This window comes from Streptomyces sp. NPDC002513 (assembly GCF_053595355.1).
In genome coordinates this window covers 1-100,117 of sequence record NZ_JBSFXK010000024.1, presented here as the reverse complement: position 1 = coordinate 100,117, position 100,117 = coordinate 1, and the positions used below count along the sequence as shown (strand labels likewise).

Annotated in this window: 84 protein-coding genes and 4 pseudogenes; 39 read left to right on the top strand and 49 right to left on the bottom strand. The window is 71.3% G+C overall.

Translation table 11 applies throughout. The features are described 5' to 3' along the window. The first annotated feature begins 197 nt into the window (after positions 1-197). Positions 198-2,318 carry a protein kinase domain-containing protein gene (locus ACWD5Q_RS18165; RefSeq protein ID WP_451428007.1) on the top strand — a complete coding sequence of 707 codons (2,121 nt, stop codon included), beginning with the start codon at positions 198-200 and terminating at the stop codon, positions 2,316-2,318. 71 nt (positions 2,319-2,389) lie between these two features. On the opposite strand, the gene ilvD is transcribed toward ACWD5Q_RS18165, so the two are convergent. The 4 genes from ilvD to ACWD5Q_RS18145 all read right to left on the bottom strand — a co-directional run bounded on the left by ilvD (position 2,390) and on the right by ACWD5Q_RS18145 (position 6,946). Further along, a complete protein-coding gene (gene ilvD, locus ACWD5Q_RS18160) occupies positions 2,390-4,243 on the bottom strand; it encodes a dihydroxy-acid dehydratase (protein ID WP_451428006.1) in 1,854 nt (617 codons plus the stop codon). Positions 4,244-4,435: 192 nt separating this feature from the next. After that, entirely contained in the window at positions 4,436-5,083 is a 648-nt protein-coding gene (locus ACWD5Q_RS18155; RefSeq protein ID WP_451428005.1) for a TetR/AcrR family transcriptional regulator, read from the bottom strand. Between the two features lie 16 nt (positions 5,084-5,099). After that, positions 5,100-5,924 carry a sugar phosphate isomerase/epimerase family protein gene (locus tag ACWD5Q_RS18150; protein ID WP_451428004.1) on the bottom strand — a complete coding sequence of 275 codons (825 nt, stop codon included), beginning with the start codon at positions 5,922-5,924 and terminating at the stop codon, positions 5,100-5,102. Between the two features lie 89 nt (positions 5,925-6,013). Then, entirely contained in the window at positions 6,014-6,946 is a 933-nt protein-coding gene (locus ACWD5Q_RS18145; protein ID WP_451428003.1) for a Ppx/GppA phosphatase family protein, read from the bottom strand. Positions 6,947-7,029: 83 nt separating this feature from the next. On the opposite strand from ACWD5Q_RS18145, the gene ACWD5Q_RS18140 reads away from it, so the two are divergent. Continuing rightward, positions 7,030-7,878 (top strand): hypothetical protein, encoded by an 849-nt coding sequence (locus ACWD5Q_RS18140; RefSeq protein WP_451428002.1) that lies wholly within the window; start codon positions 7,030-7,032, stop codon positions 7,876-7,878. A 238-nt stretch (positions 7,879-8,116) separates the two neighbouring features. On the opposite strand, the gene ACWD5Q_RS18135 is transcribed toward ACWD5Q_RS18140, so the two are convergent. Then, positions 8,117-9,889: a BACON domain-containing protein gene (locus tag ACWD5Q_RS18135; protein ID WP_451428001.1), complete on the bottom strand. Its 1,773-nt coding sequence runs from the start codon at positions 9,887-9,889 to the stop codon at positions 8,117-8,119. Positions 9,890-10,246: 357 nt separating this feature from the next. Here ACWD5Q_RS18135 and radA point away from each other — a divergent pair, with 357 nt between their 5' ends. From radA to ACWD5Q_RS18120, 3 genes are all read left to right on the top strand, one after another. Next, positions 10,247-11,656, top strand: coding sequence for a DNA repair protein RadA (radA, locus tag ACWD5Q_RS18130; protein ID WP_451428000.1), 1,410 nt, complete (start codon positions 10,247-10,249; stop codon positions 11,654-11,656). Positions 11,657-11,737: 81 nt separating this feature from the next. Then, the gene (gene disA, locus ACWD5Q_RS18125; protein WP_451427999.1) at positions 11,738-12,862 is read left to right on the top strand and encodes a DNA integrity scanning diadenylate cyclase DisA; all 1,125 of its coding nucleotides are present in this window, start codon (positions 11,738-11,740) and stop codon (positions 12,860-12,862) included. A gap of 176 nt (positions 12,863-13,038) precedes the next feature. Next, positions 13,039-13,398 (top strand): DUF6204 family protein, encoded by a 360-nt coding sequence (locus ACWD5Q_RS18120; RefSeq protein ID WP_451427998.1) that lies wholly within the window; start codon positions 13,039-13,041, stop codon positions 13,396-13,398. Between the two features lie 87 nt (positions 13,399-13,485). On the opposite strand, the gene ACWD5Q_RS18115 is transcribed toward ACWD5Q_RS18120, so the two are convergent. Then, the gene (locus ACWD5Q_RS18115; RefSeq protein ID WP_451427997.1) at positions 13,486-14,331 is read right to left on the bottom strand and encodes a hypothetical protein; all 846 of its coding nucleotides are present in this window, start codon (positions 14,329-14,331) and stop codon (positions 13,486-13,488) included. 326 nt (positions 14,332-14,657) lie between these two features. Between ACWD5Q_RS18115 and ACWD5Q_RS18110 the strand changes: the two genes are divergently transcribed. The 5 genes from ACWD5Q_RS18110 (at position 14,658) to cseC (ending at position 19,352) form a co-directional block, all read left to right on the top strand. Then, on the top strand, positions 14,658-15,614 hold the full coding sequence (locus tag ACWD5Q_RS18110) for an A/G-specific adenine glycosylase (RefSeq protein WP_451427996.1): 957 nt from the start codon (positions 14,658-14,660) through the stop codon (positions 15,612-15,614). A 489-nt stretch (positions 15,615-16,103) separates the two neighbouring features. Beyond that, on the top strand, positions 16,104-16,643 hold the full coding sequence (locus ACWD5Q_RS18105) for a SigE family RNA polymerase sigma factor (RefSeq protein ID WP_451427995.1): 540 nt from the start codon (positions 16,104-16,106) through the stop codon (positions 16,641-16,643). After that, positions 16,631-17,287 (top strand): hypothetical protein, encoded by a 657-nt coding sequence (locus tag ACWD5Q_RS18100; protein WP_451427994.1) that lies wholly within the window; start codon positions 16,631-16,633, stop codon positions 17,285-17,287. Before ACWD5Q_RS18105 ends, ACWD5Q_RS18100 begins: the two co-directional genes overlap by 13 nt. 8 nt (positions 17,288-17,295) lie before the next feature. Continuing rightward, positions 17,296-18,000, top strand: coding sequence for a two-component system response regulator CseB (gene cseB, locus ACWD5Q_RS18095; RefSeq protein ID WP_451427993.1), 705 nt, complete (start codon positions 17,296-17,298; stop codon positions 17,998-18,000). Positions 18,001-18,008: 8 nt separating this feature from the next. Further along, a complete protein-coding gene (gene cseC / locus ACWD5Q_RS18090; protein ID WP_451427992.1) occupies positions 18,009-19,352 on the top strand; it encodes a two-component system sensor histidine kinase CseC in 1,344 nt (447 codons plus the stop codon). A gap of 78 nt (positions 19,353-19,430) precedes the next feature. Here cseC and ACWD5Q_RS18085 read toward each other — a convergent pair whose 3' ends face one another. Continuing rightward, entirely contained in the window at positions 19,431-21,002 is a 1,572-nt protein-coding gene (locus tag ACWD5Q_RS18085; RefSeq protein WP_451427991.1) for an MDR family MFS transporter, read from the bottom strand. Between the two features lie 183 nt (positions 21,003-21,185). On the opposite strand from ACWD5Q_RS18085, the gene ACWD5Q_RS18080 reads away from it, so the two are divergent. Continuing rightward, complete coding sequence (locus tag ACWD5Q_RS18080) at positions 21,186-21,770, top strand: TetR/AcrR family transcriptional regulator (protein ID WP_451428012.1); 585 nt, start codon at positions 21,186-21,188, stop codon at positions 21,768-21,770. Between the two features lie 130 nt (positions 21,771-21,900). Here the strand turns inward: ACWD5Q_RS18080 and ACWD5Q_RS18075 are convergent, their stop codons facing one another. Together ACWD5Q_RS18075 and ACWD5Q_RS18070 are read right to left on the bottom strand one after the other, a co-directional pair. Then, positions 21,901-22,461, bottom strand: a complete 561-nt coding sequence (locus tag ACWD5Q_RS18075; RefSeq protein WP_451427990.1) for a M23 family metallopeptidase — start codon at positions 22,459-22,461, stop codon at positions 21,901-21,903. 421 nt (positions 22,462-22,882) lie between these two features. Continuing rightward, entirely contained in the window at positions 22,883-25,405 is a 2,523-nt protein-coding gene (locus ACWD5Q_RS18070; RefSeq protein ID WP_451427989.1) for an ATP-dependent Clp protease ATP-binding subunit, read from the bottom strand. A gap of 431 nt (positions 25,406-25,836) precedes the next feature. Here ACWD5Q_RS18070 and ACWD5Q_RS18065 point away from each other — a divergent pair, with 431 nt between their 5' ends. Beyond that, the gene (locus ACWD5Q_RS18065) at positions 25,837-26,508 is read left to right on the top strand and encodes an SCO3374 family protein (RefSeq protein WP_451427988.1); all 672 of its coding nucleotides are present in this window, start codon (positions 25,837-25,839) and stop codon (positions 26,506-26,508) included. Here ACWD5Q_RS18065 and ACWD5Q_RS18060 read toward each other — a convergent pair. The 10 genes from ACWD5Q_RS18060 to ACWD5Q_RS18015 form a co-directional block, all read right to left on the bottom strand. Then, positions 26,487-26,825, bottom strand: a complete 339-nt coding sequence (locus tag ACWD5Q_RS18060; protein WP_451427987.1) for a histone-like nucleoid-structuring protein Lsr2 — start codon at positions 26,823-26,825, stop codon at positions 26,487-26,489. The genes ACWD5Q_RS18065 and ACWD5Q_RS18060 overlap by 22 nt on opposite strands. Positions 26,826-27,075: 250 nt before the next feature. Further along, entirely contained in the window at positions 27,076-27,603 is a 528-nt protein-coding gene (locus ACWD5Q_RS18055) for an amino-acid N-acetyltransferase (protein ID WP_451427986.1), read from the bottom strand. A 9-nt stretch (positions 27,604-27,612) separates the two neighbouring features. After that, positions 27,613-28,194, bottom strand: a complete 582-nt coding sequence (locus ACWD5Q_RS18050) for a BlaI/MecI/CopY family transcriptional regulator (protein WP_451428011.1) — start codon at positions 28,192-28,194, stop codon at positions 27,613-27,615. Positions 28,195-28,401: 207 nt separating this feature from the next. Next, the gene (locus tag ACWD5Q_RS18045; RefSeq protein WP_451427985.1) at positions 28,402-28,581 is read right to left on the bottom strand and encodes a hypothetical protein; all 180 of its coding nucleotides are present in this window, start codon (positions 28,579-28,581) and stop codon (positions 28,402-28,404) included. Positions 28,582-28,687: 106 nt separating this feature from the next. Continuing rightward, positions 28,688-29,350 carry a hypothetical protein gene (locus ACWD5Q_RS18040; RefSeq protein WP_451427984.1) on the bottom strand — a complete coding sequence of 221 codons (663 nt, stop codon included), beginning with the start codon at positions 29,348-29,350 and terminating at the stop codon, positions 28,688-28,690. A 102-nt stretch (positions 29,351-29,452) separates the two neighbouring features. After that, positions 29,453-30,250, bottom strand: a complete 798-nt coding sequence (locus ACWD5Q_RS18035; protein ID WP_451427983.1) for a type III pantothenate kinase — start codon at positions 30,248-30,250, stop codon at positions 29,453-29,455. Between the two features lie 8 nt (positions 30,251-30,258). Further along, positions 30,259-31,245, bottom strand: a complete 987-nt coding sequence (gene nadC / locus ACWD5Q_RS18030; protein WP_451427982.1) for a carboxylating nicotinate-nucleotide diphosphorylase — start codon at positions 31,243-31,245, stop codon at positions 30,259-30,261. A gap of 5 nt (positions 31,246-31,250) precedes the next feature. Then, complete coding sequence (locus ACWD5Q_RS18025; protein ID WP_451427981.1) at positions 31,251-33,011, bottom strand: L-aspartate oxidase; 1,761 nt, start codon at positions 33,009-33,011, stop codon at positions 31,251-31,253. Continuing rightward, complete coding sequence (panC, locus tag ACWD5Q_RS18020; protein ID WP_451427980.1) at positions 33,008-34,048, bottom strand: pantoate--beta-alanine ligase; 1,041 nt, start codon at positions 34,046-34,048, stop codon at positions 33,008-33,010. The genes ACWD5Q_RS18025 and panC overlap by 4 nt, the downstream gene beginning before the upstream one ends. Continuing rightward, positions 34,045-35,055 (bottom strand): DUF2520 domain-containing protein, encoded by a 1,011-nt coding sequence (locus ACWD5Q_RS18015; RefSeq protein ID WP_451427979.1) that lies wholly within the window; start codon positions 35,053-35,055, stop codon positions 34,045-34,047. The genes panC and ACWD5Q_RS18015 overlap by 4 nt, the downstream gene beginning before the upstream one ends. Before the next feature lie 182 nt (positions 35,056-35,237). Between ACWD5Q_RS18015 and ACWD5Q_RS18010 the strand changes: the two genes are divergently transcribed. Further along, positions 35,238-36,629, top strand: coding sequence for a threonine aldolase family protein (locus ACWD5Q_RS18010; RefSeq protein ID WP_451427978.1), 1,392 nt, complete (start codon positions 35,238-35,240; stop codon positions 36,627-36,629). 21 nt (positions 36,630-36,650) lie between these two features. On the opposite strand, the gene ACWD5Q_RS18005 is transcribed toward ACWD5Q_RS18010, so the two are convergent. After that, on the bottom strand, positions 36,651-36,863 hold the full coding sequence (locus tag ACWD5Q_RS18005; protein WP_451427977.1) for a hypothetical protein: 213 nt from the start codon (positions 36,861-36,863) through the stop codon (positions 36,651-36,653). Between the two features lie 191 nt (positions 36,864-37,054). On the opposite strand from ACWD5Q_RS18005, the gene ACWD5Q_RS18000 reads away from it, so the two are divergent. Continuing rightward, positions 37,055-38,161, top strand: coding sequence for a DUF5937 family protein (locus ACWD5Q_RS18000; RefSeq protein ID WP_451427976.1), 1,107 nt, complete (start codon positions 37,055-37,057; stop codon positions 38,159-38,161). A 70-nt stretch (positions 38,162-38,231) separates the two neighbouring features. On the opposite strand, the gene ACWD5Q_RS17995 is transcribed toward ACWD5Q_RS18000, so the two are convergent. From ACWD5Q_RS17995 to ACWD5Q_RS17985, 3 genes are all read right to left on the bottom strand, one after another. Beyond that, positions 38,232-38,864 (bottom strand): AAA family ATPase, encoded by a 633-nt coding sequence (locus tag ACWD5Q_RS17995; protein ID WP_451427975.1) that lies wholly within the window; start codon positions 38,862-38,864, stop codon positions 38,232-38,234. A gap of 45 nt (positions 38,865-38,909) precedes the next feature. Continuing rightward, a complete protein-coding gene (locus ACWD5Q_RS17990) occupies positions 38,910-39,578 on the bottom strand; it encodes a response regulator (RefSeq protein WP_451427974.1) in 669 nt (222 codons plus the stop codon). Between the two features lie 93 nt (positions 39,579-39,671). Next, complete coding sequence (locus ACWD5Q_RS17985) at positions 39,672-40,877, bottom strand: sensor histidine kinase (protein WP_451427973.1); 1,206 nt, start codon at positions 40,875-40,877, stop codon at positions 39,672-39,674. A 296-nt stretch (positions 40,878-41,173) separates the two neighbouring features. On the opposite strand from ACWD5Q_RS17985, the gene ACWD5Q_RS17980 reads away from it, so the two are divergent. After that, on the top strand, positions 41,174-42,199 hold the full coding sequence (locus ACWD5Q_RS17980) for an SAM-dependent methyltransferase (RefSeq protein WP_451427972.1): 1,026 nt from the start codon (positions 41,174-41,176) through the stop codon (positions 42,197-42,199). Here ACWD5Q_RS17980 and ACWD5Q_RS17975 read toward each other — a convergent pair. Then, the gene (locus ACWD5Q_RS17975) at positions 42,164-43,315 is read right to left on the bottom strand and encodes an NADH-quinone oxidoreductase subunit D (RefSeq protein WP_451427971.1); all 1,152 of its coding nucleotides are present in this window, start codon (positions 43,313-43,315) and stop codon (positions 42,164-42,166) included. The genes ACWD5Q_RS17980 and ACWD5Q_RS17975 overlap by 36 nt on opposite strands. 31 nt (positions 43,316-43,346) lie before the next feature. Between ACWD5Q_RS17975 and ACWD5Q_RS17970 the strand changes: the two genes are divergently transcribed. After that, positions 43,347-43,847, top strand: coding sequence for a PH domain-containing protein (locus tag ACWD5Q_RS17970; RefSeq protein ID WP_451427970.1), 501 nt, complete (start codon positions 43,347-43,349; stop codon positions 43,845-43,847). Beyond that, a pseudogene (locus ACWD5Q_RS17965) lies at positions 43,844-45,174 on the top strand (PH domain-containing protein). Before ACWD5Q_RS17970 ends, ACWD5Q_RS17965 begins: the two are co-directional and overlap by 4 nt. Positions 45,175-45,280: 106 nt before the next feature. Here the strand turns inward: ACWD5Q_RS17965 and ACWD5Q_RS17960 are convergent. Together ACWD5Q_RS17960 and ACWD5Q_RS17955 are read right to left on the bottom strand one after the other, a co-directional pair. Beyond that, positions 45,281-46,900 carry a hypothetical protein gene (locus ACWD5Q_RS17960; protein ID WP_451427969.1) on the bottom strand — a complete coding sequence of 540 codons (1,620 nt, stop codon included), beginning with the start codon at positions 46,898-46,900 and terminating at the stop codon, positions 45,281-45,283. 410 nt (positions 46,901-47,310) lie between these two features. Beyond that, positions 47,311-48,438, bottom strand: coding sequence for an alpha/beta hydrolase (locus tag ACWD5Q_RS17955; protein WP_451427968.1), 1,128 nt, complete (start codon positions 48,436-48,438; stop codon positions 47,311-47,313). Positions 48,439-48,702: 264 nt separating this feature from the next. On the opposite strand from ACWD5Q_RS17955, the gene ACWD5Q_RS17950 reads away from it, so the two are divergent. From ACWD5Q_RS17950 to ACWD5Q_RS17925, 6 genes are all read left to right on the top strand, one after another. Continuing rightward, positions 48,703-50,475: a phosphatidylglycerol lysyltransferase domain-containing protein gene (locus ACWD5Q_RS17950; RefSeq protein WP_451427967.1), complete on the top strand. Its 1,773-nt coding sequence runs from the start codon at positions 48,703-48,705 to the stop codon at positions 50,473-50,475. A gap of 339 nt (positions 50,476-50,814) precedes the next feature. Then, positions 50,815-51,747: a dihydropteroate synthase gene (gene folP / locus ACWD5Q_RS17945; protein ID WP_451427966.1), complete on the top strand. Its 933-nt coding sequence runs from the start codon at positions 50,815-50,817 to the stop codon at positions 51,745-51,747. Beyond that, positions 51,744-52,247, top strand: a complete 504-nt coding sequence (locus ACWD5Q_RS17940) for a nuclear transport factor 2 family protein (RefSeq protein ID WP_451427965.1) — start codon at positions 51,744-51,746, stop codon at positions 52,245-52,247. Before folP ends, ACWD5Q_RS17940 begins: the two co-directional genes overlap by 4 nt. A 259-nt stretch (positions 52,248-52,506) precedes the next feature. Then, positions 52,507-52,866: a dihydroneopterin aldolase gene (gene folB, locus ACWD5Q_RS17935; protein ID WP_451427964.1), complete on the top strand. Its 360-nt coding sequence runs from the start codon at positions 52,507-52,509 to the stop codon at positions 52,864-52,866. After that, a complete protein-coding gene (gene folK, locus ACWD5Q_RS17930) occupies positions 52,863-53,474 on the top strand; it encodes a 2-amino-4-hydroxy-6-hydroxymethyldihydropteridine diphosphokinase (RefSeq protein ID WP_451427963.1) in 612 nt (203 codons plus the stop codon). The genes folB and folK overlap by 4 nt, the downstream gene beginning before the upstream one ends. A 79-nt stretch (positions 53,475-53,553) precedes the next feature. Beyond that, the gene (locus tag ACWD5Q_RS17925) at positions 53,554-54,039 is read left to right on the top strand and encodes a DUF3180 domain-containing protein (RefSeq protein WP_451427962.1); all 486 of its coding nucleotides are present in this window, start codon (positions 53,554-53,556) and stop codon (positions 54,037-54,039) included. A 43-nt stretch (positions 54,040-54,082) separates the two neighbouring features. On the opposite strand, the gene folE is transcribed toward ACWD5Q_RS17925, so the two are convergent. From folE to dacB, 6 genes are all read right to left on the bottom strand, one after another. After that, a complete protein-coding gene (gene folE / locus ACWD5Q_RS17920; RefSeq protein ID WP_451427961.1) occupies positions 54,083-54,688 on the bottom strand; it encodes a GTP cyclohydrolase I FolE in 606 nt (201 codons plus the stop codon). A gap of 145 nt (positions 54,689-54,833) precedes the next feature. Beyond that, the gene (gene ftsH / locus ACWD5Q_RS17915) at positions 54,834-56,858 is read right to left on the bottom strand and encodes an ATP-dependent zinc metalloprotease FtsH (RefSeq protein WP_451428010.1); all 2,025 of its coding nucleotides are present in this window, start codon (positions 56,856-56,858) and stop codon (positions 54,834-54,836) included. Between the two features lie 223 nt (positions 56,859-57,081). Continuing rightward, positions 57,082-57,642, bottom strand: coding sequence for a hypoxanthine phosphoribosyltransferase (hpt, locus tag ACWD5Q_RS17910; protein ID WP_451427960.1), 561 nt, complete (start codon positions 57,640-57,642; stop codon positions 57,082-57,084). A 232-nt stretch (positions 57,643-57,874) separates the two neighbouring features. Beyond that, positions 57,875-58,930: a tRNA lysidine(34) synthetase TilS gene (gene tilS / locus ACWD5Q_RS17905; protein WP_451427959.1), complete on the bottom strand. Its 1,056-nt coding sequence runs from the start codon at positions 58,928-58,930 to the stop codon at positions 57,875-57,877. Between the two features lie 193 nt (positions 58,931-59,123). Then, positions 59,124-60,257, bottom strand: coding sequence for a zinc-dependent metalloprotease (locus ACWD5Q_RS17900; RefSeq protein ID WP_451427958.1), 1,134 nt, complete (start codon positions 60,255-60,257; stop codon positions 59,124-59,126). A 141-nt stretch (positions 60,258-60,398) separates the two neighbouring features. Next, on the bottom strand, positions 60,399-62,057 hold the full coding sequence (gene dacB / locus ACWD5Q_RS17895) for a D-alanyl-D-alanine carboxypeptidase/D-alanyl-D-alanine endopeptidase (RefSeq protein ID WP_451427957.1): 1,659 nt from the start codon (positions 62,055-62,057) through the stop codon (positions 60,399-60,401). 79 nt (positions 62,058-62,136) lie between these two features. Between dacB and ACWD5Q_RS17890 the strand changes: the two genes are divergently transcribed. Beyond that, positions 62,137-62,628, top strand: a complete 492-nt coding sequence (locus tag ACWD5Q_RS17890; RefSeq protein WP_451427956.1) for an inorganic diphosphatase — start codon at positions 62,137-62,139, stop codon at positions 62,626-62,628. Positions 62,629-62,756: 128 nt separating this feature from the next. Then, a complete protein-coding gene (locus ACWD5Q_RS17885; RefSeq protein WP_451427955.1) occupies positions 62,757-64,520 on the top strand; it encodes a threonine/serine ThrE exporter family protein in 1,764 nt (587 codons plus the stop codon). Positions 64,521-64,557: 37 nt separating this feature from the next. Here the strand turns inward: ACWD5Q_RS17885 and ACWD5Q_RS17880 are convergent, their stop codons facing one another. Together ACWD5Q_RS17880 and ACWD5Q_RS17875 are read right to left on the bottom strand one after the other, a co-directional pair. Next, positions 64,558-65,610: a DedA family protein gene (locus tag ACWD5Q_RS17880; RefSeq protein WP_451427954.1), complete on the bottom strand. Its 1,053-nt coding sequence runs from the start codon at positions 65,608-65,610 to the stop codon at positions 64,558-64,560. 245 nt (positions 65,611-65,855) lie between these two features. Continuing rightward, on the bottom strand, positions 65,856-66,617 hold the full coding sequence (locus ACWD5Q_RS17875) for a MerR family transcriptional regulator (RefSeq protein WP_451427953.1): 762 nt from the start codon (positions 66,615-66,617) through the stop codon (positions 65,856-65,858). A gap of 385 nt (positions 66,618-67,002) precedes the next feature. Here ACWD5Q_RS17875 and ACWD5Q_RS17870 point away from each other — a divergent pair, with 385 nt between their 5' ends. Then, entirely contained in the window at positions 67,003-68,415 is a 1,413-nt protein-coding gene (locus ACWD5Q_RS17870; protein WP_451427952.1) for a glutamate decarboxylase, read from the top strand. Between the two features lie 28 nt (positions 68,416-68,443). Here ACWD5Q_RS17870 and ACWD5Q_RS17865 read toward each other — a convergent pair whose 3' ends face one another. The 3 genes from ACWD5Q_RS17865 to ACWD5Q_RS17855 form a co-directional block, all read right to left on the bottom strand. Next, the gene (locus tag ACWD5Q_RS17865; RefSeq protein ID WP_451427951.1) at positions 68,444-68,992 is read right to left on the bottom strand and encodes a DinB family protein; all 549 of its coding nucleotides are present in this window, start codon (positions 68,990-68,992) and stop codon (positions 68,444-68,446) included. A gap of 120 nt (positions 68,993-69,112) precedes the next feature. Further along, a complete protein-coding gene (locus ACWD5Q_RS17860) occupies positions 69,113-70,573 on the bottom strand; it encodes an aldehyde dehydrogenase family protein (RefSeq protein WP_451427950.1) in 1,461 nt (486 codons plus the stop codon). A gap of 133 nt (positions 70,574-70,706) precedes the next feature. Further along, on the bottom strand, positions 70,707-71,543 hold the full coding sequence (locus tag ACWD5Q_RS17855; RefSeq protein ID WP_451428009.1) for a helix-turn-helix domain-containing protein: 837 nt from the start codon (positions 71,541-71,543) through the stop codon (positions 70,707-70,709). A 343-nt stretch (positions 71,544-71,886) separates the two neighbouring features. Between ACWD5Q_RS17855 and ACWD5Q_RS17850 the strand changes: the two genes are divergently transcribed. Beyond that, on the top strand, positions 71,887-72,375 hold the full coding sequence (locus ACWD5Q_RS17850) for an ATP-binding protein (RefSeq protein ID WP_451427949.1): 489 nt from the start codon (positions 71,887-71,889) through the stop codon (positions 72,373-72,375). Positions 72,376-72,718: 343 nt separating this feature from the next. Here the strand turns inward: ACWD5Q_RS17850 and ACWD5Q_RS17845 are convergent, their stop codons facing one another. The 4 genes from ACWD5Q_RS17845 to ACWD5Q_RS17830 all read right to left on the bottom strand — a co-directional run bounded on the left by ACWD5Q_RS17845 (position 72,719) and on the right by ACWD5Q_RS17830 (position 74,365). Next, entirely contained in the window at positions 72,719-72,976 is a 258-nt protein-coding gene (locus ACWD5Q_RS17845) for a DUF397 domain-containing protein (RefSeq protein ID WP_451427948.1), read from the bottom strand. Between the two features lie 171 nt (positions 72,977-73,147). After that, positions 73,148-73,612, bottom strand: a complete 465-nt coding sequence (locus tag ACWD5Q_RS17840; RefSeq protein ID WP_451427947.1) for an SRPBCC family protein — start codon at positions 73,610-73,612, stop codon at positions 73,148-73,150. Further along, positions 73,609-73,983, bottom strand: a complete 375-nt coding sequence (locus ACWD5Q_RS17835; RefSeq protein ID WP_451427946.1) for an ArsR/SmtB family transcription factor — start codon at positions 73,981-73,983, stop codon at positions 73,609-73,611. Before ACWD5Q_RS17835 ends, ACWD5Q_RS17840 begins: the two co-directional genes overlap by 4 nt. Positions 73,984-73,990: 7 nt before the next feature. Continuing rightward, on the bottom strand, positions 73,991-74,365 hold the full coding sequence (locus ACWD5Q_RS17830; protein ID WP_451427945.1) for a VOC family protein: 375 nt from the start codon (positions 74,363-74,365) through the stop codon (positions 73,991-73,993). A gap of 91 nt (positions 74,366-74,456) precedes the next feature. Between ACWD5Q_RS17830 and ACWD5Q_RS17825 the strand changes: the two are divergent. From ACWD5Q_RS17825 to ACWD5Q_RS17815, 3 genes and pseudogenes are all read left to right on the top strand, one after another. After that, positions 74,457-74,609: pseudogene (locus ACWD5Q_RS17825) on the top strand (30S ribosomal protein S14); the annotation flags it as partial. 48 nt (positions 74,610-74,657) lie between these two features. Then, a complete protein-coding gene (locus ACWD5Q_RS17820; RefSeq protein ID WP_451427944.1) occupies positions 74,658-75,167 on the top strand; it encodes a hypothetical protein in 510 nt (169 codons plus the stop codon). A gap of 205 nt (positions 75,168-75,372) precedes the next feature. Next, positions 75,373-75,879, top strand: coding sequence for a DUF4232 domain-containing protein (locus ACWD5Q_RS17815; protein WP_451427943.1), 507 nt, complete (start codon positions 75,373-75,375; stop codon positions 75,877-75,879). A 73-nt stretch (positions 75,880-75,952) separates the two neighbouring features. On the opposite strand, the gene ACWD5Q_RS17810 is transcribed toward ACWD5Q_RS17815, so the two are convergent. Further along, positions 75,953-77,089 carry a DUF2786 domain-containing protein gene (locus tag ACWD5Q_RS17810; RefSeq protein ID WP_451427942.1) on the bottom strand — a complete coding sequence of 379 codons (1,137 nt, stop codon included), beginning with the start codon at positions 77,087-77,089 and terminating at the stop codon, positions 75,953-75,955. 85 nt (positions 77,090-77,174) lie between these two features. Here ACWD5Q_RS17810 and ACWD5Q_RS17805 point away from each other — a divergent pair, with 85 nt between their 5' ends. Both ACWD5Q_RS17805 and ACWD5Q_RS17800 read left to right on the top strand, forming a co-directional pair. Further along, a complete protein-coding gene (locus ACWD5Q_RS17805; RefSeq protein ID WP_451427941.1) occupies positions 77,175-77,924 on the top strand; it encodes a Clp protease N-terminal domain-containing protein in 750 nt (249 codons plus the stop codon). 60 nt (positions 77,925-77,984) lie between these two features. Next, positions 77,985-79,682, top strand: coding sequence for a bifunctional 3'-5' exonuclease/DNA polymerase (locus tag ACWD5Q_RS17800; RefSeq protein WP_451427940.1), 1,698 nt, complete (start codon positions 77,985-77,987; stop codon positions 79,680-79,682). 631 nt (positions 79,683-80,313) lie between these two features. Here ACWD5Q_RS17800 and ACWD5Q_RS17795 read toward each other — a convergent pair. Then, positions 80,314-81,228 carry a glycosyltransferase family 2 protein gene (locus ACWD5Q_RS17795; protein WP_451427939.1) on the bottom strand — a complete coding sequence of 305 codons (915 nt, stop codon included), beginning with the start codon at positions 81,226-81,228 and terminating at the stop codon, positions 80,314-80,316. Positions 81,229-81,892: 664 nt separating this feature from the next. On the opposite strand from ACWD5Q_RS17795, the gene ACWD5Q_RS17790 reads away from it, so the two are divergent. Then, positions 81,893-82,729 (top strand): TrmH family RNA methyltransferase, encoded by an 837-nt coding sequence (locus ACWD5Q_RS17790; protein WP_451427938.1) that lies wholly within the window; start codon positions 81,893-81,895, stop codon positions 82,727-82,729. A 536-nt stretch (positions 82,730-83,265) separates the two neighbouring features. Then, positions 83,266-84,876 (top strand): hypothetical protein, encoded by a 1,611-nt coding sequence (locus ACWD5Q_RS17785; protein ID WP_451427937.1) that lies wholly within the window; start codon positions 83,266-83,268, stop codon positions 84,874-84,876. A gap of 29 nt (positions 84,877-84,905) precedes the next feature. Here the strand turns inward: ACWD5Q_RS17785 and ACWD5Q_RS17780 are convergent, their stop codons facing one another. After that, on the bottom strand, positions 84,906-87,368 hold the full coding sequence (locus ACWD5Q_RS17780; RefSeq protein ID WP_451427936.1) for an NB-ARC domain-containing protein: 2,463 nt from the start codon (positions 87,366-87,368) through the stop codon (positions 84,906-84,908). Positions 87,369-87,493: 125 nt separating this feature from the next. On the opposite strand from ACWD5Q_RS17780, the gene ACWD5Q_RS17775 reads away from it, so the two are divergent. Beyond that, on the top strand, positions 87,494-87,853 hold the full coding sequence (locus ACWD5Q_RS17775; protein ID WP_451427935.1) for a type II toxin-antitoxin system VapC family toxin: 360 nt from the start codon (positions 87,494-87,496) through the stop codon (positions 87,851-87,853). A 357-nt stretch (positions 87,854-88,210) separates the two neighbouring features. On the opposite strand, the pseudogene ACWD5Q_RS17770 reads toward ACWD5Q_RS17775, so the two are convergent. Then, positions 88,211-88,540: pseudogene (locus ACWD5Q_RS17770) on the bottom strand (YdeI/OmpD-associated family protein); the annotation flags it as partial. A gap of 152 nt (positions 88,541-88,692) precedes the next feature. On the opposite strand from ACWD5Q_RS17770, the gene ACWD5Q_RS17765 reads away from it, so the two are divergent. Both ACWD5Q_RS17765 and ACWD5Q_RS17760 read left to right on the top strand, forming a co-directional pair. Next, positions 88,693-88,947, top strand: a complete 255-nt coding sequence (locus ACWD5Q_RS17765; protein WP_451428008.1) for a type II toxin-antitoxin system VapB family antitoxin — start codon at positions 88,693-88,695, stop codon at positions 88,945-88,947. Continuing rightward, positions 88,947-89,366, top strand: coding sequence for a PIN domain-containing protein (locus ACWD5Q_RS17760; protein ID WP_451427934.1), 420 nt, complete (start codon positions 88,947-88,949; stop codon positions 89,364-89,366). Before ACWD5Q_RS17765 ends, ACWD5Q_RS17760 begins: the two co-directional genes overlap by 1 nt. 205 nt (positions 89,367-89,571) lie before the next feature. Here ACWD5Q_RS17760 and ACWD5Q_RS17755 read toward each other — a convergent pair whose 3' ends face one another. From ACWD5Q_RS17755 to ACWD5Q_RS17745, 3 genes are all read right to left on the bottom strand, one after another. Continuing rightward, positions 89,572-90,081 carry a hypothetical protein gene (locus ACWD5Q_RS17755; protein WP_451427933.1) on the bottom strand — a complete coding sequence of 170 codons (510 nt, stop codon included), beginning with the start codon at positions 90,079-90,081 and terminating at the stop codon, positions 89,572-89,574. A 404-nt stretch (positions 90,082-90,485) separates the two neighbouring features. Next, complete coding sequence (locus tag ACWD5Q_RS17750; RefSeq protein WP_451427932.1) at positions 90,486-90,875, bottom strand: hypothetical protein; 390 nt, start codon at positions 90,873-90,875, stop codon at positions 90,486-90,488. After that, complete coding sequence (locus ACWD5Q_RS17745) at positions 90,868-95,766, bottom strand: RICIN domain-containing protein (RefSeq protein WP_451427931.1); 4,899 nt, start codon at positions 95,764-95,766, stop codon at positions 90,868-90,870. The genes ACWD5Q_RS17750 and ACWD5Q_RS17745 overlap by 8 nt, the downstream gene beginning before the upstream one ends. Before the next feature lie 1,172 nt (positions 95,767-96,938). On the opposite strand from ACWD5Q_RS17745, the pseudogene ACWD5Q_RS17740 reads away from it, so the two are divergent. Beyond that, a pseudogene (locus ACWD5Q_RS17740) lies at positions 96,939-99,372 on the top strand (RHS repeat-associated core domain-containing protein); the annotation flags it as partial. Between the two features lies 1 nt (position 99,373). Further along, positions 99,374-99,679, top strand: coding sequence for a hypothetical protein (locus ACWD5Q_RS17735; protein ID WP_451427930.1), 306 nt, complete (start codon positions 99,374-99,376; stop codon positions 99,677-99,679). Positions 99,680-99,732: 53 nt separating this feature from the next. On the opposite strand, the gene ACWD5Q_RS17730 is transcribed toward ACWD5Q_RS17735, so the two are convergent. Beyond that, on the bottom strand, positions 99,733-99,867 hold the full coding sequence (locus ACWD5Q_RS17730) for a hypothetical protein (protein ID WP_451427929.1): 135 nt from the start codon (positions 99,865-99,867) through the stop codon (positions 99,733-99,735). Positions 99,868-100,117 lie beyond the last annotated feature (250 nt).

Genomic DNA, 100,117 nt, shown 5'->3' with positions numbered 1-100,117 from the left:
TCGACCGAACCAGCTACAAAGCCACCACCAGCATCGAAATCCTTGCGGCCGCAAGCCCTTGACAACGTGCCCCAGCCACAAACTTCACGGCCTTGAGGCTAGTGCCCCGGCAGGCAGCAAGCCGCCTCGGTCTCGCACGAGTCATCGACTAGGCTCCGTGGATCGCGCGCGCGGACGAACAGCACGGGGGTGGTCCCATGGCGCCACAGCGCAACACCGGAGCGGGCGCGGAAGCGGAACTTCCCGAGTACGCCGGTCACTACCGCCTGGAGTCCTGCCTGGGTTCCGGCGGCATGGGTGTGGTGCATCTGGCCCGGAGCACCTCGGGGCTGAAGCTCGCGGTGAAGGTCGTGCACGCCGAGTTCGCCAAGGACCCGGAGTTCAGGGGGCGTTTCCGGCAGGAGGTGGCGGCCGCCCGGAGGGTGAGCGGTGCCTTCACCGCGCCCGTCGTCGACGCCGATCCCGAGGCCGCGCGGCCCTGGATGGCCACGCTGTTCATCCCCGGTCCGACCCTGTCCGACCATGTGAAGCGGAACGGGCCCATGGAGCCGGCCCAGGTGCGCCGGCTGATGGCCGGACTCGCCGAGGCGCTGGGCGACATCCATCGGGTCGGGGTCGTGCACCGGGATCTGAAGCCGAGCAACGTGCTGCTCGCCGAGGACGGGCCGAAGGTCATCGACTTCGGCATCTCCCGGCCGAAGGACAGCGAACTGCGCACGGAGACCGGGAAGTTGATCGGCACGCCGCCGTTCATGGCGCCCGAGCAGTTCCGGCGGCCGAGGGAGGTCGGTCCGGCCGCCGACATCTTCGCGCTCGGGTCCGTCCTGGTGCACGCGGCGACGGGGCGCGGGCCGTTCGACTCCGACAGCCCGTATGTCGTCGCCTATCAGGTCGTGCACGACGAGCCGGACCTGGCCGGCGTGCCGGAGAGCCTCGCGCCGCTGGTCCTGCGCTGCCTGGCCAAGGAGCCCGAGGACCGGCCCACTCCCGATGAGCTGATGCGGGAACTGCGGTCGGCGGCGGCGTCGTACGACACGCAGGCCTTCATACCGGCCCAGCGCACCGTCGACGCACCGGATGCCTCGCCGGATGACCCGCCGGACGACCCGCAAAGGCCCGCGCCCCGCGCGAAGAAGCCGGAACGGCGGCCCCGGGGCCTGCTCAGCCGGGTGGCTCTGGTGGCGGGAGCGTTCGCTCTCGTGGTGGGCGGCGGATGGGCCGCCGTCCGGCTGCTCGACGACGGCCCTCCCGCCCCGGCCGGCCCCCGGACCACGCTGGCCGCCTTCCGCACCTGGGAGGCGAAGGCCGCGTCCGGGGACGCGACCGTGCCGCACTGCTCCTACGGTGCGGGCAAGCTGCTGTGCGGACAGTCCGGTCTGGTCTACGCCCTCGACCCGTCCGACGGCTCCCTGGTGTGGCGGCACGCGTACGCCCCGGCCGCCCGGAACGGACCGCCGGTCCTCTCGGGCGGTCTCGTCCAGCCGTTGCCGGCCCGGCGCCAGCCCCTGGAGGCCCTGGATCCCGGTTCGGGCCGCACACGCTGGCACCGGGACACGCCCGCCTACGACGCGATGCGGCAGGCGGCGGGCATGCTCCTGCTCACCGGCGCCGACGGAACGGTCACCGGCGTGAGCAGCGCCTCGGGGGACACCGAGTGGAGCCGCCGGATCCCCGGCCAGCGCATGCCGTACTTCACCACGTTCACCGGGGACCCGCTGGCCTATGCCGCGCACACGTCCGACGACGGGTCGAGCACGCGGGTCACCGCGGTCGACGCGGCCACGGGTGAGGTCCGCTGGGACGCACATCTGGAAGGGGCCCTCACGCCTTTCGGCAGCGCGGACGGGTCCGTCTTCTTCCTCTCCGAGGACCAGGTCTACGGGCGCACGCAGGCCGTGGTCCGCTACACCCCCGCATCGAGGTCGACGCGCACCGTCACGCTGCCCGTCCCCCTGGACGGCGCCCACGGCACCGTCCACGGCAGCGCCGTCTATCTGCTGGCCCCCGGGGGCACGCTGAAGGCCGTCGATCTGGACGCGCGCAGACAGCTCTGGCATGTCGAGACGTCCGTGAGCCGCGGCTCGGCGCCGGTCGTGGACGGCGGGCACGTCTACTTCACCGCGGCCGACGGACGGCTGCTCGCGTTCGACGCGGGCGACGGCCGGCTCCTCGGGCAGACCGCGCCGCGCCTCGGCACCCACGCCGACCGGGTGCCGGCCGCGCTGCCGGAGCCCGTGATCGTCGACGGCCATGTCTACGCGGGCGCCCCCGACGGCACCGTCTTCGGTGTGGACGGACGTGATCCGTCGGTCTGGTGACCCGCGCGGGGGCCGCTCCCGAAGGAGCGGCCCCCGCGCGCCGCCGGTCGGACGGGCTTCGCCGGGCCGGGTCAGCCCAGCATCGTCACATCGCGCACCGCGCCCTTGTCCGCGCTCGTCGCCATCGCGGCGTAGGCGCGCAGGGCGGCCGAGACCTTGCGGTCGCGGTTCGCGGGGGCGTAGACGCCGTTCAGGGCCGCGCGGCGGGTCTGAAGCTCGTCGTCGGACACCAGGAGGTCGATCGTGCGGTTCGGGATGTCGATGCGGATGCGGTCGCCGTCCCGGACCAGGGCGATCGTCCCGCCCGAGGCCGCCTCGGGAGAGGCGTGACCGATCGACAGGCCCGAGGTGCCGCCGGAGAAGCGGCCGTCCGTGACCAGGGCGCACGCCTTGCCAAGGCCGCGGCCCTTCAGATACGAGGTCGGGTACAGCATCTCCTGCATGCCCGGGCCGCCCTTGGGACCCTCGTACCGGATGACGACGACGTCGCCCTCCTTGACCTGCTGGGTGAGGATCTTCTCGACGGCCTGCTCCTGCGACTCGCAGACGACCGCGGGGCCCTCGAAGGTCCAGATCGACTCGTCGACGCCCGCCGTCTTCACGACACAGCCGTCGACCGCGAGATTGCCCTTGAGGACCGCGAGGCCGCCGTCCTTGGAGTACGCGTGCTCGGCCGACCGGATGCAGCCGCTCTCGGCGTCCACATCCAGCGCCTCCCAGCGCTCGGACTGGGAGAACGCCTCGGCGGAGCGCACACAGCCGGGGGCCGCGTGCCACAGCTCGACCGCCTCGGGGGAGGGGGAGCCGCCGCGGACGTCCCATGTCTTGAGCCAGTCCGCGAGGGACGGGCTGTGGACGGCGTGCACGTCCTCGTGCAGCAGGCCCGCGCGGTGCAGTTCGCCGAGGAGGGCCGGGATGCCGCCGGCGCGGTGCACGTCCTCCATGTAGTAGGTGCGGTCCTTGGCCACGTTCGGGGCGACCTTCGCCAGGCACGGCACCCGGCGCGAGACCTCGTCGATCTCCGCCAGGCCGAACGGGACGCCCGCCTCCTGGGCGGCGGCCAGCAGGTGCAGGATCGTGTTGGTCGAGCCGCCCATCGCGATGTCGAGGGCCATCGCGTTCTCGAAGGCCGAGGAGGTGGCGATGTTACGGGGCAGGGCGGTCTCGTCGTCCTGTTCGTAGTAGCGGCGGGTCAGGTCCATGACCGTGCGGGCCGCGTCCTCGTACAGCGCACGGCGGGCCGTGTGGGTGGCCAGGACAGAGCCGTTGCCGGGGAGGGAGAGGCCGATCGCCTCGGTCAGGCAGTTCATCGAGTTGGCCGTGAACATGCCGGAGCAGGAGCCGCAGGTCGGACAGGCGTTCTCCTCGATGCGGAGGATGTCCTCGTCGGAGATCTTGTCGTTCACGGCGTCGGAGATCGCGTCGACGAGGTCGAGCGTACGGACCGTGCCGTCGACCAGGGTGGCGCGGCCGGACTCCATCGGGCCGCCGGAGACGAAGACCGTCGGGATGTTCAGGCGCAGGGCCGCCATCAGCATGCCCGGGGTGATCTTGTCGCAGTTGGAGATGCAGACCAGGGCGTCGGCGCAGTGGGCCTCGACCATGTACTCCACGCTGTCCGCGATCAGGTCGCGGGAGGGGAGGCTGTAGAGCATGCCGCCGTGGCCCATCGCGATGCCGTCGTCGACGGCGATCGTGTTGAACTCGCGCGGGATGCCGCCCGCCTCCCGGATCGCCTCGCTGACGATCCGGCCGACCGGCTGGAGGTGGGTGTGGCCCGGCACGAACTCCGTGAAGGAGTTGGCGACCGCGATGATCGGCTTCCGTCCGATGTCCGCACCGGGTACACCGGAGGCGCGCATCAGGGCGCGGGCGCCCGCCATGTTGCGGCCGTGGGTGACTGTGCGGGACCTCAGCTCGGGCATCGTCGCTCGCTCCTTCGGAGAGTTCTGAACTCCTGTCGAGCGTACGCCGGTGCTCCAAGGGACGGACACGAGTGTCCGGGATGCGGGACGGGTTTTTCAGCAGCGCGGCGGTCGGCGCAGGGCGGATGCCCGGGGCCGAGAGGCGCTGGGACGCGGCGGCGGACGCCTTCGGGGTTCGGCGGCGGGCGTGTCTCAGGGGTGGGTCAGGTGCCCCTGGACCACCGGCGCCAGTCGCTCCACCAGCTCTTCCAGGGCGGCCGACGCCAGCGGCTCCACCTTGATCACATAGCGCAGCATCGCGACCCCGACGAGCTGCGCGGCCGCCAGCTCGGCGCGCAGCTCCGCGTCGGGGAGGCCGAGCTGCCCGGAGATGCGGCGCAGCAGTTGCGCGGCGACCAGGCGGCGGAACACGGCGGCCGCGGCCTCGTTGTTCACGGCGGAGCGCACGATCGCGAGCAGCGGCGTACGGGTCGCGGGGTTCTCCCAGACGCTGAAGAAGAAACGGGTCAGCCGCTCGCCGACAGCGTCGCGGGGGCCTTCGGTGATCATGTCCGGTGCGCTCAGGGCGGGCGCGACGGCGACCTCGATGGCGGCCTCGAAGACCTGTTCCTTGGTGCCGAAGTAGTGGTGCACGAGCGCGGAGTCCACGCCGGCGGCCTTGGCGATGCCGCGCACGGAGGTCTTCTCGTAGCCGCGTTCGGAGAACTCCTCGCGGGCCGCCTGAAGGATGCGGTCGCGGGTGGCGGGTGCCGCCGCCGTCTCCCTGCGGCTGGGCCGTCCCCTGCCGCGGCGGACGGGACCCGCTCCCGTCGCCTGGCCCCCCTTGCCGGTTCCGGTCACGGACGGACCACCCCGCTCACCCGCGGGACACCTTCGCGGCGGACGCGAGGTGCAGGCGTGTGAAGGCGAGCGCCTCGGCGAGGTCGGCCTCGCGCTCGGCGGCGGACATCGCGCGACGGGTGTTGACCTCGATGACGACGTAGCCGTCGAAACCGGTGCGCGCGAGCCGCTCCAGGACCTCGGCGCAGGGCTGGACGCCGCGGCCGGGGACGAGGTGCTCGTCCTTGTTGGAGCCGTTGCCGTCGGCGAGGTGGACATGGCCGAGGCGGTCGCCCATGCGGTCGAGCATCCGCAGGGCGTCGGAGCGGGCCGTGGCGGTGTGGCTCAGGTCGATCGTGAAGTGGCGGTAGTCGTCCCTCGTAACGTCCCAGTCGGGGGCGTAGGCGAGCATCTCGCGGTCCCGGTAGCGCCACGGGTACATGTTCTCCACGGCGAACCGCACATCCGTCTCGTTCGCCATGCGCCAGATGCCGTCGATGAAGTCGCGGGCGTACTGGCGCTGCCACCGGAAGGGCGGGTGGACGACGACGGTGCCCGCGCCGAGCTTCTCGGCGGCCGTGCGGGCGCGCTGGAGCTTGACCCACGGGTCGCTCGACCACACGCGTTGAGTGATCAGCAGACAGGGGGCGTGGACGGCGAGAACGGGGATCCGGTGGTAGTCGCTGAGGCGGCGCAGCGCCTCGATGTCCTGGCTGACCGGATCGGTCCACACCATGACCTCGACCCCGTCGTACCCGAGGCGCGCGGCGATCTCGAAGGCCGTAGCCGTCGACTCCGGATAGACGGAGGCCGTCGACAGGGCGACCTTCGCATCCGGGATGCGCACCACTGGTTCTGCCACGAGGGACAGGGTACGGGGCGTCGCCTTGACATGACGGGCCCATCGCGCGGGGCGGGGTGTGGGAAGGCGCACAGCGCCGCGGGGCCGCCCTATCCCGCCGCCATGTGGTCCAGACGACGCAGGATCACGCCCTCGCGCAGGGCCCACGGGCAGATCTCCAGGGTCTCCACACCGAACAGGTCCATCGCGCCCTCGGCGACCAGCGCGCCCGCGAGGAGCTGGGCCGCCCGGCCCTCGGAGACGCCCGGCAGCTCCGCGCGCTGCGCGGCCGTCATCCCGGCGAGCTGCGGCACCCAGCCCTCCAGGGACTCCCGCTTCAGGTCGCGCTGCACGTACGCGCCCTCGGCGGAGCGCGCCGCCCCGGCGAGGCGGGCGAGCTGCTTGAAGGTCTTGGAGGTGGCGACCACGTGGTCGGGCACCCCGCGGCGGCTGAACTCGCCGACCGTACGGGCGATCTGGGCGCGCACATGGCGGCGCAGCGCCCTGACGTCCTCGGGCTCCGGCGGGTCCCCGGGGAGCCAGCCCGCGGTGAGCCGGCCCGCGCCGAGCGGCAGCGACACCGCGGCGTCGGGTTCCTCGTCCATGCCGTAGGCGATCTCCAGCGAGCCGCCGCCGATGTCGATGACGAGCAGCTTGCCCGCCGACCAGCCGAACCAGCGGCGGGCCGCGAGGAAGGTCAGCCGCGCCTCCTCCGGGCCGGTCAGCACCTGGAGCTCGACGCCGGTGGCCTCCTTGACCCGGGCCAGCACGTCGTCGGCGTTGCTCGCCTCCCGCACCGCCGAGGTGGCGAACGGCAGCAGGTCCTCGACGCCCTTGTCCTCGGCCGCCTGGAGAGCGTCGAGGACGACGGCGATCAGCTTGTCGACCCCTTCGGGCCCGATGGCTCCGTCACCGTCGAGGAGCTGGGCGAGCCGAAGCTCCACCTTGTGCGAGTGCGCGGGCAGGGGGCGCGCACCGGGGTGCGCGTCCACCACCAGCAGATGCACCGTGTTCGAACCCACGTCGAGGACACCGAGTCTCATGTACGGAAACGCTACTGCCAGTACGAAGATCCTCAGTCGCTCAGGAGTCCCTGAGGTGGTCCGGAGCCACTTACCCTGGATGCGTGCCAAAGACGAAAAAGGCTAAGTCCGACAAATCCTCCAAGAGGTCGAAGGATTCTCCGCAGGCGAGGGCGACCGCCTCCGAGAAGACCCCGAACGTGAGCGACGAGAAGGGGCTCGATTTCGCGCGCGCGTGGGTGGAGTTTCCGGATCCGGCCGACGACGAACAGGTCTTCCGCTGTGATCTGACCTGGCTGACCTCGCGCTGGAACTGCATCTTCGGAAGCGGCTGCCAGGGCATCCAGGCGGGCCGCGCGGACGACGGCTGCTGCACGCTGGGCGCGCACTTCTCGGACGAGGACGACGAGAAGCGGGTGGCCGGACACGTGGCACGGCTGACGCCGGAGATCTGGCAGAACCATGACGTGGGCATGGAGACCGGCTGGGTCGCGGTGGACGACGAGGGATCCCGCCAGACCCGCCCCTACCAGGGCTCGTGCATCTTCCAGAACCGGCCCGGGTTCGCGGGCGGTGCCGGCTGCTCACTGCACATCCTGGCGCTGCGGGAGGGCCGCGAGCCGCTGGAGACCAAGCCCGACGTGTGCTGGCAGCTGCCGGTCCGGCGGACCTACGACTGGATCGACCGGCCGGACGACACGCGGGTGCTCCAGGTGTCCATCGGTGAGTACGACCGCCGGGGCTGGGGCCCGGGCGGCCACGACCTGCACTGGTGGTGCACATCGGCGACGTCGGCGCACGGCGCGGGCGATCCGGTCTACGTCTCGTACCGGGCCGAGCTGACCGAGCTGATGGGCAAGGCGGGGTACGACCGCCTGGTCGAACTGTGCGAGCAGCGCCTGGCATCGCAGTTGCCGCTGGTGGCGCCGCATCCCGCCGATCCGGTGGACTGAAGGGACTGAAGGGGGCGTGGGGAAGAGGCCGGGGGGTGTGACCCGCGCGTCCGGTGAGTCGGGGGCCTGCTCCCAGGCGGCTGGTGGGTTCGAGGCCGTGTCCCGGGCGGCCGGTGGGGTTGGGGGCCGTGCCCCCGGGCCGTGTCGCGCCGCTCAGCGGGCCAAGTGCCGTGTCCCAGGCGGCCGGTGGGCCGGGGACGGTATTCCGGGCCGGGTCGCGCGCTCGGTGGGCCGGCGTCTACGAGGACGGGCTCGGGTCGGCGGTCCCGGGGGGCGGCGACGTCGGGGCCGAGGGGTCCGGGGAGGGGGTCGGGCTCGTGGTCGGCGGGTCCGTGGGGGTCGGGTCGCCGGGCGTGGGCTCGGGGCCGGTCGTGGGCGGATCGCTCGGCGCGGGGGCGGACGGGCCGGTGTGCACCGGAGTGGGGCGCGGATCGGGCAGGCCCGCCGTCCCGTAGCCGTCGATCGAGACCACGGCGCCCGCGGGTGCCACCGCCACGCGCGCGTGCCAGGGGCCGGAGGGTTCGCGCAGCGGGTCGACGTACACCCGGACCGTGATCGACGCGCCCGGGGCGAGCGTTCCGGATGTCTGACTGAGAGAGAGCCAGGAGGCTCCGGTGGACGCCGACCAGGAGACCGGCGCGCTGCCGGACGCGGTGAGCGTGATGAGGGTCGTGGTGCCGTCGCCGGTGGCCGCCACCGTGAGGTGTGCCGCTTCCCGGGCGCCCGTCCTCACCCCGATGACCTCGACGGACACATCGGGCGAGCGGCCGTCCTTGCCGAAGCGGACGCCGGGTCCCGTCCGCGCGTTGCCCGCGTTCTCGTACCCGTCCGAGCCCCCGCCGCCGAGCACGGCGGAGTCGTGCAGCTCGCGCGAGGTGACCGGGCGGCCGTCGGTGCCCTCGCCGGTGAGGGGGGCGCCGCGGTAGGCCGCCCACAGGGCGATGACGGGGGCGGCGACCACGGCGGCGACGACGGTCGTCGTGACGGCACGCGCGCGCAGGCGGTCGCGGCGCGCCGCGTGGTCCTTGGGGTCCATGGGGAAACCGCGCCGGTCGAAGCGGGGAGCATCGCCACGCGCGCGTGAGGCCTGCGCCATCGCGGCGTGCAGGGCCGTGCGCGGAGCGCCGAGGACGGGGAGCGCGGCGGGGGTGACGCTGGTGCCCGGCCAGGCGCCGGGGACCGCGCGCTCGGCGGTGCGGCGGCAGCGCGGACAGTCGTCGACGTGCCGGACGAGTTCGCGGCGCAGGGTGGCGCTGAGCACGAAGTGGTGGTCGTCGGTGAGGCGGGCGACGCTCGGACAGGAGCCGGTCTCGACGACCGCGAGCGCGGCGCGGGTGCGCTCGACCTCGCAGGCGGCGGAGGCGAGGAGTTCACGCGCGGCCGCCAGGTCCATGCCGAGCACGGCGGCGACCTCCTGGGCGGTGAGCTGGTGACGCACGGCGAGTTCGAGCGCCTCCCGCTGCTCGGGCGTCGTGCCGGCCGCCTCGGGCCAGGCGAGCTCGGCGAGTTCCCGTCTGCGCTGGTGCTGGACCTCCTCGGGGACGGCTTCCTCGGGGGCGAGACCGGCTCCCCCGGGAGCGGCGGCGGCGATCGCCTGTGCGGCGCGCCGGTCGCCGGCCTCCCGGTACGCACGAGAACCGCGGTCACGCCCGGCGGGGTGGCCGGTGTGGCGGCGGCGCCGGGCCTCGGCGAGTCTGCGCAGACAGGACCAGCGGGCCAGGGCGTACAGCCAGGCGCGGCAGTCGTCGGGGGTGGTGGGGCCGCGAGTGCCGCGACGCCCGGCGAGCGCGAGGGCGTCCCCCAGGGCGGCCGTCGCCGTGTCGTGATCGCACAGCACGGACAGGCAGTAGGTGAACAGACCGTCGAGGTAGGGCTCGAAACGCACGGTCGGTCGCTGTGCCGTGGTGCGGGTGTTCGCGCCGCGAGGCACGCTCCCCCGCTTGCGAGCGTCTTTGCGCGCCGGGCGTGCGCCGGTGGGGTGCGTGGAAGTCTCCGGCCTGCTGCTCATCACCCGTGCGACCGTAGGCGCCGACGGGCGGCACCTTCCTCCCCCTTGCGCACTTTTACTCCGTACGGGTGAAACGATCCCTCATAACGGGCCACGAGCGACGGGTACGGCCGACCCCGCGCGCCGGCGCTCCGCCCCGCGCGCAGGCCCCGGGCGCCCCGCCCCGCGCCCGCGCCGCCCGCGCCCGCGCCGCGGGCGCCCGGCGCCGGGGTTACGGACGGCGGGCGGTGTGGCGTGGGCTCCGGTGCCGTAGGCGGCGGGTTCCGGTGGCATGGGGCGTGGCTCCGGTGCCGTAGGCCGTCGCCCCGGTGTCATGGGCCGCGGCTCGGGATGTCAGTGCGTCCGGTTACGGTTTCGTTCATGGCTGCCCGTACGAAGACCACCAAGGACCGGCCGTCCTACCGCTGCACCGAGTGCGGCTGGCAGACCGCCAAATGGCTCGGCCGCTGCCCCGAGTGCCACGCGTGGGGCACGATCCAGGAGTACGGCGCGCCCGCGGTGCGGACGACGGCACCGGGCCGGGTGACCACCTCCGCCCTGCCCATCGGCCAGGTCGACGGGCGGCAGGCCACCGCCCGGACCACCGGCGTGCCCGAGCTGGACCGCGTCCTCGGCGGCGGGCTCGTGCCGGGCGCGGTCGTGCTGCTCGCCGGCGAACCCGGTGTCGGCAAGTCCACGCTGCTGCTGGACGTCGCGGCGAAGGCGGCGAGCGACGAGCACCGCACGCTGTATGTGACGGGCGAGGAGTCGGCGAGCCAGGTGCGGCTGCGCGCGGACCGTATCGGGGCCATCGACGACCACCTCTATCTGGCGGCGGAGACCGATCTGTCGGCCGTGCTCGGTCACTTGGACGCGGTGAAGCCGTCCCTGCTCGTCCTGGACTCCGTGCAGACCGTCGCCTCCCCCGAGATCGACGGCGCGCCCGGCGGCATGGCCCAGGTCCGGGAGGTCGCCGGGGCCCTCATCCGCGCCTCCAAGGAGCGCGGCATGTCCACTCTCCTCGTCGGCCACGTCACCAAGGACGGCGCGATCGCGGGCCCGCGCCTGCTCGAACACCTGGTGGACGTCGTCCTGCACTTCGAGGGCGACCGGCACGCTCGTCTGCGCCTCGTACGGGGCGTCAAGAACCGGTACGGCGCGACCGACGAGGTCGGCTGCTTCGAGCTGCACGACGAGGGGATCACCGGCCTGGCCGACCCGAGCGGCCTGTTCCTGACCCGTCGCGACGAGCCGGTCCCCGGCACCTGCCTGACCGTCACCCTGGAGGGCCGCCGGCCCCTCGTCGCCGAGGTGCAGGCCCTGACGGTCGACTCGCAGATCCCCTCCCCTCGGCGGACGACGTCCGGCCTGGAGACCTCCCGCGTCTCGATGATGCTCGCCGTCCTGGAGCAGCGCGGGCGGATCAGCGCCCTCGGCAAGCGGGACATCTACTCCGCGACGGTCGGCGGGGTGCGGCTCTCCGAGCCGGCCGCGGACCTGGCGGTCGCGCTGGCGCTGGCGAGCGCCGCGAGCGACACCCCGCTGCCCAAGAATCTGGTGGCGATCGGCGAAGTGGGCCTCGCGGGGGAGGTACGGCGCGTCACAGGGGTCCAGCGCCGGCTGTCCGAGGCCCACCGTCTGGGCTTCACACACGCGCTCGTCCCCACCGATCCCGGCAAGATCCCGCCCGGGATGAAGGTGCTGGAAGTGGCGGACATAGGGGACGCCCTGCGGGTCCTTCCGCGCGCCCCTCGGCGAGAGGCCCCGCGGGAGGAGAAGGACCGCCGGTAGACTTTGCCCTGGTCTCGCCCGTCCGTACGAACCGACAGTGCGACACGGGAGCGCCCCAGAACCTGCGACCGGAGGAGTGCAGTGGCAGCCAACGACCGGGCGGCAGCTCCCGGAAAGTCCGGCGGGAGTTCCGGTGCCGATGGCCTGATGCGCGCCTCACTGAGCGCCGTGGCTCCCGGCACGGCCCTGCGCGACGGACTCGAGCGCGTGCTCCGCGGCAACACCGGCGGGCTCATCGTGCTCGGCTGGGACAAGACCGTCGAGGCCATGTGCACGGGTGGTTTCGTCCTGGACGTCGAGTTCACGGCCACCCGCCTGCGGGAGCTGTGCAAGCTGGACGGCGCCCTGGTGCTCTCCTCGGACCTGTCGAAGATCCTCAGAGCGGGCGTGCAGCTGGTACCCGATCCGACGATCACGACGGAGGAGACGGGTACGCGTCACCGCACGGCGGACCGGGTGAGCAAGCAGGTCGGCTTCCCCGTGGTCTCGGTTTCCCAGTCGATGCGCCTGATCGCGCTGTACGTCGACGGGCAGCGCCGGGTGCTGGAGGACTCGGCGGCGATCCTGTCCCGCGCCAACCAGGCCCTCGCCACCCTGGAGCGGTACAAGCTCCGTCTGGACGAGGTGGCCGGCACGCTGTCGGCGCTGGAGATCGAGGATCTGGTGACGGTCCGGGACGTCTCGGCCGTGTCGCAGCGGCTGGAGATGGTCCGTCGTATCGCGACCGAAATCGCGGAGTACGTCGTCGAGCTGGGCACGGACGGCCGTCTGCTCGCCCTCCAACTGGACGAGTTGATCGCCGGGGTGGAGCCCGAGCGGGAGCTGGTGGTGCGCGACTACGTGCCGGAGCCGACCGCGAAGCGCTCCCGCACCGTCGAGGAGGCCCTGTCGGAGCTGGACGCGCTGTCCCACGCCGAGCTTCTCGAACTCCTCACGGTGGCCCGCGCCTTGGGTTACACCGGCTCTCCCGAGGCGCTCGACTCGGCGGTGTCCCCGCGCGGTTTCCGTCTGCTGGCGAAGGTCCCGCGGCTGCCCGGCGCGATCATCGACCGCCTGGTGGACCACTTCGGGGGCCTGCAGAAGCTGCTCGCGGCGAGCGTCGACGACCTCCAGACGGTGGACGGCGTCGGCGAGGCCCGGGCCCGCAGCGTCCGCGAGGGCCTGTCGCGGCTGGCGGAGTCGTCGATCCTCGAGCGGTACGTCTAGCCTCCGGCACGCCCCATGGCCGGCGTCCGGGTCCCGCTCGGACTCAGCCCCGGCCCCGGCCCCGGCCCCGGCCCCGATCAGACTCGGACCGGGCTCGGCGGCAGGGCGCGACGGCGGGCGGGGGCCCGTCGGAAAAACCGGTGGAACGGTTCCGCTGCCGCCTCTACGTTCGGAGGATGACTACCCGAACGTTCCGGATCACGGTCCGCGGCGTCTTCGACGGACTCGACGACGCGCAACGGACCGAACTCCTGGCACGCGCCGCCGAGCACGACGTGCTGCGCGCGGCCTTCACCCCCGAGGGCCATCTCAGCTACGACCTCGCGGCCCGCGCCGCCTTCACCTTCCGCTTCCTCGACTCGGGTGAGGCCGAGGAGGACATCCTGACCGCGACGGAGCGCGCCGAGGCCTCCGCCAGGGCCTGGCTCACCGAGCGCGGCTACGGCTACAAGAACCTCCGCTCCAGCGCCGAGGACCTCTCCCAGGCCCCGCTCGGCAAGCGCGGACGCCGGGCCCTCACCCGCCCCTCCTCCTGACCGGGCCCAGGTCCGGCCAGGAGCCCGCGGCACGCACCGGCCCTTCGGGGGCGTCGCCGCCCGAGCGCCCTCGGCGCCCCGACGGCATCAGTCCTTCGACAGCACGAACGACGTCTGGGCCTTCGGGAAACCAGGGGCCTTCGCCTCGACCAGATAGGTGCCCGCGGGCACCGAACCGGCCGGCGGCGTCGCGCAGTTCGGGGCGCTCTGCTTGCGGTCCCACGTCACCGTGTAGGTGACGTGGGAGTTCGCGGGCACGCGGAACAGCACGCTGCCCGAGCCGCTCGGGCAGTCAGCCGAGGACCACACGTCGTTGTCGCTGCCGGTCTGAGTGACCGTCAACGTGGCGCTCTTGGGGCCGAGATCGATCTTGCAGTCGCTGCCGGCGGAGTTCTTCGCCTCCAGCTCGAAGGCGGGGGTGTCTCCGGGCGCGTAGGTGTTGCGGACGCTCCGCAGCGTCAACTGGACCGTGTTCGGCGTGCAGTTGGGCAGGGACACTCCGGAACCAGCTGGCAACCGGCCCCCGGCGGAACCGCCGTCGCCACTGCCGTCCGACCCGCCGGACCCCGTATCCGACCCGCCGGACCCCGTATCCGATCCGCCGGACCCCGTATCCGATCCCCCGGACCCCGTATCCGATCCCCCGGTGCCGCCGGACCCCGCCGACCCGGAGCCGCCTCCGCCCCTCGACTCGTCCCGCCCGCCCGGGTGTTGGCTGATCGCCGGGCCGGTTCCGGACGGCCCCGGAGTGATGGACGAGGTGGGGTGCTTGCCGTTCGAGCCGTCCGCCTTGTTCCTGGCACCACCGCCGCCGGCCGTGACCACCCAGGTGATCAGCAGCGCCAACACGGCCAGCACGGACAGCATTACGGCCCTCCGTCGCCAGTAGATGGAGGAGGGAAGCGGCCCGACCGGATTGCGCAGAGATCCCACGGCGAGAACTTTACGAGAGATCGGGCCCGGGCCTCGCTCCACCCGCCGCCCCGGCATCAACTTTTCCGGTTTTCCGGATCATCATCCCGCACGGGTTCCGCCGACCCGGCCACGGCATGCGCACGGCACCGGACGCCCCCCGGCCCACCGCGGCGGCCAAGCGGTCCGTCCCGTCCTCCCTCCGCCACGCTCCCTCCTCGCGCCCAGCCCGCCGCGCCCCTTCCTCGCCCCGCCCGTCCGCCGGGGCCGAGGCACACCGACACAACACCCCCACCCGGGCCGGTCCCCCACCCCACCGCCCCTCACGTGGCAGGATCGAAGGCGTCATGACTGCACCCACCACCCCCACCCCCGTGCCCACGACCGCCCCCGAACCCGCCCAGACCGACGACCCCACGGGCCGGCCCCCCGGCAGGGCTCTGCATGCCCCGGTCATCGCCTGGTTCAACGAGCACGCCCGCGATCTCCCCTGGCGGCGCCCGGAGGCCGGGCCGTGGGGCGTGATGGTCAGTGAGTTCATGCTGCAGCAGACGCCGGTCAACCGCGTCCTGCCCGTCTACGAGCAGTGGCTCGCCCGCTGGCCCCGCCCCGCCGACCTCGCCAAGGAACCCCCCGGCGAGGCCGTCCGCGCCTGGGGCCGTCTCGGCTACCCGCGCCGCGCCCTGCGTCTGCACGGCGCCGCCGTGGCCATAACGGAACGGCACGGCGGCGACGTACCCACCGATCACGCCCAGCTGCTCGCCCTGCCCGGCATCGGCGAGTACACGGCCGCGGCCGTCGCGTCCTTCGCCTACGGCCAGCGGCACCCGGTCCTCGACACCAATGTGCGGCGCGTCCTCGCGCGCGCGGTCACCGGGGTGCAGTACCCGCCCAACGCCACCACCGCCGCGGAACGCAAGCTCGCCCGGGCGCTGCTGCCCGAGGACGAGCGGACGGCGTCCCGCTGGGCCGCCGCCTCCATGGAGCTGGGCGCGCTGATCTGCACCGCGAAGAACGAGACGTGTCACGACTGCCCGATCGCCGCGCAGTGCGCCTGGCGGCTGGCCGGGAAGCCGGAGCACGACGGCCCGCCGCGCCGCGGCCAGACGTACGCGGGGACGGACCGTCAGGTGCGCGGCCGGCTGCTGGCCGTCCTGCGTGAAGCGGTGGGCCCGGTCCCCCAGTCGGTCCTCGACCGGGTGTGGGACGAGCCGGTGCAGCGTGCCCGTGCGCTGGACGGGCTGGTCTCCGACGGCCTGGTGGAGCCTCTCCCCGGGGGTCTCTACCGCCTTCCGCTCACCTGACCCCGCCCGCCCGGGCGCGCGACCCTCACTCCCGCGCCCGGGTGCGGGTTCCGCGTTCGCGCGCCCCGGCGTGCGATCCCCGCCCCGGCGTCCGGGCGGTCCGCGCACAGCCATCACCCGGTGGTCGCACAGCCATCGCACAGTCGGTGCACAGCCGTCGACCGGTCCACGGCTCGTCTCCTCACAGCCGATACCTCGTCACATCACAGAGTTCTCGACCTCCAGCCGGACAAATCACCCCATACTCTCACCAACTCCCGCTCTCCTTTACCCCGTTCCGCCATCTGTTACACAACCGACGGACAGCCGAGCGCTCTCCGCAGGCTGGCTCGGACAACGCCGTGACAACCCGTCCGTAACTTCATATGCGTGCCGCGGATGACCCGGCACAGGAGCCGATGACGGCTCACACGGACTTTGCGGTACCGGCCGCCGGCTGCGGACCACAGCAGGCGGCCGGGTCGGAAACGGGGAACGGAGGCGGTTGGAATGGCGCACGGCGAGGTGCTCGAATTCGAAGAGTACGTCCGCACCCGGCAGGAAGCGCTGCTGCGCAGCGCCCGTCGGCTGGTGCCCGACTTCACTGACGCCCAGGACCTGCTGCAGACCGCTCTGGTGCGCACGTACGGCCGCTGGGACGGCATCGCGGACAAGCGTCTGGCGGACGCCTACCTGCGCCGCGTGATGATCAACACGCGCACCGAGTGGTGGCGGGCCCGCAAGCTGGAGGAGGTCCCCACCGAGCAGCTCCCGGACGCCTGCGTCGAGGACTCGACCGAGCAGCACGCCGACCGGGCCCTGCTGATGGACGTCCTCAAGGTGCTCGCTCCGAAGCAGCGCAGTGTTGTGGTGCTGCGACACTGGGAGCAGATGTCCACGGAGGAGACGGCCGCCGCCCTCGGCATGTCGGCCGGTACGGTCAAGAGCACGCTGCACCGGGCGCTCGCCCGGCTCCGGGAGGAGCTGGAGGCCCGCGACCTGGACGCACGCATGCTGGAGCGTGAGGAGCGGGAGCGTTGCGCGGCCTAGGCACGGGGGCTATACGGCTCAGCGGGGCCCTCAAGGCGGCGGTGGCGGCTGTGGCCGCGATCGCCGCCCTCGGGCTTTTGGTCTCCGCCTGCGCCACGGGCGGCACGGGCGCACGGGACGAGGGTCCGGCGGGGCACGACCCGGTGGTCGCGGGCGCCGCCCCGCCCTCCGTCTCGCCGACCGAGAAGGAGCCCACGCGGCTGGACGTGGTCAACATGGTCAAGGACGATCCGAAGGTCGCGAAGGCGGTCAAGGACGATCTGAAACCGTGCGTGGCCGATGAGTACCCGGTCGACGTCTCGTACGGCGATGTCACCGGCGGCACCGCGAACGACATCGTCGTGAACGTGATGACGTGCAGCGACGCCGTGGGTCTCGGCTCGTACGTGTACCGCATGGAGCATCACACGTACGAGAATGTGTTCCGGGCCGAGGAACCTCCGGTCTACGCGGAGATAGACCGCGGTGACCTTGTGGTGACCCAGCAGATGTACGAGAAGGGCGACCCGGTGTCGTATCCCTCCAGCGAGGACGTGATCACCTACCGCTGGACGGCGAACCATTTCGCCGTCGTGTCCAGCACACGCAACGTGTACAGCAACGCGGTGGGCGACGACGGCAAGCCCGCCCCCGCGGGGAACTGAGAGAGCGGATGGCAGAGCAGACCCACGTCCTGTTCGTCGAGGACGACGATGTGATCCGCGAGGCCACCCAGCTCGCCCTGGAGCGGGACGGCTTCGCGGTCACCGCCATGCCCGACGGTCTGTCGGGCCTGGAGGCGTTCCGCGCCCGTCGCCCCGACATCGCCCTGCTGGACGTGATGCTCCCCGGGCTGGACGGCGTCAGTCTGTGCCGCCGCATCCGTGACGAGTCGACCGTCCCCGTGATCATGGTGTCGGCGCGCGCCGACTCGATCGACGTGGTGCTCGGCCTGGAGGCGGGCGCCGACGACTATGTGACCAAACCGTTCGACGGCGCCGTGCTGGTCGCGCGCATCCGTGCGGTGCTGCGTCGCTTCGGGCACGCGAGCGGTGCCGCCCGGGGGAGTGAGGACTCCTCGTCCGTGGGCGGCGGCTTGCTCACCTTCGGCGAACTGGAGATCGACACCGAGGGCATGGAGGTACGCCGGTCGGGTCAGCCGGTGGCGCTCACACCGACCGAGATGCGGCTGCTGCTGGAGTTCTCGTCGGCACCGGGCACGGTGCTGTCGCGCGACAAGCTGCTGGAGCGGGTGTGGGACTACGGCTGGGGCGGTGACACCCGGGTCGTCGACGTCCATGTGCAGCGGCTGCGCACGAAGATCGGCCAGGACCGGATCGAGACGGTCCGCGGCTTCGGCTACAAGTTGAAGGCCTGAGCAGGGGTATGCGGGGCATTCTCGGCCGCCTGATCCCGGACGACCCGGCCATACGGACGGGCCTCAGATGGAAACTCAGCGCGGCGATCGCCCTGGTCGGCGCGCTGGTCGCGATCGCGCTGAGCCTGGTCGTGCACAACGCGGCGCAGGTCTCCATGCTCGACAACTCGCGTGACCTCGCCATCGAGCGGCTCCAGGTGGCCCAGCGGATGTACGAGTCCGGGCGCACCCAGACCTTCGGCGTCAAGGTCGACGACCCGGCCATCCCCCGGGATCTGCTCCAGAAGGTCCAGGAGGGCCGGCGGGCCACCTATGTCTCCGAGGGCGCGCACGGCGTGCCGGACATCTGGGCGGCCGTACCGCTCAAGGACGGCCGGGTGCTGTCCCTGCACACCCCTTTCACCGACCGCAGCGCCGATGTGATGAAGGACCTCGACCAGGCCCTGATCATCGGTTCGATCGCCGTGGTCCTCGGCGGCTCGGCGCTCGGCGTGCTGATCGGCGGTCAGTTGTCCCGGCGCCTGCGCAAGGCGGCGGCCGCGGCGAACCGGGTCGCCAGGGGCGAGACCGACGTCCGCGTCCGGAAGGAGATCGGCGGTGTGGTGCGCGACGAGACCGACGACCTCGCGCGCGCGGTGGACGCGATGGCGGACGCGCTGCGACAGCGCCTGGAGGCGGAGCGCCGGGTGACCGCGGACATCGCGCACGAGTTGCGCACCCCGGTCACCGGCCTGCTCACGGCGGCGGAGCTGCTCCCGCCCGGGCGGCCCACGGAACTGGTGCTGGACCGCGCGCAGGCCATGCGCACGCTGGTGGAGGACGTCCTGGAGGTCGCGCGTCTGGACAGCGCCTCCGAGCGGGCGGAGCTCCAGGACATCGTGCTCGGCGAGTTCATCACCCGGCGGGTGGCCGCGAAGGACTCCGGTATCGAGGTCCGGGTGATCCACGAGTCGGAGGTCACCACGGATCCGCGCCGTCTGGAGCGCGTGCTGCTCAACCTGCTGACGAACGCGGCCCGGCACGGCAAGCCGCCGATCGAGGTGTCGGTCGAGGGCCGTGTGATCCGCGTACGGGACCACGGGCCCGGCTTCCCTGAGGAACTGCTGGCCGAGGGGCCGAGCCGCTTCCGTACGGGCAGCTCGGACCGCTCGGGGCAGGGGCACGGCCTGGGTCTGACGATCGCGGCGGGCCAGGCGCGGGTGCTGGGCGCGCGCCTGACGTTCCGCAACGTACGGCCGGCCGGTGCGCCGGAGCAGGTGCCGGCCGAGGGGGCGGTGGCGGTGCTGTGGCTGCCGGAGCACGCGCCGACGAACACGGGGAGCTTCCCGATGCTGCCGCGGTCCGCCGGCTGAGTCGCTCTTGCCGCGCCCGGAGCGGCGAACGCCCCCGGAGCGGCCGGCTCCAGGGGCGTTCGAGGCCGGGGACGTGCGTCAGACGGCCTCTGCCACCGTCGGCTGCACCTGCGCGGCGTCCCCGGCCCGCTTGTCCGGTCCGGCGCCGCGCAGCGGGACCTCCTTCACGAAGACCGCGGCCACCAGCGCCACCACGGCCACCACCGCGCCCAGCAGGAAGGCTGAGTGGGTGCCCGCCGACACCGCGTACTGGTACGCCTCCCGGGCCGCCGCCGGCAGCTTCTCCAGGCTCTTCGCGTCCAGTTGGGGAGACTGCTCGGTGAGCTTCGAACCGAGGGCGCCCGCCCGCTGGGCCATCACGTCCTTCACCCGGTTGTTGAACAGCGCGCCCATGATCGCGACGCCGAAGGAGGAGCCGAGCGTACGGAACAGGGTGGTGGACGAGGACGCGACGCCCATGTCCCTCATCTCCACGCTGTTCTGCGCCACCAGCATGGTGATCTGCATCAGGCAGCCCATCCCGGCGCCCACCACGGCCATGTACACGCCCGAGGTGAAGCGGCTCGTGCCCGTGCCCATCTGGGCCAGCAGAAACAGGCCGACGATCATCAGCACACTGCCGACCAGCGGGAAGACCTTGTAGCGGCCGCTGTTGGTGGTGACTCGGCCCGCGATCATCGACACGACGAGCATCGCGCCGAGCATCGGCAGGAGCAGCAGCCCGGAGTTGGTCGCGGACGCGCCCTGCACCGCCTGCTGGTACAGCGGCAGGAACAGCGTCGCACCGAACATCACGAACCCGGTGATGAACCCGATCACCGACATCAGCGTGAAGTTGCGGCTGCGGAAGATGTGCAGGGGCACGACCGGCTCGGCGGCCTTGGTCTGCCAGAACACGAACCCGACGAGCGCGGCGACGCCGATGCCGATCAGCTCCATGATCCGCGCGGAGGTCCAGGCGTACTCGCTCCCGCCCCAGGTGGTGACCAGCACGATCGAGGTGATACCGACGGTGAGCAGGGCGGCCCCGAGGTAGTCGATGCGCTCCTTGGCGCGCTTCCTGGGCAGATGCAGGACGGCGCTGATGGCGGCCAGGGCGACGATGCCGAGCGGCAGGTTGATGTAGAAGGCCCAGCGCCAGCCCCAGTGGTCGGTGATCGTGCCGCCGACCAGCGGGCCGCCGATCATCGCGAGCGCCATGACGCCGGCCATCATGCCCTGGTACTTGCCGCGCTCCCGCGGCGGGATCAGATCGCCGATGATGGCCATGACGCCGACCATGAGGCCGCCGGCGCCGAGGCCCTGCACGGCGCGGAAGCCGATGAGCTGGCCCATGTTCTGCGCCATGCCGCTGAGCGCCGAACCGATCAGGAAGAGCACGATCGAGCTCATGAAGGCGCCCTTGCGCCCGTACATGTCGCCGATCTTGCCCCACAGCGGGGTGGAGGCGGCGGTCGCGAGCGTGTACCCGGTCACCACCCAGGACAGATGTTCCAGTCCGCCGAGCTCGCCCACGATCGTCGGCATCGCGGTGCCCACGATCATGTTGTCGAGCATCGCCAGCATCATCGTGACCATCAGCGCCAGCAGGACGACGCGCACGCTCCGTGGCTGCTTCTCGGTCTCGGGCGGTGCCGTGTTGTCCGCCATGCTCCCCACTCCCCAAAGATATTGCGGGCCACCCGGCTACTTACTTGCCGCCCGGCTAGTTGACTACACTGAGGGAAGGTAGCCCCGGAACTAGCCGGTCGTCAAGTAAGTTTGGCGGGCCTGCCTGTCGGGCGGTAAGCAGGTATCCGGAGTCCGAGGAGTACGAGGATGGGCAGCACGACCATGGCCGGAACCAAGCGTCAGCGGCGGGGGGACACCCGCCAGCGGATCCAGGACGTGGCGCTCGAACTCTTCGCCGAGCAGGGCTACGAGAAGACCTCGCTGCGGGAGATCGCCGAGCGCCTGGAGGTCACCAAGGCGGCCCTCTACTACCACTTCAAGACCAAGGAAGAGATCCTGGTCAGCATCTTCGAGGACCTGTCCCGCCCGATGGACGAGCTGATCGAGTGGGGCAAGGCGCAGCCGCACAGCCTCCGGACCAAGCGGGAGGTGCTGCGCCGCTACAGCGAGGCGCTGGTCGACGCGGCCCCGCTGTTCCGCTTCATGCAGGAGAACCAGGCCACGATCCGCGAGCTGAGCATCGGCAACCAGTTCAAGGACCGGATGCTCCAGATGCGGGACATCATCCGGGACCCGGACGCCTCCCTGACCGACCAGGTCCGCTGCATCAGCGCGCTGTTCACGTTGCACGCCGGGATGTTCGTCCTCCAGGAGGTCGAGGGCGACCCGGAGGACAAGCGCAAGGCGGTCCTGGAGGTCGCCGTCGACCTGGTGACCCAGGCGCACGCGGACCCTCAGGCGTCGTAGCGACGCGGCCCCGGGGCGCCGTAGGGGCGACTCCGGCCGTTCATCGCCGTAGGGCACTCCGGCCGCCCACCGCCCGTACGGGCATCCCGGTCCTTCACCGCCGTACAGGTGTCCCGGCGGTCCACCTGCCTCAGACCGCCACGCCCCTGGCACGCAGGAAGGCGAGGGGGTTCACGGCGGATCCGTAGTGCGGGGTCGTACGGATCTCGAAGTGCAGATGGGGCCCGCTGGAGTTGCCGGTGCTGCCGGCGAGCCCGATGCGCTGCCCGGTCGCCACTCGCCGGCCGGGCCGCACATCGATCCGCGAGAGATGGGCGTACTGGGAGTACGTGCCGTCGGCATGTCTGAGGACGACGGCCTTGCCGTACGCGGGCCCGTCGCCGGCCCCGTTGCCGCCGGCCTTGACCACGGTGCCGCCGTGCACGGCGACGACCGGGGTGCCGCTCGGCACCGCGAAGTCCTGGCCGGAGTGACCGGCCCGCCACATCCCCCCGGCCTGGCTGAAGCCCGCGGTGAGCCCGTACTGCTTCACCGGGCTGACCCAGGCGAGCGCGCTCGGCGCGGCGCCGCCATCGGCGGCGGTCGCGACCCCGGCCCCCAGCACGGCCGAGATTCCCGCACCGGCGGCCAGTACGGCCGAACGGGCGCGGAGCCGTGACGTACGGGACGGGGAGAAGGCACACAGGGGCATGGGAACCTCGCGACGTCGGGGACTTGGCCATTCCTTGGTACAAGCACGCCCCGGCGCCCCCAAAACCCGTGCACTACGACGATTCCTCGTACATACCAGGCAGGAGTTCTGATCTCTTGACATAAGGGATGTTCATCGAGAAGGCGGGGCGAAAGCGCCACATAGGACGTCATTCATACGTAGCCCCCTCCTCGCAACTCCGAGCCTAAATGTCCTTTTTGTCGAAAACGCTCTTCTGCTAGGTCGCGTAGTACCGCCCACGCCCCCTGTGTGCCATGTCACCGCCCAAGCGGCCCGGGCCCGGCGGCGGAAAAGCCAATTCCGGTTCCTGGAGAAGCCGGGCTTTGCCTCGCCCGCAGCAAAAAGGGGCTGCCCCGGGACCGAGGTCCCGGGGCAGCCCCTTGGTGAAACCCGCGGGGGGTTACGCCTCCTTGCTCAGGTTCGGACCGCCACCGGCCGCCTGCTCGATCGGCGGGACGTCCGGCAGTGCCGACTTCTCCTCACCGCGGAAGGTGAAGGTCTGGTTCTCGCCCTCGCCCTCCGTGTCGACGACCACGATGTGGCCCGGACGCAGCTCTCCGAAGAGGATCTTCTCGGACAGCGTGTCCTCGATCTCGCGCTGGATCGTGCGGCGCAGCGGCCGGGCGCCCAGCACGGGGTCGTAGCCCTTCTTCGCGAGCAGCTCCTTCGCGGACTGGGCGAGCTCGATGCCCATGTCCCGGTCCTTGAGCCGCTCGTCGACCTTGCCGATCATCAGGTCGACGATCGCCAGGATGTCGTCCTGCGTCAGCTGCGGGAAGACGACCACGTCGTCGACGCGGTTGAGGAACTCCGGCCGGAAGTGCTGCTTCAGCTCGTCCGACACCTTGTTCTTCATGCGCTCGTAGTTGGTCTTCGTGTCGCCGGCGGCGGCGAAGCCCAGGTTGAAGCCCTTGGAGATGTCCCGGGTGCCGAGGTTGGTCGTCATGATGATGACCGTGTTCTTGAAGTCCACGACCCGGCCCTGGGAGTCGGTCAGACGACCGTCCTCCAGGATCTGCAGCAGCGAGTTGAAGATGTCCGGGTGGGCCTTCTCGACCTCGTCGAAGAGGACGACCGAGAACGGCTTGCGGCGCACCTTCTCCGTGAGCTGGCCGCCCTCCTCGTAGCCCACGTATCCGGGGGGCGAACCGAAGAGACGCGACACCGTGTGCTTCTCGCTGAACTCCGACATGTCGAGGGAGATCAGCGCGTCCTCGTCGCCGAACAGGAACTCGGCGAGCGCCTTGGACAGCTCGGTCTTACCGACACCGGACGGGCCCGCGAAGATGAACGAACCACCCGGACGCTTGGGGTCCTTCAGACCCGCACGCGTACGGCGGATCGCCTTCGAGAGCGCCTTGACGGCGTCCACCTGGCCGATGACCCGCTTGTGGAGCTCGTCCTCCATGCGGAGCAGCCGGCTGGACTCCTCCTCGGTGAGCTTGAACACCGGGATGCCCGTGGCGGTGGCCAGGACCTCGGCGATCAGCTCGCCGTCGACCTCGGCGACGACGTCCATGTCGCCGGCCTTCCACTCCTTCTCCCGCTTGGCCTTCGCGGCGAGCAGCTGCTTCTCCTTGTCACGGAGGGAAGCCGCCTTCTCGAAGTCCTGGGAGTCGATCGCGGACTCCTTGTCCCGGCGGACGGCCGCGATCTTCTCGTCGAACTCGCGCAGGTCCGGCGGAGCGGTCATCCGGCGGATGCGCATCCGGGAACCCGCCTCGTCGATCAGGTCGATCGCCTTGTCCGGCAGGAAGCGGTCCGAGATGTAGCGGTCGGCCAGGGTGGCGGCCTGGACCAGGGCCTCGTCCGTGATGGAGACGCGGTGGTGCGCCTCGTAACGGTCACGCAGACCCTTGAGGATCTCGATGGTGTGCGGCAGGGACGGCTCCGCGACCTGGATGGGCTGGAAGCGGCGCTCCAGGGCCGCGTCCTTCTCCAGGTGCTTGCGGTACTCGTCGAGCGTGGTCGCGCCGATGGTCTGCAGCTCACCGCGGGCCAGCATCGGCTTCAGGATGGAAGCCGCGTCGATGGCGCCCTCGGCGGCACCCGCACCGACCAGCGTGTGCAGCTCGTCGATGAACAGGATGATGTCGCCGCGGGTGCGGATCTCCTTGAGCACCTTCTTCAGGCGCTCCTCGAAGTCACCGCGGTAGCGGGAACCGGCGACCAGCGCGCCCAGGTCGAGGGTGTAGAGGTGCTTGTCCTTGAGGGTCTCGGGCACCTCGCCCTTGACGATGGCCTGCGCCAGGCCCTCGACGACCGCCGTCTTGCCGACGCCGGGCTCGCCGATGAGGACCGGGTTGTTCTTGGTCCGGCGGGACAGCACCTGCATGACCCGCTCGATCTCCTTCTCGCGCCCGATGACCGGGTCGAGCTTGGACTCACGAGCGGCCTGGGTGAGGTTCCGGCCGAACTGGTCCAGGACGAGGGAGGTCGAGGGCGTGCCCTCGGCCGGGCCGCCGGCGGTGGCGGTCTCCTTGCCCTGGTAGCCCGACAGCAGCTGGATGACCTGCTGACGGACACGGTTGAGGTCTGCGCCCAGCTTGACCAGGACCTGGGCGGCGACGCCCTCGCCCTCACGGATCAGGCCGAGCAGGATGTGCTCCGTGCCGATGTAGTTGTGGCCCAGCTGAAGGGCCTCGCGGAGCGACAGCTCCAGGACCTTCTTGGCACGGGGGGTGAAGGGGATGTGGCCGGAGGGGGCCTGCTGGCCCTGGCCGATGATCTCCTCCACCTGCTGGCGGACCGCCTCGAGCGAAATCCCGAGGCTCTCCAGGGCCTTAGCGGCGACACCCTCACCCTCGTGGATCAGGCCCAGGAGGATGTGCTCGGTGCCGATGTAGTTGTGGTTGAGCATCCGGGCTTCTTCCTGAGCCAGGACGACAACCCGCCGCGCGCGGTCGGTGAACCTCTCGAACATCGTTAATCGCTCCTCAGAGCGGTCAGGCAGTAAGGGGACGCTCCCCTCCCTGTCCTTCCGCAGCTTAGTCCCGCAAGCGGGGACCGCTCATTCCAACTGCCGACACCGTCCTTGGCCTCCTGACCCCGAACGCCGACATCTGCTCCAACCCGATGGTGCGAGACGATGTTCCCGCAGGCCAGGCATATACCCCACGCGCCAGTACGCCTATGGCGAACGTGGGGCGGACCCGTTCTGCGTGTCGCCCCCTCCCACTAGGGATGTCTTACCCGTACGCACGGACACTCCATGCCGCGCGCACCGGTTCCCTCCGCTACGGGCGAACATCCTTGCGCCGCCGAACACCCCCGCACACCCTCGCTCTCGTCACTCTGTGCAGTCACTTCACCACCCAGCGTAACTCGGGGTCCATTCGGGCTGTTGCTACGGGCATGGTCCACACAGTGCCCCTGGTTTCCACGGTGCCCCTCCCCCGCCGACCGCGCGACCCGGATGGCTCGGTGCGCCGCTGGTACGAGGACGGGCTGGGCTGGGCCACCGTTCCAGGGGAGCCGTTGCGGCTGGTCACGGGCGTGCGATTCGACGTCCTGGAGGTTCCCGCGGCGGCCGGGTGGGCCGCGCTGCGGCATCTGGGTCCCACGTCCCCCGTGGCGGTCCACGGGGACCGGATGCGGCTGCTGGCGGCCGCGGGCAGCGCGGATGAGCTGCCGGGGCTGCTCGACTGGCTGGAGTGGGGCTCCCTGGCCGTGGATCTCACCGCCATCGGGGCGGGCGGGCACATCGAGGCGCCGTCGCCACCGGGACGGGCCCCCGCCGCCGGCTTCCCGGACACCGGCTCCCCGGCCCGGGCCGTCGCCCGCCCGGACTCGGTCGGCACGATGCGGCCGCTTCCCCCGGACGACCGGATCCGCTCACGGGGGGCCGCCGTCTGGCTGCGGCCCCCCGAGCCGGGAAGCGAAGTCGAACTGCTGCTGCCGACCCTGTCGGCCATGGGGGGCGTTGGGGGCGCCCCCGATCTGGTGCGGCTGGTCGACACGATGGCAACGCAGTGCCACCGGGTCCGGCTGCGCCGCGCGTGCGCTCAGGCGTTGGCCTTCTCGTAGGCCTCGCGGATGGTCGCCGGAACACGGCCGCGGTCGTTGACCTCGAGACCGTTCTCCTTCGCCCAGGCGCGAATCTGCGCGGTGTCCTGGCTACCGCCGGAAGCGGCCACGCGGGCCCTTCCGCGTCCGCCCGCCGCACGGCCGCCGGTACGACGACCACCCTTCACGTAAGGGTCGAGAAGGCCACGGAGCTTGTCCGCGTTGGAGGTCGTGAGATCGATTTCGTACGTCTTGCCGTCCAGCGCGAACGTGACGGTCTCGTCCGCCTCGCCACCGTCGAGGTCGTCGACAAGAAGGACCTGAACCTTCTGTGCCACCGGATTTCCTTTCATCGATAACTTCAGGGCCGAGGGAGTGCGGCCTGCGCCGCTTGTTTCGCGTCCCCTGTTATATGCAGTACTGCAGTACGTCGGAAAGCAAACCGCTTTTGCCGGAAAAACACAAACCCTCGGGAGAGGTCAACGTGTGGTGGGCGGCCCGGAAACATACGCGTTTCGGACATAGGGAACCTGGGCAACGGGGGTCGGCTGAAGCGGGGCCGAATAGTCCGCGGCGATCCCTTGACGATCACAGATGCAGAAGCATCCGGCTGTTGCCCAAGGTGTTCGGTTTCACTCGTTCGAGACCGAGGAACTCCGCCACGCCCTCGTCATAGGAACGCAACAGCTCCGCGTAGACATCGGTGCCGACCGGCGTCTCGCCGATCTCGACGAAGCCGTGCTTCCCGAAGAACTCCACTTCGAAGGTCAGACAGAAAACGCGGCGAACGCCGAGCCAGCGGGCGGTCTGGAGCAACTTCTCCAGCAACTGGTGCCCGACGCCGAGGCCCGTGGCCTCGGGCTTCACCGCGAGAGTGCGCACTTCCGCGAGGTCTTCCCACATGACGTGCAGGGCTCCGCAGCCGACGACCTCGCCGTTGTCGTCGCGTTCCGCCACCCAGAACTCCTGGATGTCCTCGTAAAGCGTGACCGTCGCTTTGTCGAGCAGGATGCCGCGCCGGACGTAGGCGTCGAGGAGACGGCGCACCGCCGGGACATCGGCCGTGCGGGCCCGCCGGACGGTGAGGGCTTTTGCGGTGGGGCTCTCTGCTGGCATGAGCGGACGCTATCGCCCGGTACCGCTCCCGTCCGAGGCGGGGTTCTTCCGGTCCCGCATCTCGGCGGGGTTCTCCCCCGCGGTTCCGCCGGGCTTGTCGCCGGCGCTCCCGGCCGGTCGATCGGAGGGCTGCGCGGATTCGGGGGATTCGGCTTCCGCGGCGGGCGCCGTTTCGTTACCTGCGGCATCCTCGCCGGGCGCCGTTTCGGTGCCTGCGGCTTGCGCGGCGGGCGCCGTTTCGGTGTCTTCGGGCTCCGGGACACTTGCCGGGCCCTGCACGATGCGCATGGCATCTCTCAGTGCCTGCCGCTGTTCGTCGCTCATCATCCCGAAGAAGGCGACGAGTGCGGCGGCCGGGTTGTCGCTCTGCGACCAGGCGTCGTTCATCAGCGCGGCCGCGTAGGCGGCACGGGTGGAGACGGCCTCATATCGATAGGCCCGGCCTTCCGCCTCGCGGCGGACCCAGCCCTTCTGATGAAGATTGTCCAGCACGGTCATCACCGTGGTGTACGCGATGGACCGTTCCTGTTGAAGGTCTTCCAGGACTTCTCGAACGGTCACCGGGCGGTTCCACTTCCACACCCGCGTCATGACCGCGTCTTCGAGTTCTCCCAAGGGGCGAGGCACGTTCAGCACAATAGTGGGAGATGCCACCCATGGCCCGTCGAACAGGCGCTTACATCGCGAATTCCGACAAAAAGGGCGTACGACTCGGAAAGCGGGCGGAGTCATGCGCCGGACGGTGCGCCGCGGACCCGGCCGGTGCGGACCCGGCCGGTGGGGGGCGAGCCGGTCCGGTCAGCCCTCGGTGTCCCGGGAGGCCCGGGGGGCGCTTTCCGCGTGCGCGAGCACCGCGTCCACGGCCGCGTCCTCCTTGGCCTTGTTGGCGCCGCCCTGAGTCTTCACGATCACCCTGATGAGCCCGATGAAGAACACGGCCATGACGACCGGGGGCACGAGCGCGGAGACGTAGTCCATGTGTCCAGAGTAGCCAGGCCCTGTCCGATGGATCCCGCGGGTGGGCCCTACCGGACAGGGACGGGTGCGAGGGGTACGAGGGGGTGCGAGAGGTACGGCGCCGGAGTCAGCCCACGGCGAGCCGCTGCCGCGCGTGCGGGGGCCCGGGCTTGCGCTTGGGCGGGAAGACCTCCCCGGGGGTGGGGATGGGGCGCTGCGGGCGCGGGGACTGCGGCTCGGGGCGCGGCCCCGGCTTCTCGGGCCGGTCCGGCCGGTCCGCCGGTTTGTCGCCGGGTTTGCGGGCGGGCTTCTCGGCCGGGTCCTCGGCGTCGGCGCGGCCGCCCGGGAGGGCCGTGAGCCGGGCCCGGGAGGCGGGGACCGTGACACCGCGGGAAGCGGCGGGGCGGGCACGCGGGTCGCGTTCGGCGAGGGCGCGGCAGCGGTCGAGGAGGGCGGCGGCCGGGGTGCCGCACAGGGTGCGCAGGGCGGCGAGATCGTCCGGAACCGGACGGTAGCCGGCCCGCAGGGCGTCCTCCAGGAGGGCGAGGTAGCCGCCTGCGGCGCCGGGGAGGGCGGCGCGGTAGCGGACGAGGTCGGCCAGCAGGAAGGCCCGCAGACGGGCGCCCTCCCGCACCGCCTCGTCGACGGACTCGGCGAGGCGGAGGCAGTCCTGGACGTCCTCGGCGGACGCGGTGCGGGAAGGGAGGGCGAGGGCGAGGGCCCGGCGGAGCACGCGCAGCTCCTCCGCACCGAAGGCCAGGCCGCCGCGGGATCCGTATGGCGTGGGCATGCGGTGACGCTACCGCTAATCGGACAAAACGGGCCGCTCAGGAGTCCGTGTCGCCTCCGGGTTCCCTCAGGTGGGGGCGGCGCGCGGGTGCTTCGCCGGGCCTCACATGCGGGACACGTTCCGGTCGTACACCAGCCGCAGGCCGACCAGGGTCAGCCACGGCTCATGCTCGTCGATCACCGCGGACTCGCCGAGGACCATCGGGGCGAGGCCGCCCGTCGCGATGACCGTGACGTCGTCCGGGTCGGCCGACAGCTCGCGGGCCATCCGGTGCACGACCCCGTCGACCTGGCCCGCGAAGCCGTAGACGATGCCCGATTGCATCGCCTCGACCGTGTTCTTGCCGATCACGCTCCGCGGCCGCGCCACCTCGATCTTCCGCAGCTGCGCGCCCTTGACGCCCAGCGCCTCCACCGAGATCTCGATACCCGGCGCGATGACGCCGCCCACGTACTCCCCGCGGGCGCTCACCGCGTCGAACGTCGTCGCCGTGCCGAAGTCCACGACGATCGCGGGGCCCCCGTACAGCTCGACCGCGGCGACCGCGTTGATGATGCGGTCCGCGCCGACCTCCTTGGGGTTGTCGGTGAGGATCGGCACGCCCGTCTTCACCCCCGGCTCCACGAGCACCGCGGGCACGTCGCCGTAGTAGCGCCGCGTGACCTCGCGCAGTTCGTGCAGCACCGACGGCACGGTCGCGCAGATCGAGATGCCGTCGATGCCGTCGCCCAGCTCCTCGCCGAGCAGCGGGTGCATGCCCATCAGGCCCTGGAGCAGCACCGCCAGTTCGTCCGCCGTACGGCGCGCGTCCGTGGAGATCCGCCAGTGCTCGACGATGTCCTCGCCGTCGAACAGGCCGAGGACGGTGTGCGTGTTGCCTACGTCGATGGTCAGCAGCATGGCTCTACCTACTCCGCCGCTCGCAGGTCCAGGCCGATGTCCAGGATCGGGGAGGAGTGCGTCAGCGCTCCGACCGCCAGGAAGTCGACGCCCGTGTCCGCGTACGCCTTCGCGTTCTGCAGGGTCAGCCGGCCCGAGGCCTCCAGCAGGGCGCGGCCGCCGACGATCGCGACCGCCTCCTCGCACTCACCCGGCGTGAAGTTGTCCAGGAGGATCAGGTCCGCGCCCGCGTCCACCACCTCGCGCAGTTGGTGCAGGGTGTCGACCTCGACCTCGATCGGGACGTCCGGGAACATCTCGCGGACCGCCTCGAACGCCTGGGCGACACCGCCGGCCGCCACAACGTGGTTGTCCTTCACCAGCGCCGCGTCCGACAGGGACATCCGGTGGTTCATGCCGCCGCCGCAGCGGACCGCGAACTTCTCCAGGGCGCGCAGGCCCGGCGTCGTCTTGCGGGTGTCCCGTACGCGCGCCTTGGTGCCGTCCAGGGCGTCCGCCCACGCGCGGGTGGCGGTCGCGATGCCCGACAGACGGCACAGGATGTTCAGCGCGCTGCGCTCGGCGGTGAGCAGGTCACGGGTGCGGGTGGTGACGGTCAGGAGCTTCTGGCCGGCCTCCACCCGGTCGCCGTCGTCCACATGGCGCTCGACCTCGAACTCGTCCGTGCTGACCACCGAGATGACCGCCTCGGCGACCCGCAGCCCCGCCACCACCCCGGCCTCGCGCGCGGTGAAGTCGCCGGTCGCGACCGCCTCCTCGGGGATCGTCGCCACCGTCGTCACGTCCACGCCGTGGTCCAGGTCCTCCTGGATGGCCACATTGGCGATGTCCTCGACCTCCACCGGGTCGAGCCCGGCGTCGGCCAGGAGCTCGGCGAGTGCCGGGTCGAGCCCGCACTCTGCGTACTCTTCGTACCCCTCGTCGGCGCCCGCGCCGCAGGCGCAGCCGTCGCCGCAGCCACCGGTCGGGGCGAGGGGAAGGTCGGGGGTGCTCACTTCTGTCACTGCTCCTGAGGACGGTGCTGCGGGACGGTCCTTCCGGCGCGGGCGGCGCCGGGAGACTCGGGGAGGGTCGGGGGGAAGTCTGCGGTGTCGGTGGCGCGTAGGGCCAGCGTCCGGTCCGGATTCAGCCGTACGACGATGTGGCGGCGCCAGGCGGTGTCGTCGCGGCCGGCGTGGTCCTCGCGCCAGTGGCAGCCGCGCGTCTCCTCGCGCAGGAGGGCCGCGGCGACCAGGACCCGGGCCACGCACAGGAGGTTGGTGGTCTCCCAGGTGTCCACGCCGGGCTCGGAGGTCTTGCCGTTCTCGTCGAGGGCGTCGCACGCGTCGCCGTGCAGCCGCTGGAGCCGGTCCGCGGCCTTCTTCAGGGAGGTGGCGGACCTGAGCACCCCGGCGCCCTCCGTCATGATGCGCTGGATCGTGAACCGGTCCTCCGGGGCGAGCAGCGGGCGCGCGGGCCGCTCGGGACACGGGACGGGTTCGGGCACGCGCGCGTGCAGGCCGTCCTCCGTCCGCCCCCGTGCGATGTCGGCGGCGATGCGCTCGGCGTAGACCAGACCCTCCAGCAGCGAGTTCGAGGCGAGCCGGTTGGCTCCGTGCACACCCGTGCAGGCGACCTCGCCGCACGCGTACAGGCCCGGCACGGTCGTCCGGCCGTGGGAGTCGGTGCGCACGCCGCCGGAGGCGTAGTGCGCCGCCGGGGCGACCGGGACGGGCTCGGTGACCGGGTCGATGCCGTGGGCGCGGCAGGCGGCCAGGATCGTCGGGAAGCGGTGCTCCCACATCTCGGCGCCGAAGTGGCGGGCGTCGAGGAACATGTGCGCGGCGTCCTGCTCCTGCATCCGGCGCATGATCCCCTTGGCGACGATGTCCCGGGGCGCCAGTTCGGCCAGCTCGTGCTGCCCGGCCATGAAGCGCACCCCGTCCGCGTCCACCAGGTGGGCGCCCTCGCCGCGCACCGCCTCGGACACCAGCGGCTGCTGGCCCTCCGCGTCCGGACCGAGGAACAGCACCGTCGGGTGGAACTGCACGAACTCCAGATCACTGACCTCGGCGCCGGCCCGCAGGGCGAGCGCCACGCCGTCGCCGGTGGACACCGACGGGTTGGTGGTCGCGGAGAAGACCTGGCCCATGCCGCCGGTGGCGAGGACCACGGCGGGCGCGTGCACGGCGCCCACACCGTCGTGCTGGCCCTCGCCCATGACGTGCAGGCTGACGCCCGCGGTACGGCCCTCGGCGTCGTTCAGCAGATCCAGGACCAGCGCGTTCTCGATCGTGCGCAGGCCACGCGCGCGTACGGCGTCGACGAGCGCCCGGGAGATCTCGGCGCCGGTCGCGTCGCCGCCCGCGTGCGCGATCCGGCGGCGGTGGTGGCCGCCCTCGCGGGTGAGTTCGATCCCGCCCTCGTCGTCGGTGTCGAAGTGCGCTCCGGTGGAGATGAGCCGGCGTACCGCGTCGGGCCCCTCGGTGACCAGGATGCGTACCGCCTCCTCGTCACACAGGCCCGCCCCCGCCACCAACGTGTCCTGAAGGTGCTGCGCCGGGGTGTCGCCCTCGCCGAGGGCCGCCGCGATACCGCCCTGCGCCCAGCGGGTGGAACCGTCGTCCAGACGGGCCTTGGTGACGACGACCGTCCGCAGGCCCGCGGCCTCGCAGCGCAGGGCCGCCGTGAGACCGGCGACGCCGGAGCCGACGACGACGACGTCCGCGGAGATCGACCAGCCGGGTGCGGGCGCGTGCAGTCGTATGCCTGTGCTGGTCACAAGGCGGCTCCCTGGGGGTCGACGGGTTCGGGCGCTCCGAAGGAGAGGGGGATGTTGTCGATCAGCCGGGTCGCCCCGACCCGGGCGGCGACGGCGAGGACCGCCTCGCCGGTGTAGTCGTCGGGGACCTCGGTGAAGTCCGACGGATCGACCAGGGCCAGGTAGTCCAGAACCAGCGGCGGGTCCAGGTGGGCGGCCTCGTCGAGCACGAGCCGGGCGGTGGCGCGGACGGCCGCGGGACCGCCGGGCGCGGCCTTCGACACGGCGTGCGCGTCGGCGGCGGCCCGCGACTCGCCTATCGCGCTGAGGGCCTCGGCCCGCGCGCGCGTGGCCGGCACCTCACGGGCACGCGCGCGGAGCGCCTCCTGAGCGGCGTGCCGGTCGCGTCCCGCGAACAGGGCCCGGGACAGGGCGAGCGCGGTGTGCCGCTCGGCGGGCGAGAGGTAGCGGTTGCGGCTGGAGAGGGCGAGCCCGTCGGACTCGCGCACGGTGGGCACGCCGACGATCTCCACGCCGAAGTTCAGGTCGCGCACCATCCGGCGGATCAGGGCGAGCTGCTGGGCGTCCTTCTGCCCGAACAGGGCCACGTCGGGGCGGGTGAGGTGCAACAGCTTGGCGACGACCGTGAGCATGCCGTCGAAGTGCCCGGGACGAAAGGCCCCTTCGAGGCGCTCGCCCATCGGGCCCGCGGACATCCGCACCTGGGGCTCGCCGCCCGGGTAGACCTCGTCCGCGGAGGGGGCGAACACGACGTCCGCCCCGGCCTGTTCCGCGACCTTGAGGTCGGAGTCCAGGGTGCGCGGATAGCGCTCGAGGTCCTCGCCCTCGCCGAACTGCAGCGGGTTGACGAAGACCGTGACGATCACGAAGCCCTTGCCGCCGACGTGCTTGCGGGCCGCCCGGACCAAGGTGGCGTGGCCCTCGTGCAGGGCACCCATGGTCATCACGACGGCGGTGCGCCCCGGCACCGCGTGGTGGTCCCGGAGATACCGCAGGTCGTCCACCGTGGGAACGAGTTCGAAGGGGCGGCGGCTCATCGGTCTTCCCCGTTCTCAGGGTTCTCAGGGTTCGCAGGGTTCTCAGGGTTCGCAGTGTTCTCAGGGGTTTGGGGCTTTCGGGGGTTCCGCGGCTCCGGTGGGTGGGTGCCGTCGGCGAGTACCCCGAGGAGGTTCTCGGCGAGCTCCGGCCTGAGCAGTCCGTGGGCGAGGGCCCGGTCGGCGGTCGCACGGGCCATCGCCAGATAGCCGGGCACGGTCTGGGGAGCGTGCTCGCGCAGCTCGGCGATGTGCGCGGCGACCGTGCCCGCGTCGCCGCGCGCGACGGGGCCGGTCAGGGCCGCGTCGCCGGAGCGCAGGGCGTTGTCCAGGGCGGCGCCGAGCAGCGGGCCGAGCATGCGGTCGGGAGCCCCGACGCCCGCCGTGCGCAGCAGCTCCATGGACTCGGCGACCAGGGTGACCAGGTGGTTCGCGCCGAGGGCGAGGGCCGCGTGGTACAGCGGACGCATCTCCTCGGCGATCCACTCGGGCTCGCCGCCCATCTCGATCACGAGCGCCTCGGCGGCCAGCCGCAGCTCCTCGGGCGCGGTGACCCCGAAGGAGCAGCCGGCCAGGCGCTGGACGTCCACCGGGGTGCCGGTGAAGGTCATCGCGGGGTGCAGGGCGAGCGGCAGCGCTCCCGCGCGCAGGGCGGGGTCGAGGACGCGGGCGCCGTACCGCCCGGAGGTGTGCACCAGCAGCTGTCCCGGCCGTACCGCCCCGGTCTCGACGAGGCCCTGCACCAAGCCCGGCAGGGTGTCGTCGGGCACGGTCAGCAGGACCAGGTCGGCACGGTCCAGGACCTCGGCGGGCGGGACGACCGGCACGTCAGGAAGCATCAGCGCCGCCCGCCGCCGGGACGCCTCGGACACCCCGGAGACCGCGACCGGGCGGTGTCCGGCGAGGTGCAGGGACGCGGCGAGCGCCGGACCGACCCGGCCCGCTCCGACCACGCCCACGGTGAGCCGCGCGGGGCGGTCCTTGGGGTCTGGTTGCTGGAATGTACTCACTCGACGGTGGCCTTCCCGTTCCAGTCCGCTCTGGGTACCGGACGATTTCTCGTCATGTTAACGCGATCGGTTCGCCGGGTGGCCGGGCGTCCACAGGCCCCGGGGTTCCGCAGGTCTCGGGGGCCCGCAGGGCAGGGAAAACCGGGTACCGGGCGGCGCGGGAGCACGGCATCATCCAGGGCGTGAACACGGTGGCGAGGGCCGAGGGGGACGAGGGCGGCATGGCGCGGACGACGGAAGGGGACGGCCGGACGGCGGCCGGACCGCAGGAACGGCGACCCGCCCGGACACACGGCGAGGAGGCGGACGAGCGGCGACCGACGCGGGCGCGCGGCGAAGGGGCGCGGGAACGGCAACCGGCACGGGCGCACGGCGAGGAGGCACCGGAGCCGCCGACGCCCGCGCCCGACGAGCCACCGCGGCTGCGGCGCGAGCGTCGGATCGGCGTCCTGCGGCGTGCGGAACGCGTTCTGGCGCGTCCGGGGTACCTGGGCACGCTCCGGGAGCGGCTGGCGCTGCTGGACGGCGTGCAGGACCTGTACGACCTCGACGAGTCCGCGGACATGTACGGATCGGGGGTCGTCGAGGCCCTGGAGGAGAAGGTCGCCGGACTGCTCGGCACCGAGGCCGCGGCCTTCTTCCCCACCGGCACGATGGCCCAGCAGGTGGCCCTGCGCTGCTGGGCGGGCCGCACCGGCAGCCCCACGGTCGCCCTGCACCCCCTCGCCCATCCGGAAGTGCATGAGCGGAAGGCGTTCAGCGAGGTCAGCGGGTTGCGCCCGGTGCACATCACGCGCGAGCCCCGGCTGCCGACCGCCGACGAGGTGCGTGACTTCCCGGAGCCCTTCGGGGCGCTGTTGCTCGAACTGCCCCTCAGGGACGCCGGTTTCGTCCTGCCCTCCTTCGAGGAGCTGGAGGAGGTCGTGGAGGCCGCGCGCGAGCGCGACGCGGTGGTGCACTTCGACGGCGCGCGCCTGTGGGAGACCACGGTCCACTTCGGCCGCTCGCTGACGGAGATCGCGGGCCTCGCGGACAGTGTCTACGTGTCGTTCTACAAGTCGCTCGAGGGGTACGGCGGCGCGGCGCTCGCCGGCCCCGGAACGCTCGTCGAGGAGGCCAAGGCCTGGCGCCACCGCTACGGCGGCATGGCCTTCCAGCAGTTCCCGACGGCGCTCTCGGCCCTCGTCGGCCTGGAGCGGCAGCTGCCCCGGCTGCCGGAGTACGTGCGCCACGCGCGCGTGGTCGCCGCGGCGCTGCGCGAGGGGTTCGCGGCGGCCGGGCTGCCCTGGACACGCGTGCACCCCGCCGAGCCGCACACCCACGACTTCCGGCTCTGGCTGCCGTACGACGCCGACGTCCTCACGGAGACCGCGTTCCGGCAGGGCGAGGAGACGGGGACCCTGCTGTTCGCCAACCCCTGGGAGCGCGGCGGCCCGGACCTGGCCTTCACCGAGGTCTCCGTACGGGCCGACGGGCTGGCGTGGACGGCGGACGACGTGAAGGCGGCGGTGACGGAGTTCGTGGCGCGCCTGCCGGACGCCGGGGACCCGGGCGGCCCGCTTCCGCGCGGTTAGGGCACCGCGGGCGAAGGGCGGTCAGCGGCTGGGGCGCGGGCCGCGGACCAGGCGGGACAGTGCCCACCGCAGCCGGCCGCGGGCCGGGCGTTTTGCCAGGGCGGCGCGGAACGCCAGGTAGTCGCCCAGTTCGCGCACCAGCGGCCAGTCGTGGGCGCCGGGGGCGGGCGGGGCGGGCTCGCCCAGCCGCCGGGCGCGGTAGGTGTCGAGGAGGTACTGCTGGGTGACGCTCATGGGACATGGCCCCTTCGGGACGTGGGAACACAGAGACGTGGGAACAGGGAGACGCGGGAACAGGGATCCGTGAGGTCCGCGGCTGCCCCGGCCGTCCCAGGCTGCGTCCGGCGAGGCGCACCCGTCGCGTCGATTGACGACAGCCGTCAACCGACGGCCGCGTTGTCGGTGGCGCGGTGCACCATGAGGTCATGAGCGTGCGTATCGACGTCACCGGGCTGCGGCAGGAGCAGATCGCCGTCGTGGCCTCCCCGCTGGCCGAGCTCGGGATGGCCCTGCACGCGCTGTCCGAGCCCGGCCACCACCCCAGGCTGCGGGGTTGGACGACCGGCGTGACCTGCGACCTGGACCCGCATCTCGCCGACCGGATGTGCGAGGCCGACTTCCTGTGGCGTACGACGTTCTCGGACCTCTTCCTGCCGTACGCGGGCCTGCGGGGCGGGAACACGCTCCCCCGCGCCACCCTCGCCGAGGAACTGGACCTGCTGGACAAGCTGAGCGACGAGCAGTTCGTGGACGCGGCGCTGGAGTTCACCTGCGCGCTGTCGTACAGCGAGCCGGGCCCCGCCGCGCTCACCGACGCGGAGTCCCGTCGGCGCGCCCTGGAGCTGGCCGCCGCGCGCGGACCGCAGAGCCTGCTGTTCAGCGAGCGGCTGCTGGCCGACCCGCCGCGCACCCGGGCCTGGCTGCGGCAGTTCCTGGAGGACTGCGACGCGGCGTTCTTCGCGGACACCTGGTCCCGGCTGCGCCATCAGCTCGCGGCGGACGCCCGCCACAAGACGCACCTCCTGCGGCACAAGGGCCTGGCCGAGACACTGGCGTCGGTGTCGCCGGCGGTGACGCTCGACGAGTCCGCGACCCGGATCGCCGTGGACAAGCTCGGCGAAGGCCGTACGGCCACGGGGGACGGCGGTCTGCTGCTCATCCCGACCAGCCTGGGCTGGCCGCACCTGAGGGTGCTGCACCGGTACGGCTGGCAGCCCGTGCTGCACTACCCCGTCGGCTCCCCGGAGATGGCGGCGCCCCCGTCGCTGGAACAGCTCACCCTGCGGATGGCCGCCCTGTCCCATCCGGTGCGTATGCGCATCTGCCGCAGCGTCGCCCGCAGCGCGTTCACCACGGGCGAGCTGGCCCAGGCCCACGGCATGACGGCGCCCGAGATATCCCGGCATCTGAGCGCCCTGAAGAAGGCGGGCCTGCTCACGACCCGGCGCCGCGGCCGGTACGTCCTGCACCAACTGGACGTGACCGCGGTGGCCCGGCTGGGGAGCGACTTCCTGGAGGGCATCCTCCGGTGACCGCCGCTCGCGGGGGCCGCGGGGGCTGCGGGCAGCCGTCAGTCGCAGCGCATCGGCGTCAGCCCGGTCCTCAGTCGAAGCGCATGTGCTTCAGCCCGATCCTCGTCTGCCGCAGCCGGGTCCGCAGGGCGCCCTCGGAGTTGGGCCGGAGCGTCAGCCCGGCGAGCACGGCGATCCGGTCCGCCGTCTTGGGCACCGTGGAGTGGTCCGTCCACAGGTGCTCGGCGAACGCCGGCTCGCGCAGCCGCTCCAGGCAGTCGTCGAGCTTCTGGACGGCCCAGCTCTCCCTGCGCAGCGGGGCGTCCTTGCCGGCCACGTACTTCAGGAGATGCCCGAAGCCGCGCTCCCGCAGCCGTTCCAGCACGGTCTCGCGCTCGGCGAGGAGAGCGAAGTGCCTGACATCATGGCCCTGCTCACGCAGCCGGCCCACCGTCTGCGCGAAGTAGTCCGGGTCGGTGACCGTCATGGGGACGATCACCACGCCGTCGTGCCGGGTCAGCGCCAGATCGAGGACCTCGACCACGCCCTGCCGCCAGGACGCCAGGTCCTGGAAGTCCCCGCGCAGGTCGGGTGGCAGCATGCGGCGCAGTCCGAAGCCGGCGTGTTCCGGATCGCAGATGACGCTGCCCGGCAGACGCCGCGCGATCTCGTGCGCGGTCTGTGTCTTGCCGCCTCCGAAGGGGCCGTTGATCCACAGGAGCATGGGCAGACCCTAGTGGGCGCGGGCCGCCTGGAGGCCGAGCGTGACTCAACCGTGGCCGCGGGCCCGTACCAGACCGGTCTCGTAGGCGAGGACGACCACCTGGACCCGGTCCCGCAGACCCAGCTTGGTCAGGATGCGGCCGACGTGGGTCTTGACGGTCGCCTCGGACAGCACGAGCCGGGCCGCGATCTCGCCGTTGGACAGCCCCTGCGCGACCAGCACCATGACCTCGCGCTCGCGGTCGGTGAGCCGCTCCAGCTCCTTGTGCCGGGGCTCGGCGGCGCCCGGCAGCATGGGCGCGAACCGGTCGAGGAGGCGACGGGTGGTGGAGGGCGCGACCACGGCGTCGCCGCTGTGCACGGAGCGGATGGCGGCGAGCAGTTCGCCGGGCGGCACGTCCTTCAGCATGAAGCCGGAGGCACCCGCCTTCAGCCCGGAGAACGCGTACTCGTCGAGGTCGAAGGTGGTCAGGATGAGCACCTTCGGGGCGTCCGGTTCCGCGCAGATGCGGCGCGTGGTCTCCACGCCGTCCAGCTTCGGCATACGGACGTCCATGAGGACCACGTCGACCTCGGTGGAGCGCAGCACCTGGAGGGCCTCGACCCCGTCGCCCGCCTCCGCGACGACCTCCATGTCCGGCTGGGCGGCGAGCACCATCCGGAACCCGGTGCGCAGCAGCACCTGGTCGTCGACGAGCATCACGCGGATCGGCATGGCGGGGGTCCTCCGGTCGGACGTCGGTCCGTGGGCTGGGCGGTGTCGCGGGGCGGGTGTCGCGTCGGGGGTGGTCGGGTCGCGGGGCACGGGTCAGTGGGCCGGTTTCAGTGGTAGCAGGGCGCTGATGCGGAAGCCTCCTCCGGGGCGGGGGCCGGCGTCCAGGGTGCCGCCCACCATGCCGACGCGCTCGCGCATGCCGATCAGTCCGTGGCCCTGGCCGTCGAACCCGCCGTCCTCGTACAGCTCGTGCGGGGCCCCCTTGCCGTCGTCCTCCACGAGCAGTCCGAGGCCGTCGTCGAAGTACACCAGGCGCACGCTCGCACCCGTATTGGGGCCCCCGTGCTTGCGGGTGTTGGTGAGCGCCTCCTGGACGATGCGGTACGCCGTCAGCTCCACGCCGCTGGGGAGCGGGCGCGGGGTGCCCTCCACCTTGAAGTCGACGGGCAGGCCCGCGCTGCGGCACTGCTCGACCAGTTCGTCGATCTGCTCGACGTCGGGCTGCGGCACATACTCGCCGGCCTCCTTGTGCTCGCCGGTGCGCAGCACGCCGAGCAGGCGGCGCATCTCGGCGAGGGCCTGGCGGCCGGTTCCGGAGATCGTCTCCAGGGCCTTCTTCGCCTGGTCGGGGGCGGCGTCGAGGACGTACGCGGCGCCGTCCGCCTGCACCACCATCACCGAGACGTTGTGCGCGACCACGTCGTGCAGCTCACGCGCGATCCGGGCGCGCTCGGCGGCCACCGCGACCTTGGCCTGCGCCTCGCGCTCCTTCTCCAGCCGGGCGGCGCGCTCCTCCAACTGGGCGAGGTAGGCGCGGCGGGTGCGCAGGGAGTCCCCGAGCACCCAGGCGAGGGCGAAGGGGACGGTCTGGAAGACCGCGACCGCGATGTTGCCCAGCGGGCCCGAGTGGAAGTCCGGCCAGCGGATCACGGCCAGGGGACCGGCGCACAGTCCGGCGACGAGGCCGGTCCGGGAGGCCCAGCGGGCGCCGTCCGCGGCGACCGTGTAGATGATCACCAGCATGGCGAAGTCGGCGATCATCGGCTGCTGGTCCAGGACCAGCTGCGCCGGCCCCATCGCGAGGGCCACCACGAGCATCTTCTCGGGCATGCGACGGCGCAGCGCGACGACCACGCACAGGACGGCGGAGATCGCGAGCCCGGCGGAAACCGATCCGTGGTAGCTCCGCGCCCCGTTGAGCTTCGTCACGTTCACGCAGGAGAGCCCGAACAGGACGACGGCCCAGAAGCCGTCGACCCACATCGGGTGCCTGCGGAGAAAGTCATAGAGGCGCTGCACGTAACCCAGCGTAGGGAAGCGCTGTGTGTGCAGGGGTCAACCGGAGGACCGATCCGCGGCGGACACGTGTACTCCGCAAGGTGGATACTCCATGATCCCGAACGGCTACGGCGCACCGGACGCACCCGCAGGAACCCCGGGAGCCACAGGAGCCCGCGGGTGGTGCGGAGCGGCCGGTCGCGCGGGGCACGGACGCCGCACGCCGGGCGCACGCGCCGGCTCCGCCCTCGGCCCCTCGCCTCCTCCCCGCCCCCACGCCTCCTCCCCGTTCCCCGCACCCGGCCTAGCCTGACCCCGTGAGACAGCAGACGGACGACAAGTGGCGGGGCTGGCGGGCGGCGGCCGAGGAGGCGCTGTACGGGGCGCACGGGTTCTACCGGCGGCCCGAGGGACCCGCGGGACACTTCCGTACGTCCGTGCACGCCTCCCCGCTCTTCGCGGGCGCCGTGGCCCGGCTGCTGTGCGCGGTCGACGAGGCCCTGGGCAGCCCCGCCGAGCTGGCGTTCGTGGACATGGCGGCCGGCCGGGGCGAGCTGGTCGCCGGTGTCCTGGACGCGCTGCCCCCGGACGTCGCCGCCCGCACGCGCGCGTACGCCGTGGAGATCGCCGGCCGGCCCGAGGGGCTCGACCCCCGGGTCGAGTGGCTCGACGAGCCCCCGCAGGGCATCACGGGAGTGCTGTTCGCCAACGAGTGGCTGGACAACGTGCCGGTCGAGGTCGCGGAGGCCGGCCCCGACGGCGTACCCCGGCTGGTCCTCGTACGCGAGGACGGCGGTGAGCGCCTCGGGGAGCCCGTCACCGGCGCGGAGGCGGAGTGGCTCCGCCGCTGGTGGCCGCTGTCGGCCGAGGGCTGCCGCGCCGAGATCGGGCTGCCCAGGGACACCGCCTGGGCCGCGGCCGTCGCCACTGTCGACCGCGGACTCGCCGTCGCCGTCGACTACGCCCACCACGCGGCCACCCGGCCCCCCTTCGGGACGCTCACCGGGTTCCGCGCGGGCCGGGAGGTCGCCCCGGTACCGGACGGCTCCTGCGACATCACCGCGCATGTGGCGCTGGACGCGTGCGCCCTGCCCGGAGCGCGCCTGCTGACCCAGCGCGCCGCCCTGCGCACGCTCGGGCTCACCGGCGCACGCCCCCCGCTGACGCTCGCGTCCACGGACCCCGCGGCCTACGTACGCGCCCTCGCGCACGCCGGAGCCGCCGCCGAACTCGGCGCGCCCGGCGGCCTCGGCGACTTCGGCTGGCTGCTCCAGCCCGTGGGGATCGCGGGGGCCTTGCTCGGGGGGCTACTTGTCGATGTCCCCGACCACGAAGAACAGTGACCCGAGGATCGCCACCATGTCGGCGACCAGCGTCCCCGGCAGCAGCTCGGTCAGCGCCTGGATGTTGTTGTACGAGGCCGAGCGCAGCTTCAGCCGGTACGGGGTCTTCTCGCCCTTGCTGACCAGGTAGTAGCCGTTGATGCCGAGCGGGTTCTCGGTCCAGGCGTAGGTGTGGCCCTCGGGTGCCTTGAGCACCTTCGGCAGGCGCTGGTTGACCGGCCCGGGCGGCAGCTCGGCCAGCCGGTCCAGGCAGGCGTCGGCCAGGTCGAGCGCGTTGTGCGTCTGCTCCAGGAGGCACTCGAAGCGGGCGAGGCAGTCGCCCTCCTGCCGGGTGACCACCTTCAGCGTGTCCTGGAGTTCCCCGTAGGCCAGGTACGGCTCGTCCCGGCGCAGGTCGAAGTCCACGCCGGAGGCGCGCGCGATGGGGCCGCTCACGCCGTAGGCGTGCACCGTCCCGGGTGCGAGGACACCCACACCCCGGGTGCGTCCCCGGAAGATCTCGTTGCCGAGCACCAGGTCGTCGAACCGGTCCATCCGGGAGCGCACGTCCCGCACCGTGGTACGCGCGCGTGCCGTCCAGCCGGCCGGGAGGTCCTCCTTGAGTCCCCCGACCCGGTTGAACATGTAGTGCATACGCCCGCCGGAGATCTCCTCCATGACGTTCTGGAGTTCCTCGCGCTCCCGGAAGGCGTAGAACACCGGCGTGATGCCGCCCAGCTCCAGCGGGTAGGAGCCGAGGAACATCAGGTGGTTGAGGACCCGGTTCAGCTCCGCGAGGAGCGTGCGCATCCACACCGCGCGCTCGGGGACCTCCATGCCGAGCATCCGCTCCACGGCGAGGACCACGCCCAGCTCGTTCGAGAAGGCGGAGAGCCAGTCATGGCGGTTGGCGAGCATGATGATCTGGCGGTAGTCGCGCGCCTCGAACAGCTTCTCCGCACCCCGGTGCATATAGCCGATGACCGGCTCCGCGTGCCTGATCCGCTCGCCGTCCAGCACGAGCCTGAGCCGCAGCACACCGTGGGTGGAGGGGTGCTGCGGACCGATGTTGAGCACCATGTCGGTGCTCTCCGCGGCACCGCCGATCCCGACCATGGTCTCCGTCGTAGGAGTCATGGACACAGTCTCTCGTACGTACGCTTGCGGCATGGAAACGGGGATCACGGAGGTGACGGGGGTGGGCGGCGAGCCGGTCTGGCGAGGCCTGCCGCCCGGGCTGCTGCGGATGCGCCGGTTGTTGCTGGTGGTGTGGCTGGTGCTGTCGGCCCTCGTCATGGGGCTGCTCCTCGGTCTGCTCGCGGGGCCCGCGTGGGCCCTGTTCGCCGTGCTGCCGCTGGCCGCGCTGGGATGGGGCTGGGTGCTGCTCGGCCGCAACTGGCGCTCCTGGCGGTACGCCGAGCGCGCCGACGACCTGCTGATCAGCCGGGGCGTGCTGTGGCGCGCGCAGACCGTGGTGCCGTACGGGCGGATGCAGCTCGTCGAGGTCACCTCCGGGCCCGTGGCACGCCGCTTCGGGCTGGCGAGCGTCCAGCTGCACACCGCGGCCGCGGCGACGGACGCCACCATTCCGGGCCTCGCCCCGGCCGAGGCGGAGCGGCTGCGGGACCGGCTGACGGAGCTGGGCGAGGCCCGGTCGGCGGGGCTGTGAGCGCGCCCGAGGCCCCGCCCGGCATAGCGGAGCGGCGCGCGGCGGCCGAGCGGCGGCTGCACCCGGTCACACCGCTGCGACGCGCCTGGGCGCCGGTCACCGTGATCACCGGCTGGTCCCTGCACGACCCCGGCCAGGTCCAGCAGCAGCTCGCCAGAGTGACCGCGACCACACTCCTCGCCGCACTCGCGGCCCTCGTCCTGGCCGCCTCCCTGTACGGCTTTCTCAGCTGGCGGTTCACCTCCTTCGCGGTGACGGACACCGAACTGCGCATCCGCACGGGCCTGTTGTTCCGCCGCACCGCGCACATCCGCCTGGACCGGCTGCAGGCCGTCGACGTCACCCAGCCGCTGCTGGCCCGGATCGCGGGTGTCGCCAAGCTGAAACTCGACGCCATAGGGACCGACAAGAAGGACGAACTCGCCTATCTGGGCGAGGACGAGGCCCGCGCCTTGCGCGCCGAACTCCTGGCGCGCGCGGCCGGTTTCGCGCCCGAGACGGCACACGAGGTGGGCGAGGCACCGGTGCGGCGGCTGCTGCACGTGCCGCCGGGCATGCTCGCCGTCTCCCTGCTGCTCATCGGCGCCACCTGGGGTTCACTGCTCGGTGCCCTCGTCGTGCCGACGCTGGTGTGGTTCGGCACGCACAGCGTCTGGTCGGTGCTCGCGGCCGGGCTGCCGCTGGTGGGCGGGGCGGTCACGCGGAGCGCGGGGCGGTTCGTCAGCGCCTACGACTGGACGGTCGGAAAGTCGCCGGACGGGCTCCGCATCGACCACGGGCTGCTCGACCGGGCGCACGAGACGGTGCCGCCGGGACGTGTGCAGACCGTACGGATCGTGGAGCCGCTGCTGTGGCGGCGGCGCGGCTGGGTCCGGGTGGAACTGAACGTGGCGGCTCCGCCAACTCGGTGCTCGTTCCGGTCGCTCCCCGCCCCCTCGCCGAGTCGCTGATCGCCCAGGTGCTGCCCGGGGTGACGGTCCCGGCGGCCCTCGCGCGGCCGCCGCGCCGCGCGCGCTGGTGCCTGCCGCTGTGGTGGCGCGGGCAGGGACTCGCCGTCACCGGCACGGTCTTCGCCGCGCGGCGCGGCCTGCTGCGCCGGACCCTGTCCCTCGTCCCGCATGCGAAGGTGCAGAGCGTGCGGCTGACGCAGGGGCCGTGGCAGCGGTTCAAGAAGGTCGCCGACGTGGAGGTGGACACCGGCGCCAACACGACGGTGAGGGCCCGGCTGCGGGACGCGGAGGAGGCGGCGGCCCTGCTGTACGCGCAGGCGGACCGGTCACGGACGGGGCGACGGGACGCTCGGCCGGACCGGTGGATGGCCTCGTAGGCGACATGAACGGCCGTGCAGGCCGGACGGCATGAAACGACGTGAGGGGCGGCGGCACTCGGTGTGCCGCCGCCCCTCACTCATCCGGGCCTCATCCGGGCCGTGCTCAGGACGCCGCGGTGCGCAGCCCCTGGATGTCGATCTGTTCCGTCTCGTCGTGGGCCGTCAGGTCGATGACCTGGCCGACCGCGCGCGCCTCGGGGTCCGCGGGCTTGAAGCCGGATTCGGAGTCCCCCTTGTGCATCGCGAGGGACTCCTGGCCGACGGCCCCCGCGAGGTCCTCGTTCCGCACGGATGCCGGGGTCTCCCCCGACCTCTTGGTGCCGAAGAAGTCGAAACCGCCCCCCGCGGCCGGGCGCCGCGGCGGGGCCGCCGGTACGACGGCGACGGCGGTCGGCACGGTGAAGTGGCCGGTGCCGTGGGCCGGTTTGGCCACGGCCGGCTGGAGCTGCTGTGCGGTCGGAGCGGTCGCGTGCTCCCGCCCCGCGACCGCCGCGGGCTTCCTGGCCGCCTCGCCCTTCTCACCGGAGCGTGCCCGTCCGGTGCCGGCCTCCGTGGACCCGCCCTTCTTGCCGCCGCCGTCGCCGGGGCCGTCGCCCTTCGGGGGAACGGGTTCGGAGGGGACCTTCGCCCTTCTCTCGGCGAGCGCGGAGAGCGCCGAAGGCGCGGACTGCGTGGGGGCGTCGGCGGGGGCCGGAGTGTCGACCGGGGCCGGGGTGTCGGCCGGAGCCTGGGCGTCGATCGAGTCCGGGGTGTCGGCCGTCGCCTTCGCGGCGCTCTTCCCGTCCGCGACCCCCTCCGCCTCGGCGGCGGGCGGCTCCAGGGACCCGACGGCCGGTTCGCCGCCGTTCTCCGTGACCGCCTGCGGCGCGAGGCCGTCCCGCTCCGCGTCCTCCGTGTCCCCGCTGCCCCTGCTCTGCGTCGATGCGGCGGCCTCCGTGGCGTCGTCCTCCGGCCCGGCGTCCTCCACCGCCGTGCCGAGGTCGTCCTTGACCAGTCGCGTCAGCGCCGAGTCGGCCCGCAGGAAGAGCGCGGATCCCTCCGCGGAGAACACCGGGGGCAGCGCCGGTTCCGCCGTGGCGTCCTGCTCCGGTCCGGTGGCGGCCGTGCCGGTCGCGCCCTCGGAGTCCCGTACGTCCGTCCCCTCCGGCGTCCCGCCCCCGGCGGCGTCCGGCGTCTTCAGGCCGTCGCGCGCCGCCGAGTCGCCTCGCGCCGTCGAGTCGTCCGGCGCAGCCGTCGCCCCGGCGGGCAGCGCCCGCGCCACCGGCACCGTCGCCTCTATGGCCAGCAGACGGCGGCCCTCCAGGGCGGTCGCGCGCTCCGTCTCCGCCGTGGCGTACCGCCGCAGCAGGGCCGCGTGCTCGTTGCGCAGCTTGGCCAGCTCCGTGCGCTTGGCGCGCAGCTTCTGCTCCAGCTTCGTACGCAGCTCGCGCGACTCCTCCAGGTCGGACTCGAGTTCGGCGACCCGCTCCTCGTGACGCCATTCGTCGCTCGCCCGCGCGCGCGTGAGGTCCGCGACGTGTTTGCCCGCGGCCACATCCCAGCGGCGCATGACGATGGCGCCCAGCACCGTCGTCGCCGCGGCACCCGCGGCCAGCCCACGGAGCACCAGTGGCTCCGTGAACAGCCAGGGCCCCACGGCGCAGACGACCGAGACGCCGGCGATCACCGAAGAGGGCAGCAGCCTGTGCAAGGGCGGAGAATGGCGGTGACGTCCACGTGGCATGGCCAGAAACTTACCGCGCGTAGGGGAATGATGGTGCCCCGCCCGGTAAAAACACGGCCACTCCTCCGTGTTCACACCGCCCCGGGGACTCCGGAAACGGAAGAGCCGCCCCCAAATCCCTTGCTTTACCTTCCGCCGCGCATGCGGCACGGGAAGCCGAGGGCGGCGGCGCCCGTCCCGCCGGCCCCCTCGGGGCTGCTCCACGGCGCCTCCGGCAGCCGTCGGCCCCTTTGCAAGATCATTTCCTGGTGGGCGCGGTCCCCCGCCTCCCCGGCGCGGGAGCTCCCGCCCGAAAGCGACTTGGGGGCATACCCCGGCGAATTCCGGACCCGTACGAAGACAACACCGGCGGGGGCCGGCCCCCGCCGATTGCGCGGAATTCCGGGCGGAGCAGCCGCGCATTCGTCGCCTCAGCGGTCGCTGAGCCGCCCGCTCATCCACTGCAGCGCCGCCGGGATCTCCCGTCGCCACGTGTTGAAGTTGTGACCGCCGCTGTCGAGGATGACCGACGAGATCCGGGTCGGCCTCCTCGCCTCCACCTGCTGTATGAATTTGAGCGTGGACCGGTAGTCGCCCTCGCCGACCCGGCTGCTGGTGACGAGCAGTGAGGTGTCCGGGGCGGGCAGGTGCTTGAGGCACCACCACAGGTCGGCACGGTTGCGCAGGTTTTTGTCGCCGTGGAAGAGGTCGCCCGTGGTCGGGTCGGTCGGCGCCTTGTAGTACGGCGACAGGCCCGCCCCGGCGGCATAGGCGTCCGGGTGGTGCATCGCCAGCTTCAGCGCGCAGTAGCCGCCCGTCGAGTCCCCTATGATCCCCCAGCTGCCCGGCTTCCTGCCCACCCGGTAGTGCGCCCCGACCGCGTCGGGGAGGTCCTTCGCGAAGAACGACTCGGTCTGCGGGCCGCCCGGGATGTCCACGCACTCCGTGTCCCGGGGCGGCGCCACGGTCGGCCGCAGCATCACCAGGATCATCGGCTGCATCTTGCCGCCCTTGGCCAGGTCGTGCGCCGTCTGCGGGTAGTGCAGGCCCTTGATGAGCGCCTCGGCCGTACCCGGGTATCCGGTGAGGACGACGGCCGCGGGGAACGTGCGCGAGCGGTACTGCGGCTGGAAGTACTCCGGCGGCAGATACACATACGCGGGCGTGGCGACACGGGTGGTGCGCCCGACGATGTCAACTTGCTGGATCTGGCCGCCGATCTGTGGCTGCGCACCACCTTGCACATTCACCTCGCGGGTGCCGATCACCTGGAGGGGGCCTCCGGTCGAACCGGCCGGACCATGGTTGACGACCACACCCGGGGTGCGCTCCTGGCCGAACAGGTCAGCCCAGCTGGCGTAGAACCCGAAGGCCTGGTTGGCGGCGAGTCCGACCGACGCGAACACCGCGACCTGAGTGGCGAACAGCAGGCCGACCCGTCCGCCGACGGCCCGCCAGGAGCGCCGCGCCAGCCGTGGCCAATGCCACACCGTGCCGACGAACAGCAGCACGGCGAGCAAGACCGCCAGTACCAGCACTTTGTTGCTTGTGAGACCCATGGGCTCTTTCCCTGCCTGCGTATTCCGACCCCTGGGGCGTCACCCGCACTTTCGCGTGGGCTTGCCCCTGACTTTCCTTCGCCTTTGAACCGGCTTTGAACTGGGGAGTGAACCTCTCTCCCCGCGACACCGTCCTAGAGGGCGCAATGTCGCCGGATGCCCGGATCGGCACCGGACACAAGGTCTCTCGCAGAACTACGGGATGCGATGTCTGTCAGGATAGATGGGGAAAAGTCGGGCCAGGTTCCGGAGCGACCCCCTGTGATGCGCCGCATACTGCGCGGCCCGCGCCCGGAGTCCGTCCCCGCGCTGGTCGCCAGGGCCTGCACGCTCGTGGGGGTCCTTGACATCGCCGCAGGCGTCTTCCCCCGCTTCCGGCACAGTCGCGTGCACCGCATCGTCGAAGTCCTGCCCGGCGGGCTCGGCCCGTTCGCGGCCGCCCTGGCGCTGAGCGCCGGAGTCCTCCTGCTGCTTCTCGCGCACGGGCTGCGGCGGCGCAAGCGCAGGGCATGGCGCGCGGCCGTGCTGCTCCTCCCGGCGGGTGCCGTGGCGCAGTTCGTCTACCGCCACTCCGTCATCGGCGTTCTGCTCTCCGCGCTGCTGCTGCTGCCGTTGCTGCGCCACCGGAGCGAGTTCGCGGCCCTGCCCGACCCGCGCAGCCGCTGGCGGGCGCTCGCCAACTTCGTGCTCATGGGTGCCGGTTCGCTGGGCCTCGGTCTGATCATCGTCAGTGTCCACACCCACCGCCTGGTCGGCGATCCGAGCGTGTCCGACCGCATCGAGCACGTCCTGTACGGCCTGCTGGGCTTCGAGGGTCCGGTCGACTACACCGGCGACGCCTCCTGGACGGTGGGCTTCTCGCTCGGCGCGCTCGGCCTGCTGACCGCGGTCACCACGATCTACCTCGCCTTCCGCCCCGAACACCCGGCCGCCCGGCTCACCGAGGAGGACGAGGCCCGGCTGCGCACCCTGCTGCAGAAGCACGGCGCCCGCGACTCGCTCGGCTACTTCGCGCTCCGCCGCGACAAGGCGGTCGTCTTCTCGCCGAGCGGCAAGGCCGCGGTCACCTACCGCGTCGTCTCCGGCGTGATGCTGGCCAGCGGGGACCCGATCGGCGACGTGGAGGCGTGGCCCGGCGCCATCGAGCGGTTCATGGACGAGGCCAAGGCCCACTCCTGGACCCCCGCGGTCATGGGCTGCTCCGAGACGGGCGGCGAGGTCTGGACCCGCGAGACCGGCCTGGACGCTCTCGAACTGGGCGACGAGGCGGTGGTGGACGTCAAGGATTTCTCCCTCGCCGGGCGTGCGATGCGCAACGTGCGCCAGATGGTGAAGCGCATCGAGCGGGCGGGGTACGAAACCCGGGTACGGCGCATCCGTGACCTCGGCGAGGGCGAACTGGAACGGATACGGCGCGCGGCCGAGGACTGGCGCGGCACGGACACCGAGCGCGGCTTCTCCATGGCGCTCGGCCGCATCGGCGATCCCGCCGACGGCGACTGCCTGATCGCCACGGCCCACAAGCCGGATGCCGCGCAGGGCCCGTACGGCGATCTGACGGCGATCCTGCACTTCGTCCCGTGGGGCACCGACGGCGTCTCGCTGGATCTGATGCGCCGGGACCGCTCGGCGGACCCGGGCATGAACGAACTGCTGATCGTGGCCGCCCTCCAGGCCGCACCGAAGCTCGGGATCGTACGCGTCTCGCTGAACTTCGCGATGTTCCGCTCGGCCCTCGCGCGCGGCGAGAAGATCGGCGCGGGACCGGTGCTGCGGGCGTGGCGGGGACTGCTGGTCTTCCTCTCCCGCTGGTTCCAGATCGAGTCCCTGTACAAGTTCAACGCGAAGTTCCAGCCGCGCTGGGATCCGCGCTTCGTGGTGTACGCGTCCTCCCGCGACCTGCCGCGCATCGGCCTGGCCGCGATGCAGGCGGAGGGTTTCATGAACCTGGCGCTGCCCCGGTTGCTGCGCCGCTCCGCTCCGGTTCAGCGCGCCTGCATCCACATGGAGGCGGACCAGGGGGTCCGGGCGGCCTGACCCGCCCGGTCCCGGGCCGCCCGCTCCGGGACCCGAGCCGGCTGACGGACCGTCCGGGGCCGCGCCGCGGAACGGCCTGCTCCATTGCGCGACAGGCCCGAGGAGGTCCGAGAGGGGTCCGACGGGGGGTCCGAGGAGGGCGCCGGCCCGCCCAAGCCCGGAAGCCCTCGCCCGCCCAAGCCCGGAAGCCCTCGCCCGGCCGCCCGCCCACCGGGCCGTCGCCCAGGCTCCCCGCTTCCCGCAACACCGGCCCCCGGGCCCCGGGCCCAAGGCCCCATCCGATCCCCGACCCGGACCCGTGAGCCCAGGGCGGAGCCGACGGGGGCCTACGCTGAACGTATGAGCACCAAGACCGGGCGGGGCCACGTGGCAGGCCTTCCGACATGGGACCGCTGCGCGGTCATGGGCGTCGTCAACGTCACCCCCGACTCCTTCTCCGACGGGGGCCGCTGGTTCGACACGACCACCGCCGTCAAGCACGGCCTCGACCTGGTCGCGCAGGGAGCCGACCTCGTCGACGTCGGCGGCGAGTCCACCCGCCCCGGAGCCACCCGCGTCGACGAGGCCGAGGAGCTCAGGCGTGTCGTCCCCGTCGTCCGCGGCCTCGCCTCCGAGGGCGTCGCGGTCTCCGTCGACACCATGCGCGCCTCCGTCGCCGAACAGGCCCTCGCCGCCGGCGCCGCCCTCGTCAACGACGTCAGCGGCGGTCTCGCGGACCCCGCGATGATCCCCGTCGTCGCGGCCTGCGGCGCCCCCTTCGTGGTGATGCACTGGCGCGGCTTCCTGGAGGGAGGCGCCATCAAGGGCGTCTACGAGGACGTCGTCACCGAGGTCGTCGACGAACTCCACGCGCGCGTGGAGGCCGTACTGGAGGGCGGTGTCGCCCCCGACCGGATCGTGGTCGACCCTGGCCTCGGCTTCTCCAAGCAGGCCGAGCACGACCTGGCGCTGCTCGCCCACCTCGACCGCCTGCACGCCCTGGGCCGTCCGCTGCTGGTCGCCGCCTCCCGCAAGCGGTTCCTCGGCCGTGTCCTGGCCGGCCCCGAGAGCGCGCCCCCGCCCGCCCGCGAGCGCGACGCCGCCACGGCCGCCGTCTCCGCTCTCGCCGCCCAGGCGGGCGCATGGGCGGTACGCGTGCACGAGGTGCGCGCGACGGCGGACGCGGTACGCGTCGCACGCGCCATCGAGGCGGCGCGCGCCGCCGACCCCGCGCCGGGCACCCTCACCGCCGGCACACTCACGGGTACCGGATCCGCCGAAGGAGCCCGGTGAGCACCGCCCACACCGATGTCGAACAGGTCGAACAGGCCAACACCGCCTTCTACGAGGCGATGGAGCGCGGTGACTTCGAGGAGCTGTCCTCCCTCTGGCTGACGCCCGCCGACCTGGGTGTCGACGAGGAGTACCACGACCCGGCGGACGCCGGCGTGATCTCCTGCGTCCACCCCGGCTGGCCCGTCCTGACCGGCCGCGGCGAGGTCCTGCGGTCGTACGCCCTGATCATGGCGAACACCGACTACATCCAGTTCTTCCTCACGGACGTCCATGTCTCGGTGACCGGTGACACCGCCCTGGTGAGCTGCACCGAGAACATCCTCAGCGGCGGCCCGGCCCCGGAGCAGGGCGAGGAACTGGGCCCCCTCGTCGGCCAGCTCGTCGTCGCCACGAACCTGTTCCGCCGCACCCCCGACGGCTGGAAGCTCTGGTCCCACCACGCCTCCCCCGTCCTGACCGAGTCCGCCGACGAAGAGGACGACGACTCGTCCGCGTGAGCAGGTGGCAGATCCCGCCGGATTGGGTAGGCGGCCTGACGTGGCGGGAATCACCTACCCCCGGGTAGGGGTCGGCCGCCGCCCCGCAAGCCACCGTATTCCCCAGGGAAAACGCCCGATGAAGCCTCCGGCCATGGCAGTGGCGCACGCTTTCGCGCGCGAACGTTGTCGGTGCCCGCAGGTAGATTCGTTCGAGGCTGGTGCACCGACCGCACTCGGTGCGCGCCTGTCGTTACCGACGATTGCAGGAGTGATTCGCGTGGATCGTGTCGCGCTGCGCGGCCTGAAGGCCCGCGGGCACCACGGTGTGTTCCCCAAGGAGCGCGAGGAGGGGCAGACCTTCGTCGTGGACCTCGTCCTGGGCCTGGACACCCGGCCGGCCGCGGCCGACGACGACCTGTCCAAGACCGTGCACTACGGCATCGTCGCCGAAGAGGTCGTGGCCCTGGTCGAAGGAGAGCCCGTCGACCTCATCGAGACGCTCGCCGAGCGCATCGCCCTCTCCTGCCTGAAGCACGCCCCGGTCCGCGAGGTCGAGGTCTGTGTGCACAAACCGGACGCGCCGATCGCGGTCCCCTTCGACGATGTGACCGTCACCATCACCCGGAGCAGAGTATGACCGCCTACTTCGCCGGGGGTCAGAGCGACCCGACCGTACAGCCGGTGCCCGCCTCCGTGGTGCAGCAGGTGGACGCCGCCGACACGACCCTGCAGAACCCGAAGCGCGCCGTGATCTCCCTCGGCTCGAACCTGGGCAACCGCCTGGAGAACCTCCAGGGCGCCATCGACGCCCTGGAGGACACCCCGGGCGTCCGCGTCAAGGCGGTCTCCCCGGTGTACGAGACGGAGCCGTGGGGCGTGGCCCCCGGCAGCCAGCCGGCGTACTTCAACGCGGTGGTCGTGGTGAAGACCACACTGCCCCCCTCGTCGCTCCTGGAGCGGGCCCACGCCGTGGAGGAGGCCTTCCACCGGGTGCGGGACGAGCGCTGGGGCGCGCGCACCCTGGACGTGGACATCATCGCGTACGCGGAAGTCGTCTCCGGCGACCCGGTGCTGACCCTCCCCCACCCGCGCGCCCACGAGCGGGCCTTCGTCCTCGCCCCCTGGTACGACCTGGACCCTGAGGCCCAGCTCCCCGCCCGCGGCCCGGTGGCGGATCTGCTCGCCGCCGTCACCCGCGAAGGCATCACGCTCCGCCCCGACCTGGAACTCCGGCTGCCGGAATAGTCGTTAAGGTCTACCGGGCCGGGATGCTCCCGGCTCCACGACCGCGGACGGGCGACCGTCGGGCTGACGAAGGGGCATCGTGAAAGAGCTGCGCATCAGGACGCTGGCAGCGGTGTTCGTGGTGGCCGGAGTGCTGTCCTGGGCAGCCGCCCGGCTGTGGAACGCGGTGGGCACGCTCCCCCGGGTCCCCCTGGCCGCGCCCATCGTCCTCGCCCTGATCGCCGTGGTCCTGCTGGCCACGGCGCTCTCCCTGCGCGGCCGGTTCAAGGCCCAGCGGGAGCGCCGTCCCGGCGCGAAGGGCGTCGACCCGCTGATGGCGGCCCGTGCGGTCGTCTTCGGCCAGGCGAGCGCCCTGGTCGCGGCCCTGGTCGCCGGGATGTACGGCGGCGCGGGGGTCTTCCTCCTGGCGTCCCTGGACATCCCCACGGTCCGCGACCAGGCGATCTACGCCGGCTTCTCGGTCCTGGCAGGCATCGCCGTCATAGCGGCCGCCTTCTTCCTGGAACGCGTCTGCCGCCTCCCGGAGGACGACGAACACGACGGCGACGCGACGCCGGTGTCCTGAGCGTCCCGGATCCCGAAGAACCCCGCCCGCGCTACGCGGCGTCTCAGCGCGCCATGATGAGGCTCATCGCCTCGTTGCGCGTGGCCGCGTCCCGCAGCTGACCGCGCACCGCCGAAGTGATCGTCTTCGCGCCGGGCTTGCGGATGCCGCGCATCGACATGCACATGTGCTCGCACTCGACCACGACGATCACCCCGCGCGGCTCCAGGATCTCCATGAGCGAGTCGGCGATCTGCGTCGTCAGCCGCTCCTGCACCTGCGGGCGGCGCGCGAAGACGTCCACGAGCCGGGCCAGCTTCGACAGGCCCGTGATCTTTCCGTTGGTGGACGGGATGTAGCCGACGTGCGCGACCCCCCTGAACGGCACGAGGTGATGCTCACAGGTCGAGAACACCTCGATGTCCTTCACCAGCACCATCTCGTCGTGGCCCAGGTCGAAGGTGGTCGTCAGGACGTCCTCGGGCTTCTGCCACAGGCCGGCGAATATCTCCCGGTACGCCCGGGCCACCCTCCCCGGAGTCTCCCGCAGGCCCTCCCGGTCCGGGTCCTCACCGACCGCGATGAGCAGCTCCCGTACGGCGTCCTCCGCACGCTTCTCGTCGAACTCGCCGATCGCGCCCTCGCCGTCCAGCGTCACCGGGTTGGTCATGTGGTGCCTCGTTCCTGCGCCTGCGACGCGCACGGGTTACGCGTCTGATGTGCGGCCTGAAGAAATGCCGCGTCCCCCAGGCTAAAACCCTGGGGGACGCGGCAGAAATTCCGGGCCTCGTGGGGCCCTTCGGCAGAGCGGTGGATCAGCTCTCCCGGTGATCCTCCGGAGCCTTCTCGGTGGGGAGGGAATCGGTCGCCTTGGCGAGCGCCGGGGCCGCGCCGTTCGCCCCGTTCGTCAGTGCCAGCTCCTTCGGGGAGAGCACCGGCGGGCGGGTGGACGGCGTGCGGCGCGAGGAGCCGGTCCAGGCGGGCCGCGGCGGGCGCTTGACGATCGAGGCGAAGATCTCGGCGATCTCCTCCTTGCCCAGGGTCTCCTTCTCGAGCAGCGCGAGCACCAGGTTGTCCAGGACGTCGCGGTTCTCGACCAGGATCTCCCAGGCCTCGTTGTGAGCGTTCTCGATGAGCTTCTTGACTTCCTCGTCCACCAGCGCGGCGACCTCTTCCGAGTAGTCGCGCTGGTGAGCCATCTCACGTCCGAGGAACGGCTCGGTGTTGTCGCCGCCGAACTTGATCGCGCCGAGACGCTCGGTCATGCCGTACTGCGTGACCATCGCGCGGGCCGTGGCCGTGGCCTTCTCGATGTCGTTCGCGGCACCCGTGGTCGGGTCGTGGAAGACGAGTTCCTCGGCCGCGCGGCCGCCCAGCATGTAGGCGAGCTGGTCCAGCATCTCGTTGCGCGTCGTCGAGTACTTGTCCTCGTCCGGGAGCACCATCGTGTAGCCGAGCGCCCGGCCGCGGGACAGGATCGTGATCTTGTGGACCGGGTCGGAGTTCGGCGAGGCCGCCGCGACCAGGGCGTGGCCGCCCTCGTGGTACGCGGTGATCTTCTTCTCCTTGTCCGACATGATCCGGGTCCGCTTCTGCGGGCCCGCGACCACACGGTCGATCGCCTCGTCCAGCATGTGGTTGTCGATGAGCTTGCGGTCGCTGCGGGCCGTCAGCAGCGCCGCCTCGTTCAGCACGTTCGACAGGTCCGCGCCGGTGAAGCCCGGGGTGCGGCGGGCGACGGCCGACAGGTCGACGTCCGGAGCGACCGGCTTGCCCTTCTGGTGAACCTTGAGGATCTCCAGACGGCCCTGCATGTCCGGGCGGTCGACCGCGATCTGCCGGTCGAAGCGGCCCGGGCGCAGGAGGGCCGGGTCGAGGATGTCGGGGCGGTTCGTGGCGGCGATGAGGATCACGCCGCCCTTCACGTCGAAGCCGTCCATCTCGACGAGCAGCTGGTTCAGGGTCTGCTCGCGCTCGTCGTGACCGCCGCCGAGGCCGGCGCCGCGGTGACGGCCGACCGCGTCGATCTCGTCGACGAAGACGATCGCCGGGGCGTTCGCCTTGGCCTGCTCGAACAGGTCACGGACTCGGGAGGCACCGACACCGACGAACATCTCGACGAAGTCGGAACCCGAGATCGAGTAGAAGGGGACGCCCGCCTCGCCCGCGACGGCACGCGCGAGAAGCGTCTTGCCGGTACCGGGAGGACCGTAGAGGAGCACGCCCTTGGGGATCTTGGCGCCGACGGCCTGGAACTTGGCCGGCTCCTGGAGGAACTCCTTGATCTCGTGGAGTTCCTCGACGGCCTCGTCCGCGCCCGCGACGTCCGCGAAGGTCGTCTTCGGGGTGTCCTTGGTGATGAGCTTCGCCTTGGACTTCCCGAAGTTCATGACCCGGGAGCCGCCGCCCTGCATCTGGTTCATCAGGAACAGGAAGACGACCACGATGAGGACGAAGGGCAACAGGGAGAGCAGGATCCCCAGGAAGGGATTCTGCTTGGACGGCGAGACCGTGTAGCCGTCCGGGATCTTCTTGGTCTGGTACTTGTCCTGCAGGGTGTTGGCCAGGGTCTCGCCCTGGCGGCCGATGTAGCTCGCCTGAATCTTCGAGCTGCCCTCGACCTTCTCGCCGTTCTTCAGCGAGACCTGGATGACCTGCTCGTCGCCGGTGGTCAGCTTGGCCTGCTGGACCTTGTCCTCATTGATCGCCGCGACGACCTGGCCGGTGTCCACCGTCTTGTAGCCGCCGGAAGAGCCGACGACCTGCATCAACACGACCACGGCAAGGACGGCCAGCACGATCCACATGACCGGCCCACGGAAGTATCGCTTCACGTCCATCCATACGGAGCGGTGCCGCCCCGTCCCTCCTGCCATAGTGAGTTTGATAAAGACAGTTCTTCTGACGGTACCCCAGCATTGTCACCCGCAGGCGCGGAGACCGCTGGCAATACCGCCCACGCATGCTCCAACGGCGCGAGACCCGCTGGGGTTCCCGAGTGTCCCAAAAGAGCCCGGGCCTCGGGATCCGGCCGCCGACGCCGACGGCCGGACCCCTGAAGGCTCAGCCGCCGTACACGTGGGGCGCGAGCGTACCCACGAACGGGAGGTTGCGGTACTTCTCCGCGTAGTCCAGGCCGTAGCCCACGACGAACTCGTTCGGGATGTCGAAGCCGACCCACTCGACGTCGATGGCGACCTTGGCCGCCTCCGGCTTGCGCAGCAGCGTGCACACCTTCAGGGAGGCGGGCTCGCGCGAGCCGAGGTTGGAGATCAGCCAGGACAGGGTCAGACCGGAGTCGATGATGTCCTCGACGATCAGGACGTGCTTGCCCTTGATGTCGGTGTCGAGGTCCTTGAGGATGCGCACGACGCCGGAGGACTGGGTGCCCGCACCGTAGGACGACACGGCCATCCAGTCCATGGTGAGGGGGGTGGACATCGCCCGGGCGAGGTCGGCCATGACCATCACCGCGCCCTTGAGGACACCGACGATCAGCAGGTCCTTGCCCGCGTACTCCGCGTCGATCTTCGCGGCCAGCTCGGCCAGCTTCGCGTCGATCTCTTCCTTGGTGATGAGCACCTGCTCGAGGTCGGCACCCATGTCTTTCGCGTCCACCCGCATCACTTTCGGTCGTCCCGCCGCTCTGAATTGCCCGCTCGCCATCGGGGCGCCTGTGCCGCTGTGGACGGTCACCCGTCCGCGGACACCCGCGCGGGGCAGCCGCAACGGCCGCAGCCCTCACGGCCGGTGTCCGCTGTCCCTCACGACAGTCGTACGCCCCTTCGACTCGCTCGCGCGGCTGACCGGTCCCGCCCCGAAGGGGTGACCGGGCGCCTCCCTGAGGGGGCGTGTTTCAGCCGTGCCGAATCACCAGTCTGCCACCCTGACGCTGGGCGACGACTTTGCCCGGGAGATTGATGGCTCCCTGGCCGCGCCAGCCGGTGATCAGGCGGTCCACTTCCTCGATGTGCCGGGCGAAGAGGGAACCGGCCGGAGCGCCGGCCTCGATGGCGGCGCGGCGCAGGACCCGGCGACGCACGGCGGGGGGCAGGGCGTAGAGCTTCGCGCACTCCAGGAGGCCGGAGCCGTCGCGTACGGCGGTCTCGGCCTGGCCGGCCCAGGCGTCGAGGGCGTCGGCGTCGTCACGGGAGAGCTGGGCCGTACGGGCGAGGGCCTCGACGACGCCCTTGCCGAGCGCCTTCTCCAGGGCGGGCAGGCCCTCGTGGCGGAGCCGGGAGCGGGTGTACGCGGGGTCGGCGTTGTGGGGGTCGTCCCAGACCGGCAGTGACTGGACCATGCAGGCCTTGCGGGCGGTCTGCCGGTCGATGTGCAGGAAGGGGCGGCGGTAGCGGCCGTCGGCCCCCGTGACCGCGGCCATGCCCGACAGGGAGCGGATACCGGAGCCACGGGCGAGGCCGAGCAGGACGGTCTCGGCCTGGTCGTCGCGGGTGTGCCCGAGGAGGACCGCGGTGGCGCCGTGGCGCTCGACGGCGGCGTCCAGGGCGGCGTAGCGCGCGTCCCGGGCGGCGGCTTCGGGGCCTCCGGCGCGGCCGACGTTCACGGCGACGGAGACGACCGGGTCGAGGCCCAGCTCGCGCAGGCGCAGGACCACCTCGTCGGCGCGCAGGTCGGAGCCTGTCTGCAGTCCGTGGTCGATGGTGATGCCGCCGGCGCGGATGCCGAGCTTGGGGGCCTCGAAGGCGAGGGCGGAGGCGAGCGCCATCGAGTCGGCGCCGCCGGAGCACGCCACGAGCACGAGCGGCGCGAAGGGGCGCTCGCGGGAGGGGGAGGCGCTGCTCTGTTCCGTGGTCGGCCCGGTGTGCTGTGTTGAGGTCTGCTCGGTGAGGATGTCGTGGAGGACGCGGCGGACCGCCAGGCGTATCGCCGCGACCGCAGGATGGGGACCCATGTCCGGTTCCCTTCATGAAGTTGTCGGGGGGTGAGCTCGATTGGTGGTCACTCAGAGTGTGTAGATGGTGACAGAAACGGGCCGTTCCCCGAGCATTGCACGCCTACCCATGGCTCACGGTCCCTCGGACGAGTGATTGGCGGGGCGTTCACCTGCCGACGGCCGGATTCGTCTCACCCCGCTCGCGCGGGGCTCACGGCTCCGTCCTGCGATGCACCCGTGCGACCCAGTCCGCCGGTTTGGCGATCTCCGCCTTGGTGGGGAGGGTGTTGGGGGAGGTCCACACCCGGTTGAAGCCGTCCATGCCGACCTGCTCGACGACGGCCCGCACGAACCGCTCGCCGTCGCGGTACTGCCTGAGCTTGGCGTCCAGGCCCAGCAGTTTGCGCAGGGCCAGGTCGAGCCGTGAGGCGCCCCTGGCGCGGCGCTGCTGGAACTTCTCGCGGATCTCGGAGACGGACGGGACGACGTCCGGGCCGACACCGTCCATCACGAAGTCCGCGTGCCCTTCCAGGAGGGACATCACCGCGGTCAGCCGCCCGAGGATCTCCCGCTGGGCGGGCGTCTGCACGAGTTCCACGAACGAGTGAGCGTCGTCGCCCTCCTCGCCCTCCGTGCGGCCCCCGACGAGCGACTGGACCGCTTCCCTGATGCGCTCCAGGACCGTCATCGGGTCGATGTCGGTCTCCCCCAGGAAGGACTGGATCTCGCCCTCGAGGTGATCGCGCAGCCAGGGCACCGCGGTGAACTGCGTGCGGTGCGTCTCCTCGTGCAGACAGACCCAGAGGCGGAAGTCGTGGGGGTGGACGTCCAGTTCGCGTTCCACGTGCACGATGTTCGGCGCGACCAGCAGGAGTCGGCCGCCGCCGTTCGCGCCCGCGGGCAGTTCGCGGGTGGCCGGGGCGAAGGTCTCGTACTGGCCGAGGACCCGGGAGGACAGGAACGACAGCAGCATGCCCAGTTCCACGCCGGTGACCTTGCCGCCGACGGCACCGAGGACGGTTCCGCCGGGGGTGCTCCCGCGCCGCTCCTCCATCTTGTCCAGGAGGGGCCGGAGGATCTCCCGGAACCCGGCGACGTTCGCCCGGACCCAGCCGGGCCGGTCGACGACGAGGACGGGGGTGTCGTGCACGCCCTCCTGGCCCATACGAGTAAAGCCCCGGACATGTTCCTCCGAGGCCTTCGCGTGCCGGCGCAGCTCCGCGACGACGGCCCGGGCCTCGTCACGGCTCACCTCGGGACCCGGCCGCACGAGCCGGGTCGCGGTCGCCACCGCGAGATTCCAGTCGACCATCCCAGGAGATCCGGCACCACCGATGCTCGTCATGCGTCAACGGTACGTGAGCGCCGCCGCTCGGGGCAGGGCAGCGCAACGCGGGGCGGTGCGCCGCCTGGGCAGCACCGCAGGGGGTGTGCGCCACAGGCCGGCGTATCGCGGAGGGGCGGTGCGCCGCAGGGGGGCGGTGCGCTACCGGCAGCCGCAGCCCGCCAGCGCCACCGCCGTGCGGTCCAGGGCCGTCCGGGCGGCCGTCTGGTCCATCGAGCCGTCCGTCAGGAAGGCGAACGCCAGCAGCCGCCCGTCGGCGTCGACCACCGTCCCGGCGAGGGTGTTGACGCCGGTCAGCGTGCCCGTCTTGGCCCGCACGAGACCGATGCCCGAGCGTTCGGCGGCGGCCGTGTAGCGGTCGCTGAGGGTGCCCGTGAAGCCGGCCACGGGCAGCCCCGTCAGGACCGGGCGGAGTTCGGGGTGGGCCGCGGAACCGGCGGTGGCCAGCAGGGACGTCAGCAGGTCCGCCGTGAGCCGGTCGTCGCGGTTCAGTCCGCTGCCGTCGTGGAACCGTGCGCCGGCGAGCGGGAGCCGGAGCTTGCCGAGCTGGGCGGCGATCGCGGCCGCGCCCCCCTCGAAGCTCGGCCGGCCGCCGGTGGCCAGGGCGGTCTGGCGCGCGAGGGCCTCGGCGATGTCGTTGTCGCTGTTGGTCAGCATCCGCTCGACCACGGCGGACAGGGGCGGCGACTGGACGGAGGCGACGGTCTCGGCACCGGACGTGGCCTTCGCCGCCGGGACCGCGGCGGCGGAGGTCTTGATGCCGCGCTCGCGCAGCAGACCGCCGAACGCGCGGGCCGCGTCCCCCGCCGGGTCCTTGCTGCGGTCCGCGGGCCCGCTGGTGGAGTCGTCCCGGCGGCCCTCGTCGGCGATCAGAGCGGTGACCGGGGCGAGGTTGGGGTTGATCCCGATGGGGTGCAGCGCATCGCCGGTGAACAGGGAGGCGTCGTAGGCGAGCGACACCGAGGTCAGACGGCGCTTCTTCAGGGCGGCGGCGGTCGTGTCGGCGAGGTGGCGCAGGCTCGCCCAGCCGTCGGCCCGTGCGCGGGCCGTCAGCGTGGGGTCGCCCCCGCCGACGAGCACCAGCTTGTCGGTGCCGGGCTCCAGCGCGGTGCGGGTGGTGAAGCGGTGGCCGGTGCCGGCCGCGGAGAGCACGGCCACCGCGGTGGCGATCTTGGTGGTGGAGGCGGGGGTCAGCGCGTCGTCCGCGTTCTTGCCGTACAGGCGCTTGCCGGTCGCGACGTCGACGACGGCGGCGGTGCGCCGGGAGCCGAGGGAGGCGTCCCCGAGAAGCTTGTCGAGGGCGGCCGCCAGCGTCCGTACGCCCGGCGCCGGCTGGGCGGCCGTGGCGGCGCCGACGCCGGCCAGCACCGGCGCGGCGCTCGGCGCGGGCGCCGGCGTCTGCGCCGTCGCGCCGGCCCCACGTCCGTGATCTGCGCCACCCTCGCGGTCCCGCGCTGCGGCCCGGTCGCGCTCGGCCGTACGCTGACCCGAGGAGTCCCAGGGACCGGCGGCACTCACGGCACCGACCGCGAGGACCAGGCCCATGACGGCGGCGATGGCCGCCAGCTGCGGGGTGGTGAGCCCCCCGGCGCGCGGACGCGCGAGGCGCGCGACCCGCGCGACGTGCGGTTTCACCGCTCCGGTGAACCGTGCCATGCGTGGTCTCACGGTCTCGGCGACCCGCCGCGTACGGGGTCGCACGGCCCGGGCCACGCGCGCGAGGCGCGGTCTCACGGCCTGCGCGGCCCGCGCCAGACGCGGTCGCGCGGCCCGCCAGGCCCTCAGCTCCGGCACGACCACCAGCCCCTTTCGCGATCACACACCTGCGTGAGGGACACTTAACCACCAGAACTATGTGCTGATCATGGAGGAGCCACCGGTGGAGTTCGACGTCACGATCGAGATCCCGAAGGGTTCGCGGAACAAGTACGAGGTGGACCACGAGACCGGTCGTATCCGCCTGGACCGTCGACTTTTCACCTCGACCAGCTACCCGGCCGACTACGGCTTCGTCGAGAACACCCTCGGCGAGGACGGTGACCCGCTGGACGCGCTGGTCCTCCTCGAGGAGCCGACCTTCCCGGGCTGCCTCATCAAGTGCCGTGCCATCGGCATGTTCCGGATGACGGACGAGGCCGGCGGCGACGACAAGCTGCTGTGCGTGCCGGCGTCCGACCCGCGCGTGGAGCACCTGCGGGACATCCACCACGTCTCCGAGTTCGACCGCCTGGAGATCCAGCACTTCTTCGAGGTCTACAAGGACCTGGAGCCCGGCAAGTCCGTCGAGGGCGCCAACTGGGTGGGCCGCGCGGACGCGGAGGCCGAGATCGAGCGCTCGTACAAGCGCGCCGAGGAGCACGGCGGCCACTGACCCCTGTTGTCCGGCGGGCCGCGTGATCCCCATGGGGGTGACGCGGCCCGTTCGCGTACCGGTGCGCATACTGGCGTACGGGAGGTACGTACGGGACACGGGCTTGAGGAAAGGCAAGAGGGAAGCAGGTGGCGGAGCCGGAGACGGAGGACCGCAAGCCGCGGTCGGACGAGGCGAGGAGCGCCTACCCGCCCCCCGGGCGGGGCGGCGACGATTCCGTGGCCACGTCCGAGCTCACGATTCCCGTGGGGCTCGAGGCGCCGGCGGCCGACGATGCCGAGTCGTCGACGACGTCCGAGTTCGCCGTTCCCGAGGGTCTGGACGTGCCCGCCGCCGGTACGGAGTCGGAGACGACGTCCGAGTTCGCCGTCCCGGACGGCCTGGAGGTCCCGCAGCCGCCCGCGGCCGAGCCGGAGGGATCGGCGTTCAGCCTGCCGCACACGTACAGCGCCCGGCACGCCCCGCCCGCCTTCACCCCGCCGTCCGGCATCCCCGCGGTCCGGCTGGCCCAGGAGGCGCCCTGGCAGGACCGTATGCGCACGATGCTGCGCCTGCCGGTCGCCGAGCGGCCCGCGCTGGAGCCCGCGCAGAAGACCGGGGAGACGGGCCCCGCCGTGCCGCGCGTGCTCGACCTGACCCTCCGCATCGGCGAACTGCTGCTGGCGGGCGGTGAGGGCGCCGAGGACGTGGAGGCCGCGATGTTCGCGGTCTGCCGGTCGTACGGGCTGGACCGCTGCGAGCCGACCGTCACCTTCACGCTGCTGTCCGTCTCGTACCAGCCCTCCCTGGTGGACGACCCGGTGTCGGCGTCGCGGACGGTACGCCGCCGCGGTACGGACTACACCCGCCTGGCCGCGGTCTACCGGCTCGTGGCCGACCTCAGCGACCCGGCCACCGCGATCTCCCTGGAGGAGGCCTACCGCCGGCTCGCCGCGATGCGCCGCAACCGGCACCCCTACCCCGGCTGGGCGCTGACCGGGGCGAGCGGGCTGCTCGCCGGCGCGGCCTCCATCCTCGTCGGCGGTGACCTCGTGGTCTTCATCGCCGCGGCGATCGGCGCGATGCTGGGCGACCGGCTGGCGTGGCTGTTCGCCGGGCGTGGACTGCCGGAGTTCTACCAGTTCACGGTGGCCGCGATGCCGCCGGCCGCGATCGGCGTCGCGCTCACGGTCGCCCATGTCCAGATGAACGCGTCCGCCGTGATCACCGGTGGCCTGTTCGCACTGCTGCCCGGACGGGCTCTGGTGGCGGGCGTACAGGACGGGCTGACCGGCTTCTACATCACCGCGGCGGCGCGTCTGCTGGAAGTCATGTACTTCTTCGTGGGCATCGTCATCGGCGTGCTGGTGATCCTCTACTTCGGGGTGAAGCTGGGCGCCCAGCTCAACCCGGACGCCGCCCTGCACCTCTCCGAGCGGCCGGTCGTTCAGATCATCGCGTCGATGCTGTTGTCCCTGACCTTCGCGATCCTGCTCCAGCAGGAACGGTCCACCGTGCTGCTGGTGGCCCTCAACGGGGGCGTCGCCTGGAGCGTGTACGGGGCCATGCACTACCCGGGCGGCATCTCGCCGGTCGCCTCCACGGCCGTCGCGGCCGGTCTGGTGGGCCTGTTCGGGCAGTTGCTGTCGCGCTACCGGTTCGCGTCCGCGCTGCCGTACACGACCGCCGCCATCGGGCCCCTGCTGCCCGGTTCGGCGACCTACTTCGGGCTGCTGTCGATCGCCCAGAACCATGTCGACAAGGGCCTGGTGTCCCTGGCGAAGGCCGCCTCCCTCGCCATGGCCATCGCCATCGGCGTGAACCTCGGGTCGGAGATCTCCCGGCTGTTCCTGCGGGTTCCGGGCGGTTCCGGGGAGGGCCGCCGGGCGGCCAAGCGGACGCGCGGCTTCTGACGCACGGCCGGCGAGGCCGGATCCCGGGGCGGCCGGGTCAGTTCTGCGGGTAGCCCTGGCCGTAGGGGTTCGGCTGCTGGGGCTGCTGCGGCTGCGCGTAACCCTGGTCGGAGCCGTACGGCTGCTGCGGCTGCTGGTGGCCCTGGGGGTACTGCTGGGTGTAGGGCTGCTGGGGCTGGCCGTAGTACTCGTCGTAGCCGCCCTGGCTCGTGCCGTACGGCTGCTGCCCCTGCCCGCCGTACGCCTGGCCCTGGTGGCCGTACGCCTCCTGGCTCTGGTGGCCGTACGCCTCCTGGCTCTGGTGGCCGTACGCCTGGTTCGGGTGGCCGTACGCCTGGCTCTGGTCCTGCTGGGCCGGCGGCACGGGACGCAGCCGGGTCGTCGCGTCGTCCATGACCGGCGGCTGCTGCCCGAAGGGCGGCTGCGGGAAGGACGGCTGCTGTGCGGCCGGGGCCTGCTGCGGCGCGTTCTTCGCCTTGGAGCGTGCTCGCAGGAACTCGATGGCGATCGGGATCACCGAGACGAGGACGATCAGGATGAGGATCGCCTCGATGTTGTTCTTGACGAAGCCGATGTTGCCCAGCCAGGAGCCGAGCAGGGTGACGCCCGCACCCCACAGGGTGCCCCCGATGACGTTGAAGACCACGAACGAGCGGTACCGCATGCCGCTGACACCGGCGATGATCGGCGTGAACGTGCGCACGACGGGCACGAAGCGGGCCAGCACCAGGGACTTCGGGCCGTACTTCTCGAAGAACTCCTGCGCCTTGGTGACGTTCTCCTGCTTGAAGAGGCGGGAGTCCGGGCGGTTGAAGAGCGAGGGACCGACCTTCTTGCCGAACATGTAACCCGCCTGGTCGCCCAGGATCGCGGCGACGCAGATCAGCGCGATGGCTCCCGCCAGGGGGAAGTCCATCTGCTTCGAGGTGATCAGCAGACCGCAGGTGAACAGCAGCGAGTCACCTGGCAGGAAGAAGCCGATGAGCAGTCCGGACTCGGCGAAGACGATGAGGAGCAGGCCCCAGATACCGAACGTGTTCAGGAGATGGTTCGGATCCAGCCAGCTCGGGCCGAGCGCTAGCGTCATCACGGTTCCGGGCTCCTGAGGGGTGAGGGGAGGTGCGGCGTCCCGACGGGCGGCCCGCACCACGGCGGTGGCCGGACAAAGCTATCAACGCACGATGTCCCGCCCGCGTTCCGCCGGTGTCTCCAGGATGCACTGCGCGTGGACCAAGCCGAAGCCGTGCGCCGGGAATGCCGAAGCGGCACCACGGGGTACGCGGGCAAGGGACGCCGGCCATGGGCCGGCGCCCCTTGCCCGCGCCTGTCCCGCGCTCACCCGTCGTGGCGCTCCGCGTTCGCCGCGATCGCGTCCCTGAGGTGCTCGGCGAGACCCGGCCGCATGGAGTCGTAGAACGCCTTGAAGCGCTCGTCGGAGACGTACATCGCGCCGAGGCCGCGGTGCAGCTCGTACGAGCACTCGTAGAACCATCTGCAGATGTGCTGCCGGTGCTCCTCGGCCAGGTCCATGGCCCGCTCCCCGGCCGGGGGCTCCCCGGCGGCCATCAGGGCGTCGTAACGCTCGCCCCAGACGGCCACCTCGGCCTGGATGCGCTTCCAGTCGTCCTTGGTGTACCGCGCGGCGCGCCGCTGCGACTCGGCGTACTCGGACGTGCCGCCCCAGCGGCGCTCGGCCTCCTCGGCGTACTGCTCGGGATCCTTGTCCCCGAACACCTCGAACTTCTCCTCGGGCGTGAGGTTGATGCCCATCTTGCGTGCCTCCATGGCGTGCTCCACGGCCGCCGCCATCTTCTGCAGTCTCTCGATCCGGGCGGTCAGCAGCTCGTGCCGGCGGCGCAGATGCGCGCGCGGGTCCGCGTCCGGGTCGTCGAGCAGGGCGGCGACCTCGTCGAGCGGAAAGCCCAGTTCCCGGTAGAACAGGATCTGCTGCAACCGGTCGAGGTCGGCGTCACCGTAGCGCCGGTGACCGGCGTGGGTGCGCTCACCGGGTACGAGCAGGCCGATCTCGTCGTAGTGGTGCAGCGTGCGCACGGTCACCCCGGCGAATTCGGCCACCTGGCCGACCGAGTAACTCACTTCCGCTCCCTTCTGGGTACGCGTGTCAGGTTCGGGCCTCACGCCGCGTGAGGTGCAAGGCGCTTTTCCCGGGGCGCCTCGTGGGAACCAATGATGGGGCAGAGGCGGAGGATCGAGGAGGGACGAGGACCGGGAGCCGGGAGCCGGGAGCCGATGAACGGACGGGACGGTGTGCATCACCGAACGGACGGGACGGCCCTCGCTGAAGGCTGAAGGACGGGGCCGGTGCGCAAGGGAACCGACGAGGGCGGTATTCATGCTGACGGGTGAAGCACCGACAGCCGGTGAACCGGCAGACACCGCCGATCCGATGAACGAGTGACCGCGCACACAGCCGGACACCGCGGACCGCACGACCGCACCACACGACGGGAGACGAGACACCATGCCGCTGCACTCGGGCCGGGGAAAAGCCGACGAGCGCCCCAGGTCGATGAACCCCTTCTACGGGGAGGCCAACCCGGTCGTCGAGATGACCGAGGCGCCGCCCAAGCAGCGGCTGCCCGCGGGGCCGATGCTGCCCACGACCGCGTACCAGCTGGTCCACGACGAATTGATGCTGGACGGCAACTCACGGCTGAACCTGGCCACGTTCGTCACCACCTGGATGGAACCCCAGGCCGGGCTGCTGATGTCCGAGTGCAGCGACAAGAACATGATCGACAAGGACGAGTATCCCCGCACGGCCGAGTTGGAGCGCCGCTGCGTGGCCATGCTCGCCCATCTGTGGAACGCGCCGGACCCGCAGTCCGTGGTGGGCTGTTCGACGACCGGGTCCAGTGAGGCGTGCATGCTCGCCGGCCTGGCCATGAAGCGCCGCTGGGCCCAGCGCAACGCGGACCGCTACCCCTCCAGGGATGCCCGCCCGAACCTGGTGATGGGGGTGAACGTCCAGGTCTGCTGGGAGAAGTTCTGCAACTTCTGGGAGGTCGAGGCGCGCCAGGTGCCGATGGAAGGCGACCGGTTCCACCTGGACCCCCAGGCCGCCGCCGAACTGTGCGACGAGAACACGATCGGGGTGGTCGGCATCCTCGGCTCCACGTTCGACGGGTCGTACGAGCCGATCGCCGACCTGTGCGCTGCCCTGGACGACCTTCAGGAGCGCACGGGCCTGGACATCCCCGTGCATGTGGACGGCGCCTCCGGGGCGATGATCGCGCCCTTCCTGGACGAGCACCTGGTGTGGGACTTCCGGCTGCCGCGGGTCGCGTCGATCAACACCTCCGGCCACAAGTACGGACTGGTCTACCCGGGCGTGGGCTGGGCCCTGTGGCGCGATCAGGAGGCCCTTCCGGAGGAGCTCGTCTTCCGCGTCAACTACCTGGGCGGCGACATGCCGACCTTCGCGCTCAACTTCTCCCGCCCCGGGGCCCAGGTCGCGGCGCAGTACTACACGTTTCTGAGACTGGGCCAGGAGGGCTTCCGAGCGGTCCAGCAGACGACACGGAACGTGGCGCGGGGGCTCGCCGACCGGGTGGAGGCGCTGGGCGACTTCCGGCTCCTCACCCGCGGCGAGGAGGTGCCGGTCTTCGCGTTCACGACCGCGCCGGACGTGACGGCGTACGACGTCTTCGATGTCTCCCGGCGGCTGCGCGAGTACGGCTGGCTGGTCCCCGCGTACACCTTCCCGGCCAACCGCCAGGATCTGTCCGTGCTGCGGATCGTGTGCCGCAACGGCTTCTCCACGGACCTGTCCGATCTGTTCATCGAGGATCTGAGCCGGCTCCTGCCCGAGCTGCGGCGGCAGCCGCATCCGCTGACCCACGACAAGGAGGCCGCCACGAGCTTCCACCACTGACACCGCCGGGCCGGGGCCGCCCGCCAGGTCAGCCCTGGGGGGTGCCCTGCTCCATGGCGACCAGCTCGAAGGCCGTCTTCCCGTCCAGCGACTCCCGGACGATGTCGGCGTGCCCCGCGTGCCGGGCCGTCTCACGGATCAGGTGGAGCATGAGCCACCGCATCGACACGCGCTCGTCCGGCGGGAACCAGGGGGCGCTGGGAAGCGGGAAGGTGTCGTCGAGGCTCGGCACCGAGCGGATGAACGCCTCCGTCTCGGCGGCGACCTTCTCCCCGTACGCGAGCTGCGACTGGACCGTCTCGTCGTCCAGGAGCTCGAAGCTCTCGTGCCAGTTCCCCTCGTTCCGCCGCACGGTGGGCGGCTCCTGCCGGGCCCGGGCGATCCAGCCCTGCTCGTTCTCGGTGACATGCTTGAGCAGCCCGCCCAGGGACAGCCGGCTCGCGCTGGGCCGGGAGCGCGCCTGCTCCTCCGTCAGCCCGAGCAAGGCCCGGCGGATACCGCCGCGCTGTTCCTCCAGGAAGGAGAGCAGTGCTCCGCGCTCGTCGCCCCGCTCCTCCGTGCGTACATGCATGACCATGGCCGGCCGCCTTTCGTCGGTTCTCGCGAGGTCGCCCTCCGCCTGACACCGACGACGCTAAGGGCCCTTGCGGTCAGCTTCTGTCCGCAAGGGCCCCGGGGCGACGCCATCGAGAAGAACTCAGAACGGGAACGGGCTCCGCCCGTGCTGCACCGAGATCCACTTCTGGGTGGTGAACGCCTCGATCGTGGTCTCGCCGTTCAGCCGGCCGATGCCCGAGTGCTTCTCGCCCCCGAAGGGGACGAGCGGCTCGTCGTGGACCGTGCCGTCGTTCACATGGAACATGCCCGTGTCGATCTGCTTGGCGAAGGCCACACCGCGCTCGACGTCGGCGGTGTGGACGGCGCCGCTGAGGCCGTACGGGGTGTCGTTGACGATGCGGACGGCCTCCTCCTCGCCGTCGAAGGGGATGAGGAGGGCGACCGGGCCGAAGATCTCCTGCTGGAGGATCGAGGAGGCGGCGGGGACGTCCGTCAGGACGGTGGGCTGCACCAGGTTGTCGGTGGTGGTGCCGTGCACGAGCGCCGTGGCACCCTCCGCGATGGCCTGCTCCACCGCGCCCGAGATCGCATCCGCCTGCGAGGAGTTGATGACGGGACCCACGATGGTCTCCGGGTCGCGCGGATCGCCCGCCTTCAGGGACTTCACCTTGGCGACGAACTTGTCGGTGAACTCGGCCTGGACCGAGCGGTCCACCAGGACGCGGTTGGCGGCCATACAGACCTGGCCCTGGTGCACATAGCGGCTGAAGACGGCCGCGTCGACCGCGTAGTCGATGTCCGCGTCGTCGAGGACCACCAGCGCGCTGTTGCCGCCGAGTTCGAGGACGGAGCGCTTGAAGAGTGACGCGCAGACGGTCGCGACATGCCGTCCGACCTTGTCGGAGCCGGTGAAGGAGATCACCTTCGGGATCGGGTGCTCGATGAAGGCGTCGCCTATCTCGGCTATGTCCGTGATCACGACGTTCAGCAGACCGCCCGGCAGGCCCGCGTCCTCGAAGATCTTCGCGATCAGGGAGCCGCCGACGACCGGGGTGTTCTGGTGCGGCTTGAGGACCACGCCGTTGCCGAGGGCGAGCGCCGGGGCGACGGACTTGATCGACAGCAGGAAGGGGAAGTTGAACGGGCTGATCACGCCGACCACACCGACGGGCACGCGGTAGAGGCGGTTCTCCTTGCCGTCGATCGGGGACGGGAGGATCTTGCCTTCGGGGCGCAGCGCGAGCTGGATCGACTCGCGCAGGAACTCCTTGGCGAGGTGCAGCTCGAAGGCGGCCTTCAGCCGGGTGCCGCCCAGCTCGGCGATGATCAGTTCGGTGATCTCCGCCTCGCGGTCCTCGATGACCCTGAGGGCCTTCTCGAACACCGCGCGGCGGGCGTAGGGGTTGGTGGCCGCCCACTGCTTCTGGGCGGCGGCGGCGGCCTGGTAGGCGTCGTCGACCTCGTCGACCGTGGCTATCGTGATCGACGCGAGCTTCTCCCCGTCGTACGGGTTGAAGTCGATGATGTCCCAGGAACCTGTGCCCGGGCGCCACTCACCGCCGATGTACTGCTGAGCCAGATCGGTGAAGTCGGACGACATGTGATCCCTCAATCCCTCGCAGTCAAAGCGGAAACCCGTTCACACCCGCGATCGCGTCACGGCCTGATCACGCGTCATCGTACGTGTGTTGAAGGGGAGTTGTCGGGTTACTGGGGAGACTGCCCGAAGAGTCTCAGGAAAGCTGGAGCAGCCCCCGCAGCAGGTCGCGGCTTTCGTCCGGTCCGGGGCTGTCCTGTTGCAGCTGCTTCATCGCGGACTCGTACTGCAGCACGTCCTCGCGCTTGTCCAGATACAGGGCGCTGGTGAGCTGCTCCAGGTAGACCACGTCGGACAGATCGGACTCGGGGAAGCTGAGGATGGTGAAGGCCCCGCTCTCGCCGGAGTGCCCGCCGAGGCTGAACGGCATGATCTGAAGGCGGACGTTGGGCCGTTCCGAGATGTCGATCAGATGCTGGAGCTGGCCGCGCATCACTCCGGGGTCGCCGTAGGGGCGGCGCAGGGCGGCCTCGTCGAGGATGACGTGGAACTGCGGGGCGTTCTCCGAGACGAGGTACTTCTGCCGTTCGAGCCGCAGGGCCACTCGCCGGTCGATGTCCGCCGCACTCGCGCCCTTCATGCCCCGGGCGACGACCGCGTGCGCGTACTCCTCGGTCTGCAGCAGGCCGTGCACGAACTGGACCTCGTACGAGCGGATCAGATGTGCCGCGCCCTCCAGGCCGACGTAGGTGGGGAACCAACTCGGCAGCACGTCCGAGTAGCTGTGCCACCATCCGGCGACATTGGCCTCCCTCGCGAGGGAGAGCAGGGATGTCCGTTCGGCCTCGTCCATGATCCCGTACAACGTCAACAGGTCCTCGACGTCACGCGTCTTGAAGCTCACCCGTCCCAACTCCATGCGGCTGATCTTCGACTCCGAGGCCCGGATCGAGTAGCCGGCCGCCTCTCTGGTGATGCCGCGCGCCTCTCTGAGGCGCCTGAGATGGGATCCCAGCAGAATGCGCCGCACCACCGACCCGCTCGAGTCACCAGCGCTCACTTGTCAGCCTCCCCAGCCGTCCTACAGACCGCGCAGTCTGCCACTAAATCACTTCGAGCAGTACTCGCGCGGTTACAGAAATGGAAAGGAGTCAATGCTGAGACGGGTGAGAGGCCAGGGAAGAGCAAGCGGGAGGGAAGAAAGTGGTCGAAGAAATAACCAGATAGCAGTACGGGAACGCCCAATTCCGGCGCGTGCACGTGCATCTGCCCTTGCATCTGCCTGGCTCATCCGAAACCATGGTCCCGCGCCACCGCTGCATCGCACCGACCGCGAACACCCGGGAGTGCCTCGCATGGGGACGAATGGATCGACCATGCTCGAGCCCTTACGGCAGGGACTTCCGCCGCTCGATCTCACGGCCGTGTCCAGCGCAGCCTCCTGTGCTCTGCCGGCCCGCCTCGAAGCGGTCCGGGAAGCACGGCAGTTCACCCGCAGAACCCTGGGCCAGTGGGACGTGGGCGAGGGCTCCGACGATGTCTGCCTCGTGGTGTCCGAACTCGTGACCAACGCCCTGCGGCACGCCCTGCCCTCACCCTCCCGGTGCGCGGCCGAGCAGTACCCCCCGGTGCGGCTGCACCTGATGCGCTGGACCACGCGCCTGGTGTGCGCCGTGCGCGACCCCAGTCACGACAGTCCGGTCGCGGGCGACTCCGAGGACTTCTCGGCCGAGTCGGGCCGTGGGCTGTTCCTGGTCGACTCGTTCGCCGACAGCTGGGGCTGGCACCCTCTGGCGGGCACGCTGAGCGGCAAGGTGGTCTGGGCCCTGTTCCGGCTGCCGCCCACACCGGCGTGCACGAAGTGACGCCCCGCGGCGCTTCCTGAGGCGGCGGATCTACGCGTGTCACCGTCCGCGGCGCGACAACGCGTCGCGGACGCACACGATTGCGGGCCGGCCGGCGGCGCGGCCGTTCCGGGCCGGCGCATCGGCCGCGCCCCTCTCCGGCCCACGCGTACGTCCCGCACGCTCCACGCGCTCACCCCCGCCCCCCGGTGCACGCGTCACCGCGGCCCTGCGCACGTCGCGCCTCCGCTCTCCGCACGCGTCGCCTCGGCCCACGCGCACGCCGCCTCCGCTCTCCGCACGCGTCGCCTCGGCCTGCACGCACGAACAAACACCCGCACACATGCGCGAGCATCTGCACGTGTTACGCGATCAGATGATCGAACTCACCGTCCTTGATGCCGAGCAGCATCGCCTCGATCTCCGCACGGGTATAGACCAACGCGGGCCCATCGGGGAAGCGCGAGTTGCGCACCGCCACCTCTCCCCCGGGCAGCCGGGCGAACTCCACGCATGACCCCTGGGAGTTGCTGTGCCGGCTCTTCCGCCAGGCCACTCCGTGCAGCTCCGTCGCAGCCATGCCGTTGTACACGTCATCCACGTCGTACACGTCGCGGTCCACAGGTCGCTCCCGGGTGGTGCATTGGCTGATATGGCCATCGATGCAGTGGTCAACTGCCCCGGATCATAACTCCGTTCACATGCAGATGCATGGGCAGATGCACGTGCACGGGGGGTGTTCCTGCGATTACAGCTTTTACGGTCCTTTGACTACAGCGTGGCCGTCGTCTGACTACAGCCCGTCAAGCGTCTGCCCCAGAGCCCGCATCACATGCGACCTCCAGCCCCCGTCCATGATCTTCCGCGCCATCAGCTGTGCCGGATCGTCCGGGTCGAACCCTTCATGCACTAGGAACAGACGCGTTCCGCGCCCTTCCTGTTCCAACGTCCAGGTGATGGTCCAGTCCACGGGACGGGCGGGATCGGCGTCCGCCCACCCGACGCGCAGCATCCGCTCGGGCTCGAAAGCGAGAACCCGCACGTCAACCGTGCCGGAGAAGGCGGCGTTCGGCCGGGGGACCGACGTCATCGTGTAGCGGTGGCCGACTTCAAGACGGAAGTTCTCGGCCCCGGGCATCTGCCACTGCGCGAGCAGCGCGGGCTCGGTGAGGGCGCGCCAGACCTTGGCCGGCGGGTGCGGCAGGAACTGGTCGACGCGGAGGGTGGTGAGGTCGCCGTCACCGGGTGCGGTGCTCATGGGCGGCCGTCGTCGGGCATGCGGTCGAGCAGTTCGCCGAGGACCTTCAGCCGCTCGCGCCAGAATCGCTCGTACGGGTGGAGCCAGTCCTGCACCTCGGCGAGCGGAGCCGCCTCGAGGCGGTAGATGCGCCGGCGGCCGGACCGCTGCTCGCTGACGAGCCCGGCCTCCCGCAGCACCTTCAGATGCTCCGAGAGGCTGGGCCGGCGCATGGCGAAGTGGTCGGCCAGGGCCTGGACGGGCTGCGGCCCCTCGTCGCGCAGCAGGCGCAGCACCTCTCGGCGCGTGGCGTTGGCGAGTGCGGCGAACACTCGGTCCTCGTCGGCCGCGCGGATGTCGGCGGCCGTACCCCCCGTACCCGTCCCGGTCATGGCGCGATCAGAAGCCTTCCTTCTCCGTGAGCAGCATCAGACCGTTGCCGTCGGGGTCCCGGAAGGAGGCCATCCGGCCCCAGGGGAGGTCATCCGGGCCCTGCACGGAGACACCCGCCGCGGCCAGCCGCGCGCAGTCGGCGTCGACATCGGTCGTCACCAACATGATCCCCCGGACCTCGCCGGGCCGGAAACCGCCCATGTCCGGGCCGGAGAGCGTGAAGACGGTCTGCGCGCCCTTGGGCGCGACCTGGAGCCAGCGCCCCTGCGGCATGGCCCGGTCGGCGGTGACCTCGAAGCCGAGGAGGTCCGTGTAGAAGCGCAGGGCGCGGTCCTGGTCGAAGACGGGGAGGGTGACGAAGGAGGCATGCGTGATGGTCATGCACAGCACCATAGGTAGGGGATTTCCTACATGTCAATCGTAGGAGATCCCCTACCCATCCGGGCCGCCCCCACCGGGGTCCGCAGCGGCGCCGCGTGACGCCGGTGCCACCCGCGTGCGCCACCGTGACGGAACGGACGGCCGGCCGCGCGGCTACCTCCGGGCCTTCGGCCTGCCCCGGATCGATCTGCGTGAGCAAGCGCACGCCGGACATCTCCCCGGGGTGCGCAAGTCCTCCTGGTAGCTTGCTGCGGCCGCCCCCGACCCCATCCGGCAACCCTGGGAGACTTCAGTGACTACGGCGATCCACGTCACCCGCCGGCAGGCCCCCGTCTCGCTCGCGTCCGTGGGCCTTGCGGCCGCGCTCCTGCTGACCGGCTGCAGCGGCGGCGGTTCCGGGGACGGCGGTCCGGGGAGCGGCGGCTCCCCGACGCCGGGCGCGACCGGGCCCACGGTGGACACCGGCGGCTCCCCGAGCGCCAAGGCCGGGAAGCTGGAGGGCAGTTGGGTGACCACGACCGGCGGCAAGGCCGTGGCCCTGGTGATCACGGGCAAGCAGGCCGGGCTCTTCTCCTCGGGCGGCACCGTGTGCAGCGGGACCGCGGGCGAGGAGGCGGGCATGCAGATGATCCACCTCAAGTGCCCGAACGGCGGCACGAGCCGAGGGACGGGCATGGTCGACTCCGTGAACTCCACGAGCATGAAGGTGACATGGGAGGGCGGCATCGGCTCGGAGACCTATCTGAAGGCCGAGGGCGGCAAGCTGCCGAGCGGACTGCCGACGGCGAACCTGGGGTCGTGACGCCCCGCCCGTCACCGGGGGCCTCCGTCACCGGAGGGAGCGTTTCCGGCAGCGAAGAGGGGGAAATCCGGCCCCCTAGGGGACATAGGGGATGAACCACCCCCGTCGTCAACCAGGACGCGTGCGTGATCCAGGGGGCGCGCAACGCATCGCGGGCCGCCTGCGTGATGATCCTTGGACACCGTCACGACCCCAGAGGACCCTCATGCGTACGATCCGCGTCCCCCTTGCCGTCACCGCGCTCGCGGCGGCCCTCACCCTGACCGCCTGCGACAGCAAGAGCGGCGACGACGGAGCGAAGGCCGCCGACTGCGCGGTCGCCGTCAAGGTCGGTCCCGGCAACGCGGCCACCTCCGCGGGCGACACGGGGAACGTCCCGGTCACCGTCACGAACCACGGCGGCGCCAAGTGCACCTTCCAGGGTTTCCCGGGCATCGACCTCACCGGAGGCCAGTCCTCCTGGAGCGTCGCGCAGGAGAAGGACGCCAAGCCCCTGAAGGTGACGCTGCAGAAGGGCGAGGCGGCGACCTTCACCATCACGTACGTCCGCGGGGACGGCGGCTCGCTCAGCGCGCCGGCGAGGACGGTGAAGATCACCATCCCGGGCGCCGGCGACGCGAAGGGCTACCCGTGGTCGTACGGAGATGTGGCACTGAAGACCCCGGACACCCCCGACGCCTCGGTGAGCCCGATCCAGGTCGCCGGCGACTGACCGGCCCAAAAGGCCCGGCCCACCTCCAGGGGAGCCGGGGTCCGCGGGTGGGGGCAGGAGCCGGGCCGCGCGCTCAGGGAAGCCGGGGCCGCTCCCCGGCCCGAGTCCGCTCCCCGACCCGGGCCCGGTCGGCGGCCGCGGCCCCCTGCTCCCAGCCGGCCGCGTCGCCGACGCCGCGCAGCCGGGTGGTGACCGTGTCCGGGAACATGCGCTCCATGCGGTCCGCGACGGCCACGTCCCGGGCCGCCAGGACCGGCAGCAGATCCCCCTCGGACCCGGCCACCTGGCCCTCGGCGGCGGCCCGCAGCCGGTCGCCGATGCGGTGCGCGTAGGCGGCCAGGAAGGACTGCCGGAACGTCTTCGTGCGCTTCCGGCCGCCCTTGCGCTGCGCCGCCTCCGCTTGCGTCATGGCGGCGGTGGCCTGCACGAGCAACGAGGTGTAGAGGAGTTCGACGGCCTCCAGGTCGGGCTCGAAGCCGATGACCGTGGAGAAGCCGAAGGGCTCGTGCCACACGGCCCGGCAGCGGTTCGCGGTCGCCACCGCGTCCAGGAGCACCGCCTTGGCCGTCTCGTACGGCGGGTCCACGCCTATGCGGCAGCCGCCCGGGGCGTCCTCGGTGTGCGCCCGGGCGGCGAGCAGCGCCTCGTCGATGCTGTGCCGGGCCATCAGCTCCTGCGCCTTGGCGCTGAGTGCCTCCGCCTCCTGGGGATACCCGGTCGCCTCCGCCTTCGCGAGGAGCGCGCGGATACGGGTGAGCATCCGGGACTCCGGTTGCTGCGGCGCGGTGGTCCGCCCGGGGGCGTCGAGCGGTTCGAGGGCGGGGAGGCGGAGCAGCAGGCGGTACAGCTCCAGCACAGCGGTGGCGTACGAGAAGCGGTCGGGGGCGCGCGGGGGCTCCGCGTCGAGGTTTTGGAGCTGGGCGGTCCAGCGCGGTCCGGGGGACGGCCGTCGCCCGGCCTCCTCGAGGATCAGCGCCGAGACCAGGCGTACATGCAGGTCGTCCAGTTCGCGCCGCACCATGCGTACGACGTCGGCGGGCTGCCAGCCGCGCCGCCAGGCGGCGCCGACGAACTGCTCGCCGCGCCGGGCCAGTTCGCCGTCGGCCGTGGGATCGGCGGCGAGCAGCGAGGCGCCGGTGTCCAGGGTCGCGTCGGCGTCGTCGTAGAGGGCGGCGCGCAGAGCGCGGTCCACGGTGGTCGTCGTACTCACGCGTCCGATCGTGACATGGAAGCCACCCGAACCCTTGCGTCAACCTCGGGTTGACAGGAAATGAGTGTCAACCTAAGGTTGACACATGACGGCCAAGCCTCAGATCACAGCGAACCTGCGTCTCGACGACCTCATCGAGGCCATCAAGAAGGTGCACACCGACGCCCTGGACCAGCTCCAGGACGCGGTACTCGCCGGGGAATACCTCGGCGACGTGGCCGACCATCTGATCGGCCACTTCGTGGACCAGGCCCGGCGTTCGGGCGCGTCCTGGACCGACATCGGCAAGAGCATGGGCGTGACCCGGCAGGCGGCCCAGAAGCGCTTCGTCCCCAAGGAGTCGGCCGACCTCGACCCCAGCCAGGGGTTCAGCCGCTACACGCCACGCGCGCGGAACGTGGTCATGGCCGCGCACAACGCGGCGAAGGAGACGGGCAACACCGAGACCGTGCCCGCGCACCTCGTCCTCGGTCTGCTCGCCGAACCGGACGGGCTCGCCGCCCAGGCGATCCTCGCGCGCGGCATCTCCCTGGACACGGTGCGCGAGGCGGCGGCCTCGGCACTGCCGCCCCGCGCCGAGGAGGTCCCGGAACTCGTGCCGTACGCCCCCGCCGCCAAGAAGGCCCTCGAACTCACCTTCCGCGAAGCCCTTCGTCTGGGCCACAACTACATCGGCACCGAGCACATCCTCCTCGCACTCCTCGAACTGGAGAACGGCGAGGGCCCGCTGTCCGGCCTCGGACTCGACAAGGCGACGACCGAGGAACACCTCACGGAGAAACTGGCCGAGATCGGCAGGACCCTCGGACAGACGGCCCCCGGACAGGAGGGCTGAGCCCGGGCCGGGACCGCACGTCCCGGCCCGTTGTCAGACCCCCCTGTCAGACTCGCAGACATGACCGGGCGCTGGGCTCTCGCTCCGGCCGAGGACGGCGGCGTGGAGCTCGCCGCCCTCGGCCCGGACGGCCTGCCCGCCGGGCCCGTGGTCAGGGAGGGGGATCTCGCCGCGGCCGTGCGGGCACGGCCCGAGGTCACCCGGTGGGTGTGGCGGTCCACCGCCGACGTCCAGCCCCGTCTGCTCGCCACGGGGGTGCGAGTCGACAGGTGCTACGACGTCGAGGCCGCCGAGACCCTCCTCCTCGGCCACGAGGGGCGCCTGGGAGAACCCCGGTCGGCCGCCGCCGCGCTGGCCCGGCTGCGCGGCGGTCCCGTACCACCGGATCCGCCGCCGCGCTCCGCCGAGCCCGGCTCGCAGTCCTCCCTGTTCGAGCCGCGCCCCGTCCACGTCCCCCTGAAGGACCTCCTCGAGGTGTACGCGGACCAGCAGCGCCGGCACGACGCCGCCGCGCACCCGGACCGCATGCGGCTGCTCACCGCGGTCGAGTCGGCCGGGATGCTCGTGGCCGGCGAGATGAACCGGTCCGGGCTGCCCTGGAGCGCCCACGTCCACCGCGACGTGCTCCACGAACTGCTCGGCGAGCGGTACGCGGGCGGCGGCGAACCCCGGCGGCTGGCCGAGCTGGCCGACGAGGTGTCGGCCGCCTTCGGCCGCCGTGTCCGACCCGATCTGCCCGCCGATGTCGTCAAGGCGTTCGCACAGGCCGGGATCCGGGTGCGGTCCACCCGCCGCTGGGAGATCGAGTCCGTCGACCACCCTGCCGTGAAGCCCCTCCTGGAGTACAAGCGGTTGTACCGCATCTGGGTCGCCCACGGCTGGTCCTGGCTCCAGGACTGGGTGCGCGACGGCCGCTTCCGGCCGGAGTACCTGCCGGGCGGCACGGTCACCGGCCGCTGGGTCACCAACGGCGGCGGGGCCCTGCAGATCCCCAAGGTCATCCGGCGTGCCGTGGTCGCCGACCCGGGCTGGCGGCTGGTCGTGGCCGACGCCGCCCAGATGGAGCCGCGGGTCCTGGCCGCGATCTCGCGCGACCCGGCGTTCATGGAGGTGGCGGGCCGCGAGGCCGACCTGTACCAGTCGGTGTCGGACCGCGCGTTCTCCGGCGACCGCGCCCAGGCCAAGCTCGCCGTGCTCGGCGCGATCTACGGCCAGACGTCGGGCGACGGGCTGAAGAACCTCGCCTCCCTGCGCCGGCGCTTCCCCCGAGCCGTCGCGTATGTCGACGACGCGGCACGCGCGGGCGAGGAGGGCCGGCTCGTACGGACCTGGCTCGGGCGGACGTCCCCGCCCGCGGCCGGCACCTCGCGGGACGCCACGGAGGAGGCGGGCATCCCGCAGGAGGACAGCCCGGAGGACGCGGCCGGCGAGCCCCAGCAGTGGATACCGGGGTACGCCTCGACGAACTCCCGCGCCCGCGGCCGCTTCGCGCGCAACTTCGTGGTCCAGGGCAGCGCCGCCGACTGGGCCCTGGTGCTGCTCGCCGCCCTGCGCCGCTCCTGCGCGGACCTCGCCGCCGAGCTGGTGTTCTTCCAGCACGACGAGGTGATCGTGCACTGCCCGGCCGAGGAGGCGGACACGGTGGTCGCCGCGATCCGGGAGGCCTCGGACCTGGCGATGCGGCTGACGTTCGGCGAGACACCGGTGCGCATTCCGTTCACCGCGGCGGTCGTGGAGTGTTATGCCGAGGCCAAGTGAGCGCGCCGGAGGCCGGGTTTCCTCGGCCTCACCACCCGCCCTGGCCATCGCCCTGTCTCACGTGCCGTGGAGGCCGTCGGCCACGGTGGAGGCAGGCGTGTGGAGGATGGCGTCGAACGCGTCGAGAACGGGGGTGTGCAGGTAGGCGCTTTGTATCCGGATACCACGAGCTGGTGCTCCTCCGCACGCCGCCCGACCCGCAACTGCCCGGCCATGCGGCCAGAACCGCCGCTCTCGCCGCAACCGTCGGCGCCTTCGCCGAGCCTCCGTCAGCGGGCGACACCTGAGTGAGGCCGCACCGGTTCCGCACTCCTTCGGTCACCGCCGTGGACACACCGCGCTGGAAGGCCAACCACCCGCCAGCCGCGTTCCTGACCTCTCAGGGCAATACACCCAGAGAACGGGCGTTGCCAGTGCCCCGACAGGCAACGTTCGCCCCGTCGCGACGCCCGGCACGCTCCCCCCAAGCTCTTCGAGCAGGGGGTACCCCCACTCGCCGCACCGCCCGAAAGCCCAAGTACATCCAGTACGAGGACTTCCGGCCGGCACTCCCCCAGCCTTCGGCCGGGGGGACCCCCAGAGCACGCACCGGACGCCGCTCCTTAACGGGCAAACGTTGCCTGCCGCGGCACTAGAGAACAGGCGGTCGGCCGAGCCTCGTCAATCGCCACACCGTGCGCCAGCGCATGGGCCGCCGCTCGCCGCCCGAGGTCCGCAGGCCCTCCACGAACCCGCCGAACCAGGCCCTCAGCCCGTCGGCCGATCGTGTCCGCAGGAGGGTGACGGCGATCCAGACCCCCAGATGCACGGGGATCAGCGGCAGGGGCAGCCGCCGTCGTACGAGCCACACGCGGTTCCGCGCGGTGACCCGGTAGTAGATGGCGTGCCGGGCGGGCGAGGTCTTCGGGTGCTGAAGGAGCAGTTCGGGCACGTAGAGGATGGTCCAGCCGGCGTCGGCGGCCCGCCAGGCGAGGTCCGTCTCCTCGTGCGCGAAGAAGAACTCGGCAGGCCAGTCGCCGGTGTCGGCGAGCATCGCCATGGACAGCGCGTGCCCGCCGCCGAGGAAACCGGTCACCGGTCCGCCGCGCATCGGATCGGCCGCCCCGACCCGCGGCACGTGCCGCCGCTGGGTCTCGCCGTACTCGTCGGCGATACGGAACCCGACGATGCCGAGACCGGGGTCGGCCGCGTAGAGATCCCGGACGCGTCGGAGTACGTCGGCTTCCACGAGCAGCCCGTCGTCGTCCAGTTCGACCACGACGTCGACGTCCCCGAACTCCCGCAGCCGGGCAAGGGCAACGTTTCGCCCACCGGGGCAGCCGAGGTTCTCGTCGGCCTCGACACAGGTGACCTCACCGGGAAGACCGAGGCGCTCGGCGAACTCGGGCAGAGGACAGCCGTTGCCGACGACGACGATGCGGGACGGGGCGAGGTTCTGCTTGGCGACGGAGGTGAGGAGGGCGTCCACCTCGGCGGGACGGTTGCCCATCGTGACGACTGCTACGGCGATACGGGGCCCCGGCTCCTGCTGCGACACGACACCCACCCCATCCCGGCCTACAACTGTCCACGCGATGCTAACTGTTAACCAAGAGGACGCTCGGTGTCCTCCGGTTCTCCTCGCATCGGATGATTTTCCGACAGCCCGGCCGGATTTCCCACCGCATGAGCAGGGCCGGCCTCACCGCCCACCCGCCGATGTACCGCCACGGAACGCGACCGCCGTCGCGACGCCACTCCGCCACCACGACTCCGGCACGGGCCCCCGCGCAGGGAGCACACAAACACGCCGACCGAACCGCCCGCACCCACCACGCGGCCGACCACATCACCGACCACATCACCGACCACACCGAGCGAGAATTCCCACCGATTGCTAATTACTGATTTCTGATTGCACTAATCCGGCTCGAAAGCCATTGAATTCCCACTCGCCCGCCCATCCCCACTCGGCCCCCTTTCCTCATACCCGTCCCCATCTCCACCCCCGTCCCACCGCTATCCCCCGCCTTGCCGACCGCCCGCCATCGCCGTCCTCCCACCCCCACCCCCGGCCAACCGGCGGCGCCCGTAGAGCGCTTGGCGGCCGCGAAGCGGTGGCCCAACGGGTCGGGTACCCTGGCCACAACCGCGCGCAGCGCACGAGAGAAACAGCAAGAGAAAGGGGACGGAGGATCGGAGCCCGAAAGGCACCGTGATTCCCACCGCCGATGCCGTCCATCCCGCAGGCTGGTTCACCCAAGGAAATTTCCAGCCCCAGCAATCCTCACGTGAAGGAACTCGCCGCCCTCCGCCGCCGGCGGAACAGGCAGAATTCCGGAGTGACCCTCGTCGAGGGTTATGAGGAGCTGGATCTCGCCCTGCGGGCCGGGGTTCGTCCCCGCGAGCTGTATTTCTGCCCCGCGCTGACCGGCGGTTCGGACCCGAGGAACGTCCTGGCGCGCGCCGCCGAACGCGGAGCCGCCCTGTTCAGCCTGAGCCGGCAGGCCTTCGACAAGGCCGCCTACCGCGAGGGCCCGGACGGCTGGCTCGCCGTCGTACCGGACATCGAGACCGACCTTTCCCGGATCAAGGTCGACGACACCTCGCTCTTCCTCGTGTGCGAAAGCGTCGAGAAGCCCGGCAACCTGGGCTCGATGCTGCGCACCGCGGACGCGGCCGGAGTGACCGCCGTCATCTCGGCCAACCCGGTGACCGACTGGGGGAACCCCAACGTGATCCGGGCCAGCAAGGGCACCGTGTTCGCCGTCCCGATCGCCTCGGCCGACTCCGAGGAGGTCATGCGCTGGCTGGCCGAGCACTCGGTGAAGGCCGTCGCCGCGACCCCCGACACGGATGTCCTGATGGCGGACGTCGACATGTCCGGCCCCACGGCGATCCTGGTCGGCAGTGAGAAGTACGGACTGTCGGACCAGTGGCTCGCGGGCAGCCATACCAAGGCGAAGATCCCCATGTTCGGCCAGGTCGACTCCCTCAATGTCGCGGTGTCGGCCGCGCTCTTCACCTATGAGGCCGTGCGGCAGCGCATGGCAGCGGGACGGCGCTGAGGACCGCCGCCCCGGCTCGGCGACGAGACGTCGGGCGGCGGGCGGCGGCATCGACCGTGACCGGGAAGCCCGCCAACGCGGCAATCGCGCGGCCCGCGCCCGCCACTGTTCGGCGCTCGAGCGGTGTGCGGCCCGGCCCACCTCACCATCGGTGCCTCGCCTCGCTGTTCGTGCGAGTGCGCGTGCGGTGCTGCCGTGACCGGTACTTACGTCGCGGTCGGCGTGATTCGTTACCGTGTACGAGTTGCGCGTCCGTCCACCCGCCACGAAACCGCCCGAGAGATTGCCAACCGGCTTGAAATGGGATAGCCGCACCATCGCCGCGAGCCGCGAGCCGCGAGCCGCGAGCCGCGAGCCGCGAGCCGCGAGCCGCGAGCCGCGAGCCGCGAGCCGCGAGCCGCGAGCCGCGAGCCGACTGGGAGCGTGGGGCGGTCGGCTTGTTCGGTAGCCAGCCGCTTCGTGTACCCGTAGGCCACGACGCCCACCGTTGGAGCACCTTCCACGGGGAGCGCACCCTTGTCGTCGCCGCTCGCACGGTGACCTCGACCGTGCGGGTCCTCGAGACCCTGCCGGCGCTCCTGCGCGATGACACTCGCGTGACCGTCGTCTTCGCCTACGACCCCACATCGGCGTTCAACGACGGCGTCCTCGACCTTCTCCACGCCGCCGGATGCCGGGTCGCCCCCTGGGAACAGCTGGGGCGCATCGCACCCGACCTCATCCTCTCCGCCAGCGAGAACATCGACGTGCCGGAGGGCGACTGCCCGGTGCTGGTGCTGCCGCACGGGGTCGGCTTCCAGAAGCTCGTGCCGGATTCGCGGAGTCCGCACGACAGGCTCTCCGGGGTCGTACCGGACTCCCTGCTGGAGTCGGGACGCGCCTGGCTGGCGATCTCGCATCCGGCGCAGGAGGAGCAGTTGCTCGCCACCCACCCGAAGGCGGCCGGGCGCACCCTGCTGGTCGGCGATCCGTGCCTGGACGAGTTGGTCGGCAGCCGGTCGCACAGGAAGGCGTACCGAGAGGCGCTGGGCGTCGCGGAACATCAGCGTCTGATCGTGGTCAGTTCGACCTGGGGGCCCACCTCGCTGCTGGGGAGGCACCCGGACCTTCTCCCACGCCTCCTCGCACAGCTCTTCTGCGACGATCACCGGGTCGGCGCGATCATCCATCCCAATGTGTGGTCGGCCCACGGGGCGTGGCAGATCCGCACCTTGCAGGCCGCCGCCCTGGACGCGGGTCTGCTGCTGATACCGGCTGTCCACGCCTGGCGGCCCGCCCTCGTCGCCGCGGACGTCCTGGTGGGCGATCACGGCTCGGTGACGCTGTACGGAGCGTCGGCGGGCATACCGCTGCTGCTGGCCGCGTTCGGCGATGACGCGGTGCCCGGGACGGCCGCCCACGAACTGGCGGCCGTTGCTCCCCGGCTCGATCCACGCGGGAACCTGCTCCGGCAGGTGGAGGATGCCGTACGCGAGCACACGCCCGAGCGGTACGCGGCGATCGCCGCGCAGGCCTTCGCCGAACCGGGGCACGCCCTGGCCCGGCTCCGCACCGCCCTCTACCGCCTGCTGAAACTCCCGGAGCCGTCCTCTCCACCGCCCGCTCCCCTGGTACTGCCCGTCCCGGATCCGCCCGCCGCGCCGGTCACCTCGTGGCAGGTGACCACCGGCGTCACCGGGGGCAGCGCCGCGCCGACCGTCACCGTGCACCGCATTCCGGCGGCCGTCGCCGCGTCCGGCAGGAACCGTCCGGAGTCCGCCACCTGCTTCAGGCATCTGGCCTGCGCGGACGACGAGCGCGACCGTCGGCTGACCGAGAGCGCCTCGGTACTGGTCCGGCGGCACCCCGCGGCCACCTCTGTCGAAGCGCTGCGCTGGATCGAGGGCACCCTCGCCCAGTTGCCCGGAAGCCTGCTCGCGGCGTCGGCGGTGCGCGGGGGCGGCTGTCTGGTCGGGCTCAGGGACGGCCGGGTCGTGGAGGCGGCGGTCACCGGCCCGGCACCGGATCCGGGCCTGCCGGCCGCGGTCGTCTACGCCTGCCTGCGCGCGGGACTTCCGCTGGACGCCGCCCACGTGACGCTGCGCATCGGTGACCGGCGGGACGAGGACGTCGTCCTGCGCCTTCGTCCCGCTCTGCCGACCGGATAGCCGTCACCCGCCCTCGCCGGAAGCCGGGCTCAGCCGTCGAGATCGTTCAACCGCCGCCGCACTTCCTGCGTGAGGCGGTGGTTGCCGAGCGCCTCGTAGATGCCGGCGGCCCGGCTCAGACACTCGCGCACGAGTTCCTCATGGCCGCCCGCCGGCTCCGCGACGTCAGCGAGCTGCACCAGGGCCTGCGCCTCGTACTGCGTCCCGTCGGCCACCTCGGCCAGCTCCCGGACCGCCTCCCGCAGGTCGCGGATCGCCTGCCCGGTATCGCCGAGATGACCGTGTACGACGCCGAGGGCGGCCTTCACCCGGGCCGCCATCCGCCGGTCGGGCTCCACACGGCTCTGAAGGTCCTGCCGCGCCCGGCGCAGCAGCACCATGGCCTCCGTGTGATCGCCCCGGGCGTCCAGCGCGCAGCCGAGGAAGAAGGTGGCAAGGGCCGCCCCGCGGGTCTCCCCGGCCCGCTCGTTGAGTTCGAGGGAGCGCCGATACGCCCCGGCCGCTTCGGACGGGTCGACGACGTCCAGGTACCGACCGAGGAATTCCTGAACGGAGGCCCGCAGGGCGAGGCGGTCGGTCGCTTCGGCCAGGGCGACGGCCCGCTCCAGTTGCTCTCCCGCACGGTCGTTCTCACCGAGGTCCAGCAACGGGCGCGACAGCAGGCTGCGCAGCCGGGCCCCGCCCGCCGTGGCCTCCTCGATCTCTCCTGCTGGTTCCGCCATGGCCGCCGCTGCCTCAGCCGCCTCGATGCCCAGTTCCAGTGCTTCCGTCCACGCCCTGAGATAGCGGTGGTACAGGAACAGCACCGAGAACGCCTCGGCCAGTCGCCAGGCCAGGGTGTACAGCTCGTGCCGGACGGCCGTACGCAGTACCGCGAGAACGGCGGAGCGCTCGGTGTCCAGCCACTCCAGCGGCGGCGGCCCGTCGACCGCGGCAAAGGGGTCCCCGGCATCCCGCAGCAGGCCCGACAGGTCGGCGACCCGCAGCCGCTCCTTCCTGAGCGCCCGGTCGGCGAACGCGGTCAGCACGAGGTAGTGCGTACCCACCCGCTCCGTCAGTGCCGCCTGCTCGGCCTCCGGCTCCTCCTCGGCGGCGCGCTCCCGGGCATGCAGACGGACCAGATCGTGCATGCGGTACCGGCCGTCCCCCATGGTCTCCACCAGGCTGGCCTTCGCCAGGACGCGCAGCAGGCGCTTCACGCTCCCCGTGTCGGTGCCGGCGGCGACCGCGGCCACACCGGCGTCGAAGACGCCGAACGGCAGCCATCCGAGCAGCCGATAGAGCCGAGCGGCGTCGGGCGGCAGCAGCCGGTAGGACGGACCCAGAACAGCGGACACCGAGGACTCCTCCCCGTCCAGTGCCATTCCGGCCAGCCGGCCGGCCTCGTCATCGAGTTCGGCGGCCAGCTCCGCCATGCTCAGGCTGTCGCCGGTGACCAGCCGCGCCGCCACGACCTGCAGGGCCACCGGCAGACCGCCGCACAGCTCCACCAGGCGTTCCGCGGCCTCCCGTTCGGCCTCGACCGCCTCCGCACCGCACCGGTCCGTCAGCAGTTCCAGCCCGCCGTGCGCGTCCAGTGGCTTGACGGAGACCAACCGGGCACCGCCCTGGACAGCCAGTTCTCCGATCCTGCCCTGACTCGTGGCCAGTACGGCGCTGCCCGGCCCCTTGGGAATCAGCGCCCGCACCTGTGCGGCCTGGTTGACGTCGTCGAGGACGAGGAGGATGCGCAGGTCGGCCGTGCGCGAGCGGAACAGATTGGTCCGGTCGAGGAGCGAGTCCGGAATGCCGAGGTCGCCCCCGGGCAGGGCCCTCAGGCACATGGCCAGGGCCTCGGAGACGTCCCCGCCGGGGCCGGTCAGCGGGGTGACCTCGTCACGCAGGGCCGCGAAATCCACGTAGAGCTGCCCGTCCGGGAATCGCTCCTTGACCCTTTCGGCGCACCGCCAGGCCATGGTCGTCTTGCCGACTCCGGGAAGTCCGACCAGCACATCGACACACACAGATCCGAAGCCGCCCGCTCGCATGCCGAGCCTCGCGTCCAGGTCCGCGAGTTCGGCCGTCCTGTTACTGAACGGCACGGTCACAGCGGGCACTTGATCGGGCCTGACGGGACGGCCCGCCGCGGGCTTGGGTGCCGACGGAACGTGGAAATGGATGTCACCGTGGATGGGCGAGCCCTGGAAGACCGGTCCGTGGTTCACCCCGCCGCTGACCAGGTTGACGAACGTGCCTGACGCGTCCGGCGCCAGCTCGGACAACAGCCGCGCCAGTTCCTCGGCTGCGCCCGGATCCTCCTGGAACATGCCTGCCAGTCGCTGCCGCAGGCGGGCTTGGACAGCCGCCCGGGCCCCGACGTCACCCGCCGCCCATGCTCTGTTCAACTCCTCGCGCGTCGCTTGCAGTTCCCCCTCGGCCGCCTCGTCCGAAGCGCGTCGCCCGAAGAACCGGGCCAGTCCGCTCTTCGCCCGCTCGAACGCCTCGGAAACCATCAGCCCGACCAACGCCGTTGCCCCCGATGCGGCAAGTGCCCCCAACTCAGCTTCCACGCAGTCCCTTTCGCCCTGTTCAGCCCCTCAAGGCAGTCGGACACCCACCGTAGAGAGATCCTGAACGCTTGGACAGCCCGGCCCGCTGCGCCCTCCATGGCGGCCGCCCCGTTCCGGGAAAGCGCGCTCCTTCCGCGACCGGCTGCCACCGCCTCGCGGTGGCGCCGCCGAAGACACTGCCGCATCCGCGGGAGGTACGGTGGCGCCGCAGGCGGCCCGACTACCAGGCCCTCGCTCTCGACCTGCACCCCACGCTGGTCCTGTGGCAGCGCGTGCGCGAGCTGTCGAACAACCTCCCCGCCCACGACGCGCATTACGTGGCCCTCGCCGAGAGCCTCGGCGTTCCGCTGATCACCAGCGACGCCAGGATCGAGCGCAGCGGGGCAGCGCGCTGCACGATCGAGACGTTCGAGGCACCCGGCACCTGACCCCAGCGGCACCCGCGCGCGGCTCCACAACCCGTGCACGGTCTGTGGGGTTCCATAGTTGTCGCCGCACCGGGTCTGGCCGTGGCGTCCGCCGCGCCTCGATCAGATTCGGGCGCTCCCCTTGCCGTGAGCCGGAGCGGAGCCGATCCGTCCGAGGGGTCAGGCCAATGGGTAGCCCTGGGCGAGCAGGGCTTTGCGGACGCGGGGAGCTTTTCAGGGTCTTCGATCTTGAGCGGTGCGCCTGCTCAGGGTCTCTGACGTTTCGTTACCCTCAGTGAGGGCACTTGGTGGCTGCTGCCGGGGCCGCGGGCGCGCCGGGACCCTGGAGCACTACACGGCTGCGGTCCCTCTCCGTGACTACGGGTACAGCTTCTCGCCCTTCGCCGGCATCGCTACGTACTTCTCCATCCGGCGCGCCCGGGCCTCGGGCTTCTTGGCGTCTTGGACCCTGTACAGGATCGCGTAGCGGTTCTGCCGGTCCAGTGTCTCGAAGAACTCCGCCGCGGCCGGGTCGGCGGTCAGGGCCGCCGTGAGGTCGTCCGGCACCGTGGCGGTCTTCGCGCCGTCGTAGGCCGCCTCCCAGCGGCCGTCTGCCTTGGCGCGGTCGACCTCGGCCTGCCCCGGGGGATGCATCCGGCCCTGCTCGATCAGGGCGGCCACCTTGTTCCGGTTGACCTTGGACCACTGTCCGCCTCCCACAAGGGGCAACGGCACGACACTTCGCAACCGGGTGCCGAAGTCTCCTTCCACAACGACAGCCCCAACCAAAAACGATATCTATTGCCATCGACCAATGTTATCGTTTTCATGGCATGAGCACTCGCGAAGGGACCATCCGTATGGCCAGAACCGTCATCGACCTCGACGAAGACATGGTCACCGAGGCCATGCGCATCTTCGGCACCAAGACCAAGGCCAAAGCTGTCCGCCTTGCCATGGAGGATGCCGTCAAGAGGCACCTTCGACAAGAGGGCTTCGACGCCATCGAGGCCGGCGAGCTCGACTTCAGCGAGATCGTGGAGAACACCGGCCCCCGTAACGCCGACGGCTCCCTCAAGCACACCGGCGACTGTGGCGGAGGCCGGGCTGCCTGATGCAGGACCGCTACCTGATCGACAAGTCCGCCCTGGCACGCTGGGCGAAACCGAACGTCAAGGAGGTACTCAAGCCCCTGCACGAGCGCTACCTCCTCGCCGTGTGCCAACCCACCGAGTACGAGATGATCCATTCCGCACGGGACAGCTCGGAGGCCACCCGGATCAGCACCTGGCTCCACGCCTTCGACTACGTCGACGCCGACGACCGCACCTTCGCCCGCGCCCTGGAAGTCCAGCGCCACGCTCTCCACGCAGGCTTCCACCGTGCCCTGTCCCTTCCCGACCTGCTGATCGCCGCCACCGCAGAACTGCACCAGCGGACGGTCCTCCACTACGACGGCGACTTCGACATGATCGCCTCCCTCACCGGCCAACCCACCGAATGGGTCGTCCCGCCCAGCAGCGCCGACCGTTGATCAGGTCGAGCCTCCCAGCCGCTCTCGCGGGGCGGGTACATCCATTGCGGCAGCGCGGTGCCCGGACGGGTCAGGCTCCCGACGACGGCCTCGCCGGTGACGACTGTCTGCGCCTGTGGCGACGCCCTGGCGGGCCACCTCTCCGATGAACCGGTTCCGGCCGGGGCATACCTGCGCGACGAGGCCACCGGGCCGGAGGCCGCAGTCATCCGTTCCGCAGCGACATCAGCCATGCCAGGTCCGCCGCGGCCTGGCGGCGGACCGTCTGCTCACGGGTGAACAGCTCCTGGGTCTTCGTCAGCACCAGCGTGTACGGGCGCCCCTGCCGCCTGGACTGGTGGCGCACTGGCAGCTCAGCCGAGTCGATCCTGGTGTGCACATGCCGCCGCCCCTCCTTCGCCAGCGGCCATTCGAGGACCCGCCGCGACCGGGCGCCGAGGAACGCACCCAGGACGCTGCACCGCTCACAGCCGCACCCGGCCCAGGCCACTGACCAGTCGTCAGCAGCGCGCGGCGGCCGCTCGCACACCGCGCGGAGCCGGTCCGCGCAGTGCCGCGAAGGCCCGCTCGCGCGGCCACACGACAACCGCGGCCGCCGGTACCACCGGTTCAGCGTGTTGCCGTAGTTGCCTATGTAGCCCTCGTACTGGGAGTCGTAGGGCGTCAGGTCCGTGCTCGCGGTACTCGCGCACACCTCGTAGTCGTGAACCCGCAACGAGATCTCTTCGCCTTGTCGCCCGTACCCAGCACGTCCACCAGCTCGCGGGCATCGGCCATCCGCAGCCGCCCGCTGAGAGCTGAAGACCGGCCCAAGGGGCCGACTGCCGACGGATCGCCCGAGCCGCTCACTTGGTGGCGCGGCCGGACAGGGGCCTGCACGACGGTGCCGGCCGACCCGGTCGGCGGGACTCGCCCGTATCGCACTCGCCCCGCCCGCCGGCTCTCTGGCGCGCGTCAGTATGCGAGCCGCGGCAAGCGGGGTGACGTCCTGTCCACCGGTGCGGGCCGCGACGGTCCGTGCTGCGCCTCGGTCACTGATGACCGGGGGGTCCGTCGGATACCGGGAGCGGCCAGACAGCATCGGGAGGCCCCTTCGCGAAGGGGCCTCCCGACCAGTTCTCAGCGCGTTCCTCTCATGGGGCCGAACCACGATGGATCGTCCATCGCACCCTCGTCCTCATGCCACTGCGGAGGCGCCGAAACGACGAAGCTCCTCAGTCCACCACCCAGCACGAACAGACGCCCGGGCTTGACTTCCACCCCGTAGTCGAGGCTGACCTTCCCGCATTCCTCGTCGTCGGCCCGGCGGATGACCAAGCCGTCGTAGCCGGGACGGAGAAGCATGAGATCGACATTGCCGAAGTGGATGTCGATCCGGGTGTCCGGCGGCCTGTCCCGGCTACTGCGGAGGAGTAGCCGGCGATGACCGACGGCGTACTGCCAGACCTTGAAGTACCTGTCCGATCGGAACATCTCGGAACCAGTGAACTCCGGTGTCACCTCACCCATTCAGCGCGTCCCAGTTCGGTTCGGGAATTTCCACTACTTTGCCCTCTTTGCCGTAGAACGTGATATTACGCCATTCGAAGTTCCCCAGCTGTATCTGGAGACCGATCTGACCCATTTCCCACTGAGTGGCCGCCCAGTCGCCCGAGCGCCAGGCCTTATAGGCGAGCGCATATTGCTCAGCCGGTGAATCTCCGTCGAAACCCTTCAGGCTGACTGCGACCTTGCCGTTGTTGCGCAGGACATTGGACACCTCGGTCATCCACAGGGCGATCGGCTTCCCGTTGGACCTGCCGACCACTTCCCTGAAGGCGTCGCCGTTGAAGGTGTAGCCCCCCTGGATTTCCTTGGCCAGTGCTTCCGAGTGCTCGCCGATTCCGAGCACCATGGTCCCGGTCGGGCACCCATTTGTGTTGTGCACCAGAACCGGTGTCGTTCCGGCCAACACATAGTAGGTGTGGAGGCTGTCGACAGTGAGGTTGTAGGCGGAGTGAAGCAGGTGGAAGCGGTGGACGCGGAGCACGGTGACGGTCGCACCACTGCTGGCACGCAGCGTTTGCCCGGGCCGGAGGTCGCCTCCGTCCATCCAGCGTTGGGCGCTGGGTGACCAGAAGGGGTGGTGCTGCGTGGCGGTGATCCGCGCATGCCCGACGTCGATCGTGATGTCGGCGAAGTCGGTGTCGTCCGCTGTGTAGATGGTGCGGGAGACGGTGTGGGTTTCGGTGCGACCGCTTTCAGGATCAGTGGCGAGAACCGCATCGCCGATCCTGACGTCCTTGATCTTCTTGGTCGTGCCGTCGGTCATCAGCACGCGCGTGGTGCCGGGGAAGCTGTTGGCAGTGCACCACTTCCGCGCCTTGCCGAGAGCCTCGAGCGCCTTGGCACCGATCCCGGCGATGGCTTCGTCGGACAGAGGGAGCGCGCGAAGGGCTTTCCACGCGTCGGTGAAGCCGATGCCGGTCTTGGCAGCTGCGTCGAGGGACTTGACGGCACGCGCGATCGGGTCGAGCAGGCCTTCGACCGGGACATACGTGGCGAGGCTCCATGCGCAGGCCGTCTTGCTGCCGTGCCAGCAGTCCATCAGGTCTTCGGCGAAGAAGGAGAACAGCAGCGATCCGGCCACATCGCCGAACAGGTTCTGCCATCCGGCGCGAACGATGTCCTTGCCGGAGAACTTGTGCGTCCAGCCGTCGATCTTGATGTTCTTCAGCGTCGCCCGCTCGAGGAACTCCCACGCCTGCTTCGGGCACCCGCCGGCCGTGGCCTGGGCCTGGTCGTCGCTGCACAGGTAGAAGTCGGCCTCGTAGGTGACGACCAGGTCGTACATCGCGTTGCAGCCCTGGAAGGCCGCCTCCGGCATCCCCGGGCAGGTGCCGATCTGCTTGGAGCTGACGATCTCGACGGTGGACTCGTCCGGAACGGCGAACACACCGGGAATGCCCGTACCGGACCCCTCGGAGCGTCCCTTGTCGGCCTCCGCCTTTTCCGCCCTGTCGGCGGCGTCCTGGGCCTCCTTGGCGTACTTGTCGGCGTCCTTGGCGGCTTGTTCGGCTTCGGTCGCAGCGGCGTCGGCGCGGTCGGCGGCGGCGCGGGCGTCCTTGGCGTCCTGTTCGGCCTGGGCGGCCGCGGAGCGGGCGGCTTCGGCGTCGAGTGCGGCTGCGTCGGCGGAGTCGCGGGCGTCCTTGGCGTAGCCCTCGGCGTTGCCGGCCGCCTTGTCGGCGGCCGCCGCGTCGTCGGCGGCCCGCCGGTCATATTCGATGGTGCGGGCCAGCGACGCCTGCGCCGCCGCAGCGGCCCTCGCGGCGTCGGCCGCGTAGCCCAGGGCCTCCTTCGAGTACGTACGGGCGTCGGCCGCGTACTTGGCGGCGTTCGCCGCGTGGGTGTACGCCTCCTTCGCATCACCCTTGGCCTGGTCGGCGAGGTTCTTCGCCGCATCGGCCTCGGCGGCCGCGTTCTCGGCGTGCGCCTCGGCGACGGCCTGCTGCTGCTCCGCGATCGTCTTCGACGACTGCCCCGTCAGCACCACCAGACCGGCGGCCGAGTCCTTGTCCACATACGGCGAGCCGAGCTCCACGGCGTCGTTGGCGGGAACGGCGACCTGCTGGGCCGCCTTGCCGGCGTCCACGGCGGCCTGCGCGGTGACGTGCGCGAACCCGGCGGCCTTCGCCGCGGCGGCCACCGCCTTGCCGGCCTCCTCGCCGGCGCCGTCGGCCTGGGACCTGGCGTCCTTGGCATGCTGCTCGGCCTCGTCGGCCAGCTGCACGGCCGTCTTCGCCTCGGACGCGGCATGCTGAGAGGCCGTGATGGCCTCCGCGGCAGCGCTGGTGGCCGTCTTGACGGCCGCATCCGCCCTCAGCTTGGCCGCCTGCGCGGCATCCGCGTCGGAACGGGCGCGCTTCGCGGCCGCCTCGGCACGCGTCGCCGCGGCGTCCGCCTCGGCCGCGGCCTGCGTGGCGGCGTCCGCCTCAGAGCGGGCCCTGCCCGCCGCGGCCTCGGCATTGTCGGCCGCCTTGTCCGCGTCGTTGGCCGCGGCGCGGGCTGCGTCGGCCGCACCACCGGAGTCGAGGGAGTCGGCGTAGGCCTGCTTGGCGTCGGCCTTGGCGCGGGCCGCGTCCGCCTTCTGTTCGGCGTCCCACGCGTCGTCGCGCATCTCCTTGGCGTGGTCCTTGGCCGCAACGGCGTCGTCGCGCTTGCTCTCGGCGGTCTTCTCGGCGGCCTCGGCCTTGTCCTTGGCGTCCTTCGCCTTCGCCGCCTCGGCCTGAGCGTTCTGCTTGTGCTGTGCCGCCTCGGCCTGCTTGGCGGCGGCGGTCTCCTTCTCCGCCTTGGCCGTCTTCTCCTCGGCCTCCGCCGCGAGCCGCTTGGCGTGCGCGTCAGCGGCGGCCGCCTTCGCGTCGCCCTCGGCCTTCACCGCTACCGCGAGCTTGGCCTCCGCGGTCTCCTTGTCCTTCTTGGCGTTGTCCCGGTGCAACTTGGCCGCGTCCGCCGCGGCTTTGGCCTGCGATTCCGCCGCCTCGGCGGCTTTCTTGCGGAACTCCGCCTGAGACTGCGCCGCCTGCGCCAGCGCGCGCTGCGCGATGGTCGCGCTGTCCCCGGCCGACGCACGCGTCGCGGCCTCCGCCGTCTCACCGGCCTTCTCCAGCGCCTGCAGCGCGGCAGCCGCACCCTTGGTCACCTGGTCCTTCTGTAGACCCACCAGCAGACCACGACCCCGCGGAGCACCATTGGTGTCGGCGATGCCGTAGGCGGTCTGGAGGGCGGTGTCCGACGCGGTCACGGCCTTCTGCGCCGTGTCCAACTGCGTCTTGAGCACAGCGAGCTGCTTCTTCGCCTCCGACTGCGCAGCGGTGATGGCCGCCTTGGCCCTGTCCACATCGGCCTGCGCCGGTGCACTGCCGGTGTGCGTCTTGGCGACGATCCGGAACTTCTGCGCGGCGGAGCCGTTGCACGTCGACAGCACCGCGTCCCTGCTGTTGTCGAACGTCGGGAGGTGCAGACACTTGCCGGACGCCGCGTTCACCAGCGGACTGGCGCTGCGCACGTCGAACTTCCACTGCTGGGCCTTGGCGCTGCCACAGTCGCGGATCTGGATCTTCGCGCCGTCGGCGTTGCTGCCGCTCAGCACCTCCAGGCACTTGCCCGAGTTCGGGTTTTGCAGGGTGTAGCCGCCGTCGTAGGAGGCCCACCGCTGCCACTTCTGGGCGGCCCCGCCGTTACAGGTGTAGACCTGCACCGGGGTGCCGTTGGTCTTGCCGCCGCCCTCAACATCGAGGCACTTGCCGGCAGCGCCCGGCACCTGGATCTCCAACTGGCCGTCGCCGATCCAGTTGAAGCCGCCCTCGGCGTAGTAGTCCAGCCAGCGGGTGGAGTAGTCCGCGATCCACGACTGCCCCAGCAGCTTGCCCAAGGCGAACGCACCGCCCTGCAGCGCCTTGTTGGCACTGCTGCCGGCAGCAAGGATCTGGTTGCGCTGCGTGGCCTGCGAGGTGATCTCCTGCTGCCACTCGGCGGACGCCTGCGCCACCTCCTTGCCGAGCACCCGGTCCGGGTCGATCGGATCGTGCCACGCACACGAGGCGAACCGGGTCTTCAGGTCCTCCACCGCGATGCGGAACTCCGGGGTGTCGGGCACCGGCGCGGTCCTGGGAAAGCCCCCGGAAGCGAGGAAGATACGGGCGTCGTCGGCGAACACCCGCGGAACGAATATCTCGTTCGGAACGATGTCCCCGGAGTTCTTCTTCCAGAGCTTCCAGGCCTCCTGCTCCTGGCTCGTCCCGCCGCTGGCGTACAGCGGATCACCGATCGCGAGAGCCGCCTTCTTCGCCTTCTCGTCCGCCTGCGGTGACGGGTCGTAGAACGGCGACAGCAGGTCGACCGATTTGAAGTACGACTGGTAGAGCCAGGGAAGCAGCCCCGTCTTGTCGAAGAAGTTCTCCTTCTCGGTGGCGCCGGGGTAGTTATCCAGGCCGCTGACGGCGTTGCTCCACGACTGACGGGTGTCCTCCGTCTTCTTCACCCAGGCGTCGGAGTCGTCGTTGTCCTTCTGCCATACCTGGGCGAACGCGCCGGTGCCGTAGGTGCGGTCAGCCTTCTGGTGCAGCTGGTCCGCCGGCAGCGACAGAGAGGTGCTGGCCAGGCCGTGCTGATTCGGCCCACCCCTGCGCAGGCCGTCGGCCATCAGGCATTGGTCGAAGCGCAGTTGCTCGGCGGCCTTGGCATCGAACCCGTCGTAGGAGTCGACGGCCGGGCTGGTACGCGGATCCTGGCCGATGGCCAAAGCCGGCTGCACCGCTACGGTGGCGAGAAGAGCCAGGGAGGCGAGCGGGACGACCGGAGTCGCCGAACTGGCCAGCCATCTCGGGCGTCTGCCCTGCTTCCGTACAGGTCTACGCAACACGCGTATCCCTCTCTTTAGGGGGTGGCTGCTGCAGGCGCACTCCCGGGAGGGACACGTCAGACCCGCGCATGAGGCCTCACGTAGTGTTGGGCGCTCCCCCCGTGGACACGCCGGACACTCCCGGGCAAGCGGACTGGTCAGGTCCCTCCAGGAGCGGACGCCACCATAGGCATGCCGGCGATTCCCACGACAAGGCTTCATGCCCAGGGTAGTTACGTCCGGTAGCCATCCCATCTTCGAGGGAATCGAGTGGAACCTGTGTGCAGCCTGTGAGAGATGCCTTGTCGGCCTCTTACCGAGTCACACCCTTGCGCACTCTCCGCGACAGTGAGACCAACATCACAGTCGAGGTGAAGCCTCTTCGAAGACCTCACCGAACCCGACGACGGGTCGGCGGCCCTGCACCTCCCCTCCTGCAACACCCGCCGACTTCATAGTGTGTGCGGGGTCAAGAGCCCGATCGACCAACTGGCTGCAGAAGAGGGCCTCTTGACACCTCCCGCCTGCCTGCCACACCACCCCGGGCGGCCTTCGCGCGGACGAAGCCCGGGACTTCCGCCCGGAGGTGACCGAGGAGCTCTGCCGTGCCCCCGGAGACGACGGTGCGGGACGACGGTGCGGTGCCGGACTGGCCGCCCTGTACGGCCCCGGGCGATGGACCAGGCCCTGTGCGACCGGCGCGAGGACCGGCACCGCGTCGACGCCCTGCTCTCGCTGATCGCCGACCCGGTCGAGGACTACGCCGACCGGCCGACCGGGCAGAAGCCATAAACCACCGGCCTGCCCCGTCCATGGCAACGACTCGGACGACGGGCGGCGCGAAGCCGTCCGGATCCGCTGAGGGTACGCGCACGTGAACCTGCTCCTGAAGACCCTGAGCGCCCAGGTGACGGACACTCCGCTGCCTGTCACCCCACGCCTCGCCCTCGACATCCGGAGGACGCCGCGCTGATGCCCGTCTGCCGTTCGTCGCCCGGCACGATGTGGGCCGCGCGTCTTGGATCCAGTGCGTCGAGAGCACCGAACCTGAAGAGCACCAGGTCAGAGCGTTTGATCGTCGACCTCGTCACAGAAACCAAACCTCTGACCTACGCATTACGATGCGCAGACCACGAGCGCCTGATTGGCCAGGACTCCAAGGTCAACGAATATAAAAGACCCCAGGTCAAAGGTACGCCCACGACGACCGGGGTCGTCCCGTATCCGTGACCAACGCCCTCGGCCAGACCTCCCGGATCCGCTGTGACGAGGCGGGGCTTCCGCTCTCCCTGACCGATGCCCTGGGCAACGTCACCCGCTACGAACGCGACGCCTTCGGCCGTATCACCGGTGTCATCGACCCGCTCGGCAACACCACGCGATTCGTCCGGGACGCCGAGGGCAGGACGACCACCCGCATCGGCCCCGACGGCGCACAGGAGTCCTGGGCTTACGACGGCGAGGGCAACTGCGTCACCTACACGGACGCCGTGGGCGGCGTCACCACATTCGAGTACGGCCACTTCGACGTGCTGCGCGCCCGCACCGCGCCCGACGGCGTCCGCCATGAGTTCACCCACGACGCGGCACTCCGCCTCACCCGCGTGACCGACCCGACAGGGCTCACCTGGGACTACGAGTACGACCCACTCGGCCGCCTCACCCGCGAAAGCGACTTCGACGGCCGCACCATCGCCTACACTCACGACGCCGCCGGGCAGCTCGTCACCCGTACGAACGCGCTGGGACAGGTTGTCCGCCTCGCCTACGACGTACTCGGCAACATCGTCGAGAAGAACGCAGACGGCCAGATCACCACCTACGCCTACGACCCGGTATGCAGGCTGGCCCGCGCCGCGAATGCCGAAGCGGTTCTGGAGTACACCCGCGACGAAACGGGACGGCTGGTCTCGGAGAGCCACAACGGCCGCACCCTGCGCTTCACCCACGACATCCTGGGCCGCAGGACAGGCCGCACAACCCCGTCGGGCGCGACGACCAACTGGGAGTACGACGCGGCCGGACACACCGCGCGCATGACCACCGCCGGCCGTGTCTTCCGCTTCACCCATGACGCGGCCGGCCATGAGATCACGCGCTCCTTCGGCGACGACTGCGAGATCACGCAGACCTGGGATGGCACGGGTCGACTCGCCACCCAGCGACTGACCGGGCCGGGCGCCCGAGTGCTGCAGCACCGCCAATTCTCCTACCGCCCCGACGGCCACCTCATCGGGATCGACGACCCGGTGCAGGGGCGCCGCCACCACTCGCTCGACGCGATAGGGCGCGTCACAGCCGTGACCGGTCGCGACTGGAGCGAGCGATACGCCTACGACGCCGCAGGAAACCAGTCGGAGGGCCAGTGGCCCGACCCTCTACCCGTGTCCGACAGCCGGGGGGGAACGTCAGTACACCGGCACCCGGATCACCGCCGCGGGCAACCTCCGGTACGAACACGACGGGCTCGGCCGGATGACTCTCCGGCAGCGCAAGCGGCTCTCCCGAGGCCCGGAAACGTGGCGATTCTCCTGGGACGCCGAGGACCGTCTCATCGAGGCGACCACACCAGATGGAGGAACCTGGCGCTACGCCTATGACCCACTCGGCCGCCGCATCGCCAAACGCCGACTCGCCGCCAACGGGCAGGTGACGGAGGAGATCTCCTTCACCTGGGACGGCGCCACTCTCGCCGAGCAGACGGCCACCCGTCCCGACACGCCGGCTGTCTCGATCGCCTGGGACTATGACGGCCTGACGCCCATTGCCCAGACAGAATACAAAGCGAATCCAGCGTCGAATCGCGCCGCCTCCCTCGCCGACACTCCGCAAGAAGAAATCGACCGGCGCTTCTTCGCCATTGTCACCGATCTCGTCGGTACCCCTACAGAACTCATCGACGAATCCGGTGAGATCGCCTGGCGGGCCCGCACGGCGCTCTGGGGCGCCACGGCCTGGCCTCGCGACTCCACCGCCTACACACCACTGCGGTTCCCCGGCCAGTACTTCGACTCGGAAACAGGGCTTCACTACAACTTCCACCGCTATTACGACCCCGGGACCGGCCGATACCTGAGCCCGGACCCGCTGGGCCTGAGTCCTGCGCCCAACCCGGTCGCATACGTGGACAACCCCTCCTCCCTGACCGACCCGCTCGGTCTGTCCCCCTACCGCGACCTGTACCACGGGACCACCAAGGCCGGCGCGGAAGCGATCATGAAGAACGGCGTCGACCCGAACTTCAGCAAACGGAACATGGACTTTGGCAAGGGCGGCTTCTACACGACGGAGAACCGAACCCAAGCGGAGGAATGGGCCCACAACATCGCCGGACGCACGCCCGGCGGCGAGCCGGCGGTCCTGCACTTCCGTGTCTCGCAGGACGACCTGGACAAGTTGAACAACAAGAAGTTCGACGGGCCGAGCAAGGAACTCGACGACTTCCTCCGCAACAGCCGCACGGGCGGCCCGATGCACAATTACGACAGCGTGGAGGGCCCGATGCTGCGGAATCTCAAGGGCTTCCTTCAGCAAGGCAAGCCGGCCAGGCTCACCGGTCACCAGATCGCCATCTACACTCCGGAGGCGGCAGCCATCTTCAACCGCGGACTACAGGGGGTCCTCTGACATGACGGCGTCCAGATATCTCATGCGGGCGGTGCCAGAGGCCGAGGAGTACCTCGACGAGATCGCCGACGACATGGTGAACAGGTTCGGCATCCCGCTGACCGAGGCAGTCGCCCGTGTCAACCAGCACTGGGACGGGAAGACCTTCGACTCCGAGGACGACCTGATCTTCCATGAGATGCCCGAATTCTGGGCGGATCTCCTCTACTACGGAGACGGGGTGCCGTACTGGGATCCTGAGGCCGACCGGTCGATGTGGCAGCCGACACCGCCCCCACCCACTGGGTCGTCCGCCTGGACGCTCTGATTCCCGCACCTGCGCCCGTCGGGGCACCATGGCTGTGGCAACGTCGCCGTGGGTCAGAGCCGATGGCGCGGTACGGTCGTCTCGGTGTTCTCGTCGCGCTGGTCGGCGTCATTGGTCTCGACGGACAGCGTCGGGTCGGCCTTGCCGGTGTGGCATTTTTCAGCGCCACCAAGAAAGTGTTTAGCCACCACTGTGGCCGGATCTGAAGGGGTGCCCTGACCGGGCTGCCTTCGTCGGGAGCCGGAAGTCGCTCCCCGTTGGCCTGTCCTGAAGTCCCTGTTACTTGATCACTACGGTTCGGGGAGGCACACATGGGGTGGATGAGACGCGAACCCGCACTCCGCAACGTCGCTTCCTAAGCGGCCTTTTGCAGCTCGGCGTTGATCTTCTCCTCGGGGTCGAGGCGGTGGATGTGGATGTCGTGTGTGACGCGGCTGG

Excerpts from the sequence above, each read along its gene's own strand:
- ACWD5Q_RS18055 (WP_451427986.1), bottom strand. The coding sequence starts at position 27,603 with ATGCCAGCAGAGAGCCCCACCGCAAAAGCCCTCACCGTCCGGCGGGCC.
- ACWD5Q_RS18065 (WP_451427988.1), top strand. The coding sequence starts at position 25,837 with ATGGTCCACACAGTGCCCCTGGTTTCCACGGTGCCCCTCCCCCGCCGA.
- panC (WP_451427980.1), bottom strand. The coding sequence starts at position 34,048 with ATGAGCCGCCGCCCCTTCGAACTCGTTCCCACGGTGGACGACCTGCGG.
- ACWD5Q_RS18145 (WP_451428003.1), bottom strand. The coding sequence starts at position 6,946 with ATGAGACTCGGTGTCCTCGACGTGGGTTCGAACACGGTGCATCTGCTG.
- ACWD5Q_RS17870 (WP_451427952.1), top strand. The coding sequence starts at position 67,003 with ATGCCGCTGCACTCGGGCCGGGGAAAAGCCGACGAGCGCCCCAGGTCG.
- ACWD5Q_RS17760 (WP_451427934.1), top strand. The coding sequence starts at position 88,947 with ATGCAGGACCGCTACCTGATCGACAAGTCCGCCCTGGCACGCTGGGCG.
- ACWD5Q_RS17800 (WP_451427940.1), top strand. The coding sequence starts at position 77,985 with ATGACCGGGCGCTGGGCTCTCGCTCCGGCCGAGGACGGCGGCGTGGAG.
- ACWD5Q_RS18005 (WP_451427977.1), bottom strand. The coding sequence starts at position 36,863 with ATGAGCGTCACCCAGCAGTACCTCCTCGACACCTACCGCGCCCGGCGG.
- ACWD5Q_RS18000 (WP_451427976.1), top strand. The coding sequence starts at position 37,055 with ATGAGCGTGCGTATCGACGTCACCGGGCTGCGGCAGGAGCAGATCGCC.
- ACWD5Q_RS17860 (WP_451427950.1), bottom strand. The coding sequence starts at position 70,573 with ATGTCGTCCGACTTCACCGATCTGGCTCAGCAGTACATCGGCGGTGAG.
- radA (WP_451428000.1), top strand. The coding sequence starts at position 10,247 with ATGGCTGCCCGTACGAAGACCACCAAGGACCGGCCGTCCTACCGCTGC.
- ACWD5Q_RS18045 (WP_451427985.1), bottom strand. The coding sequence starts at position 28,581 with ATGGACTACGTCTCCGCGCTCGTGCCCCCGGTCGTCATGGCCGTGTTC.
- hpt (WP_451427960.1), bottom strand. The coding sequence starts at position 57,642 with ATGCGGGTGGACGCGAAAGACATGGGTGCCGACCTCGAGCAGGTGCTC.
- ACWD5Q_RS17955 (WP_451427968.1), bottom strand. The coding sequence starts at position 48,438 with ATGGGTCTCACAAGCAACAAAGTGCTGGTACTGGCGGTCTTGCTCGCC.
- ACWD5Q_RS17850 (WP_451427949.1), top strand. The coding sequence starts at position 71,887 with ATGCTCGAGCCCTTACGGCAGGGACTTCCGCCGCTCGATCTCACGGCC.
- ACWD5Q_RS17950 (WP_451427967.1), top strand. The coding sequence starts at position 48,703 with ATGCGCCGCATACTGCGCGGCCCGCGCCCGGAGTCCGTCCCCGCGCTG.
- ACWD5Q_RS17790 (WP_451427938.1), top strand. The coding sequence starts at position 81,893 with ATGCCGTCCATCCCGCAGGCTGGTTCACCCAAGGAAATTTCCAGCCCC.
- ACWD5Q_RS17900 (WP_451427958.1), bottom strand. The coding sequence starts at position 60,257 with ATGACGAGCATCGGTGGTGCCGGATCTCCTGGGATGGTCGACTGGAAT.
- ilvD (WP_451428006.1), bottom strand. The coding sequence starts at position 4,243 with ATGCCCGAGCTGAGGTCCCGCACAGTCACCCACGGCCGCAACATGGCG.
- folP (WP_451427966.1), top strand. The coding sequence starts at position 50,815 with ATGAGCACCAAGACCGGGCGGGGCCACGTGGCAGGCCTTCCGACATGG.
- ACWD5Q_RS17840 (WP_451427947.1), bottom strand. The coding sequence starts at position 73,612 with ATGAGCACCGCACCCGGTGACGGCGACCTCACCACCCTCCGCGTCGAC.
- ACWD5Q_RS17970 (WP_451427970.1), top strand. The coding sequence starts at position 43,347 with ATGGAAACGGGGATCACGGAGGTGACGGGGGTGGGCGGCGAGCCGGTC.
- ACWD5Q_RS18035 (WP_451427983.1), bottom strand. The coding sequence starts at position 30,250 with ATGCTGCTGACCATCGACGTAGGCAACACGCACACCGTCCTCGGCCTG.
- ACWD5Q_RS18120 (WP_451427998.1), top strand. The coding sequence starts at position 13,039 with ATGACTACCCGAACGTTCCGGATCACGGTCCGCGGCGTCTTCGACGGA.
- folK (WP_451427963.1), top strand. The coding sequence starts at position 52,863 with ATGACCGCCTACTTCGCCGGGGGTCAGAGCGACCCGACCGTACAGCCG.
- ACWD5Q_RS17805 (WP_451427941.1), top strand. The coding sequence starts at position 77,175 with ATGACGGCCAAGCCTCAGATCACAGCGAACCTGCGTCTCGACGACCTC.
- ACWD5Q_RS17975 (WP_451427971.1), bottom strand. The coding sequence starts at position 43,315 with ATGACTCCTACGACGGAGACCATGGTCGGGATCGGCGGTGCCGCGGAG.
- cseC (WP_451427992.1), top strand. The coding sequence starts at position 18,009 with ATGCGGGGCATTCTCGGCCGCCTGATCCCGGACGACCCGGCCATACGG.
- ACWD5Q_RS17750 (WP_451427932.1), bottom strand. The coding sequence starts at position 90,875 with ATGGGTGAGGTGACACCGGAGTTCACTGGTTCCGAGATGTTCCGATCG.
- ACWD5Q_RS18085 (WP_451427991.1), bottom strand. The coding sequence starts at position 21,002 with ATGGCGGACAACACGGCACCGCCCGAGACCGAGAAGCAGCCACGGAGC.
- ACWD5Q_RS17765 (WP_451428008.1), top strand. The coding sequence starts at position 88,693 with ATGGCCAGAACCGTCATCGACCTCGACGAAGACATGGTCACCGAGGCC.
- cseB (WP_451427993.1), top strand. The coding sequence starts at position 17,296 with ATGGCAGAGCAGACCCACGTCCTGTTCGTCGAGGACGACGATGTGATC.
- ACWD5Q_RS17865 (WP_451427951.1), bottom strand. The coding sequence starts at position 68,992 with ATGGTCATGCATGTACGCACGGAGGAGCGGGGCGACGAGCGCGGAGCA.
- ACWD5Q_RS18050 (WP_451428011.1), bottom strand. The coding sequence starts at position 28,194 with ATGACGCGGGTGTGGAAGTGGAACCGCCCGGTGACCGTTCGAGAAGTC.
- tilS (WP_451427959.1), bottom strand. The coding sequence starts at position 58,930 with ATGGGTCCCCATCCTGCGGTCGCGGCGATACGCCTGGCGGTCCGCCGC.
- ACWD5Q_RS17830 (WP_451427945.1), bottom strand. The coding sequence starts at position 74,365 with ATGACCATCACGCATGCCTCCTTCGTCACCCTCCCCGTCTTCGACCAG.
- ACWD5Q_RS17995 (WP_451427975.1), bottom strand. The coding sequence starts at position 38,864 with ATGCTCCTGTGGATCAACGGCCCCTTCGGAGGCGGCAAGACACAGACC.
- ACWD5Q_RS17835 (WP_451427946.1), bottom strand. The coding sequence starts at position 73,983 with ATGACCGGGACGGGTACGGGGGGTACGGCCGCCGACATCCGCGCGGCC.
- ACWD5Q_RS18110 (WP_451427996.1), top strand. The coding sequence starts at position 14,658 with ATGACTGCACCCACCACCCCCACCCCCGTGCCCACGACCGCCCCCGAA.
- ACWD5Q_RS18040 (WP_451427984.1), bottom strand. The coding sequence starts at position 29,350 with ATGCCCACGCCATACGGATCCCGCGGCGGCCTGGCCTTCGGTGCGGAG.
- ftsH (WP_451428010.1), bottom strand. The coding sequence starts at position 56,858 with ATGGACGTGAAGCGATACTTCCGTGGGCCGGTCATGTGGATCGTGCTG.
- ACWD5Q_RS17735 (WP_451427930.1), top strand. The coding sequence starts at position 99,374 with ATGACGGCGTCCAGATATCTCATGCGGGCGGTGCCAGAGGCCGAGGAG.
- ACWD5Q_RS18105 (WP_451427995.1), top strand. The coding sequence starts at position 16,104 with ATGGCGCACGGCGAGGTGCTCGAATTCGAAGAGTACGTCCGCACCCGG.
- ACWD5Q_RS18165 (WP_451428007.1), top strand. The coding sequence starts at position 198 with ATGGCGCCACAGCGCAACACCGGAGCGGGCGCGGAAGCGGAACTTCCC.
- ACWD5Q_RS17990 (WP_451427974.1), bottom strand. The coding sequence starts at position 39,578 with ATGCCGATCCGCGTGATGCTCGTCGACGACCAGGTGCTGCTGCGCACC.
- folE (WP_451427961.1), bottom strand. The coding sequence starts at position 54,688 with ATGACCAACCCGGTGACGCTGGACGGCGAGGGCGCGATCGGCGAGTTC.
- ACWD5Q_RS17780 (WP_451427936.1), bottom strand. The coding sequence starts at position 87,368 with ATGGTTTCCGAGGCGTTCGAGCGGGCGAAGAGCGGACTGGCCCGGTTC.
- ACWD5Q_RS18075 (WP_451427990.1), bottom strand. The coding sequence starts at position 22,461 with ATGCCCCTGTGTGCCTTCTCCCCGTCCCGTACGTCACGGCTCCGCGCC.
- ACWD5Q_RS17960 (WP_451427969.1), bottom strand. The coding sequence starts at position 46,900 with ATGCCACGTGGACGTCACCGCCATTCTCCGCCCTTGCACAGGCTGCTG.
- ACWD5Q_RS17815 (WP_451427943.1), top strand. The coding sequence starts at position 75,373 with ATGCGTACGATCCGCGTCCCCCTTGCCGTCACCGCGCTCGCGGCGGCC.
- ACWD5Q_RS18070 (WP_451427989.1), bottom strand. The coding sequence starts at position 25,405 with ATGTTCGAGAGGTTCACCGACCGCGCGCGGCGGGTTGTCGTCCTGGCT.
- ACWD5Q_RS18080 (WP_451428012.1), top strand. The coding sequence starts at position 21,186 with ATGGCCGGAACCAAGCGTCAGCGGCGGGGGGACACCCGCCAGCGGATC.